The organism is Brevibacterium sp. LS14, assembly GCF_012027885.1.
Lineage (GTDB): Bacteria > Actinomycetota > Actinomycetes > Actinomycetales > Brevibacteriaceae > Brevibacterium > Brevibacterium casei.
On record NZ_SJXG01000047.1, the window covers coordinates 1 to 114,881 of the forward strand.

The 114,881-nt window shown below is 67.3% G+C and carries 101 protein-coding genes (1 of these 101 running past the window's edge); 45 read left to right on the forward strand and 56 right to left on the reverse strand.

What is annotated here, in order from left to right; genetic code table 11:
• Window positions 1–3: 3 nt before the first annotated feature.
• Entirely contained in the window at window positions 4–1,314 is a 1,311-nt protein-coding gene (locus EZE58_RS08065; protein WP_167560104.1) for an ISL3 family transposase, read from the reverse strand.
• Window positions 1,315–1,402: 88 nt separating this feature from the next.
• Between EZE58_RS08065 and EZE58_RS08070 the strand changes: the two genes are divergently transcribed.
• A complete protein-coding gene (locus EZE58_RS08070; RefSeq protein ID WP_167560338.1) occupies window positions 1,403–1,777 on the forward strand; it encodes a lipase maturation factor family protein in 375 nt (124 codons plus the stop codon).
• A 125-nt stretch (window positions 1,778–1,902) separates the two neighbouring features.
• On the opposite strand, the gene EZE58_RS08075 is transcribed toward EZE58_RS08070, so the two are convergent.
• Window positions 1,903–3,162 (reverse strand): Nramp family divalent metal transporter, encoded by a 1,260-nt coding sequence (locus tag EZE58_RS08075; protein WP_232254157.1) that lies wholly within the window; start codon window positions 3,160–3,162, stop codon window positions 1,903–1,905.
• Between the two features lie 129 nt (window positions 3,163–3,291).
• On the opposite strand from EZE58_RS08075, the gene EZE58_RS08080 reads away from it, so the two are divergent.
• The 6 genes from EZE58_RS08080 to EZE58_RS08105 all read left to right on the forward strand — a co-directional run bounded on the left by EZE58_RS08080 (window position 3,292) and on the right by EZE58_RS08105 (window position 9,503).
• The gene (locus EZE58_RS08080; RefSeq protein WP_131248164.1) at window positions 3,292–3,909 is read left to right on the forward strand and encodes a TetR/AcrR family transcriptional regulator; all 618 of its coding nucleotides are present in this window, start codon (window positions 3,292–3,294) and stop codon (window positions 3,907–3,909) included.
• Window positions 3,910–3,961: 52 nt separating this feature from the next.
• The gene (locus EZE58_RS08085) at window positions 3,962–4,321 is read left to right on the forward strand and encodes a DoxX family protein (RefSeq protein WP_167560233.1); all 360 of its coding nucleotides are present in this window, start codon (window positions 3,962–3,964) and stop codon (window positions 4,319–4,321) included.
• Between the two features lie 219 nt (window positions 4,322–4,540).
• Complete coding sequence (locus EZE58_RS08090) at window positions 4,541–5,356, forward strand: class I SAM-dependent methyltransferase (RefSeq protein WP_009377521.1); 816 nt, start codon at window positions 4,541–4,543, stop codon at window positions 5,354–5,356.
• Window positions 5,357–5,569: 213 nt separating this feature from the next.
• Window positions 5,570–6,157, forward strand: a complete 588-nt coding sequence (locus EZE58_RS08095; protein ID WP_063248979.1) for a hypothetical protein — start codon at window positions 5,570–5,572, stop codon at window positions 6,155–6,157.
• 98 nt (window positions 6,158–6,255) lie between these two features.
• Window positions 6,256–7,749, forward strand: coding sequence for a deoxyribodipyrimidine photo-lyase (locus tag EZE58_RS08100; protein WP_167560235.1), 1,494 nt, complete (start codon window positions 6,256–6,258; stop codon window positions 7,747–7,749).
• A gap of 347 nt (window positions 7,750–8,096) precedes the next feature.
• Window positions 8,097–9,503 carry a uracil-xanthine permease family protein gene (locus EZE58_RS08105; RefSeq protein ID WP_009377524.1) on the forward strand — a complete coding sequence of 469 codons (1,407 nt, stop codon included), beginning with the start codon at window positions 8,097–8,099 and terminating at the stop codon, window positions 9,501–9,503.
• Here the strand turns inward: EZE58_RS08105 and EZE58_RS08110 are convergent.
• The 3 genes from EZE58_RS08110 to EZE58_RS08120 all read right to left on the reverse strand — a co-directional run bounded on the left by EZE58_RS08110 (window position 9,491) and on the right by EZE58_RS08120 (window position 12,833).
• Complete coding sequence (locus EZE58_RS08110) at window positions 9,491–10,558, reverse strand: LacI family DNA-binding transcriptional regulator (RefSeq protein ID WP_009377525.1); 1,068 nt, start codon at window positions 10,556–10,558, stop codon at window positions 9,491–9,493. The two genes, EZE58_RS08105 and EZE58_RS08110, sit on opposite strands and share 13 nt — an antisense overlap.
• Before the next feature lie 65 nt (window positions 10,559–10,623).
• Window positions 10,624–11,334, reverse strand: a complete 711-nt coding sequence (locus EZE58_RS08115) for a sulfite exporter TauE/SafE family protein (protein ID WP_009377526.1) — start codon at window positions 11,332–11,334, stop codon at window positions 10,624–10,626.
• Window positions 11,331–12,833, reverse strand: a complete 1,503-nt coding sequence (locus EZE58_RS08120) for an amidohydrolase family protein (protein ID WP_009377527.1) — start codon at window positions 12,831–12,833, stop codon at window positions 11,331–11,333. Before EZE58_RS08120 ends, EZE58_RS08115 begins: the two co-directional genes overlap by 4 nt.
• Window positions 12,834–13,044: 211 nt before the next feature.
• On the opposite strand from EZE58_RS08120, the gene EZE58_RS08125 reads away from it, so the two are divergent.
• On the forward strand, window positions 13,045–14,319 hold the full coding sequence (locus tag EZE58_RS08125; RefSeq protein WP_205772181.1) for a methyltransferase domain-containing protein: 1,275 nt from the start codon (window positions 13,045–13,047) through the stop codon (window positions 14,317–14,319).
• 138 nt (window positions 14,320–14,457) lie between these two features.
• Window positions 14,458–14,808: a hypothetical protein gene (locus tag EZE58_RS08130; protein WP_131248167.1), complete on the forward strand. Its 351-nt coding sequence runs from the start codon at window positions 14,458–14,460 to the stop codon at window positions 14,806–14,808.
• 56 nt (window positions 14,809–14,864) lie between these two features.
• Here the strand turns inward: EZE58_RS08130 and trpS are convergent, their stop codons facing one another.
• On the reverse strand, window positions 14,865–15,911 hold the full coding sequence (gene trpS / locus EZE58_RS08135) for a tryptophan--tRNA ligase (RefSeq protein WP_167560237.1): 1,047 nt from the start codon (window positions 15,909–15,911) through the stop codon (window positions 14,865–14,867).
• 332 nt (window positions 15,912–16,243) lie between these two features.
• On the opposite strand from trpS, the gene EZE58_RS08140 reads away from it, so the two are divergent.
• Window positions 16,244–16,624: a VOC family protein gene (locus tag EZE58_RS08140; protein ID WP_167560238.1), complete on the forward strand. Its 381-nt coding sequence runs from the start codon at window positions 16,244–16,246 to the stop codon at window positions 16,622–16,624.
• A gap of 36 nt (window positions 16,625–16,660) precedes the next feature.
• Here EZE58_RS08140 and EZE58_RS08145 read toward each other — a convergent pair whose 3' ends face one another.
• A complete protein-coding gene (locus tag EZE58_RS08145) occupies window positions 16,661–18,361 on the reverse strand; it encodes an AarF/UbiB family protein (RefSeq protein WP_167560240.1) in 1,701 nt (566 codons plus the stop codon).
• A gap of 116 nt (window positions 18,362–18,477) precedes the next feature.
• Window positions 18,478–18,981 (reverse strand): DUF2306 domain-containing protein, encoded by a 504-nt coding sequence (locus EZE58_RS08150; protein ID WP_167560242.1) that lies wholly within the window; start codon window positions 18,979–18,981, stop codon window positions 18,478–18,480.
• Window positions 18,982–19,062: 81 nt separating this feature from the next.
• Here EZE58_RS08150 and EZE58_RS08155 point away from each other — a divergent pair, with 81 nt between their 5' ends.
• On the forward strand, window positions 19,063–19,752 hold the full coding sequence (locus tag EZE58_RS08155; RefSeq protein ID WP_009377534.1) for a MerR family transcriptional regulator: 690 nt from the start codon (window positions 19,063–19,065) through the stop codon (window positions 19,750–19,752).
• A 15-nt stretch (window positions 19,753–19,767) separates the two neighbouring features.
• On the opposite strand, the gene EZE58_RS08160 is transcribed toward EZE58_RS08155, so the two are convergent.
• The 10 genes from EZE58_RS08160 to EZE58_RS08205 form a co-directional block, all read right to left on the reverse strand.
• Window positions 19,768–20,628, reverse strand: a complete 861-nt coding sequence (locus EZE58_RS08160; RefSeq protein ID WP_040341574.1) for an IclR family transcriptional regulator — start codon at window positions 20,626–20,628, stop codon at window positions 19,768–19,770.
• Between the two features lie 3 nt (window positions 20,629–20,631).
• Entirely contained in the window at window positions 20,632–22,029 is a 1,398-nt protein-coding gene (locus tag EZE58_RS08165; RefSeq protein WP_009377536.1) for a formimidoylglutamate deiminase, read from the reverse strand.
• A complete protein-coding gene (locus EZE58_RS08170; RefSeq protein WP_167560244.1) occupies window positions 22,026–23,333 on the reverse strand; it encodes an allantoate amidohydrolase in 1,308 nt (435 codons plus the stop codon). Before EZE58_RS08170 ends, EZE58_RS08165 begins: the two co-directional genes overlap by 4 nt.
• Before the next feature lies 1 nt (window position 23,334).
• Window positions 23,335–25,056, reverse strand: a complete 1,722-nt coding sequence (hutH, locus tag EZE58_RS08175) for a histidine ammonia-lyase (RefSeq protein ID WP_095375170.1) — start codon at window positions 25,054–25,056, stop codon at window positions 23,335–23,337.
• A gap of 123 nt (window positions 25,057–25,179) precedes the next feature.
• Window positions 25,180–26,499, reverse strand: a complete 1,320-nt coding sequence (locus tag EZE58_RS08180) for a YjiH family protein (RefSeq protein WP_009377539.1) — start codon at window positions 26,497–26,499, stop codon at window positions 25,180–25,182.
• A gap of 20 nt (window positions 26,500–26,519) precedes the next feature.
• A complete protein-coding gene (gene hutI / locus EZE58_RS08185; protein WP_167560246.1) occupies window positions 26,520–27,761 on the reverse strand; it encodes an imidazolonepropionase in 1,242 nt (413 codons plus the stop codon).
• A 97-nt stretch (window positions 27,762–27,858) separates the two neighbouring features.
• Window positions 27,859–29,616, reverse strand: coding sequence for a urocanate hydratase (gene hutU / locus EZE58_RS08190; RefSeq protein ID WP_167560248.1), 1,758 nt, complete (start codon window positions 29,614–29,616; stop codon window positions 27,859–27,861).
• A 267-nt stretch (window positions 29,617–29,883) separates the two neighbouring features.
• Window positions 29,884–30,978 carry a Zn-dependent alcohol dehydrogenase gene (locus EZE58_RS08195; protein WP_167560250.1) on the reverse strand — a complete coding sequence of 365 codons (1,095 nt, stop codon included), beginning with the start codon at window positions 30,976–30,978 and terminating at the stop codon, window positions 29,884–29,886.
• 300 nt (window positions 30,979–31,278) lie between these two features.
• Window positions 31,279–31,998: a DUF1345 domain-containing protein gene (locus EZE58_RS08200; RefSeq protein WP_009377543.1), complete on the reverse strand. Its 720-nt coding sequence runs from the start codon at window positions 31,996–31,998 to the stop codon at window positions 31,279–31,281.
• A gap of 135 nt (window positions 31,999–32,133) precedes the next feature.
• Window positions 32,134–33,627 carry an amidase gene (locus tag EZE58_RS08205; RefSeq protein WP_009377544.1) on the reverse strand — a complete coding sequence of 498 codons (1,494 nt, stop codon included), beginning with the start codon at window positions 33,625–33,627 and terminating at the stop codon, window positions 32,134–32,136.
• Window positions 33,628–33,701: 74 nt separating this feature from the next.
• Between EZE58_RS08205 and EZE58_RS08210 the strand changes: the two genes are divergently transcribed.
• The gene (locus EZE58_RS08210; protein WP_009377545.1) at window positions 33,702–34,244 is read left to right on the forward strand and encodes an AAA family ATPase; all 543 of its coding nucleotides are present in this window, start codon (window positions 33,702–33,704) and stop codon (window positions 34,242–34,244) included.
• A gap of 31 nt (window positions 34,245–34,275) precedes the next feature.
• Here the strand turns inward: EZE58_RS08210 and EZE58_RS08215 are convergent, their stop codons facing one another.
• From EZE58_RS08215 to EZE58_RS08230, 4 genes are all read right to left on the reverse strand, one after another.
• Entirely contained in the window at window positions 34,276–35,472 is a 1,197-nt protein-coding gene (locus EZE58_RS08215) for an aminotransferase class I/II-fold pyridoxal phosphate-dependent enzyme (RefSeq protein WP_009377546.1), read from the reverse strand.
• Between the two features lie 143 nt (window positions 35,473–35,615).
• Window positions 35,616–35,975 (reverse strand): cupin domain-containing protein, encoded by a 360-nt coding sequence (locus EZE58_RS08220; RefSeq protein WP_009377547.1) that lies wholly within the window; start codon window positions 35,973–35,975, stop codon window positions 35,616–35,618.
• Window positions 35,972–37,621, reverse strand: a complete 1,650-nt coding sequence (locus tag EZE58_RS08225) for a N,N-dimethylformamidase beta subunit family domain-containing protein (RefSeq protein ID WP_009377548.1) — start codon at window positions 37,619–37,621, stop codon at window positions 35,972–35,974. The genes EZE58_RS08220 and EZE58_RS08225 overlap by 4 nt, the downstream gene beginning before the upstream one ends.
• Window positions 37,621–39,126, reverse strand: coding sequence for an APC family permease (locus tag EZE58_RS08230; RefSeq protein ID WP_009377549.1), 1,506 nt, complete (start codon window positions 39,124–39,126; stop codon window positions 37,621–37,623). The genes EZE58_RS08225 and EZE58_RS08230 overlap by 1 nt, the downstream gene beginning before the upstream one ends.
• A gap of 141 nt (window positions 39,127–39,267) precedes the next feature.
• On the opposite strand from EZE58_RS08230, the gene EZE58_RS08235 reads away from it, so the two are divergent.
• The gene (locus EZE58_RS08235; RefSeq protein ID WP_164672038.1) at window positions 39,268–39,912 is read left to right on the forward strand and encodes a TetR/AcrR family transcriptional regulator; all 645 of its coding nucleotides are present in this window, start codon (window positions 39,268–39,270) and stop codon (window positions 39,910–39,912) included.
• Between the two features lie 2 nt (window positions 39,913–39,914).
• On the opposite strand, the gene EZE58_RS08240 is transcribed toward EZE58_RS08235, so the two are convergent.
• Window positions 39,915–40,277, reverse strand: coding sequence for a cupin domain-containing protein (locus EZE58_RS08240; protein WP_009377552.1), 363 nt, complete (start codon window positions 40,275–40,277; stop codon window positions 39,915–39,917).
• 163 nt (window positions 40,278–40,440) lie between these two features.
• Here EZE58_RS08240 and EZE58_RS08245 point away from each other — a divergent pair, with 163 nt between their 5' ends.
• A complete protein-coding gene (locus tag EZE58_RS08245; RefSeq protein WP_009377553.1) occupies window positions 40,441–41,892 on the forward strand; it encodes an FAD-dependent oxidoreductase in 1,452 nt (483 codons plus the stop codon).
• 194 nt (window positions 41,893–42,086) lie between these two features.
• Entirely contained in the window at window positions 42,087–43,256 is a 1,170-nt protein-coding gene (locus EZE58_RS08250; protein WP_009377554.1) for a pyridoxal phosphate-dependent aminotransferase, read from the forward strand.
• Between the two features lie 189 nt (window positions 43,257–43,445).
• Here EZE58_RS08250 and EZE58_RS08255 read toward each other — a convergent pair whose 3' ends face one another.
• The 3 genes from EZE58_RS08255 to EZE58_RS08265 all read right to left on the reverse strand — a co-directional run bounded on the left by EZE58_RS08255 (window position 43,446) and on the right by EZE58_RS08265 (window position 44,834).
• Window positions 43,446–43,637 carry a CsbD family protein gene (locus EZE58_RS08255; protein WP_197907828.1) on the reverse strand — a complete coding sequence of 64 codons (192 nt, stop codon included), beginning with the start codon at window positions 43,635–43,637 and terminating at the stop codon, window positions 43,446–43,448.
• A gap of 66 nt (window positions 43,638–43,703) precedes the next feature.
• On the reverse strand, window positions 43,704–43,988 hold the full coding sequence (locus tag EZE58_RS08260; protein ID WP_009377556.1) for a GlsB/YeaQ/YmgE family stress response membrane protein: 285 nt from the start codon (window positions 43,986–43,988) through the stop codon (window positions 43,704–43,706).
• A 189-nt stretch (window positions 43,989–44,177) separates the two neighbouring features.
• Window positions 44,178–44,834, reverse strand: coding sequence for a multidrug transporter (locus EZE58_RS08265; protein ID WP_205772182.1), 657 nt, complete (start codon window positions 44,832–44,834; stop codon window positions 44,178–44,180).
• Window positions 44,835–45,009: 175 nt separating this feature from the next.
• Between EZE58_RS08265 and EZE58_RS08270 the strand changes: the two genes are divergently transcribed.
• The 3 genes from EZE58_RS08270 to EZE58_RS08280 are packed head-to-tail and all read left to right on the forward strand — an operon-like array spanning window position 45,010 to window position 48,730.
• Window positions 45,010–45,231 (forward strand): hypothetical protein, encoded by a 222-nt coding sequence (locus EZE58_RS08270; RefSeq protein ID WP_119297197.1) that lies wholly within the window; start codon window positions 45,010–45,012, stop codon window positions 45,229–45,231.
• Window positions 45,228–45,530, forward strand: a complete 303-nt coding sequence (locus EZE58_RS08275; protein WP_131248172.1) for a hypothetical protein — start codon at window positions 45,228–45,230, stop codon at window positions 45,528–45,530. Before EZE58_RS08270 ends, EZE58_RS08275 begins: the two co-directional genes overlap by 4 nt.
• Window positions 45,531–45,562: 32 nt before the next feature.
• Window positions 45,563–48,730 carry a DEAD/DEAH box helicase gene (locus tag EZE58_RS08280; RefSeq protein ID WP_131248173.1) on the forward strand — a complete coding sequence of 1,056 codons (3,168 nt, stop codon included), beginning with the start codon at window positions 45,563–45,565 and terminating at the stop codon, window positions 48,728–48,730.
• 29 nt (window positions 48,731–48,759) lie between these two features.
• On the opposite strand, the gene EZE58_RS08285 is transcribed toward EZE58_RS08280, so the two are convergent.
• From EZE58_RS08285 to EZE58_RS08300, 4 genes are all read right to left on the reverse strand, one after another.
• Window positions 48,760–49,737, reverse strand: coding sequence for a cation diffusion facilitator family transporter (locus tag EZE58_RS08285; protein ID WP_167560252.1), 978 nt, complete (start codon window positions 49,735–49,737; stop codon window positions 48,760–48,762).
• Between the two features lie 138 nt (window positions 49,738–49,875).
• The gene (locus EZE58_RS08290) at window positions 49,876–51,285 is read right to left on the reverse strand and encodes an aspartate ammonia-lyase (protein WP_167560254.1); all 1,410 of its coding nucleotides are present in this window, start codon (window positions 51,283–51,285) and stop codon (window positions 49,876–49,878) included.
• Complete coding sequence (locus tag EZE58_RS08295) at window positions 51,282–52,622, reverse strand: NAD(P)/FAD-dependent oxidoreductase (RefSeq protein WP_144588821.1); 1,341 nt, start codon at window positions 52,620–52,622, stop codon at window positions 51,282–51,284. Before EZE58_RS08295 ends, EZE58_RS08290 begins: the two co-directional genes overlap by 4 nt.
• 209 nt (window positions 52,623–52,831) lie before the next feature.
• Window positions 52,832–53,752 (reverse strand): LysR substrate-binding domain-containing protein, encoded by a 921-nt coding sequence (locus tag EZE58_RS08300; protein ID WP_144588819.1) that lies wholly within the window; start codon window positions 53,750–53,752, stop codon window positions 52,832–52,834.
• Between the two features lie 123 nt (window positions 53,753–53,875).
• On the opposite strand from EZE58_RS08300, the gene EZE58_RS08305 reads away from it, so the two are divergent.
• The 8 genes from EZE58_RS08305 to EZE58_RS08340 all read left to right on the forward strand — a co-directional run bounded on the left by EZE58_RS08305 (window position 53,876) and on the right by EZE58_RS08340 (window position 63,686).
• Window positions 53,876–54,358, forward strand: coding sequence for a RidA family protein (locus EZE58_RS08305; RefSeq protein WP_119297190.1), 483 nt, complete (start codon window positions 53,876–53,878; stop codon window positions 54,356–54,358).
• Window positions 54,355–55,038, forward strand: coding sequence for a DUF1028 domain-containing protein (locus tag EZE58_RS08310; protein ID WP_119297189.1), 684 nt, complete (start codon window positions 54,355–54,357; stop codon window positions 55,036–55,038). The genes EZE58_RS08305 and EZE58_RS08310 overlap by 4 nt, the downstream gene beginning before the upstream one ends.
• Window positions 55,035–56,276, forward strand: coding sequence for a M20 family metallopeptidase (locus tag EZE58_RS08315; protein ID WP_231882273.1), 1,242 nt, complete (start codon window positions 55,035–55,037; stop codon window positions 56,274–56,276). Before EZE58_RS08310 ends, EZE58_RS08315 begins: the two co-directional genes overlap by 4 nt.
• An 81-nt stretch (window positions 56,277–56,357) precedes the next feature.
• Window positions 56,358–57,866: an aldehyde dehydrogenase family protein gene (locus tag EZE58_RS08320; protein WP_063250885.1), complete on the forward strand. Its 1,509-nt coding sequence runs from the start codon at window positions 56,358–56,360 to the stop codon at window positions 57,864–57,866.
• A gap of 358 nt (window positions 57,867–58,224) precedes the next feature.
• Window positions 58,225–59,787, forward strand: a complete 1,563-nt coding sequence (locus EZE58_RS08325) for an aspartate aminotransferase family protein (protein ID WP_082835026.1) — start codon at window positions 58,225–58,227, stop codon at window positions 59,785–59,787.
• Window positions 59,788–59,916: 129 nt separating this feature from the next.
• Window positions 59,917–61,338: a cytosine permease gene (locus EZE58_RS08330; protein ID WP_063250884.1), complete on the forward strand. Its 1,422-nt coding sequence runs from the start codon at window positions 59,917–59,919 to the stop codon at window positions 61,336–61,338.
• 292 nt (window positions 61,339–61,630) lie between these two features.
• A complete protein-coding gene (locus EZE58_RS08335) occupies window positions 61,631–62,386 on the forward strand; it encodes an HNH endonuclease (protein WP_162909145.1) in 756 nt (251 codons plus the stop codon).
• Window positions 62,387–62,645: 259 nt separating this feature from the next.
• Window positions 62,646–63,686, forward strand: coding sequence for a DUF2891 family protein (locus EZE58_RS08340; RefSeq protein ID WP_063250882.1), 1,041 nt, complete (start codon window positions 62,646–62,648; stop codon window positions 63,684–63,686).
• Between the two features lie 373 nt (window positions 63,687–64,059).
• Here EZE58_RS08340 and EZE58_RS08345 read toward each other — a convergent pair whose 3' ends face one another.
• The 4 genes from EZE58_RS08345 to dcm form a co-directional block, all read right to left on the reverse strand.
• Entirely contained in the window at window positions 64,060–64,338 is a 279-nt protein-coding gene (locus tag EZE58_RS08345) for a hypothetical protein (protein WP_063248677.1), read from the reverse strand.
• Window positions 64,339–64,553: 215 nt separating this feature from the next.
• Window positions 64,554–69,908 (reverse strand): DEAD/DEAH box helicase, encoded by a 5,355-nt coding sequence (locus EZE58_RS08350; protein WP_131248181.1) that lies wholly within the window; start codon window positions 69,906–69,908, stop codon window positions 64,554–64,556.
• A 6-nt stretch (window positions 69,909–69,914) separates the two neighbouring features.
• Complete coding sequence (locus EZE58_RS08355; protein WP_167560256.1) at window positions 69,915–72,767, reverse strand: hypothetical protein; 2,853 nt, start codon at window positions 72,765–72,767, stop codon at window positions 69,915–69,917.
• A gap of 204 nt (window positions 72,768–72,971) precedes the next feature.
• A complete protein-coding gene (dcm, locus tag EZE58_RS08360) occupies window positions 72,972–74,336 on the reverse strand; it encodes a DNA (cytosine-5-)-methyltransferase (protein ID WP_063248678.1) in 1,365 nt (454 codons plus the stop codon).
• Window positions 74,337–76,118: 1,782 nt separating this feature from the next.
• Here dcm and EZE58_RS08365 point away from each other — a divergent pair.
• A complete protein-coding gene (locus EZE58_RS08365) occupies window positions 76,119–77,228 on the forward strand; it encodes a hypothetical protein (RefSeq protein ID WP_063248679.1) in 1,110 nt (369 codons plus the stop codon).
• Between the two features lie 65 nt (window positions 77,229–77,293).
• Here EZE58_RS08365 and EZE58_RS08370 read toward each other — a convergent pair whose 3' ends face one another.
• Window positions 77,294–78,604, reverse strand: a complete 1,311-nt coding sequence (locus EZE58_RS08370) for an Nramp family divalent metal transporter (protein WP_119296962.1) — start codon at window positions 78,602–78,604, stop codon at window positions 77,294–77,296.
• A gap of 59 nt (window positions 78,605–78,663) precedes the next feature.
• Between EZE58_RS08370 and arr the strand changes: the two genes are divergently transcribed.
• Window positions 78,664–79,071 carry an NAD(+)--rifampin ADP-ribosyltransferase gene (arr, locus tag EZE58_RS08375; protein ID WP_063248680.1) on the forward strand — a complete coding sequence of 136 codons (408 nt, stop codon included), beginning with the start codon at window positions 78,664–78,666 and terminating at the stop codon, window positions 79,069–79,071.
• Between the two features lie 59 nt (window positions 79,072–79,130).
• On the opposite strand, the gene EZE58_RS08380 is transcribed toward arr, so the two are convergent.
• The 3 genes from EZE58_RS08380 to EZE58_RS08390 form a co-directional block, all read right to left on the reverse strand.
• A complete protein-coding gene (locus EZE58_RS08380) occupies window positions 79,131–79,613 on the reverse strand; it encodes a carboxymuconolactone decarboxylase family protein (RefSeq protein WP_009380083.1) in 483 nt (160 codons plus the stop codon).
• A 43-nt stretch (window positions 79,614–79,656) separates the two neighbouring features.
• Window positions 79,657–80,031 (reverse strand): GNAT family N-acetyltransferase, encoded by a 375-nt coding sequence (locus EZE58_RS08385; RefSeq protein WP_009380084.1) that lies wholly within the window; start codon window positions 80,029–80,031, stop codon window positions 79,657–79,659.
• Window positions 80,032–80,100: 69 nt separating this feature from the next.
• Window positions 80,101–81,192 (reverse strand): pirin family protein, encoded by a 1,092-nt coding sequence (locus EZE58_RS08390; RefSeq protein ID WP_009380085.1) that lies wholly within the window; start codon window positions 81,190–81,192, stop codon window positions 80,101–80,103.
• A 149-nt stretch (window positions 81,193–81,341) separates the two neighbouring features.
• On the opposite strand from EZE58_RS08390, the gene EZE58_RS08395 reads away from it, so the two are divergent.
• Entirely contained in the window at window positions 81,342–82,598 is a 1,257-nt protein-coding gene (locus tag EZE58_RS08395) for a glutaminase (RefSeq protein ID WP_063248682.1), read from the forward strand.
• Between the two features lie 58 nt (window positions 82,599–82,656).
• Here the strand turns inward: EZE58_RS08395 and EZE58_RS08400 are convergent, their stop codons facing one another.
• The 3 genes from EZE58_RS08400 to EZE58_RS08410 all read right to left on the reverse strand — a co-directional run bounded on the left by EZE58_RS08400 (window position 82,657) and on the right by EZE58_RS08410 (window position 86,035).
• Window positions 82,657–83,154: a MarR family transcriptional regulator gene (locus EZE58_RS08400; RefSeq protein WP_009380087.1), complete on the reverse strand. Its 498-nt coding sequence runs from the start codon at window positions 83,152–83,154 to the stop codon at window positions 82,657–82,659.
• Between the two features lie 541 nt (window positions 83,155–83,695).
• A complete protein-coding gene (locus tag EZE58_RS08405) occupies window positions 83,696–85,252 on the reverse strand; it encodes a PepSY-associated TM helix domain-containing protein (RefSeq protein ID WP_095375207.1) in 1,557 nt (518 codons plus the stop codon).
• A gap of 132 nt (window positions 85,253–85,384) precedes the next feature.
• Window positions 85,385–86,035, reverse strand: coding sequence for a hypothetical protein (locus EZE58_RS08410; RefSeq protein ID WP_238614752.1), 651 nt, complete (start codon window positions 86,033–86,035; stop codon window positions 85,385–85,387).
• A 229-nt stretch (window positions 86,036–86,264) separates the two neighbouring features.
• On the opposite strand from EZE58_RS08410, the gene EZE58_RS08415 reads away from it, so the two are divergent.
• Genes EZE58_RS08415 through EZE58_RS08445 form a run of 7 tightly spaced genes read left to right on the forward strand, consistent with a single transcriptional unit; the run spans window position 86,265 to window position 92,817 of the window.
• On the forward strand, window positions 86,265–88,115 hold the full coding sequence (locus EZE58_RS08415; RefSeq protein ID WP_167560258.1) for a dihydroxyacetone kinase family protein: 1,851 nt from the start codon (window positions 86,265–86,267) through the stop codon (window positions 88,113–88,115).
• On the forward strand, window positions 88,112–88,567 hold the full coding sequence (locus EZE58_RS08420) for a ribose-5-phosphate isomerase (RefSeq protein ID WP_009380091.1): 456 nt from the start codon (window positions 88,112–88,114) through the stop codon (window positions 88,565–88,567). The genes EZE58_RS08415 and EZE58_RS08420 overlap by 4 nt, the downstream gene beginning before the upstream one ends.
• A gap of 3 nt (window positions 88,568–88,570) precedes the next feature.
• Entirely contained in the window at window positions 88,571–89,422 is an 852-nt protein-coding gene (locus tag EZE58_RS08425; protein ID WP_009380092.1) for a triose-phosphate isomerase family protein, read from the forward strand.
• Window positions 89,419–90,174, forward strand: coding sequence for a GntR family transcriptional regulator (locus EZE58_RS08430; RefSeq protein ID WP_167560260.1), 756 nt, complete (start codon window positions 89,419–89,421; stop codon window positions 90,172–90,174). The genes EZE58_RS08425 and EZE58_RS08430 overlap by 4 nt, the downstream gene beginning before the upstream one ends.
• A 19-nt stretch (window positions 90,175–90,193) precedes the next feature.
• Window positions 90,194–91,135, forward strand: a complete 942-nt coding sequence (locus EZE58_RS08435) for a sugar phosphate isomerase/epimerase family protein (protein WP_119296965.1) — start codon at window positions 90,194–90,196, stop codon at window positions 91,133–91,135.
• Window positions 91,132–91,920 (forward strand): SDR family NAD(P)-dependent oxidoreductase, encoded by a 789-nt coding sequence (locus EZE58_RS08440; protein WP_119296966.1) that lies wholly within the window; start codon window positions 91,132–91,134, stop codon window positions 91,918–91,920. Before EZE58_RS08435 ends, EZE58_RS08440 begins: the two co-directional genes overlap by 4 nt.
• A gap of 15 nt (window positions 91,921–91,935) precedes the next feature.
• A complete protein-coding gene (locus EZE58_RS08445; RefSeq protein WP_119296967.1) occupies window positions 91,936–92,817 on the forward strand; it encodes an NAD(P)-dependent oxidoreductase in 882 nt (293 codons plus the stop codon).
• 6 nt (window positions 92,818–92,823) lie between these two features.
• On the opposite strand, the gene EZE58_RS08450 is transcribed toward EZE58_RS08445, so the two are convergent.
• A complete protein-coding gene (locus tag EZE58_RS08450) occupies window positions 92,824–93,615 on the reverse strand; it encodes an enoyl-CoA hydratase/isomerase family protein (protein ID WP_167560262.1) in 792 nt (263 codons plus the stop codon).
• 110 nt (window positions 93,616–93,725) lie between these two features.
• Complete coding sequence (locus EZE58_RS08455; RefSeq protein ID WP_131248185.1) at window positions 93,726–94,940, reverse strand: CoA transferase; 1,215 nt, start codon at window positions 94,938–94,940, stop codon at window positions 93,726–93,728.
• A 151-nt stretch (window positions 94,941–95,091) separates the two neighbouring features.
• Here EZE58_RS08455 and EZE58_RS08460 point away from each other — a divergent pair, with 151 nt between their 5' ends.
• From EZE58_RS08460 to EZE58_RS08480, 5 genes are all read left to right on the forward strand, one after another.
• Window positions 95,092–95,820: a GntR family transcriptional regulator gene (locus EZE58_RS08460; protein WP_131248186.1), complete on the forward strand. Its 729-nt coding sequence runs from the start codon at window positions 95,092–95,094 to the stop codon at window positions 95,818–95,820.
• Between the two features lie 62 nt (window positions 95,821–95,882).
• Window positions 95,883–96,854: a tripartite tricarboxylate transporter substrate binding protein gene (locus EZE58_RS08465; protein WP_063248693.1), complete on the forward strand. Its 972-nt coding sequence runs from the start codon at window positions 95,883–95,885 to the stop codon at window positions 96,852–96,854.
• Window positions 96,851–97,882 (forward strand): 4-hydroxythreonine-4-phosphate dehydrogenase PdxA, encoded by a 1,032-nt coding sequence (locus EZE58_RS08470; protein WP_063248694.1) that lies wholly within the window; start codon window positions 96,851–96,853, stop codon window positions 97,880–97,882. Before EZE58_RS08465 ends, EZE58_RS08470 begins: the two co-directional genes overlap by 4 nt.
• Window positions 97,879–98,481 carry a tripartite tricarboxylate transporter TctB family protein gene (locus tag EZE58_RS08475; RefSeq protein ID WP_144588461.1) on the forward strand — a complete coding sequence of 201 codons (603 nt, stop codon included), beginning with the start codon at window positions 97,879–97,881 and terminating at the stop codon, window positions 98,479–98,481. The genes EZE58_RS08470 and EZE58_RS08475 overlap by 4 nt, the downstream gene beginning before the upstream one ends.
• A 9-nt stretch (window positions 98,482–98,490) precedes the next feature.
• Window positions 98,491–100,008, forward strand: coding sequence for a tripartite tricarboxylate transporter permease (locus EZE58_RS08480; RefSeq protein WP_095375216.1), 1,518 nt, complete (start codon window positions 98,491–98,493; stop codon window positions 100,006–100,008).
• Window positions 100,009–100,112: 104 nt separating this feature from the next.
• Here EZE58_RS08480 and EZE58_RS08485 read toward each other — a convergent pair whose 3' ends face one another.
• Together EZE58_RS08485 and EZE58_RS08490 are read right to left on the reverse strand one after the other, a co-directional pair.
• Window positions 100,113–100,946 (reverse strand): aldo/keto reductase, encoded by an 834-nt coding sequence (locus tag EZE58_RS08485; RefSeq protein ID WP_144588463.1) that lies wholly within the window; start codon window positions 100,944–100,946, stop codon window positions 100,113–100,115.
• Between the two features lie 57 nt (window positions 100,947–101,003).
• Window positions 101,004–101,417: an MmcQ/YjbR family DNA-binding protein gene (locus EZE58_RS08490; protein WP_227007155.1), complete on the reverse strand. Its 414-nt coding sequence runs from the start codon at window positions 101,415–101,417 to the stop codon at window positions 101,004–101,006.
• A gap of 59 nt (window positions 101,418–101,476) precedes the next feature.
• Here EZE58_RS08490 and EZE58_RS08495 point away from each other — a divergent pair, with 59 nt between their 5' ends.
• Together EZE58_RS08495 and EZE58_RS08500 are read left to right on the forward strand one after the other, a co-directional pair.
• Window positions 101,477–102,280: a hypothetical protein gene (locus EZE58_RS08495; protein WP_119296971.1), complete on the forward strand. Its 804-nt coding sequence runs from the start codon at window positions 101,477–101,479 to the stop codon at window positions 102,278–102,280.
• Between the two features lie 54 nt (window positions 102,281–102,334).
• Window positions 102,335–103,444 (forward strand): zinc-binding dehydrogenase, encoded by a 1,110-nt coding sequence (locus EZE58_RS08500; RefSeq protein ID WP_167560264.1) that lies wholly within the window; start codon window positions 102,335–102,337, stop codon window positions 103,442–103,444.
• Between the two features lies 1 nt (window position 103,445).
• Here the strand turns inward: EZE58_RS08500 and EZE58_RS08505 are convergent, their stop codons facing one another.
• Entirely contained in the window at window positions 103,446–104,204 is a 759-nt protein-coding gene (locus EZE58_RS08505; protein ID WP_167560266.1) for an aldolase/citrate lyase family protein, read from the reverse strand.
• A gap of 159 nt (window positions 104,205–104,363) precedes the next feature.
• On the opposite strand from EZE58_RS08505, the gene EZE58_RS08510 reads away from it, so the two are divergent.
• Window positions 104,364–105,017, forward strand: a complete 654-nt coding sequence (locus EZE58_RS08510; protein ID WP_167560268.1) for an SRPBCC family protein — start codon at window positions 104,364–104,366, stop codon at window positions 105,015–105,017.
• On the opposite strand, the gene EZE58_RS08515 is transcribed toward EZE58_RS08510, so the two are convergent.
• From EZE58_RS08515 to EZE58_RS08550, 8 genes are all read right to left on the reverse strand, one after another.
• Window positions 104,999–105,778, reverse strand: a complete 780-nt coding sequence (locus EZE58_RS08515) for a helix-turn-helix domain-containing protein (protein WP_167560270.1) — start codon at window positions 105,776–105,778, stop codon at window positions 104,999–105,001. The genes EZE58_RS08510 and EZE58_RS08515 overlap by 19 nt on opposite strands.
• 14 nt (window positions 105,779–105,792) lie before the next feature.
• A complete protein-coding gene (locus EZE58_RS08520; RefSeq protein WP_167560272.1) occupies window positions 105,793–107,307 on the reverse strand; it encodes a tripartite tricarboxylate transporter permease in 1,515 nt (504 codons plus the stop codon).
• A gap of 9 nt (window positions 107,308–107,316) precedes the next feature.
• On the reverse strand, window positions 107,317–107,844 hold the full coding sequence (locus tag EZE58_RS08525) for a tripartite tricarboxylate transporter TctB family protein (RefSeq protein ID WP_167560274.1): 528 nt from the start codon (window positions 107,842–107,844) through the stop codon (window positions 107,317–107,319).
• Entirely contained in the window at window positions 107,841–108,899 is a 1,059-nt protein-coding gene (locus EZE58_RS08530; RefSeq protein ID WP_205772183.1) for a tripartite tricarboxylate transporter substrate-binding protein, read from the reverse strand. The genes EZE58_RS08525 and EZE58_RS08530 overlap by 4 nt, the downstream gene beginning before the upstream one ends.
• Before the next feature lie 114 nt (window positions 108,900–109,013).
• Window positions 109,014–110,258: a CoA transferase gene (locus EZE58_RS08535; RefSeq protein ID WP_119296975.1), complete on the reverse strand. Its 1,245-nt coding sequence runs from the start codon at window positions 110,256–110,258 to the stop codon at window positions 109,014–109,016.
• A gap of 2 nt (window positions 110,259–110,260) precedes the next feature.
• Window positions 110,261–111,181 (reverse strand): hydroxymethylglutaryl-CoA lyase, encoded by a 921-nt coding sequence (locus EZE58_RS08540; protein WP_009380119.1) that lies wholly within the window; start codon window positions 111,179–111,181, stop codon window positions 110,261–110,263.
• 249 nt (window positions 111,182–111,430) lie between these two features.
• On the reverse strand, window positions 111,431–112,000 hold the full coding sequence (locus tag EZE58_RS08545) for a dihydrofolate reductase family protein (RefSeq protein ID WP_063248705.1): 570 nt from the start codon (window positions 111,998–112,000) through the stop codon (window positions 111,431–111,433).
• Between the two features lie 4 nt (window positions 112,001–112,004).
• Window positions 112,005–113,279 (reverse strand): CaiB/BaiF CoA-transferase family protein, encoded by a 1,275-nt coding sequence (locus tag EZE58_RS08550; RefSeq protein ID WP_167560276.1) that lies wholly within the window; start codon window positions 113,277–113,279, stop codon window positions 112,005–112,007.
• 240 nt (window positions 113,280–113,519) lie between these two features.
• Between EZE58_RS08550 and EZE58_RS08555 the strand changes: the two genes are divergently transcribed.
• Window positions 113,520–113,819 carry a YeaH/YhbH family protein gene (locus tag EZE58_RS08555; RefSeq protein WP_167560278.1) on the forward strand — a complete coding sequence of 100 codons (300 nt, stop codon included), beginning with the start codon at window positions 113,520–113,522 and terminating at the stop codon, window positions 113,817–113,819.
• A gap of 66 nt (window positions 113,820–113,885) precedes the next feature.
• Here EZE58_RS08555 and EZE58_RS08560 read toward each other — a convergent pair whose 3' ends face one another.
• On the reverse strand, window positions 113,886–114,815 hold the full coding sequence (locus tag EZE58_RS08560; RefSeq protein ID WP_009380124.1) for a 3-keto-5-aminohexanoate cleavage protein: 930 nt from the start codon (window positions 114,813–114,815) through the stop codon (window positions 113,886–113,888).
• A 37-nt stretch (window positions 114,816–114,852) separates the two neighbouring features.
• On the reverse strand, window positions 114,853–114,881 hold the 3' portion of the coding sequence (locus EZE58_RS08565) for an SDR family oxidoreductase (RefSeq protein ID WP_009380125.1). It continues 745 nt past the right edge of the window; the window shows 29 of its 774 coding nt (coding positions 746–774); its start codon lies off the right edge, out of view; the stop codon is at window positions 114,853–114,855.

The following is a 114,881-nucleotide window of genomic DNA, read 5'->3' on the forward strand; positions in this document are numbered from 1 at the left end:
GGCTCATCGTAATTGAGAGTGTAGAACCGGTCTGAAGCCACCGGACTCGAGCAGACACCTCGCGATGTAATGCGTGAGGTTGCGGAATCCCAGCGCGGACCCGCGTAGATGCTCGAGTCTGCCGTTGATCGCTTCAGTGGGACCGTTCGACGTTCCCGGTCGGGTGAAGAACGCGAGCACATCAGCAGCTCGACGCTTCAACGTTCGTCCTAACCGTTTGAGCTCGACAAGTTCGGATGGCAGATTCGTTGTCAGGGCGTCGATGACCGTTTGCAAGAGTCTCTTGCCCTCTTTGCGGTCCGCGGTTCGGTAGGCGCTGACAATGTCTTGGTAGACGGCCCAGGTGACTTCGACTTCGGTGAAGTTCGGGTCAGCGAAGAGGTTCGCGATTCTTTCCTGCTGCTTGGTCGTGAGTAAGCTGCTGCCCGTGTGCAGAGTTCTTCTTGCCCGGTACAACGGGTCCTTTGCTCGTCCGCGATGGCCGGTTGTCTCTTGCTGAACTCGGCGACGTACCTCGTCGAGGGCATCACCGGCGAGTTTGACGACGTGGAAGGGGTCCATGACTTCGACAGCGTCGGGCAGCTCCTCAGCTGAGGCTGTTTTGAAGCCGGAGAATCCGTCCATCGCGACGACGTCGATGCCCTCACGCCAGTCTTTCGGTCGGTCTTTCAACCATTGTTTGAACACCTGCTTCGAACGGCCAGCCACCATGTCGAGCAGACGTGCCGAGCCTGTTCCCTCGCTGATCGGGGTGAGGTCGATGATGACGGTGACGTACTTGTCGCCACGCCGGGTATGCCGCCATACATGCTCGTCGACACCAATGACGCTGACCCCGTCGAAACGAGTCGGGTCGTTGATCAACAACCGCTGACCTTCAGCGAGGACGGCGGAGTTCGCGGTGTGCCAGGACACTGCGAGTTTCGCAGCGATGACGGACACGGTGTCGTGATCGATGACGAGGGCACGCAACGCCCAGTCGAGGCCGGTTCGCGAGATCTTCGCTCGTGGTGGTGCCGCGGCTGTGGCGTCTTGACGCCAGACGCGGCCACACTCGACGCATTTGTAACGGCGGAGGCGAAGATGAAGCGTGGTTGGTCGGTAGCCGAAAGGTTCGTGGGCCAGACGGCGGACGACGGTATCGCGAACGATCCCGTGGCCACCGCACCGACGGCACCAGTCATCAGCAGTGTTGGGCCGGCATTCCAGAATCGCCTTGTGCCCGGTGATGTTTTGGCCGGTGCAGGTCAGATCGAGGGTGTCGAGTCGGCAGAATGTCGTGAGGTCAGGGGTCGAGAAAGTAGGCTTGGCCACGTCGAGGTCTTTCGGATGGATTGTGTGAGAACTTCCATCATCGGAAGACCTCGACGTCTATCCGCGCAGCGACTCGCCGTGTCCTGGAATCACCGATCTACACTCTCAATTACGAAGAGCCGGCAAACCCGGAGACGTCGACCGTCGCGGCCCCGTCGTCGCCCCCTACCACCTGCGCCTCGACTGGCTCATGTGGTTCGCCGCCCTCGGCGACTATCGGGACTCGTGGTTCCTCGCCCTCGTCGAACGCCTCGGCACCGGCGACCCCCTCATCCGCAGGCTGCTCGGCCCCGACCCCTTCGACGGCGAGGCACCGGCGCTCATCCGCGCGCGGATGTTCACCTACCGCTACGCCACCCGGGACGAACGCCGCGCGGCGAAGGTAGCAGGCGAACCGGTCCCGTGGTGGGTGCGCTCCGACCCGCGGACTATCCTCCGCCCGGTCGACCTCCGCGGGCGGTGAGCCCGTCGAAACCGACACTTCGCGTCGAGACCGACGCCCAGAATTGTCGGTCTCGGCGCGAAGTGTCCGTCTCGGTGCACCGGCTCGCGCGGCGCCGAAGCCACAATCGCCCCAGGGCGCCCGGCCTACTCGATGCCGAGGGCGAGCAGCACGAGGAGCGCGACATTGAGGGCGATGATGAGCGCCGAGGCGATGACCGCGGCCGTCGTGATCCACCGCCCGTTGGCGTACTCACCCATGATCGCCCGGTTCGCCGTCAGTCTCACGAGCGGAACCATGGCGAAGGGGATTCCGAGGCTGAGGACGACCTGGCTGAGGACGAGCGCCCACGTGGGATCGGCGCCGATGGCGAGCACGATGAGCGCGGGGATCATCGTCACCGCCCGCTGCCACACGATGGGAATGTCGACCCGCAGCAGCCCCTGCATGATCGAGGCCCCCGCATAGGAGCCGACCGCCGACGACGCGAGCCCCGAGGCGAGGAGTCCGATGCCGAAGAAGAGCCCGACCACCTCGCCGAGATTGGCCGTGACGACCGCGTGCGCGCCCTCGATCGTGTCGGTGCCGCCCTCACCGCGCAGGGCAGCGGCGGCGAGGAGGAGCATGGCGATGTTGACCGATCCGGCGATGACGAGGGAGGCGACGACGTCCCACCGGCTGGCCCGGAGCAGACGCGGGATCGCCGTGCGCGGCTGCCCTCCGTGCCGGTCGACCGAGAGCGCGGAGTGGAGGTAGATCGCGTGCGGCATGACCGTGGCCCCGAGCATCGAGGCGGCGAGGACGAGCGAGTTCGTCCCCTCGAGCCGGGGCACCAGCCCGCCGGCGGCCTGCCCCCAGTCGACATCGCCGACGACGAGCCCGGCGAGGAAGCCGATCGCGATGATGGCGAGGAAGCCGATGATGACGAACTCGAAGGGCCGTTGCCCGCGCGAGGACTGGATCGAGAGGAGGACAAGGGAGACGATGCCGACGATGACCCCGCCGAGGAGGAGCGGAAGGTCGAAGAGGATCTTGAGCGCGATGGCGCCACCGACCACCTCGGCGAGGTCGGTGGCGATCGCGACGATCTCCGCCTGCCCCCAATAGGCGAGCCGACGCCTGCGCCCGAGTCGCCGACCGAGGATCCCGGACAGCGACTGCCCGGAGACGAGGCCGAGCTTCGAGGACAGGTACTGGACGAGGACGGCGATGAGGTTCGCGGCGACGAGGACCCAGACGAGGAGGTACCCGTACTCGGCGCCGGCGGTGAGGTTGGCCGCGACATTGCCGGGGTCGACGTAGGCGACGGCCGCGACGAAGGCCGGCCCGAGCAGGAGGAGTGAGGACGTCCCCCGCTTCCTCGCCGAGGCTGTCCCCCGCTGTGTCTCCGACGCGTTCGATGGCATGAAGTTAAGGTACATTAACTTTCCTGTCGCGACAACACAGGGTGCGTGCACCTCCTGTGCGCGCGATCGTCACCTCTTCGACACCTCGGCGACCTTGTGCCGGATGACGCGCGGACCTAGAGTGGATGCATGTCCACTGAACGTGTTCAGTCGAATGCCCGTGAGGCCCAGCGACAGCGGACCGAGGAACACATCCTCACCGTCGCCGCCGAGCTCTTCCTCGACCGCGGGTACCGGGGAACGACCGTACGGGCGATCGCGGAGTCCGCCGGAGTGTCCGCGGGCCGGGTGATGGCCGTCGGGGACAAGGATGCCCTGCTCATCGCCTGCTACGACCGGTGGATCGCGCAGCTCCAGGCGGGCACGTACGCGCTTCCGCACGCTCGCGCGGAACGGCCGCCCGCCTCGGCGGTCCAGGACCATCTGCTCGGGATCTTCCTCCCGTTCCTCGAGTTCTTCGCCGCACACGAGGACCTCGCCCGCGACTACGCGGCCGCGCTCATCCGCGTCCACGGCCGGCCCGACGTCTTCGCCGGACTCTCCGAGGCGCTCCAGGCCTCGCTGCGGGACAACCTCGTCTCGATCGGGATCAGCGAACCCAATGCGCGGGCCTCGGCGGCGGCGCTCTACGACTCCTACATGGGTGTGCTCTTCCGATGGGCGGCCAGCGACATGGGCTTCGACGAGGCGGTCGCAGCACTCGCCCACATCATCGCCTTCCACACCCGGTTCCGGGGTGTGCCGTGAGCTCGCCCGCCGCGGTAGCTGCGGTGAGGATCCCCTCGCCGAGGTGGCTGCCGTGACCCTGCTCCCCGATCCGTGGTGGCCGGGGGCGGTCCTCGCCCTCATCGTCCTCGGCGACGGCGTGATGACGTTCCGCCCGCCGAAGGCGATCGCGGCCTGCCTCGACGGGGTCGGGCTGCCCCGGGACTGGTGGTGGGTGCTCGCCGTCGTCAAGTTCCTCGCTGCCTCCGGACTCGTCGCCGGCTTCTGGATCCCCGGCGTCGGTCTCGCCGCGACCGTCGGCATCGTCGTCTACTTCCTCGCCGCGGCATGGTCGCACATCCGCGCCCGGTACATCGGCCGCGACTTCTGGCTCAACTGCCTCGGGCTGCTCGCGATGAGCATCGTCGTCCTCGTCGGCTCCTTCCTGGTCTGAGTCGATCTTCTCGGCGCGTCGCCGGAGGATCCCGAGGTGCCACGCCGGTGATCCGTCGGCACGCAACCGGCGATGTCGTCGGCGCGTCGCCGGCCACATCGTCGCCCGCCTGGGCCGGAGCCGCCGAGTCCGAATCGTGCTCGAACGGTGCTTCGCATGCCGCGGGGACTCGGCTACGCTCGAAGCAACGGCCGCCGTGCCAGACGAAGGAGCGTCGAGATGCCCGAATTCGCCGACAGCAGCCGCGCTCGCGCCGAATCCACGGCCGAACGCCATTCCCGGTGGACCTGGATCCACGAGACCGCAGCGATGACCGGATGGAACTTCACCGCCCTCGAAGGCCGCCTCATCGCCGATGACCCGCCCTGGGACTTCGACACCATGTGCCTCGACGCGATCGAGGACGCCGACGAGGTGCTCGACATGGGCACCGGCGGCGGCGAGCGCCTCATCTCAATCGTCAAGCGCTTCCGCGGCCGCAATGCCGCCTCCGTCCCGGATGTCGCGATCCACGCGAGCGAGGGGTGGGCACCCAATGTTCCCGTGGCCACCTCGGCGCTCGAGGACTACGGGATCGACGTCACCGAGTATGACAGCGAATCCGGGGACCCCATGCCGTGGGAGGACGGGCAGTTCGACGTCGTCATGAACCGGCACGAGAGCTACGACATCGCCGAGGTGGCCCGCATCCTCGCCCCCGGCGGTCTCTTCCTCACCCAGCAGGTCGACAGCACCGAGGCCGAGGAGTTCCGCCGGTGGTTCGGCGGGACCCCGGAGAACCCCGAGGTCCAGCTCGAACGCTGCGTCGACGAGGTCGAAGCGCAGGGGCTCACGGTCGAGGCGGCGCGGAGGTGGATGGGCACGATGCGGTTCACCGACGTCGAGGCGGTCATCGAGTACCTCGCCTACGTCCCCTGGGATGTTCCGGGCTTCGTCGTCGGCGATCACATCGGCGCCCTCGAACGACTTGCCGCCGAGCGCCGACCGATCGAGGTCACGCAGATGCGGTTCCTCATCGCCGCGACCAAGGGCTGAGAAGGGACTCGGGCGGGAGCAGGTCACTGGTGCCTCAGGGAGTGCTGCCCGCCGAGTGGGATGCACGCCGGGTGGAAGAGGCCGCCGGGTGGGATGCACCCCGGGTGGGAGAGGCGGCCGCACGTCGCTGCGATGAGAGTGTGAGGTTTTCCCGACCCGGGGCATGGGGAAGCCGCATGGGACCCGCGCTCGGGCGTGCGTAGCGTCGTGACCATGACCTCGCCGAACTTCGCGTTCCCCCAGCCCACCGATGACGAGCTCGCGGCACAGGGACCGGCCATCGCCCCGACCGACTCGCCTGCACGCGCCACTGTCGCCCAGCCCGGCGGCACCGTCTCCCCAGGCCCAACCGTCTACGGCGGCGCCACTGGTGCAGCCTCCGTGTCTGCCGACGCCGTCCCGGCGGTCCACCGCCCGGTGCAGACCGGCCCCGTCGACGCCGCCGTCGCATCGGGCACTCCCGGGTCGTCTCGACTCGGGAGGTGGGCGCTCCTCCTCGCTCTCGCGGCTGCCGGCATCTCCCTCATCGCCTCGGCGATCCTCGGAGTCACTGCCGGGCCTGCGGAGGCGGCGACCGGCTCGTACTTCGGTGACGATGCGTGGTACACGAATCTCGGGGTGACGCTCTTCAGCGTGCAGGCACTGTGCACGGTCGCAGGCCTCACCGGTCTCGTCCTCGGCATCGTCGCAGCCGTGTCCGACCGGGGCCGCACTCTGGGCATCATCGCCACCGCGGTCTCAGTGGTCGCCCCGATCGTCTCTTTCGCGCTCTTCCTCATCCTCAGCTTCGCCTTCCTCTGAGCGCACAGCCCGCCGCGACGGCCGTTTCGCGTCGAGATGGACACTCATAACTGCCGGTCTCGACGCGAAACGGCAGTCTCGGTGTCATAATCCTCTTCATGGCCTTCACCGATCCGCGCCACCTCACCCTGCTCTGGTTCCGCGACGATCTGCGCGTATCGGACCACGAAGCGCTCAGCGCCGCGCGCGCCGACGGCGACGTCGTCGCGATCTGGGTCCGCGAGGTCCGCGACGACGAAGGCCGGGGTCCCAGGCCGCTCGGCGCAGCCGCCCGGTGGTGGGTGCATGAGTCGCTCACCGTCCTCGAGCGGGAACTCGATTCGCTCGGCATCCCCCTCCTCGTCGCGGCCGGACCCGCAGCCGAGATCATCCCCGCGGCCGCAGCAGACCTCGGAGCGGGCACGGTCCGCTGGTCGCGCCGCTACGCACCGGCCTCACGTGCTCTCGACGAGGTCGTCACCGACGCACTCGGCGAGAACGGCATCGCCGTCGAAGCCTCACCCGGCGCCCTCCTCGTCGAACCGTGGCAGGTCGAACCATCCTCGGCGAGCGCGTACTACAAGGTCTTCACCCCGTTCTGGAACGCCGCCCGCGAGGTTCCGGTCGGCTCGCCGCTGCCGGTACCGCCGGCGCAGACACTCGATTCCGACACCGCCGCCCGGATCGAGCAGGTCCGTGAGTCCGACTCGCATCTCGTCGCCACGATCGACGACCTCGCACTCCTCTCACCCGCGGGCCCCGCCGGTGGGGACAGCGGCACCGAGGGTTCGCGCACCTCACCGTTCCCGTGGTGGGAGGACACGATCGCCGGGCACTGGACGCCCGGATGCACTGCCGCCGAGGAGGAGGTCGACGACCTCGGCGCCCGGGTCGACGGCTACGCCGAGGACCGCGACATCCCCGCAGACCGGGACGGCACGTCGAGGCTCTCGCCGCGACTGCGGTTCGGCGAGGTCTCCCCGCGGCAGCTCCTCGCCGCCGTCACCGCTCTCACCGATGTCGGTGCCAGCGATCGCGAGGCGTGGGTGCGGCAGCTCTACTGGCGCGAGTTCGCGTGGCACCTCACCTTCCACGTGCCCGACCTGGACTGGCGTCCGATGAGACCCGAGTTCGCCGAATTCCCCTACGAGGACGACCCCGAGGCGCTCGCGGCCTGGCAGCAGAGCAGGACCGGCATCGCGCTCGTCGATGCGGGAATGCGGCAGCTGTGGCAGACCGGCTGGATGCACAACCGCGTGCGCATGGTCACCGCCAGCCTGCTCATGAAGAACCTGCTGCTGCCATGGCAGTCCGGGGAGCAGTGGTTCTGGGACACGCTCGTCGACGCCGATGAGGCGAACAACCCGGTGTCGTGGCAGTGGGTCGCCGGCTGCGGGGCCGATGCCTCACCGTTCTTCCGCGTCTTCAATCCCGAGCGGCAGCGCGCCCGCTTCGATCCTGAGCGCGTCTATGTCACACGGTGGCTCAAGGAGTCCGGACCCCGTCTCGACGGTCCGGTGGGTGAGGGCGATCCGATCGTCGACCTCGGCGAGTCACGGCAGGCGGCGCTGGCCGCCTACGATGCGATGAAGAGCGCCCAGACCGCGGACTGAGTCGCCCGCGCAGCCCCCTCGGGTCGACGGAACCATCCCGAGGGGACCGCTCCGAGGCGAGCGCACCAGCCTCGGCCGGTCCCCTCGCCGCGACATGGTTCCCGCGCGTCCCCACGACCCCTAAGTCCCCGCACGACCCCCAAGTCCGCGCACGACCCTCCCATCCCACGCCGGCGGCCGACCCGGCATCCCAGTATCCGAATCCGCCCTTGACAGTCGAGTGTGACTCCCGCCACGATTGAACAAATCGATTTGGCTCTAGTGAATCCCTACTCACGCGCCTGCGGCCTCGGCCGCGGTCGATGGGCCTCAGCGACGAGGTCCCTGGCGAAGGAGAGACCCCAGCGATGGCAGCTGACACGAACACCGACCATGCGGCATCCGACCCCTCGCGCATCCACCCTGTCGACCGATTGCGACCGGTGCACACGCTCATCCCGTTTGCGATCCAGCACGTGCTCGTCATGGTGGCGACGCCGATCTCAGCCGTCTTCCTCATCGCCAACGCACTGTCGCTGTCGCCGCAGACGACGTCGGCGGTCCTCTCGGCGGTGTTCGTCTTCTCCGGGCTCGGTTCGATCCTCCAATCGGTGGGCGTGTGGAGGATCGGGGTGCGACTGCCCTTCGTCATGGTTCCCGGCGGTGCGGCGACGATCCTCTTCATCTCGATCGGCCAAGGCACCGACCTCTCCACGGCGGTCGGAGCCGTGCTCATCACAGGCGTCTTCTACATCGTCGCCGTGACGCTGTTCGTCAGACTCCTCAAGTTCTTTCCTCCACTGGTCATCGGCGTCATGGTCGTCGTCATCGGAATCAACCTCATCCAGGTCACCGGCAAGCTCATCGTCGGAGAACCGGGAACCTACTCGTACGGAGACCCACAGAACCTCCTTCTCGGCTGCGTCACGATCGTCATCACCGTGCTCTCCTTCAGATTCCTGCGCGGCATGCTCGGCAAGCTCTCCATCGCCATCGGCCTCGTCGGAGGGACAGTGCTCGCGGCCGTCATGGGAAAGACCACCTTCACCGAACAGCTCGACGGTCCTCTGTTCGCGACCCCGACGCTCCTGCCGCTCGGGGCACCGACCTTCGATCTGGTCGCAGCGATCCCCATGCTCCTCTGGGCACTGGCCTCGATGGCCGAAGCCACCGGCCAGACGATCATCAACGGGGAGATCGTCGGGAAGAAGGTCGAACCCACCCGAGACGTTCCCCGCCTCATCCGGGCCGATGGCCTCATCACCGTGGCCGGAGCCCTCTTCGGCACCCCTGCGCTGGTGACGAGTGGGGAGAACGTCGGAATCGTGCGCGCATCAGGAGTCCGCAGCCGATTCGTCACCGCATTCGCGGGCATCCTGCTCATCCTCATCGGCGTCAGCCCGCTCGCCCGCATCCTCAACGGCATCCCGCCGGCCGTCGTCGGGGGCAGCGCGGTCGTCGTGTTCGCGATCATCGCCGTCCTCGGGATTCAGATGCTCGCCCGTGTCGACTTCAACCAGACCGGCAATCTCATCACGGCAACCGTCGGCCTCGCCGCTGGCCTGCTCCCCGTCCTCCTCCCCGGCATGTACGCACACCTGCCCGCGAATGCGGCATCTCTCCTCGGCAGCGGTGTGGCGATGGCGGCATTCGTCTCCGTCCTCCTCAATCTCCTCTTCCACCACACCGGACGCAGAGACAGGCACCCGAAGTCCCGCACCCCGATCGAGGATCCGAGCCGGCTCGAACAGCGGCCAGGGGACTACCGGATCTGAGGGCGCTCGCCGAGGTGGCCGCCTGGTCCCGCGGTCGACGCCCGGACGATCAGTCGTGGATCCGGCCGGTGGGGCCTCTCGACCTCCGGAGAGGCGGGCGATCCATCGAGCACGGCAAGCAGAAGCTCGACGGCGTCTCGCGCGACCTCGTCGAGTCCGAGATCGACCGCGGTGAGCGGCGGGGTGCTCGTCCGCGCCCGCAGGCCGTCATACCGTGTCGCGACGAGGAGGTCGACGCCGACCGAGCGCCCCGCGGCCTCGGCCGCCCGCACCGCACCCGAGGCGAACGTGTCGATCGGCACGAACAGGGCGTCGACATCCGGGGCATCGCTGAGGATGGCCCCAGCCGCATCGGCACCGGCCGGCTCGCCTTCCTCTTCGTCCGCTTCGGCGATGACGGGTGCGAAGCCGTACTCGGCGGCGGCCGCCAGATACGCGTTTCGCGCGGCCACCTGGGCTCCGCGCTCGCTGGTGCCGACGATGAGGGCGGGTCTGCGAGCCCCCTGCGCGATGAGGTGCTCGACGAGCAGCTCTGCCGTCTGCGCATGCCGGAGGTCGACGACCCCACTGGCTTGCGCAACCCCGCCGGGACCGTCGATCGTCACGTAGGGGATCCCCCGGGCCTCGAGGGCGGAGGCGATCGGGTCGTCGACGGCGGGTTCGAGGAGGACCGCACCGTCGATGTCGAGGCGGTCGACAGGGTCGGTGCCGCTCACCGGAGGCGTGAGCATGAAGACGTACCCGCGCAGCAGCGCGGTGCGGGCGCAGCTCATGGCCAGCTCTGTGAAGAAGCCGAGTTGCGAGGGGCCCGCTGAGACCGCCGCCGGCATCGAGGACAGGAGGGCGAGACTCTGCGATCTTCCCTTCCGCAGGCCCTGCGCCCGCACGCTCGGACGATAGTTGAGTTCGGCGGCGACAGCCATGACCCGCTCACGCGTCTGCGAGTTGACCTTGCCCAGACCGTTGAGGGCATGGGAGACCGTCGTCCGCGAGACTCCGGCCTCGCGGGCGACATCGGCGATCGTCGCGCGATGCGGACGCGGTTGAGCAGGCATGGGTTCAGGGTACTTGAGGTTGCCCGGTGGAACGGCCGGCGCGGGGGACAGCCGAGCCTGTCGCATCACGCCTGGATGATGACGAGTCCGCCCGAGACGATGGCGAATCCGAGCACCGTGTAACGGAGCACCGGACCGTCGAGGCGGTGGTGGACGTAGCGGCTGAGGAAGGACCCGACGACGAGGAAGGGCAGCAGCATCGCCGTCGTGACCAGGGTCGGGCCGGCGACCTGGCCGCTCAGCGCCAGCACGAGCAGGGAGATCACCTCACCGACGAGGAAGCACACGGCCACGGTCGACCTCAGTTCGGGGCCGGGACTGTGCTGGTAGGCGAGCGCGTACGGCGGGCCGCCGACTCCTGTCGATGTCTCAGTCACCCCCGTGATGAGGCCGACGGCTGCGAGGGCGGTGCGATTCGGTGAGAACTTCGGTGCGAGCAGTGCTGCGACGGCGGCGATGAGCGTCGACCAGCCGATGAGGAGGGAGAGCTGGTGCAGGTTGACGATGAGGAGGATCCAGAGTCCTGCGAATGTCCCCGCGAAGCGTCCGACACTGATCCACTTCACCCCGTGCCAGTCGATGGCGCTCCTCTCCCGAGCTGCGACGTAGGCGTTGAGCGGGATCATGAGCACGAGGAGCATGACCGGGATGAGGGTCGGGTCGATGAAGCTGACGACCGGGGCGACGATCATCGCGAACCCCATACCCGTCGACCCCTGGACGAACGCGGAGATGAGGACCGTCGCTGCGACGATCGAGAATGCGAGGACCGTCATCCGCGGACCCCTGAGGCACCGCGGGCGCTCAGAGGCCCCGGAGTCTCGTAGGGATCGACTGCGCGGACAGCGGATTCCGCCTGAGCCACCTCGGCGCCGTGCTCCTTCATCCAGGACGCCCGATGCTCGGTGGACAGCGGGTCCACGCGGATGATCGGCGAACCGCCGACGACGCGATCGGCCGCCTGCCGGGCACGCTCAAGCAGACCGTGCCCGTCCCAGTCGACGGGCCACCCTCGGTGCAGGCGCAGACGCCCGGCGACGATGACCGACTCGATCTGGTCGCGGTTGCCGAGGCGCACGAGTTCCCACGGAAGGTCCCACGAGGGCACGAACTCGGGCACGTCGAGGTCGACGACGAGGAGGTCGGCATGGGCGCCGGGAGCGATCTCGCCGACTCTGCCGGCGAGTCCGACGGCGTCGGCGCCTCCGCGCAGGCCCTTCTCCAACCAGGTCCACCCACCGCCGCTCGAGGAGTCACCGGATGCCACGCCGGTCGTCAGCCGCTGGGCGGTCTCAGCGGCATCGAGGAGGCGGAACGCGTCGGACCGGGTGCCGTCCGTGCCTAGGCCCATGCGCACCCCGAGTTCGTGGAGGAGCAGGGCCGGGGCGACGGCGTTGCCCTTCCACGAACTCGCGACGGGGTTGTAGCTGATCGCCGCTCCGGACTCCGCGAGCAGGCGGATCTCCCGGGGAGTGACAAGGGTCGCGTGGGCGGCGAGGAGTTCGGGACCGAGCACGCCGAGGCGGTCGAGTCGTTCGAGCGGTCGTTCGCCGCCCGTGATGAGCGAGCGCTCGACCGCCGCCAGGTGCTCGTTGAGGTGCGTCTGGAAGACCGAACCCGCCTCGCGGGTGAGTTCGGCGAGGACGACCAGCGCCTCGTCCGAGGCGGCCTCGGGAATGGAGACGGCCAAGGACGGATGGACGAGGTCGGCATCGTCCCACCTGCTCAGATGGTGTTCGGCAGCGGCCCTCACCTCGGCGACGGAGGCCGTGCGCACCCCGCCGCCGAGGTCGTTGCCGATGATCCCGAGGACGCACCGGAGCCCGACCTCGGTCGTGGCTTCGGCCATCCTGGCGACGTCGACCCCGGCCCTCGTCCCGGCGTCGGCGACCGTGGTGAAGCCTCCGCGCAGCGACTCCCATGCCGCCAGCCTGGTGGCGACCTCGATGGCCTCCGCATCCATGTGTCCTTCCATGGGGACCCAGACTCGGGCGAAGATCTCGGACGGCTCTCCGAAGACGAGTGACTTGCCGAACGCCTGCGAGAGGTGATGGTGGGCGTCGATGAATCCCGGCATGAGGAGTCGGCGCGGAAGGTCGATGCGGTTCGCGCCCAGGCAGGCCGGGCGGGAGGCGAGGGCATCGAGGGAGTCGACCTCCGCGATCCTTCCGTCGACGACGAGGACCGCGCAGTCGCGCTGCGGGCCGTGGGGCATGAGGACCTGCTCGGGGACGAGGAGCGTCGGAGCTTCATGGAGGGTGCGCAGAGGATTCATGATGTCCTTCGGGATTCTCCGGTGCCGTGGCACACCGTGAGCCAAATCGATTTGGTTACTCCGAGTCTATGGCCCCTCCGTGAGATGGTCAATGCATTCGGCCCTCCCCGGGTCGACGGAACCATTCCGAGGAGACCGCTCCGAGGCGAGCGCACCAGCCCCAGGTGGTCCCCTCGCCGCCACATGGTTCCCGCGACGTAAAATGGCGGTCATGACCACGCTGCCCCTCACCCCCGCCTCGGCGACCTCCGGGGGCCTGGTCTGCCCGTACTTCGAGGCGCACCGCTGCCGGTCGTGCACGCTCATCGAGACTCCGCACGCGCAGCAGATCACCGATAAGGAATCCTGGTGCCGCGACGTCCTCGCCGATCACCCGCCGCGCACGTGGCTGCCGGCCGCCGCGGGTCCCGACCACGACTTCCGCAACCGGGCGAAGCTCGCCGTGGGCGGCAGCGCCGGTGCGGTGACGCTGGGCATCCTCGATGCCGAGTTCGACGGCGTCGACCTCCGCGACTGCGGCATCCAGGCACCGGCGATCCGCGCGGTCATCCCGACCCTCGCCGACTTCCTCGACGACACCGGACTCGACCCCTACGATGTCCCCACCCGCCGAGGCGAACTCAAGTTCGTCCACGTCACCGCGGCCCCCTCGGGGGACCTCATGATCCGGTTCGTCGTCCGCTCACAGTTCGGACTCGAGGTCATCACCGCACGTCAGGACCGGCTGCTCGCCGCCCTCCCGCAGGCGACGGTCGTCTCCGTCAATCTGCTGCCCGAGCACAAGGCCGCACTCGAGGGCAGTCGGGAGGTCATGCTCCGCGGAGAGACGCTGCGGATGGACCTCGAGCGCGTCGACCTGCACCTGCGCCCGCAGAGCTTCTTCCAGACGAACACCGAGGCGGCCACGCTCCTCTACGATCAGGTCGCGACCTGGGTCGACGAGATCGCACCCCGAACCCTGTGGGACCTCTACTGCGGCGTTGGCGGGTTCGCCCTGTGGTGCGCGGTGCCCGGCACGGGTGCAGACGCCGACCTTGGTCCGGGCGCCGACCCGAGACCCGGCATGGACACGGCCGCGGGAGACGACCACGGACTGCCGCCTCGGCGGGTGACCGGCATCGAGGTGAGCGAACAGGCGATCGAGTCGGCTCGAGCGAGCGCGGACGAACTCGGCGTCGACGTCGAGTTCACGGCCGCCGATGCCACGGAGTTCGCGCAGTCTCGGCTGGCGGACTCCCAGCAGGCGGACGGGGACCGGCCGGACTGCGTCATCGTCAATCCGCCTCGGCGAGGGATCGGGGCGACGCTGTCGACGACCCTCGAGGACTCACGCGTCGAGCACATCGTCTATTCGAGCTGCAACCCCCTCACCTTGGCCAAGGACCTCGACCGGATGCCGAGCTACGTCGTCGAGCAGGCGCGCGTCTTCGACATGTTCCCGCACACGAAGCATCTCGAGGTCGCCGTCCTCCTCCGTCGACAGTGAGGACGCTTCGCCGGTACGGAAGGACGGGCGGTGAGGTCGCGGCGACGGCGAGGCAAGGACACCCCCACCGAGGCGGCCGGAGAAACTGTCAGCGGAAAACCCGTGCGCTTTCCCCATTCGGCAGGCTACATTGACTCCATGACGATCTCACTCAACACCGATGCCGTCGAGCACGCTCGTGAGCTCATCCGCGCCGGCAAGGTGGACAGCAACGACCTCGGCGACTGGTCGGCGGAGAAGCCGACGGCCGAAGGCGAAGACGTCTTCATCGCCAACAACGGCTGGGACGCGTACGCGAAATGGCACCTCGGCACCGACAAGGATGCGGATCCGCGGACGAAGAAGGCGTATTCGTTCCCCTACGGCGACTTCGTCGAGGTCCACCGCGCCGCCGTCATCGCCGCGGAATCTCGGGCCGGCGAGTACAAGCACACGGAGATCGAGAAGGCGGCGAAGGAGCTGCTCGACCTCATCGACAAGGACAAGTAGCGGGCGCACGTGTGGCGGAGTGCCGGCTGACCGGCCCCCGTCACGCTCCCTCCCGATCAGCGCCCGTAGTCCATGCCCATCGCCGTGCGCACCTCGGCGAGCGTCTCCTCGGCGATGACGTTCGCCCGGGCGTTGCCCGCTGAGAGGATCTCACGAACCGCGGACGGATTGCGTTCGAGCTCGCGCCGTCGGGTCCGGTGGTCGGCGAGGAACTCGTTGACCGCCTCGGTGGCGGCCTTCTTCAGGGCTCCCGCCCCGGCGTCCCCGATCTCCTCGGCGATCGCCTCGGGGGTCCGCCCGGTGCACACCGCCGCGGTGGTGAGCAGGGCGGAGACCCCGGGGCGGCTGTCCGGGTCGATGGTGATCCGCCGGTCGGAGTCCGTCGCCGCCCTGCGGATGACCTGCGCCGTCTCGTCCGCGCTCATCCCCAGGGCGATGGTGTTGCCGTAGCTCTTCGACATCTTCCGGCCGTCGAGTCCGGGCAGTTCCGGGGTCGTCGTGAGCATCGCCTCGGGTTCGGCGAAGACACGGTCGTAGCGTTCGTTGAACCGCCGGGCGATCGTCCGGGTGATCTCGACATGAGGCAGATTGTCCTTGCCGACCGGGACGAGATTGCCCCGGCAGAAGAGGATGTCCGCCGCCTGGTGCACGGGGTAGGTGAGCAGGAGTCCGCTGAGCGGTCGATCGGAGGCGGCGAGCTCCGCCTTGACCGTCGGGTTGCGCCGCAGTTCGCTGTCGCTGACGAGGCTGAGGAACGGCAGCATGAGCTGATTGAGCGCGGAGACCGCCGAATGCGTGAAGATCGTCGTCCGCTCAGGGTCGATCCCGGCGGCGACGTAGTCGAGGATCGCCGCGTGGACGTTGTCGGCGACGTTCGCCGAGGTGGCCCGATCGGTGATGACCTGATAGTCAGCGAGGACGATGAAGGTCTCGATCCCCTGGTTCTGCAGGGCGACGCGTTCGAGGATGGAGCCGAAGAGATGGCCGAGGTGAAGCCGGCCGGTGGGGCGTTCGCCGGTGAGCATCCGGTAGCGCTCGGGATGGGCATCGATGTCGGTGCGCAGCTGCGGCATGCGATCGAGGGTGGCGGAAAGGGAATCCATGTCTGTTCTCCGTGGGGTGCGAGTGCGGTCAGGGCTGCACGGGTCGCACGGAGAGATCCCACCTCGTCAGCGGGCTGCCATGCAGCCCGCGGGTATGCGTCAGTCGGCTGCGTCGTCGAGCAGCCACCACCAGTTGAGTCGGGTTGTGCGCATGGGACGAGTCTACGTCGTCGCCGAATCCGTGCGTAGACTGGTCGGCGATGACCGGACTGGCCCAGAGTCGCTCACGGATCGGTGACCCGGTCCGCACGTGAGCCGCCAGGGGCGCGAACGCGCCCCTCCTTTCGACACCACGACCTCAGATCGTCATGCCCATCTCGAAAGGACCGTCCATGTCAGCAACCTTCAACTACACCATCGTCGCCGCCGCGGACCCGCAGGAATCGGCGCAGTTCTACGTCGACATCCTCGACGCCGAGCACACCCGGTCATGGGGAGTCTTCGCCAACGTCATGCTCACCGGCGGGGTCATGCTCCAGTTCGCCTCTCCCCCGCCGCCCTACGAGGTCTCCCCGGTGCACATGGCCTTCCTCTGCACCGATGAGCAGTTCGATCGGGCACTCGGCCTCCTGCGGGACCGCGGCCTCGACCACTGGGCCGACCCGCAGCGCACCCGGCCGGGTGAGACGAACACCGAGCACGGGGGACGCGGCGTCTACTTCCTCGACCCTGCCGGTCACTACCTCGAGCTCATCACCGCGCCATACCTGTGAGCCCAGCACCCGACAACGCCAACGGCCGCCGCCCGCTCACCGCGCGCGTTTGGCGAGCTTGAGCACCTCCTCGGTGACAGTGACGTGACTGGTGCGGCGCACGGAGAGGTTCCGCCAGGTCACGGCGGCCAGACCTGCCGCGGCGAGACCGGCGATCGAGACTCCCTTGATCGTCGGACCCGTCCGGTTCGCGAGCAGCTGGGAGGCCGCGAGCAGCGACGATGAGGCCATGAGCCCATCGACGAGCTTGTCGGTGAGTTCGTCGGGGTCGCGGAGGTTGATCTCGAATCGGGTGTCGCCGTTGCGCAGCTGCTGGACGAGGATCTCGAGGTCACGGGGCAGGTTGTTCGCCATCCGCGTCCAGTTCGACGTCGACCGGACGAAACGCTCGAAGAGCTTCTGCGGAGAGTTCTCCTTCTGCGCATGCTCACGCAGATACGGCCCGAGGTACTCCTCCATCGTCACGGTGCTGCCGATCTGGATGCCGAAGCCTTCGAGCCTCGACATGACGCGCACGAGCATCGCGAGGTCGCTGGGGAAGCTGAGCTCCTTCTCGTGGAGGAGCTGCATGCACGCGTTCATCGCCGCACTGAGATCGATGTCGGCAGACGCCGTGTCCTCGGGCAGGTACTGCGCCATCCACTTGTCGATGGCCATCTCGAGGTCTTTGACGTCCGTCGAGGCCGGCGCTTTGCACACGACGATGATGACGTCGGTGAGCCCGGAGACGTCGCGTCCGACGACCGCGGTGAGCAGCCGGATGACGTCGTTGCGGCGGGGTCCGGCGAGGTAGCCGACGTCCCCGTAGTCGAGGAGGACGACGTGCTCGGAGTCGGAGACGAGGAAGTTCCCCGGGTGCGGATCGGCGTGGTAGAGACCATGGTCGAAGATCATCGTCATCCACGCATTGGTCACATGCTGGGTGAGGTCGTTGACGGTCCACCCGCTCGCGGTGACGTCGGCTGCCGTGCGCAACGACGACCCTGCCATCTGCTCCATCGTGAGCACTCCCGCGGCGCTGAGCTCCGGGAACGGCTTGGGCACGAGCAGCCAGTCGAATTCGCTGAGTTCCTGGGTGAAGCGCTGCATCGCACCGAGTTCGTTGCGCAGGTCGACGGCCTGGGTCATCATCTCGGCGAACTGTTCGACGGCCTTCACAGGGTGGAAGCGGGCGAGGTCGGGATCGGCGGATTCGGCGAAGCGGGCGACCTTGCGCATGAGGTCGAGATCCCCGCGCACCTTCTCCTCGGCGCCGAAGTGGAGGACCTTGACCACGGCCGGCGTTCCGTCCTTGAGCACGGCGTGGTGGGCCTGAGCCACCGATCCGGAGGCGAAGGGTTCGTCGTCGAAGGAGGCGAAGAGTTCGGTCACGGGCGCCCCGAGGTCGGCTTCGACGCGTTCCCGAGCCTTTCCCGGTGGATCGGCGGGCACTTCGGCCTGCAGCCCGGCGAGCGCCTCGGCGATGTCCGTGCCCACGAGGTCGGCGCGCATGCTCAGGGACTGGCCGAGTTTGACCCACGTCGTCCCGAGTTCGGTGAACGCCGCGGTCAGACGCGCTCCTGCGTCGAGTTCGACGAGGTCGGGGTCGGCGAGCTTCGTCGCCAGGCTGGTGTCCCCGTCGGCGGCGGCGAGCTTGCGGGCGGACTGTTCGGCGATGCCGTACCGGGCGAGGACTTCGAGGATCTCCCGCGCGCGGGCGGCGTCTCCGCCGAACATGGTCGGGTGTGGGGATGCCATGGCTGCTCCTGTGTCTGGCACGAAGATCCGGTCGACCTCCGCTTGAGGTGGGCACAGTGTAACCACCGGACATCGGCACGGGGTGCGAATCGACCCCGCCGAGGCGGGTGCCGGGTTCACGTCACCGCGTCCTCGGGGACCGGCTCGGGGGCCTTGGCCCTCACCGTCACCACCCGGACGAACACCGTGACCGTCGCGGCGACCGCGACCGTCGCGGCGACCGCGAGCACCGTGACGATGACGACGAGGGGCTCGCTGCGCAGCATCTGCGGGATGAGGCGAGCGGGAATGATCGAGGCGAAGACGAAGGCGATCAGGGTGCCGATGTAGGCGCCGATCATGAAGTGGCGGTGGACGCGGACCGAGCCCAGGCGAATCGCGGTGATCGCTGTGGCGACGCAGACGAGCGTCCAGATCGAGAGTCCGTGGAGCCAGGTGAACCCGTCGGGCATGATCCAGAAGCTCGAGACGCACACGGTGACGATGGCGGTCACCCAGCCGGCGCCGAGGATCCGGTGGGCCGTGTCGCGCCGGCGGCGGAAGATCTGCACAGGACCGAGCAGAAGGACGTAGAGGGCGGCGATGGCATGGAGGGCGATGACCGGGGTGAGCGTGTCCATGCCTGTAGGATAGTTTCACTATCTACACTGGCGCCATCAGGATAGTCGCCGGTCGGACCACTATCCAGCGGGGAGGGGACCATGCTGCTCAATGAGCTTGCGGCCGCAAGCGGATGCTCGGCGGCGACGATCAAGTACTACCGCCGTGAGGGACTGTTGCCGCCCGGCGAGCGGATCACCGCGACTCGTCAGGACTACGGCACCCGACATCTCGAGAGGCTCGCTCTCATCCAGGTGCTGCGCGAGGTCGCCGATGCTCCGATCCCCGCGATCCGCAGGCTCACCGCGCTCCTTGATGACCCGTCGGTGCCCCTCATCCGGGCGCTCGAGGAGGCGCAGGCGATCGCCCTGGGCGACCTGGCGACCGGAGACCCGGCCGCCGGCGACCGTCCTGAGCACCCCACAGTCGCCGCACTGCTCGAGCGGATGGACTGGCCGGACATCGGGTCGATCCCGCGCCGGGCTCTCGACGAGGTGCTGCACACTCTGGCGGCGTGGGAGATGCCCGATGGGATCGACACCGTCATGCGCTACGCGGTGCCGATGGCGGAGATCTCCCGCGGGGACGTCGCGTCTCTGCACAGAGGCTCCCTGCAGAAGGGCTCCCTGCAGAGAACCGAGGACGGGGACGAGCCCTCGGAGGACGTCAAGGTCATGCGCGCCGTGGCCGGGACCATCGCCTTCGACCAGCTCATCCGGGCGCTGCGGGCGCTCGGTCACGTCTCGCTCAGCGTCACCGCCGACCCCAGCCAAGGATCCGAACAGCCCTGAGACCCGACCGAGCGCTCACCGCAGCTTCGCGGTCACCTCGGCGGCTGCGGCGAGCACACGCTCGACGAGGTCCTCGGACACCTCACCGGCGCCCGAGGTCACCGAAGCGTCATCGGACCCAGCGTCGGCCCGGTCTGCACTGTCAGCCCTCGCACCGGCTCCCGCCTCGGTGCCGGCACCCGCCTCGGTGCCGGCCTGAGCACCGACCGCAGGGTCGGCGACGGAGAGTCCGATCGCGGCGATCGGGCGGGAGAGGACGTCATAGACCGGGGCGGCGAGCGTCGAGATCCCCGGCGTCACCTCACCGTGTTCGATCGCCCACCCGGCACGCCTGGTCTGGGCGAGCAGGGCGTTCAGCTGTCTCAACGAGCCCGGGCCGACCCCGGTGCGGGTGACGAACGACGACTCGGACTGGAACATCGCGAGCACCTCGGACTTCGGCAGCTGCGCGAGGATCGCGCGCCCCGTCGCCGTGAGGTAGCTCGGCATCCGCACGCCGGTCGCGGTGACGACGGCGACGGACCGCAGCGACTGCTCCTTGAGCACGTAGACGGTCTCCCACCCGCGGATGATCGCCAGCTGCGCGGTCGCCGAGGTGTCCTCGGCCAACTGTCGCACGACCGGCTGCGCGAGGCGCTGCAGCGGGTTTGTCCGCAGGTACGAGCTGCCGAGCTCGTGGACTCCGGGACCGAGCACATACCCCGGTTCGGTGCGCACGACGAGCCCGAGCTCCTCGAGCACGGAGAGGAGCTCGTAGACGCTCGAGCGCGGGATCTCGAGGGCCCGGACGAGGGCACCCGCGGAGATCGCGCGGTTCGATGACGCCAAGTGCCTGAGGATCGCCACCGACCGTCGCAACGCAGGGACCTCCGCCATGCCTCAGCTCGCCGCCGAGGCGTCAGGTGCGGACAGGGAGGACGCCGGCCGTCCCGGGTCCATGTCCAGGGCGGCGAACGCCTCGGCGTAGAGTTCGGCGATCGACCCGAGCGCGGTGTGGACGCCGTCGCGGACGCGGACGACTCCCCCGCTCACGGTCGAGTGGATGTCCGCTGCGGTCGCACTGAGCACGGCCTGCTCGTCGAGCGAGCCGACGGTGCGCATGCTGTCGGTGCGCACGGCGATGAAGTCGCACGCCTTCCCGACGGCGAGTTCACCGACAGGGAGGTCGAGGCTGCGTGCCCCGCCGCGAGTGAGCGCGTCGATGAGTTCGGCCGGGGAGAACCGTCCGCGCTCTCCGCTGCGCAGCCGCTCACCGGCCTCGAGTCCCTGGGTCTCGCGCAGCGCATCGAGGACGACGTGCTGGTCGGAGCCGAGCGCGATCGTCGCTCCCGCCTCGGCGAGTTCGCGGGCGGGACCGATGCCGTCGGCGAGGTCGGCCTCCGTGCACGGGCACATGACGATCGTCGTCGCCCCCTCACCGAGGGTCGCGATGTCCGCATCGCTGAGGTGCGTGGCATGGACCGGGGAGAGCCGCTCCGTGACGACTCCGGCACGGGCGAGCACCAGGGTCGGGGTCGTCCCGTAGGCGGCGATCGACGCCTCGTTCTCCGCCGGCTGTTCCGAGAGGTGGACGTGGAGGGGGCCGGTGATCTCGGCAAACCGCGGCAGGTCGGCGGCCGGAACCGCACGCACCGAGTGGATCGCCGCCCCGACGGTGACGAAGCTGTTGCCCGCAGTGTCGACGGGGAATTCGGTCGCGAAGTCCGCTTCGAGTCGCGTGTGCCGGTCGAGGTAGCCCTCGATCGTGCCGTCGCCGAAGCGGGCCTGCTCGTCGGAGAGCTCGGTTCCGATGCCGCCGGTGAGGTAGCACGTGTCGAGGAGTCGGATCCGGATCCCCGCCGAGGCGGCCGCCCGAGCCAGCGCCCGTTCCATCGCGTGGGCCTCGGGGTAGGGGGTCCCGCCCGGAGCGTGGTGAACATAGTGGAATTCGCCGACCGAGGTGTAGCCGCCGGCGAGCATCTCCGCGAAGACGGCCCGGGCGACGGTCTCGTAGCTCTCCGGGCTCAGACGCCCGGCCACGGAATACATGACCTCACGCCACGTCCAGAAGGTGCCGCCGTCGCCGTGGGTGCGGCCGCGCAGGATGCGATGGAAGGCATGCGAATGGGCGTTGACGCCTCCAGGCAGGGTGAGGCCGCGAATGACCTCGGCGTCGGCGGGCGCCTCCGCGATCCCTGTGTCGACCGCGGTGAGCGTGCCGGTCTCATCGGCGGTGAGGAGGACGCCGGTGGCGACGGCCCCGTCGACCCACGCGGATTCGCACCAGAAGCGGGTCATCGCGCGCCTCCTGTCGCCGGCACACCGAGGTCGTCGGCGGTCGCGACGCCGAGTTCGCTCTCGAGCACGGCGACGAGCGCGGAGACGCCGGCGCGCGCATCGTCGTCCTCGCAGGCCTCCTCCGGCGCGTGGGAGACGCCGGTGGGGTTGCGGACGTAGAGCATCGCCGAGGGCACGTGGGCGGCGAGGATCCCCGCGTCATGGCCGGCCCCCGAGGGCAGCATCGGCGATTCCGGCAGCACCGAGCGCAGACGGTCGTTGAGGTCGGCGGTGAAGCGTGTTGTCGGCGAGTACGACTCCTGGGAGACGGTGACGCTCACCCCGGTGTCGGCGGCGTGCTCGCGGGCCCGGGCGGTGATCGCCGCGAGGACCTGGTCGACGACGGCATCGGACTCGTGCCGGATGTCGAGCCAGAAGCTCATGGCCGAGGCGATGACGTTCGTCCCGCCCGGGTGGATGAGGGTGCGCCCGACGGTGGCGACGGCTCTCGCGTCAGTGGCGGCCGCTAGGGTCGGGATGTCGCCGATCACTCGCGATGCGGCCACCACCGGATCGGCGCGGTGGCTCATCGGAGTCGTTCCCGCGTGATTGCCCTGACCGGCGAACGCGAGATGCCAGCGTCCGTGACCGATGATGGAGGATCCGATGGCCACAGCCTGATCAGTGCCGGCCAGTCCGATGCCCTGCTCGACGTGGAGTTCGATGAACGAGCCGATGCTCCGCAGGCGTTCGGGGTCGGTGCCGACGCGTGCGGGGTCGAGCCCGTAGCCGCGGGCGACGTCGGCGAACGTGTCCCCGTTCGCGTCGGTGAGCCCGAGCGCACGGTCGGCATCGATCGCTCCGGTGATGAGCCGCGACCCGAGGCAGGCGACACCGAAGCGCGAACCCTCCTCCTCGGGGAAGACGGCGAGGGCGAGCGGCCGGGTGGCGCGCTCGAGGGCGCCGGAGTCCCGGAGCTCGTCGAAGGCGGCGAGCGCCGAGGCGACCCCGAGGGGTCCGTCGAAGGCGCCACCGCCGGGCACCGAGTCGAGGTGGGATCCGGTGACGACGGCATTCGCCCGCCCCGCCGACGCGTCGCCTCCTGCCGAGTCGTCGCCGGTCGTCGCGTTGGGCGTGTGCGCCCACGCCCACGTGATGCCGTTGGCGTCGATCTCGGTGTCGAGACCGCGCCGGTTCACCTCGGCGAGGAACCATTCGCGCAGATCGCGTTCCGTCGTCGAGAAGCCCGTCCGCTGGTAGCCCGGCCCTCGCGGGTCACGTCCGGTGTCCTCGATCTGCCCGAGCAGGGAGACGACGTCGCTCATCTCAGCGGCCCTCGCCCGCGGTGTCGCCGGCGGCACCCGCCTCGTCGGGGTGGTACTCGGTCGTCGCGGCGGCCGTGCCCGAGGCCTCGGCGGCGGCGTCGAGGTTGCCGAGCGCCGTGAAGTCGGGGTCGTCGACGGCCGGACCGCCGCCGACCGGCTGCCACGTGCCGGCGGCCGCGGTGACGGTGTGGGTGAGCGGGGTGACCGCCTCGGCGGCGGCGACGAGGGAACCGTCCTTGACCTTGGCGATCGTCTCGGCGAGCTCCGGGGAGAGGAAGCGGTCGGGTCCGGGACCGGGCACGGTCTCACGGATCGCGGCGATCACTGCTCCGGTCACCGGTGCCGGCTCTGCCTCGCGCATGTCGCACGCGCGGGAGGCGGCGTAGAGCTCGATGCCGATGACGCTGGCGAGGTTGTCGACGACCTTGCGCAGCTTGCGGGCGGCCGACCAGCCCATCGACACGTGGTCCTCCTGCATCGCCGAGGACGGGATCGAATCGACCGAGGCGGGGGTCGCGTTGCGCTTGGCCTCGGAAACCATGGCCGCCTGCGTGTAGTGGGCGATCATCAGACCCGAGTCGACGCCGGCGTCGTCGGCGAGGAAAGGGGTGAGGTCCTGGTTGCGGGCGACGTCCATCATCCGGTCGGTGCGGCGCTCGGCCATCGATGCGACGTCGGCGGCGACGATCGCGAGGAAGTCGAGGGCGTGGGCGAGCGGGGCACCGTGGAAGTTGCCGTTCGAGGACACCATTCCGTTGGTGAGCACGACGGGGTTGTCGATCGCTGCCCGCAGTTCGCGTTCGGCGACCTGCGTGGCGAAGGCGAGCGCGTCACGGGCGGCGCCGTTGACCTGCGGGGCGCAGCGCATCGAGTAGGCGTCCTGGATGAGGTGCGTCGAGTCGCGGTGACTGGCGGTGATGCCCGAATCCTTGAGGGCTGCGAGCATGTTCGCCGCCGAGGCGGCCTGACCGTCGTGCGGGCGCAGCGCGTAGTGGAGCTCGGGCGCGAAGACCGCGTCGGTGCCGAAGAGTCCTTCGATGCTCATCGCCGCAGAGATGTCGACGGCGGTGAGCAGGCTCTCGAGGTCGGTCAGGGCCATGATGAGCATGCCGAGCATCCCGTCGGTGCCGTTGACGAGGGCGAGGCCCTCCTTCTCGGCGAGCGTGACCGGGGTGATGCCCGCAGCGGCGAGGATCTCATCGGCGGGACCGGCGACACCGTCGGGGCCCTCCGCGACGCCTTCGCCCATGACGACGAGCGCGCACGCGGACAGGGGCGCGAGGTCGCCCGAGCAGCCGAGCGAGCCGTACTCGTGGACGACGGGGGTGATGCCGGCGTTGAGCATGTCGACGTAGGTCTGGAGCACCTCGGCGCGGACACCGGCGCGCCCGGTGGCGAGCGTCCGGGCGCGCAGAAGCATGAGGGCGCGCACGACCTCGCGTTCGACGGGTTCGCCGACGCCCGCGGCATGCGAGCGGATGAGGGACTTCTGCAGCTGCGTGCGCAGTTCGGCGGGGATGTGGCGCTGGGCGAGGGCTCCGAACCCGGTCGAGACACCGTAGACGGGCTTCGGGGCGGCGGCGAGCGCGTCGACGGCCTCGCGGTACTTCGCGACCCGGGCCAGGGTCCTCTCGCTCAGCGACACCTTCGCGTCGCCACGGGCCACGTCGACCACCTCGGCGAAGGTGAGGGTGTCGGGATCGAGATCGATGACAGCGGGCATCGGGAGCCTTTCTTCTGTGTCGGTCGGACCGGTCGGTCCTGCCGGGGTGGTCGAGTTGGTCGGGGTGGTCGAACTGGTCGGGGTCGGGCCCGCAGAGCAGTGTAGGCGCTGCGAGCCGGGACGTTACAGGAGCAGGTGGGCGAGCGGGGCGGAGATGAGGATCGTGAGGACGACGCGTTCGAACCAGATGATGACGAGCGCGCCGACGGAGATCGGGATCTCGGTGGCGAGGATCGAGGGCACCATGGCGGAGAAGAAGATGATGCCGGCCACGGAGACGACGGCGATGACGAAGCGCAGCACGAGGTCGTCGGAGCCGGCGACCTGGGTGGCGGGCAGGAACATCTCGACGAGCCCGAGTGCGGAGGCCTTGCCGGCGAGGACCGGGTCGGAGAGCTGAGTCACCCACGTGAAGGGGACGAAGATCCATCCGAGCCAGTCGAAGATCGGGGTGTACTTCGCCAGCAGCAGTCCGATGAGGCCGACGGAGAGGATCGAGGGCAGGATCGACGATGCCATGAGCAGACCGTCACGGAAGTTGATCCAGAGGTTCCGGCCCAGGCTCGGGGTCTCTGCCAGTGTCGCCTTCGCCTCCCGCCACGCGATGCGGAAACGGTGCTTGGTCACCTTCTCCTCGGGCTGCGGGGTCGCCCCCGGGTAGTAGGTGTCCGGGATCCGCCGCAGCGGCGGGAGGTGGACGGTAATCGCGGTGACGACGAACGTGACGACGAGGGTGAAGAAGAAGTAGAGCAGCCAGTGGTCCATGAGGTCGAGCGTCTTCGCGACGACGATCATGAACGTCGCCGAGACCGTGGAGAACCCGGTGGCGATGATCGCGGCCTCCCGTGCGGTGTACTTGCCCTCCTTGTACACGCGGTTGGTGATGAGCAGACCGAGCGAGTAGCTGCCGACGAACGAGGCGACCGCGTCGATGGCCGAACGGCCCGGGGTCTTGAACACCGGGCGCATGATCGGCTGGACGAGGACGCCGATGAACTCCATGAGCCCGTACCCGACGAGGAGGGCCAGGAAGATCGCACCGACGGGGACGATGAGGCCGACGGGGATGACGAGCTTGTCCCAGAGGAAGGGCCCGATGTCCTCAGCGGCGAGCCAGGCCGGCGGGGCGGTGAGGATGAGGATCGCGACGACGAGTCCGACGACGCCGAGGACGGCGAAGATCCCCTTCGTCACCGAGGACTTCCATGTTCCCGTGACGAAGGGGCGGACGGCGCCGAGGAGGATGAGCGCGAGCACGATGAACGGTACGACGGGTCCGGCGAAGGTGCGGATCGCGGTGACGATGTGGTCGAGCGGGATCGTCGAGGTGCCGGCGATCGTCACGGGCACGAAGAACATGACGATCCCGATCGCACTGTAGGCGAAGAACCGCCAGGTGCCGGGCCGTTTCGTCGAAGTCTGTGCCTCTGTCGGGGTGTCCATGATTCTCCTTCGAATCGGGCTCAGTGCTGGGCTCGGTTGTCGGCGACGAGTTCGCCGCCTGCGAAGACGCGGTCGACGAGGTGGACGCCGGGCCGGTAGGCGAGGTGCCGGTAGCTCGGGGCGTCGAGGACGACGAGATCGGCCTGCGCTCCGGCGCCGAGGTGGCCGACGTCGCTGCGATCGAGGGCGTGGGCACCCCCGGCGGTCGCCGCCCACACGGCCTGGTCGACGGTGAAGTGCATGTCCCGCACGGCCACGGCTATGCAGAACGGCAGGCTGTTGGTGAAGCACGACCCCGGGTTGCAGTCCGAGGCGATGGCCAGGCGCACCCCGGCGGCGAGGTAGCGGCGAGCGTCCGGGTAGGGCTGACGGGTGGAGAACTCGACGCCGGGCAGCAGGGTGACGACGGTGCCCGCCTCGGCGAGGACGGCGAGGTCCTCATCGGAGGCGAAGGTCGCGTGGTCGACGGAGGTGCAGCCGAGCGCGGCGCCGAGGCGCAGTGCCCCGCCCTGGGTGAGCTGGTTGGCGTGGAGGCGGGCCTTCATGCCCACGGACTTGCCCGCTTCGATGACGCGCCGGGTCTGGTCCTCGTCGAAGGCGCCCTCTTCGCAGAAGACGTCGATCCACTTCGCTTTGCCGACGGCGGCGGGGATGATCTCGTCGATGACGAGGGCGACGTAGGCCTCCGGGTCGGCTTTGTACTCCGGGGGAACGACGTGGGCGGCGATGAGCGTCGACTCCGGTGTGTGCCGCCCGATGATCTCGAGCGCGCGGATCTCGTCGTCGAGCGTGAGTCCGTAGCCGGACTTGATCTCGAACGTCGTCGTTCCCTGCCGGGTGGCCTGGTCCACGAGGTGGACGAGGTTGGCTTCAAGCTCCTCGTCGGTGGCGGCGCGGGTCGCGGCGACCGTCGTCGCGATCCCCCCGGCCGAGTACTTCTCACCGGCCATGCGCGCGGCGAACTCGGCGGAGCGGTCACCGGCGAAGACGAGGTGGTTGTGGCTGTCGACGAAGCCGGGGATGACGGCCTTCCCACCGAGGTCGATCGTCTCGACGGGGGCGTCGGGGGCAGCGAGCGTGAGCGAGTTCAGGGCGGCGTCCGCCTCGGCGGCGGGACCCGACCAGGCCACCTTCCCGTCGTCGATGATGAGCGCCGCGTCGGTGAGGGTGTGGAGATCGCCCGCGCCGAGGCTGGGGCGGGCCATGAGCTCGGTCGGATCCGAGTTGGTGACGAGTTCGCTGATGCCGGTGATGAGCTTCATCGCAGGGCCTTTCGGGTCGGGAACGCCGGAGTCCCACCGCCCCGCAGGCCGGTCGTCCGAGGGACGGCATGGCCGGCGGGGCGATGGGATCGACGGGTCACTGGGCGGCGGATTCCTCGTCGCGGACGTCGAGTTCGGGGATCATCGGGATGCGCATGCCGCGCTCCTCGGCGACCTCGACGGCCCGTTCGTAGCCGGCGTCGACGTGGCGGATGACGCCCATGCCCGAGTCGTTGGTGAGCAGGCGGGCGAGCTTCTTCGCCGCGAGCTCGGTGCCGTCGGCCACGGACACCTGACCGGCGTGGATGGAGCGGCCGATGCCGACGCCGCCGCCGTGGTGGATCGAGACCCAGGTCGCACCCGAGGAGGTGTTGACCAGGGCGTTGAGCAGCGGCCAGTCGGCCACGGCGTCGGTGCCGTCGAGCATCGACTCGGTCTCACGGTAGGGGCTGGCCACCGAGCCGGAGTCGAGGTGGTCGCGGCCGATGACGATCGGGGCGGAGACCTTGCCCTCGGCGACGAGCTGGTTGAACAGCAGGCCCGCCTTGTGGCGCTCCTTGTAGCCGAGCCAGCAGATGCGGGCAGGCAGGCCCTCGAACTCGACGTACTCGTGGGCGGCGTCGAGCCAGCGGTGGAGGGACTCGTTCTCGGGGAAGAGCTCCTTGAGCGCGGCGTCGGTGACCTCGATGTCCTTCGGGTCGCCGGAGAGCGCGACCCAGCGGAACGGTCCGAGTCCCTCGCAGAAGAGGGGGCGGATGTAGGCGGGGACGAAGCCGGGGAACTCGAAGGCCCGGTCGTAGCCGGCCTTGCGGGCCTCATCGCGGATCGAGTTGCCGTAGTCGAAGACCTCGGCACCGCGGTCCTGGAACTCGACCATGGCACGCACGTGCTTGGCCATGGCCTCCTCGGCGCGGAGCGTGAACTTCTCGGCGTCCTGCTCGGCCTCGGACTGCCAGTCCTCGAGGCTGACGCCGAGCGGGAGGTAGGAGAGCGGGTCGTGGGCGGAGGTCTGGTCGGTGACGATGTCGACCTCGGCGGCCTCATCGCGGTCGAGGATGAGCGGGAGGATCTCGGCGGCGTTGCCGACGAGTCCGACCGAGAGCGCCTGCTTGTTCCTCTTCGCCTCGATGACCTTGGCCAGTGCGGTGTCGAGGTCGGTCTCGACCTCGTCAAGGTAGCGCTTGGCCTGTCGGCGGTCGAGGCGGGTCTTGTCGACGTCGATGATGAGGCAGGCGCCGCCGTTGAGGGTGACGGCGAGCGGCTGGGCCCCGCCCATGCCGCCGCAGCCGGCGGTGATCGTCAGGGTTCCCGCGAGCGTCCCGTCGAAGCGCTTGCGGGCGATCGCGGCGAAGGTCTCGTACGTGCCCTGGAGGATGCCCTGGGTGGCGATGTAGATCCACGAGCCTGCGGTCATCTGGCCGTACATCATCAGGCCCTCGGCTTCGAGTGCGCGGAAGTGCTCCCAGTTCGCCCAGTCGCCGACGAGGTTGGAGTTGGCGATGAGGACGCGCGGCGCCCATTCGTTGGTGCGCAGCACTCCGACGGGCTTGCCCGACTGGATGAGAAGGGTCTCGTCGTCCTCGAGGTCGTCGAGGGTGCGCACGATCGCGTCGTAGGCCTCCCACGAGCGGGCGGCGCGGCCGGTGCCGCCGTAGACGACGAGGTCCTCGGGACGTTCGGCGACCTCTGGGTCGAGGTTGTTCATGAGCATCCGCTTCGCGGCCTCGGTCTGCCAGTTCTTCGCGGTGATCTCGGTGCCGCGATCGGCGCGGATGACCCGGCTGGGGTCGTGCTGGGTGAAGGTCGGCTTCGTCGCCGAGGTGGTCGCCCCGCTGTTCTCGGTCGTGGCGGTCATGTGGCTCCCTTTCGTTCCGTCCCCTCCTGCTGCGTGATGCCGCAGGTGGGGCCGCTGCTGTGTGCGATCTGAGCGGTTCGGCCTGTCCGACTGAGTGGAAGGCGGCCTGCTGCCCGTCCGTGGCCGGTCGATGTGTCGCCTGCCGTGGAATCGTCTCTGTCTACACACACCATTGTGTCCGTTGGGAGCCGGAGCGGAAGTGGCCCGGATCAAGTTCTGTCCGAAATTTCGGACAGCACGTGATCCGGGCCCAGCGGAGCGGGTCGCTCAGAACCGGGTGATGATCGAGCGGATGACCTCGCCGCTCTTGAGCTTCGCGTAGGCCTCGTCGACCTCGTCGAGGGAGATCTCCTGGCTGATGAGATCGTCGAGGTTGAGTCGGCCCTGCATGTAGAGGTCGGCGTACATGGGGATGTCGCGTTTGAGGTTGGTCGAGCCCATCGAGACTCCCTGGACGCTGGCGTGGGAGACGAGCGCCGCGAGTGAGGTGTCGAGGGTGACGGTGGCATCGGGCTTCGCGATCCCGATGAGATAGGCGTGCCCGCCGACCTTGCGCAGGGCGATCGCCTGCTCCTGGGTCGCCGGCAGGCCGATGACCTCGAAGGCGTGGTCGACGCCGCCCCCGGTGATCTCCCGAACGGCTGCGACGGCGTCGACGCTCGCGGAATTGATGACATCGGTGGCGCCGAAGCGTTTCGCCACCTCGAGTTTGTCGTCGATGATGTCGATGGCGATGACCGTGCTCGCTCCGGCGAGCAGGGCTCCGGAGATGACGTTGAGTCCGACTCCGCCGGTGCCGATGACGGCGACGGAGTCACCGACCCTCACCCCGGCGGTGTTGATCGCCGATCCGGCCCCGGTGACGACCGCGCAGCCGAGGATAGCCGCCTGCGGGAAGGGGATGTCGGCACGGACGACCGCGAGCTGGTTCTCGTGGACGAGGGCCTGCTCGGCGAATCCGCCGAGTGCCCATCCCTGCGCCAGCGGCGTTCCGTCCTCGGCGCTCAGCCGGGGAGGAGAGTCAGGGCCGCGCAGCGTCGCCTGCGGGTTCGGGCATTCGTAGGTGCGACCGGACAGGCAGGTGGTGCAGGCACCGCAGAACTGGATGAGACAGCCGACGACATGGTCGCCGACGGCGATGGTGCTCACCTCCGGGCCGACGGCTGTGACGACGCCGGCGATCTCATGGCCGAAGACTCCCGGAAAGCCGAAACCGTAGCCGCTTTCGACGATGTGGAGGTCGGAGTGGCAGAGCCCTGAGGCTCGGACGTCGATGAGGACTTCGCGGTCGAGGGGGTCGGCGATCGAGATCTCCTTCGTCGTGAAGGGCGATCCGACCTGTTCGGACACTGATGCGCGCATAGCTGCTCCTTTGCAATCCCATGAAGTGGTGTCGACCAGCGGCACAGTCCCGACTGGCCCCGGACACCGGAGAGCGATCACTGCGAAGGAACGACGATCACAGAGAGATCAGTGATCGAACCATCGGCACCCACGTTGAGCGTACGCCCGTTAAGAAACGGTGTCGAGGGGTCGACAGCCACCCGCCACCAGCCTCTTTGCGCTGGTCAGCAGGCTGACCTGCCGATTCTCGAGAGCGGCGGGAAGGCCACCGGAAACCGTCCCGAGCCCGTCCGACCGACGCCCACTGCCCGGTCCCGCTCACATCGTCACGGAGGAGAGGATCATCGAGACGAGGGTGGCGACGACGACGGAGTTGAAGGCGAAGGCGACGATGACGTTCGTGCGCACGAGCGTCCAGCCGGCCCGGGTGATCGCCTTGCCGGGCAGGGCCGCGGTCATCGTCGACGAGAGCACGGAGAACGTCAGGTAATCGCCGAACGTTCGGTCCCCGCCCATGTCGAACTCGAGCTGGCGGGCCCCAGCGCTGCCGCCTTCGCGGAGGTCGAGGCGCATGTACTCAAGCGCGAACGAGTAGACCATGACTGCCCAGGACGCGACGACGTTGGCCAACCCGAGCACCGCGGCCATGCCGCTGCGGGCTTCGTCGCCGACGGTGATGAGGTAGAGGTTGAGGAGGATCGCGACCGAGGCGGCGATGATCGTCCACGACACCGCTCCCCCGCTGCTCAAGAGGATCGAGATCCACCGGCGTCGGCGCGCGATCGCCCACCGCGAGTGGACGACGAGTTCGGTCTCGGTGAGGTCCTTGAGCCCGGCATGGGTCCACAGCAGGTAGACGAGTGCGTAGACGGGCCAGCCGATGAGGAAGATCTCGATGAGCCGCTGGGTTGCATCCGTGAGCTGGGAGTCGTGGGACCCGAGCGGGGTGAGGCCGAACCCGAGGACGACGACTCCCCCGACGACGACGGCGGGCAGGATGCTCACGTTCGAGCGTGCGTCGTCGGAGATCGTGATCATCTGACTGTGGCGGGGTCTCATCGTCGGCATCTCTCCGGCTCGCGCGTCGCTGGTCTCCTTCCCGCTCACCCTAGCCGAGGCCGGCGGACCCTCCCGGGTGCACGGTCGACCCGTGTGCCGGATCGGGCGAGCGATTCACCCCGGTGCGAGTCCCGCCCACGGGCGGAGCAGTTCGACAGCGGCGGCGACGTCGAAGACGCTGCGGTCGGCGAAGGGATGTCCGACGATCTGGACTCCGGTGGGGATGCCGCAGTCGGCCATCCCCGAGGGCACGTTGACGATGGGCACCCGGTTGCAGATGTTGAATGACATCGTCATGTGCGCCTGCCAGTAGTGCTCGAGCCGGGCCCCCGCACCGGTGCCCTCCCGCCCGATGCCGTCGGCGCCGATCCGGATCCCGTCGAGGTAGCTCGCCCCCGCAAGCAGTCCTGCCACCGCCGAGGTGGGGGCGAGCAGAACGTCGAACCCGGCCATCGCGGTGGCGAGTTCGGCCTGGATCTCGGCCTCCATGACGAGCCCGTCGTAGAGGGACCGGCGGGCGGCGACCGCCTCGGCGTCGGCCATGAACCGCCTCGTGTAGTCGGCGAGGGAATCCTCGTGGCCCCGGGTGGCCGCCCTCATCGCGGGGGCGAGGATGGTGCCGAAGTGAGTGAAGGCGGTCTCGAAGATCCGCTCGGCCGTCCACGGCAGTTCGATCTCGGCGACCTCGGCCTCGGCGAAGGCGAGGGCCGACGCGACGGCTCCGGTGTTGCGGATGATGTCGTCGCCGACGGGGAAGTCCCCGAGCCGCAGGCACACGGCTACGCGTTTGCCCTTGAGGCTTTCGACCACCTCGGCGGGGGTGCGGTCGAATCCGGCGAGGAAATGGGGTGAGTCGATCGACGACGGATCGGTCGAATCGACACCGGCCATGACCCGGGCGAGGAGCGCGGTGTCGGCGACGGTCCGGGCCATCGGCCCGTCCCCGCGGTACCAGTCGGCCGAGAGCGGGGGCTCGCCGGGAATCCGGCCGTACGGGGCTTTGAACCCGACGGTGCCGGTGAACGCGGCGGGCAGCCTCGTCGATCCGGCAATGTCCGAGGCCGTGGCCAGGGGCCCGAAGCCCGCGGCGAGCGCGGCACCCGACCCGCCGGAGGACCCGCCGGGGGACAGCTCCGGGTTCCACGGGTTGCGGGTCACACCCCACATCGGCGAGTGCGTGATCGTCGCGCAGCTGAACTCCGGGGTCGCCGATCGAGCGTGGATGTAGCCGCCGGCGTCGCGGATGCGGCGGATGACGGCGGCGTCGCGGTGGGCGACGGCGAAGCGGTTGGGCAGCAGCCCCTGGGTGAGGGTGTGCCCGGCGAGCGCGTGCTTCTCCTTGGCAATGACGGGCAGGCCCGCGAGCGGGCGCATCGCGAGGATGTCATCGAGTTCGTCCGCTCGGGTCTTGCGATAGAACCGTTCCGCGTCCCTCGCCGAGGCGGTCGCCTCCGGGAGGACCTCCGTGAGGGCGCCGAGGTCGTCGTCCCTGTCCTCGATGCGCGCGGTCAGGGCTTCGAGGTACTCGACCGGGGAAAGGTCTCTGGTCCGGAAGCGCGCGAGCACCTCGGTCGCCGGCAGCGCCCAGAGCTCGCTGGCCGCGCTCATGCGCTCAGACCTGACATCGCACCCTCCTCGGCGTCGCGCAGCCGGATGACGATGATGCCGCTACACTGCCGACTATGCACGGTGATGTCATCATTCTCGCCGGTCCGCCCGGCGCTGGGAAGTCGACGACGGCGCGGGCGCTGGCCGCCGAGTTCGCTCTCTCCGTCCACCTGCACACCGACGACTTCTGGCACTTCATCGCTGCGGGATCGATCCCGCCCTATCTGCCGGAATCGGACCGACAGAATCAGACGGTGATGACCGTCATCGCCTCGGCGGCGGGCATCTACGCCCGGGGAGGGTACACCGTCATCGTCGATGGGATCGTCGGTCCGTGGATGCTCGATCACTTCCGGGGGCTGGCCCGCGAACCGGAGGCGCCGACCATCCACTACTGCCTGCTCCGACCTCGGCGGGAGGTCGCTCTTGCTCGGGCGACGGCCCGCACCGGTCCGAACGACCTCACTGACAACGGGCCGATCACGGCGATGTGGGACCAGTTCGCCCACCTCGGCGAGCTCGAGCCCCACGCGATCGACAGCAGCGATCAGACGAGGGAGGAGACGCTGTCCGCCGTCCTCGACGGCATCGCCGCACAGCGGTTCCGCCTTCCCTGAGCCGACGTCCGGTGCCACCGTCTGCCGGCCCTCACCCCGCCTCGACCCACTCCCTCAGCTTCGTCAGGCCCTCGACGATGTCGTCCTCCCCGATGCCCGAGTAGGCGAGGCGGATGTACTTCCGGTCCTCGCCGGGCAGCGGGCGCCCGAAGTGCTCGCGGGTGCAGAAGGAGACGCCGGTGGCGTGGAGGGCCTCGGTGGAAAAGTCGGACAGGGTCGCGATCCCCTTCGCCGCCATCGCCTCGGTGGCGTCGGGGAAGATGTAGAACGTCGACTCGGGGACGGCGACCTCCATGCCGGGGATCGCGTTGATGAGCGTGCATGCGGCATCCCGGCGGGCCCGGAGGACGTCGAGCATCTCCGCGACCCCGCCCTGCGGACCCTGGAGTGCCGAGATCCCCGCCCACTGGACGTAGTGGGTCGTGCACGATTCGTCGTTGGTGTTCATCGTCGAGATCGCCTCGGCGATCTCCTTCGGGGCGACCGCACACCCGAGCCGCGACCCGGTCATCGCGAACTTCTTCGAAAACGTGTAGAGGATGACGGTGCGCTCGCGCATGCCCGGCAGGGTCGCGATCGACGTCGACTCCCCGCCGTAGCGCATCTCGAAGTACGCCTCGTCGGAGAGCACCCAGAGGTTGTGCTCCTGGGCGATCTGCGCGATCGCCTCCCGCTCCTCGGCCGTCGATTCCGCGGAGATCGGGTTCTGCAGATCGTTGTAGATGATCGCCACGGTCGTCTCGTCGATCGAGTCCCGCAGCCGGTCGAGATCGATGGCGAATCCGTCCTCGGTCGGCACGTACCCGTAGGGCAGGCCCCTGCCGCCGAGGTATTCGATCTGGGATTCGTAGATCGGGAACCCGGGGTTGGGGTAGAGCACGGACTGACCGGGGTCCATGACGGCCTGGAGGAACTTCGTGATCACGGGCTTGCCGCCGGTCGTGACGACCACCTCGGCGGGGTCGATGTCGATGCCGCGGCGCGACCCGATGTCCTCGGCGAGCGCTGCCCGCAGTTCGGGGATCCCCGGACCCGGGCAGTACCCGGTCTTCCCGTCCGCGATCGCCCGGTTCATCGCCTCGACGATGTGCGGGGCCATCGGAAAGTCGAGGTCGCCGAGGTGGAACGGATAGACCCGGTTCCCCTGCGCCCTCCAGTCCGCGGCCGCCTGCGCGACACGGAACGCGGTCTCCGTGCCCAGGTCGGACAGTCGCTTGGCAGTCTTCATCGGCGGCTCCTTCGTGTGCCCCCGGCACCGGCGCCGAGGTGGTGGTGCAGCTGGCAGGAGGAGGCGCTCCGCACGGGCGGAGCGCCAACCTACCCCACACGATAATCGACGGCGTCAAGGGCGGCTGTCGAGTCCCGGCCGGCTCACTCGGTGACGCCGATGAAGACCTTCCGGGTCGGTTCGAGCGTGACCCACCGGCCGGAGAAGCCCTGCGGGATGGTGAACGCGTCTCCGGGGCCGTACTCGAAGCGCTGCGTGCCGTCGCTGCTCTCGACGGCGACCCTGCCGGAGACGATGACGCAGAACTCCCGGTAGGGCCACGAGTCGAATTCGACCCAGCCGGGTTCGCCCACCCATCGGCCTGCCACCGTCGACGGGCCGGTCTCGACCTGGAACTCCGTCTCCGACCAGCCCTCCGAGTGCGCGTCGTAGTCGCTCAGCGCCGGGGTGACGGCCCGGTTCGGGTGCTCGGTAAGCATCTGGACGGTGTCCGCTGCGCTCATCGCTGCTCCTTCGTGTTCGTCGCCGGCGCCTGGGCGCCGTCTCGTCCGGCCGCGATGAAGCGGTCGAGGACGTTGCGGGTGATGATCGTGACGAACGGGTCGTTCGCTTCGAGTCCGTAGGGCCAGTCGGTCGTCCCGGCGCAGAACACCTCACCGTCGCCGCGGGTGAAGGTCACGACCATGGACGATCCGTAGCCGGGCCCCTGGTGGTGGGGTGGGATGCCGTCGGGGTAGATTCCGGCGTAGAGGTCGGCGAGTTCGGCGGCGGGTGCCCCGATCGGCACGCGACCGGACCAGCGGTCCTCTCCCCCGGAGACCGCAGGCGCCATGGCGATGATCTCGAGGTCCTCGGGGGCGCCGTCGGCGCCGGTGGCATAGGGCAGTCCGTGACGGAACGTGTAGTCGCAGCCGTCGACTTCGAACGCGGCGATGCACAGCGGCGCCTGGCCGAACACGTCGCCGTAGTAGAGGTCCGTGCCGGTGAGCGCCCAGTGGTTCTCGCGGTAGACGGTGTATCCGCCGCTGCCGCGCGGCACCGCCGAGGCGTAGCGGATGTAGGCACCGCCGAGGCCGGTCAGGCCCATCGTCTCAGCGCCGGGCCGACCGATCTCCGGGGCATCCCAGGCCGTGGTCAGGCGGGTCGGGTCGGTGGCGCGGATCGGGTCGGCGCTCGGGTCCTTGAAGCAGGTCTGCACACCGGCGTCGAGGTCGAGGCGGACCTGCCACACGTAGTTGCCGCCGAAGCGGGCGAGGTGCCCGCCGGCGTCGACGTAGGCGTCGAGGGTGTCGCGCATCTCCCACGACCAGTACTCGTCGTGGCCGACGATGACGACGACCGGCGCCCCGTCGAGGCAGTCGGGTTCGGCGTGGAGTTCGTTCTGGGTGAGGTGGCCGACGCGGTAGCCCTGCTCCTCGGCCCAGATCGTGAACGGGCGTTCGTAGTTCGCCCACCCGGCATCGTTGTGGTGGCGGGAGTATCCACGCTGCCACGCCCATTCGTACGTCGGGTGCCGCGGCTCCCAGCCGATCGGGACGCTGAGATCGGTGTGCGCGTTGCGCGGGGCCCCGACCGGTTTGCGCAGCATGCCGCGGGCGATGGGCCGGTGCATCGACGAGTACGGCGAGGGGATGTCGTTGCGGTCGCCGTCGGGCAGGCCCCGGTAGTGGTTGCCGCCGCCCCAGTCGTTGTAGGCGAGCATGGTCGAGGTGGCGTGGACGAGGACGATGTCGACATCGGCGGGGTTGTCGGGGCGGACGATGAAGAACGACTCCTGCTCGATCTCCCGCCCGTGGTCGTCCTGGGTGCGGAAGACGACGAGGTGGTAGCCCGGAGTGAAGTCCTCACCGAGGTCGATCGTCAGGCAGCTCGACCACCCGCAGCCGGTCGCGTACGCATCGGCGGGGGTCTCCTGCCGCGTGCCCGGCACCCCGGTCGCCGTGAAGACGGTCTCGGGTCGGGCGCCCTCGCGGATGATCTCGACGTCGAAGGTCTCAGCGGTCGTGTGCACCCGGAGGTCGACCTGCTCTCCCTGCCGGTAGGCGAAGCGGTCGGTGTAGCCCCACAGCTCGGTGGTCTCAGGGTACTCTCCGGGGCGTTCGACGAGGCCTCTCGGGGTCGACCAGGCGTAGTCGGTGCGAGTGTTCATCATCCTTCTCTCTCTGTGCTGCGGTGATGGTCGGGGGTCGGGGTCTCGAGTCGGGGGTCCGGGCGATCGGCGGGGTCGATAGTCTCGGCACCGAGGGTGGCCAGGGTCGCCCGTCCGGGGTGGACCCTCCGTGCCCGGAGGAGGCCGTAGGCTCCGGCGAGGACGAGCGGGGCGATGACGCACGCGTTGCCCGCGGGACCGAGGCCGGTGAGCGCCCCCATCTGCGCGATGAGGAGGACGAGGGCGACGGTGACGAGGACGGCGGAGAGCGCGGGTGCGATCGCCGTCGTCCACCGAGTCTCTCTGCGGCGGTTGCGACGGAAGTAGCTGACGACCGAAATCGAGGTGAGGATCTGGAGAACGAGGACGGCGATGATCGTCGGGGTGTTCGTCCACGTGACGATCTGCGTATACGGATCGGCGCCGACGGCTGCGAAGATGACGAGCGCGATGAGGACGAGGCCGGCTTGGACGAAGTTCGCCGTCAGCGGGCTGCCCGAGGTCGCCAGCCGGGAGAGCCCTCCCGGCAGCAGTCCGCCGCGGGCGAGGTTGACGAGGTAGCGGGCGGACGTGTTCTGCAGGGCGATGACGCCGGCGATGAAGCTCGTGACGACGAGGATGAGCATGACGGCTGTCGCCGCGGGGCCGACGAATTCGTCGTTGAGGGTGAAGACGAGTTCGGACGGGTCGCCTGCGAGGAGGGCGGTGACGCGCGACTGCCCGGCGGCCTGGAGGATCACCCACGCGCCGAAGGTGTAGCCGACGAGCAGGATCGCGACGGCGAGGTAGGTCGCTCGCGGGATCGTGCGGTTCGGGGCCCGCGTCTCGGTGCGGTAGACCGTGGTCTGCTCGAAGCCGACGAAGGCGGTGAAGGTGAGGACGAAGACTCCCGGCAGCGCAGCGCTCACCCACTTCTCGGGAGCGAAGGCCGCGAGCGTGAGCCCTTCGTACCCGCCCTGGATGAGGACGGCGACGGCGAAGACGGCGAGGATCGCGCATTCGGCGACGAGGAGCACGGCCACGGTGGCCGCCCCCACCCCTACCCGTCGGAGTCCGAGGGTGAGGACGAGGACGGTGATGACGACGGCGATCGGCAGCCAGTGGAGACGGATTCCGGTGAGGGTCTCGATCGTGAAGGAGGCGAAGACCGACGCCGAGGCGGTGAAGCCGATCTGTCCGCCGAGGTAGCCGACGTAGGCGATCATGCCCGCCACCGATCCGGTGCGGGCGCCGAGACCGGCGGCGATGTAGGTGAGGAACGCGCCGCCGCCGGGGACGTGGCGGGCGATCGTCGTGTAGCCGACGGCGAAGAGGAGGTAGACGAGCCCGGGGTAGAGGAATCCGAGGACGATCGCATCCCCGCCGGCGAGCATGCCGAGGGGAACGAAGCCGGCGAGGATCGTCAGCGGTGCGGCTGCCGCGAGGACGAAGAAGACGAGCCCCGGGGTGCCGATGCCCCGTCGGCTCGAGGGACTGGTTGTCTCGGTGGGCGCAGAGGGTGCCACATTGCATCCCTTCGTAGGAGGTGACGCCGAGGCGGTCGCAACCGGAGCGACCGCCGCTCGGATTAATCTATCGGTCGATAGATTAATGTGTAACCTATCATCCGATAGGCTGTTTGTGAATCATTTTTTCGGGAGGCGATGATGGCGAGGCCGCGCAGTGTCGACGTCAATGGCGACACGAGGGAGCGGATCCTCTCCGAGGCCGCCCGACTGTTCTCCGAGCTGGGATACCAGGGCGCGAGCACGCGGGCGATCACCGAGGCGGTGGGGATCAAGCAGCCGTCCCTGTTCCACTACTTCGCCGGCAAAGAGGCGATCGGCCAGGAGCTCATCGACCGGCGGGTGACGATGTCACCCCTGCTCAGCGACCGCTTCGACCACACCCCGGACGACCCCGCGCTCGACCTCTTCCGCCTCATCCGCGACGAGACGGCGCTCGAGCTGACGATGTCGCTCGACACGAGGTGGCTCTTCCGGCTCCCTCCTGCGACCGCGGAGCTCTTCCCCCGATGGGAGACCGCCGTCGAGGTGGCGCGCGCGACGACTGCGGCCGTCATCCGCCGCGGCATCGAGTCCGGAGAATTCACCGCCGAGCATCCCCGTGCCGTCCTCGAGATCTTCGATGCCGTGGCGAACGAGTCGATGTTCTGGTCCCACGACGATCACGGTGTCCCGCCGGATACGATCGCCGAGGTGCTGCTGCGTCTCGTCATCACCGACGCGAGCACGATCGCCGCCGTCGTCGAGCGGGCCAACGAGGCCGGGTCGACCCGCGAGGCCGAGTGACCTCAGTCCTCGCTCGGGGCGATGAAAAGCTTCCGCAGCGGGGCGTCGTCGATGTACCAGCGGGTCTTCATCCCGTCTTCGAGGCGGACGAGACTGCCGGGTGAGAGCTCGACGGGCCCGCGCGCGGGGTCGTCGAACTCGATGCGTCCGGTGCCGGAGATAACGAGGAAGGCTTCGTCGCCTTCGATGTCGCGCATCGCGCCGGTGCTCATCTCCCACAGTCCGTAGTCGACGCCGCCGATGGTGCCGAGCTCGGCGAAGGCCGTCGTCGCGGTCCCGGCAGGCTCGTCGAGGCGCTGCCAGTCCTCGATGGGCTCGTGCTCGAGAGGCAGGGTGCGGGTGTCGATCGGCTCCGTTGCGCTCATGGCCACAGTGTAGCCACACGATCACGGATTCCGGGGACAACCTCGGCGATTTCATATGCCAATACACGTACGGACAACCATTTACATCGTCAATGGGCATGGGATAGAACTGGATTCGTACGGTCGCAGACAGCGCCGTACCCCTGCGACTAGGAGATGTCCTGTGAGCTACCTCAACGGTGAGGCCTCGTTCTGGCTGGCCCAGTCCCCGGCCGAGCCCATCGATTCCCCTCTGCCGACGACCAAGCAGGACCTCGTCATCGTCGGCGGGGGCATGACCGGGCTGTGGTCGGCGTACTGCGCCCGGCAGGCGCACCCGGACTGGTCGATCACGGTCATCGAGGCGCGCACCGTCGGCTATGGGGCTTCGGGACGCAACGGCGGGTGGCTCTCGACGCTCATGCCCGGCAATCGCGCCCGCTTCGCCGAGGCGGTCGACCGCGCTGTCGCCACCGACCCGCACGGCCCGGTCGGGTCGGCGGGGGTCTCTGGCCTCGAGTCCGTCCGGGCGTTCCAGTCAGCGCTCTTCGACTCGATCGACGAGGTCCTCGAGACGCTCGAAACTGAGGGCATCGACGCGCAGCAGGTCCGCGGCGGGCACATCGACATCGCACAGTCTGAAGCCGGGATGGCCCGGGTGCGCGAGCTCGTCGACGCCAACCGCGAGTACGGCTACGGGCCGGATGACATGGAGGTCCTCGATGCCGAGCAGACGCGGGCGCGGATCAACGTCGACAACGCCCACGGCAGCGTCTTCGTCCCGGCCACCGCGCGCATCGATCCGGCGCTCCTCGTCGAGGGGCTCGCGCGCGTGCTGCGGGATCAGGGCGTGACGATCTGCGAAGGCACGAAGGCCGGGCACGTCGGCACGGGCACCGTCGTCACCGATCGCGGACCGGTGCACGGGGAGACGATCTTCGTGTGCCTCGAGGGGTATTCGGACACGGTGTCGGGGAGGCTGCCGGGGCTCGAGGGGCGGCAGGTCATCCCCGTGTTCTCGTCGATGATCGCGACCGCTCCCCTGCCGGCTGAGGCGTGGGAGGAGATCGGCTGGGAGGGCCGGGAGTGCCTCGGCGATGCCGCGCACACGTTCATCTACGCCCAGCGCACGGCCGATGATCGGATCGCGCTCGGCGGCCGGGGTGCGCCGTATGCGTTCAACTCGGGTCTGCCCGGTGATGGTCGCGTCCCCGCCGAGGTGGTCGACCTCCTCCGCACGCGCCTGTCCTCGCTCTTCCCGACCCTCGACTTCGAGGTCGCCCACGCGTGGCGGGGCGCGCTCGGGGTGACGAGGGACTGGTGCGCCGGCATCTTCTTCGATCCCGAGCAGCGCATCGGCGTGGCGCGCGGGTATGCCGGGCACGGGGTGACGGCGACGCATCTGGCGGCGAAGACCCTGCTCGATCGGGCAGGCGGGACTCCGACTCCCCTGACCGCCCTGCCGTGGAACGACCACGTCTCCGGTCAGTGGGAGCCGGAGCCGATCCGCTGGCTCGGCATCCGGTCGATGTACCGGATCTTCAACCTCGCCGATGAGTGGGAGCGCGTCACGGGAGCGACGAAGACGAGCCTGCTCGCCCGCTTCGGGGCAAAGTTGGCGGGGTTGGCGGAGTAGGTCGCGCCGGGCACGCGCGCCTCCCGTCGCCGACTCATGACTCGAGGACGCTCAGTGTCGATTCCGGTCGCAGAAATCGACACTGAGCGTCCTGGAATCGCACAGCGCCGGACGTCCGCGCCCGCTAGCGCCCCATCTGACACACTCGAGATGTCCTCACGACTCTCGAGACACCCCGACGAAGGAGCGCATCCGTGACCGACCCGTACCGGCGCATCTCCCCGATGGCGCAGACCTACCCTGCCTCGGACATCCGGAAGATGTTCAACCTCGCGCTCGACTTTCCCGACGCCGTCACGCTCACGGTCGGCGAACCGGACTTCCCCACGCCTGAGCACATCAAGGCCGCAGGCATCCGTGCGATCGAGAACGACGCGACGAAGTACGTCGCCAACGCGGGCCTGGCCGCACTGCGGGAGGCGATCGCCGGAAAGTACTCCACGCGGTGGAATCGCGAGATCGGCGTCGACAATGTCATGGTCACCTTCGGGGCGATGGAAGCGCTCACCCTTTCCCTCGACACGACGGTCTCCCCGGGGCAGGAGGTCATCATCGCCGACCCCTGCTTTCCGAACTATCTCGGACAGATCCACCGCCTCGGCGCCGTTGCCGTTCCGGTGCCCGTGCGGGAGGAGTCGGGGTTCAAGGTCCGTGCCGACGACGTCCGGGCCGCAGTCACCGAGAAGACGGCGGCGATCATCCTCAACAGCCCGTCCAATCCGCTCGGGTCGATCATCGACCGGGAGGACCTTGAGCAGATCGCCGATCTCGCCGATGAGTTCGGGTTCACGGTCATCTCCGACGAGGTCTATGACGAGATCGTCTTCGACGACTCGACGTTCACCTCCATCGCCGAGGTGCGACCCGGGTTCGATCGGTTCCTCGTCGTCGGCAGCTTCTCGAAGACCTATGCGATGACGGGCTGGCGGTGCGGCTTCGTCATTGCCCCGGCCGAGTTCATCCCGCCGATGCCTCTGCTCCAGGAGGGTCTGACGTCGAGCCTGCCCGGGTTCGTCCAGGAGGCGGCGATCGCCGCGATTACGGGCCCTCAGTCGGTCGTCGGGGAGATGGTGCAGTCGTACGCCGAACGCCGCGACCTCATCGTCGACCGGCTCAACGCCATCGACGGCATCAGCGTGCTCCGCCCCGAGGCGACGTTCTATGCGTTCGCCAACGTCAAGGACTGGGGGCTGACGTCGTGGGAGGTCGCAACCCAGCTGCTCGAGAAGCACGATCTCGCGACGATCCCCGGTTCCGCGTTCGGCCCTGAGGGTGAGGGGTATCTGCGCCTGACCTTCGCCGTCTCCCCGGAGACGATCGTCGAGGCGTGCCGCCGGCTGGAGGCATTCGCCGCGACCCGCTGAGCGCGTCCCGCTGAGCCTGACCCGCTGAACGCTGTCCGCTGAGTCCGACCGCCGGACATCGTCCGGACACAGCAGAGGCGGGTACCGCACGATCGTGCACCCGCCTCTGTGTCATCCGGTCAACCGCGGAGAGCACGATTGCCGGGGTCTATCGCCGACGCTCAGGCGCGCCGGAGTTCCTGCGACCGATCAGTGACGACGGTCGGTGACATCCTTTGCGGTGTCCTTGAGCTTCTCTCCGGCCTGCTTGGTGCCGGCGGCAGCCTGATCGGCCTTGCCTTCGGCCTGCATCTGCTCGTTGCCGATGGCCTTGCCGGTGGCGTCCTTGGCCTTGCCCTTGAGTTCCTGGGCCTTGTTGTCGAACTTGTCCTTCATGCTCACGGCATGCTCCTTTTCTCTGGGTGTACGCGTGCTGATCTGGTCAGTTGAGGGCTGACCAGCGTTCCGTCAGGCGGTCTTGGCTCCGCGGTTCTTCGTGATGAGGCCCCAGACGAACGCGAAGACGATCGCACCGATCACAGCGATGAAGAACGAGCCCCACGACCAGGGATCCGAGAACACAGCGCCGATGCCCTTGCCGCCGAACAGTCCGAAGAGGAGTCCGCCGACGAAAGCGCCGATGACTCCGAGGATGATCGTGCTGATCCATCCTCCAGCCTGCTTACCCGGGAGGATGAGCTTCGCGAGGGCGCCCGCGAGCAGCCCGACGATGATCCAACCGATGACAACCATGATTTCAGTCCCTTCGATTCAGTCACCGAGCGCGTGCGCCATCTGCGCACGTCAGTCGGTTCCATCTATACAGACGTTCAGAGACTACAAACCTCACGCACGATTCGCAAGGATTTTTGCCGGATCGTGTCCCAAGTGATGTTGTCGTTTCGAATCGTGGAACTCAGGCGACGAAAAGTGGATGAAGCCTCACTTCGCCGAGGTGAGAGCCGTGTTCCAGCTTCCGTAGAACTTTCGCACGGCGGCAGCAGAGGGCACCGTTCCTTTGTGTTCGGCGGCGTAGTTCCCGTACTCCTTGTAGGTCGCCGCGACTCCGCGGGATTCGCAGTCGGCGAGGAAGGCGGTGATCGCCGAATCGTAAGCGGCGGCATCGAATCGCAGTTGACCCTTCGCTCGCCCCACACTGCTCGTCGCCAACCCGGCGGCCGTGAGAGCGGCGTTCCATGATCCGAACCGCTGCACTGCCGTCTGGCTGGTCGGCGGCCACGTGCTCGCCCCCTTGGTCGAACCCACCCCGAGGTGGTCGAGCACAGCCGTACGCGCCAGGTCGTACTTCGCGGCGGTGAGGCTCGGCTTCTCTCCACGGTTGCGGATGAACCGGATGGCGGAGGCCACCTCGTCGACGGTGTCGGTGATCAACGTGGGGGAATCGGAGAACTGGGCCTGCAGGACTGCCTCGACTCCGGCGATGATGTCCTTGTCGCCTCGGCCGAGCGGCCTCGTCGGATTCCGCGGAGGAGCGGCGTTGAGCAGATCGACCGTGCGCGCGGTCGCGAGCAGCAGTGCACCGAGAATCGCGGGAGACGAGATGTGGGACCGATCGGAGGCTTCTTTCACGCCTCTCATCCTACGGTGGCACTATCGTTGTCGTCATGAGGATGGCGCACGAACTCACCGTCGAGGATCTCGTTGCACGCGTCTTCAACGACCTGCAGGACTTCGTCGCCGAGTCGTCATTCGGGTGGGGCGAGCTGCGCGGCGAATAGGCACGCGTGAGCGATTTCGTGGCTATGCTCCGATCATGGACGCCACCGAACGCACATCCGCCGACAAGGCGATCGAGTGGGCGAAGACGTCCCAGACCCCTCCAGCACGACTCGCCGAGGTCTTCGCCATCATCAACGGACAGGGCAAACGCAAGGAATCCATCCTCATTGCTCGCTACGACCGCAGGCCACCGTTACCGCCGGGAGTCGAGCGCGAACCCTGGTACTCCGAGTCTTCGCTGACGTTGTCGTCATGACCCGATCACCGCGCCTGAGAGACGACCAGGTCATGGAGCGCATCGTCCGACCCGCCGTCGATCGCATCCTCCGCGACGGCGAGCTCGACCGTCTCGACATCATCGAGGGCCGCAGCCGCAACCTCATCGACGTGCGCATCACGGTCGGTGACGAAGTCCTCACCCTTCCGGTGACGGTCCCCCGCGCCGATGACGACGAGGCGATCACCGAGATGGCCGAGCACTTCTTCGACATGCTCCAGGACGAGGTCGCGGAGTCCTCCTTCGCATGGGGTGAACTCCGCGGGCAGTCACCATGAACCGTGTCACCGGGCAGTGAGAGGATGGGGTCGTGACCGCGAACCGACCGAGCACTCCCCCGAATCCGCGGGGTCGTGCATCCGGATCGGCAACCCCCGCCGACTGGAGGACGGCCTTCGCCTCCTTCGCCGAGGCGGCCCCCACCACGCACACGCCCGCGGCCCTGGGATTCGAGCTCGTCGAGGTCGTCCCCCGATCATGGTTCGAACCCCAGCACACCACTCTGCTCACGAGAGCCGAGGTGAGCCCGGGTGCGAATCCGTCGCTCGCGATCCGGCCGCTCGTCCTCAGCAACTCCGGCAACTGGGTGAAGAAGTCGCTGAGCTGGCGCACGATCGACCGCATGACCGCCCAGTTCGGCGTCGACCCCCGCCACCAGGAGTGGTTCTCCCAGCTCGCGGGCCTGCGCACCCGGGACAAGACGGACTTCACGCCCGACGGGGCGGCGTACAACCTCGGCGATTTCCATACCTCCCTGCTCTGGGACGTCTTCAGTCACGGTGCCGAACTCGGGATCGCCTTCGTCGGGGTCAACCAGGGCATGGATGTGCGCATCGGTCGGGCGGCGAAGGCTGTCATCGACGTGCGGTCGGTGCGGGGCGGCCTGCGCGTGCAGCCGCAGGTGACGATCGACGAACGCCCTATCGCTGCGGGGCTCGCGAAGCCGATCTGGACGCACGGGTTCTTCGGCGTCGACACCCGCACCGGGTTCACGGTCACGCTGGCGCCCGCGGAGAAGGCCACGACCGCCTCGGCGCTGCCGGCCCTGTCCGCACCGGGACCGATCACGATCCCGCGCGACGACGCCGAGGAGTTCTTCGAGGAGTACTACCCGCTGCTGCGCACGAGCACCGAGGTCGTGAGCATCGACGAATCCGTCCGCTTCCCGCATTACCGGGATCCGCGGCTCACCCTCGATCTCACCTTCGGCGCGCAGGACCGGCTGAGCCTGCGCTGGTACTGGGAGTACTCGGGTCCGCGCCGGACCCTGCCGGTGCGGCAGCCCTCCGGCTCCCGGCGCGCCGACGGAACGGTCCAGCCGAACCCGGGCCCCGCCTCGGCGGGGAGGGACACCGAACTGCGCGACATCGACCACGAGGATTCCGTGCTTGCCGAGGTCACCTCCCTGCTGCAGGCGTTCACCCTCTCCGACCCGGGCACGGACTTCCCGACCGCACCGACAGACCTCGAGCTCACCGACGTCGACACCGCCGACTTCGTCACCACCGTCCTGCCCAGGCTCGAGGAGATCGAGCACGTCCACGTCGTCACGCGCGGGAAGCGGCAGCCCTACCGTGAGCTCGGCGGGGAGCCGAGCGTGAAGATCACCTCGGTCGAGGCGGAGAAGAACGACTGGTTCGAGCTCGGCTTCCAGATCAGCATCGGCGGGCGGCCCGTGCCCTTCGTCAAGCTCTTCACCGCGCTTGCGAAGGGCCAGCGCAAGCTCAAGCTCGCCGACGACTCCTACCTCTCGCTCGACCGTCCCGTCTTCGACCGGCTCAAGTCCCTCCTCGCCGAGGCGGACCTCATCCCCGAATGGGAACCCGAGTCCCCGAAGATCAGCCGCCTCCACGTCGGCCTGTGGTCCGAGTTCGAGGACCTCGCCGACGAGGCCGCACCCGCCGTGACCTGGCGCGAGTCCGCACAGGCCCTGCGTGATCTCGAGCATCTGCCTGCCACCGAGGTGCCCGAACTCGACGGCGTCGCCCTCCGCCCGTACCAGGTGCAGGGATTCCGTTGGCTGTCCCTCCTCCACCGGTGCCGTCTCGGCGGGATCCTCGCCGACGACATGGGGCTCGGCAAGACCGTGCAGACCTTGGCGCTCATCGCCCACGCCCGCCGCACGGACCGCGGGACCGGGGCCGACGGCGACGGCGGCACCGGTACCCGCAGGACCGGGGCCGACGGCCGGACGGCACCGCCGTTCCTCGTCGTCGCCCCCACCTCGGTGGTCCCGTTGTGGGCACAGGAGGCGGCGAAGGTCACCCCTGACCTCGACGTTCGCGTCATCGGTGAGTCCCGGCGGAAGCGGAAGATCCCCCTCGCCGAGGTGGTCGCCGGGGCCGATGTCATCGTCGTCTCGTACGCGATCCTCCGGCTTGATGAGGACGAGATCGCCGCACACGAGTGGGCGGGGCTCATCCTCGACGAAGCGCAGTTCGTCAAGAACGGCTCCTCCCAGGTCCATCAGGCGGCGAAGGCGGTGAGCGCCCCGTTCCGGCTCGCGCTCACGGGCACACCGCTCGAGAACTCGCTGCGGGATGTGTGGTCGCTGTTCTCGATCACCGCGCCCGGGCTCTTCCCCTCCCCGCACCGGTTCGAGGAGGAGTACGTCCGGCCGATCGAATCGGGGGAGAACCCGGGGCGGATGCAACGCCTGCAGCGGCGGATCCGCCCGTTCCTCCTGCGCCGGACGAAGGACCTCGTCGCCGCCGACCTGCCGGAGAAGCAGGAGCAGGTCATCACCGTCGAGCTCAGTCCCGCACACCGACAGCTCTACGACCGGATACTGCAGAAGGAGCGGAAGAAGCTGCTCGGGTTCATCGACAGCGACTACGACCGGCAGCGCTTCATCGTCTTCCGCTCGCTCACGCTCCTGCGCATGCTCGCCCTCGACCCGCGCATCGTCGACGCCGAGCATGCCGACGTGCCCTCGAGCAAGCTCACCGCGCTCCTCGAGCGTCTCGACGAGGTCGTCGCCGAAGGCCACCGGTCGATCGTGTTCAGCCAGTTCACCTCGTTCCTCGACCATGTCGGCGAGGAGTTGGAGTCCCGCGGGATCCCCTACGTCGTCCTCGACGGGTCGACCCGCAACCGCGCCGAGGTGGTCGAGGCCTTCCGCACCGGCACAGCACCCGTGTTCCTCATCAGCCTCAAGGCCGGCGGGTTCGGTCTCACGCTCACCGAGGCGGACTACGTCTTCCTCATGGATCCGTGGTGGAATCCCGCCGCGGAGAATCAGGCGATCGACCGCGCCCACCGGATAGGGCAGACCGATCACGTCATCGTCTACCGCTACGTCGCCGAAGGCACGATCGAGGAGAAGGTGCTCGGCCTGCAGCGGAAGAAGGCCGAGCTCTTCGACGACCTCATGACAGACGAGCTCGCCGACCGTGACGCTCCCCTGCGCAACGCCTCAGGTCAGGCGTTCAGTCAGACGATCAGCGCCGAGGACATCCGTCAGCTCTTCGAGGGGTGAGGGCCCTGGAGGCGGGTAACGACATCTCGTCACTGCCCGTTCGGCACCAACGCCTTCTCCCCCGGCGCGGCCGGGGTGAGGATGATCTCCTCGACCATCGGGTGCTCCTCGAGGTGGCGTTCGACGGTGCGCAGGCGCACGGCGAGCTCGCTCTCCCTCGCATCGCCGACGAGGTCGACGGCCGCGACGACGAAGACCTTGCCCGAGCCGACGAACTCGACGTGGAGGTAGGTGACCTCGACGATGTCCTTGTCCGCGAGCAGGTCGGTGAGGATCATGTCGCGGATGTGCGGGGTGACGTTCTCGCCCACGAGGTACCGGCGATTGCGGTCGATGAGCACGATCGCGACGATGCCGAGGAGCACCCCGACGAGGATCGACCCGATCGCGTCGAACGCGGCGATGCCCGTGATCTGGTGGAGGAACATCGCAAGGAACGCGATGACGAGGCCGATGAGCGCCGCGGCGTCCTCGGCGAAGACCGCCCGCAGGGTCGGGTTCGATCCCTTGAGGACGTAGCGCAGGGTCGGCTGCCGCAGCTGACCGGCTCGCCTCCGCGACTGCCGGACCGACTGGAGGAAAGAGAAGCCCTCGAGGACCGCGGAGATCGCGAGGACGATGTAGCCGACCGTGTAGTCGGAGTCGGCCTCGTCGACGAAGAGGGACTGGAAGCCGTGCCAGATCGAGACCGCCGAGCCGACGGTGAAGATCCCGAACGCCGCGAACATCGACCACACGTAGGCTTCCCGCCCGTACCCGAGCGGATGCGACGCATCGGCGGGCCGGGCGGCCTTGCGTTCAGCGATGAGGAGGAAGACCTCGTTGCCGGCATCCGCCCACGAGTGGGCCGCCTCGGCGACCAGGGCCGCCGATCCGGTCATCCCCGCCGCGATCGTCTTGGCGATGGCGACGGCGACGTTCGCGGCGAACGCGATGATGACGGTGATCCAGCTGCTGCCCGCGGCCTTGTGCGCCTCGGTGTCGACTCGGCCCGAACGCTCGGCCATGGCAGTGTCCTCCCCGTCGCAGGTCGTTGAGCCGTCGGTCGGCTCGCAGGTGACCAGCATACGGTGAACCGCCTCGGCGAACGAGACCCTCGCCCCTCGGACCAGGTCGCAACCCGCCCTGCCGGGCGAGGGTCCGGTTCACACCCCCGCCAGCCGTGACGGGGTGAGCAGCGCATCGAGCTCACCGAACTCGAGCAGTCCGCGGCTCTCGACGAGATCGGCGACCCGGACATCGCCGGCGAGCGCCTCCTTCACGAGCGCCGCCGCCGAGGCATAGCCGATGACCGGGGCGAGCGCGGTGATGACGGTGACCGACCGCGCGACGGTGTCGGCGAGCCTGGCCTCGTTCGCGGTGATCCCCTCGACGCAGTTGACCCGGAACGTCCGGCACGCGCGTTCGAGCCACGTGATCGACTGGAACAGCGAGTGCGCGATGATCGGCTCGAACGCGTTGAGCTGCAGCTGCCCCGCCTCGACGGCCATCGACACCGTGACATCGGCCCCGGCCACAGCGAACGCGACCTGTGTGACCGCCTCGGGGATGACCGGATTGACCTTTCCCGGCATGATCGACGACCCCGCCTGCCGCGGCGGCAGCCCGATCTCGCCGAGGCCGGCCTGCGGGCCCGAGGAGAGCAGCCGCAGATCACCGGCGATCTTCGAGAGCTTGAGGGCACTGCGTTTGAGTGCGGCCGAGAACGTCACGAACGCCCCCGTGTCACTCGTCGATTCGACGAGGTCACCGGCCGTGACGAGGTCGAGTCCCGTGACCGTGCGCAGGTGCCGGATGACCGCGTCCCGGTAGCCGACCGGGGCGTTGATCCCCGTCCCGATCGCCGTCGCCCCCATGTTGACCTCGCCGAGGAGGCCGACCGCCTCGTCGAGCCGGTCGATGTCCTCCCGCAGGGTCACGGCGAAGGCCGTGAACTCCTGCCCGAGCGTCATCGGCACGGCGTCCTGGAGCTGGGTGCGCCCGACCTTGACGATGTGCGCGAACTCGGCACCCTTGGCCGCGAACGCCTCGGCGAGGAGGCTGAGTTCGCTGGTCAGCGACGTGAGCGAGAAGGCGAGCGCGATCTTCACCGCCGTCGGGTAGGTGTCGTTCGTCGACTGGCTGCGGTTCGTGTGATCGTTGGGGTTGAGGTGCGCGTAGTCGCCCTTCTCCCACCCGCCGAGTTCGAGGGCGCGGTTCGTGACCACCTCGTTGACGTTCATGTTCGTCGAGGTCCCGGCCCCGCCCTGGACGACCCCGACCGTGAACTCATCGAGGAGCCGACCGGCCTTGATCTCTTCGCACGCGGTGTCGATGAGGCCTGAGCGCTCGGCGTCGAGGGCGCCGATCTCGAGGTTCGCCCGGGCGGCCGCCTGCTTGACGCACGCGTAGGCGCGGACGAACTCCGGGTAGACAGAGATCGGGCGGGCGGCGATGGGGAAGTTCTCCCTCGCCCGGGCCGTGTGGACGCCCCAGTAGGCGTCAGCGGGGATCTCGAGGCTGCCGAGCGCATCGGTCTCGGTGCGGGTAATGCCTTCGCCGAGGCGGGCGGTCATCCCGCCGCCTCGAGCAGTTCCGCAGTCGCGGACTCACCGGTGCGGGCGGTGCCGGGTTGGGCACCGGAGCGAGTCCCCGTCGGCGTGTAGTCGCGGTACATCCGCTGGATCCCGATCTGGTCGGAGAGGTACTTCGCGTCGTGCCACACGCCCCAGATGAAGCTCGAGCCCCTCCTCGACAGCCACGGCAGGCCGAGGAAGTAGACCCCGGGCACCCGGGTGACGCCGCGCTGCTGGACGGGGTAACCGCGCTCGTCGAGAACCCCAGGCACGTCGAGCCACGTGTAGTCGACGCCGAACCCGGTCGCCCAGATCACCGTGCGCACACCCGCCTCGGCGAGGTCGAGTTCGCGGATCGGATTCCGCACACCCTCGGGGTCGGGCCCGAGTTCGTGTGCTTCGGGCTCCTCCGGCAGGTCGAGGCCGTTGCGCTCGATAAAGTCGTCGGCCGCTCGGAGCAGGGAGAGGTAGTTCTCGTCCCCGCGGGCGATGTTCTCCCCGAGGTCGTCGCCGACGAAGAGAGTTCCACCCGAGAAGCCGTTCGCCCGTCCGAGCAGGGTGATGCCTGAGGCCTCGAGGTCGCGGAAGTCGACGGTGTGGCCGCCGCGGGCACCGCTGACGGCGATCGTCACATGGTCGGCTCCGACCGGCGGCGCCGCGAGGTCCCAGAGGCCGAGCGTTCCGAGCCACCAGCAGAAGTCCCGGCCGCGGTAGGAGCGCGGCGGCCGGTCGTGGGGTCCGACGGCGAGGTGGACCTTCCGGCCCGAGGCCTGGATCTCGGCGGCGATCTGGACCCCGGAGGAGCCGGCACCAACGACGAGGACCCCACCGTCGTCGAGCTGCTCGGGGTTCTTGTACGCGTTCGAGTGCAGCTGGGTGAGACCCGCCTCGGCGGGGATGATCGCGGGGACGTTGGGCACCTGGAACGGTCCGGTGGCGGCGACGACGTAGTCCGCGTCGATTCTCCCGGCGTCGGTCTCGACGCGGTAGCCGGGAGCCCCGTCCAGCGCCTTCACCGAGGTGACGGTGACCCCGGTGCGCACCGGCAGGCGCTTGCGGTCGACGAGGGTCTGGAAGTAGTCGGCGACCTCGGTCTTCGTCGCGAACGCCTCGGGGTCGGTGTCTTCGAACTCCTGGGTGGGGAACCGGTCGTGCCAGGCGGGGCCGTTGGCGACGAGGGAGTCCCAGCGGCGGGTCCGCCACGCCTCGGCGACGCGGTCGCGTTCGAGGACGATGTGGGGGACGCCTTGGGACTCGAGGTGCTCGCTCATCGCGATTCCGGCTTGTCCGCCGCCGACGATGACGACCTCGGTGGTTTCTGCGGCTCTCTGCGGCATGGGGTGCCCTTTCTCCGGCCCGCATCCGGTGATCGGTGCGGGGTGTGCGTCGTTGCTGTCAGGGCCGAACGTCGTCGTCGCCCTTCGCCTTTCCAGCAAACCGCAGGGCAGAGAGCCGATGCCAATAGTCGTTGGCGGACCACTGCATCTACTGGGCAGATGCAGTCGTCGAATCCCCATCGCTTCAGGGGATGGGAAGGTGCGGTCGCTTACTCGGGGGCCGCCTCGGCGAGGATCGACCGGGCCGCAGCGGTGACGGCCTGCGCCTTCGCCGTCGTCCTCGAGCGGGAGAGCGTCGAGGTGACGACGTGGAGGCTCGGGGCGGGGTCGGCGATCTCGAGGATCGCCGTGCGCTCACCGGTGTAGGTCTCGGCGATCCGCGGACGCTGATTGAGGATCGAGTAGCCGAGCCCCATCGCGACCATCGAGCGCACGGTCTCGTAGCTCGAGCTGCGGTGCTTGACCCGGGGCGTGATCCCGCCCGAGCGGAGGATGCTGAGGAAGTACTCACGGCTGTCGGGGAGGTCGAGGAGGACGAGCGGATCGTCGTCGAGCTCGGCCAGGCGCACCTCGGAACGGCCGGCGAGGCGGTGGTCGGTGCCGACGATGAGGTGCGGACGGACCGTGCCGACGCGCTGGGCGTCGATGCCGTCGTTCTCGGTGAGGTCGTAGTTGAGGGCGATCTCGGCGCGGCCGCTGCGCAGGGCGGCGAGGCACTCCTCGTGGTCGCCTTCGACGACCTCGACGGTGAGCTCGGGATGCTCGGCCTCGAGCGCGCCGAGGAGCTGCGGGAGGAGGAACGGGGCGATCGTCTTGAAGCACGCGAGGACGATCGTGCCGCGGACCTCCTTCTGCCCGGCCTGGATCGTCTCGACGGCGTCGGTGATGAGCCCGAAGATCTGCCGCGTCTCCTGGAGCAGGCTCTCCCCCGCCGAGGTGAGGACGAGCCCCTTCGAGTGCTGCCGGACGAAGAGCGGGGCGCCGAGCGCCTTCTCGAGCTGGTTGATCGCCGTCGACACCGCCGACTGGGCGATGTGGAGCTCCTGGCTCGCCGTCGTCATGTTGAGCGTCTTCGCGCATTCGACGAAGTACGTCAGCTGCGTGAGCGTGATCGGGAATCTGTGGACCATACCGGCCTCCTCGCCGTCGTCATCTGTTTTCCAGATGAACTGTCTAGATAATAACTATTTCACAGATGAAGCGTGGGTTCCCAGAATGGAGGTCAGCACAGCCGCACTCGACGAGGAGAGACGATGACCGCACCGACGCACACCCGACTGCGCATGTTCAACACGAAGGACACGTACCCCGAGCAGAACCTCGACAACGACCTCTGCCAGGCCGTCGTCGCCGGCGGAGTCGTCTACCTCCGCGGGCAGATCGGCCAGGACCTCGAGACCCGCGAATCGGTGGGCATCGGCGACGTCGTCGCACAGACGGAGAAGGCGATGGCGAACATCGCGATGCTCCTCGCCGAGGCGGGCAGCCGTCTCGAGGACATCGTCAAGGTCACCGTCTACATCGTCGATCCCCGCTACCGCGAGGACGTCTACCGGACGATGGGCACATGGCTGCGCGGCGTCTTCCCCGTCTCGACGGGCATCGTCGTCCAGGCCCTCGCCCGCCCCGAATGGCTCGTCGAGATCGACGCGACCGCCGTCATCAGCGACCCCGACACCGGGCAGGCACCGCGTGCCATCCGTGCCGAGCCCTCCCCCGCCGAGGTGGCCCGATGACCTTCTCCCTCCTCCTCCACGACCCGGACACCGGGGAGTTCGGCGCCGCGATCTCCTCGTCGTCGCCGGCCGTCGCCGCCCGCTGCCTCACGCTGAGCGACGGCGTCGGCGGCGTGAACTCGCAGAACATCACCGACCCGCGCCTGGGACCGGCGATCGTCGCAGAGATGGCCGCCGGGGCCTCTGCGCAGACGGCCCTCGACGCCGTCGTCGCGGCGAGTGATCCGGAGACGATCGCCTACCGACAGCTGCTCGTCATCGATGCGAACGGGGAGACCGCCGCGCATTCGGGCACGGAGGCGCTCGGGATCTTCGGCGCCCGCACCGAGCGCAATGCGGTCGCCGGGGGCAACATGCTCGCCTCGCTCGAGGTCCTCGACGCCTTCGTCGAGACCGCGCTGGCAGCGACCGGTCGGATCGAGGAGCGACTCTTCGCCGGCTTCGAGGCGGCGATGGCCGCCGGCGGAGAGGCCGGACCGGTCCACTCCGCGGGACTTGCCGTCGTCGGCGACGCCGGGTGGCGAGTGACCGACCTGCGCGTCGACTGGGCCGAGGACGACCCGATCGGCGAGCTCGGCCGCCTCCTCGACATCTGGATGCCCCAGCGCGAGGACTACATCACCCGCGGACGCGCCCCTGCCGCGTCCCCGTCCTACGGCGTGCCCGGAGACGACCGATGACCCCGTCGACCGGCGGCGCGGACTCCGCGCTCAGAGAGCGGATCGCCGAGCGCATCGCCGAGGTGACCGAGCCCCTCATCGCGCTCTCGACCTCCCTCCACGACGATCCCGAGCTCGGGTGGCAGGAACACCGGTCGTCCGCCTCGGTGGCCGACGTCCTCACCGCTCACGGCTTCGCCGTCGAACGCCCCTATCTCGGGTTCGAGACCGCCCTGCGGGCGACGTTCGGCACCGGGGCGTTCACGGTCGGATTCCTCGCCGAGTACGACGCACTGCCCGGGCTCGGGCACGCGTGCGGGCACAACCTCATCGCCGCGATGAGCGTCGGCGGGGCGATCGGACTCGCTGCCGTCGCCGACGAGCTCGGCCTCACGGTCGAGGTCATCGGCACTCCCGCCGAGGAGGGCGGCGGCGGGAAGATCGAGCTGCTCGACCGCGGCGCGTTCACCGAACTCGACTTCGCCCTCATGGCCCACCCAGCCCCCGTCGACGTCGCCGAGGCGAGGCCGTTCGCGGTCGCCCACTGGCACGTCGAGTACACCGGTCGGGCCGCGCACGCGGCCGCCTACCCCGAGCGCGGCGTCAACGCCAACGATGCCTTCCTCATCGCACAGACGGCGATCGGCCTGCTCCGTCAGCAGCTGCCGCCGAGCGTGCGCGTCCACGGCGTGATGACGAACGGCGGAGAGGCGCCCAACGCGATCCCCGAGAGGACCGAGGGCCGCTGGTACGTGCGGGCGGAGACGACCGAGGAGCTCCTCGCCGTCGAGCAGCGGGTCGCCGACTGCTTCGAAGCCGGAGCCCTGGCCAGCGGCGCGAGTCTGACGATCACGCCCGAGAGCCGCCGGTACGCGGAGATGCGCACCGACGAGGCGGCCCTCGAGCGCTACCGGGCGAACGCCTCGGCGCTCGGTCGGACCTTCGACGTCGACCCCGCCGAGGCGACGATGAACCGGGCCTCGACCGATATGGGCAACGTCTCCCAGGTCGTCGACGCCATCCACCCCTACATCGGCGTCGGCGGCACGGCGAGCAACCATCAGCCCGCCTTCGCCGACTCATGCGTCGGGCCGCTCGCGGACAAGGCGCTCGTCGACGGCGCCACCGCCCTCGCCTGGACGGCCGCCGACGTCGCCGCCGCCCGCACGCCAGGCCTCACCGACACACGCACGCCCGACCTCGCCACACGCACGCCCGACCTCGCCGCCGCGGCAGGTCCGACCCCACCGACGCGGTGAACCGACACAAACGCGGTCTGCACACCGCGTAACTGTCGGCTCACCGCGTCGAAGCCACAGAACACACGAAGGAGCACCACCATGACCGACACACTCACCCGCACCCCCGCCGCCGAGGAGTGGCGGACGAAAGCGGCCGCGATCACCCTCGACGGACGGCCCGTCATCGACGGTGTCCGCGTCGACGCCCAGTCCGGGCAGACCCATGCGAAGACGAACCCGGCGACCGGCGAGGTCATCTCGACCCTCCACCTCGGCGATGGCGCCGACGTCGACCGTGCGGTGGCGAGCGCCCGCCGAGCCTACGACGACGGAAGTTGGTCGCGAGCCTCGGCGACGGACCGGCGAGAGGTGCTGCTGCGCCTCGCCGATCTCATCGAGGCCCGGGCCGACGAGTTCGCGCTCCTCGACACCCTCGACATGGGCAAGCCGATCGGCGAGTCCTCGACGATCGACGCCCCCGGCGCAGCCGCCCTCTTCCGGTTCTACGGCGAGGCGATCGAGAAGGTCAGCGACGAGATCCCGGCGACCCCGAGCGGATCGACGGCCCTCGTCACCCGCGAACCGCTCGGCGTCATCGGCGTCATCGTGCCGTGGAACTACCCGCTCGAGATCGCGACGTGGAAGATCGCGCCGGCGCTGGCGGCCGGCAACTCCCTCGTCGTCAAACCGCCAGTCGAGGCCTCGCACTCGACGCTGCTCCTCGCCGAGCTCGCCGCCGAGGCGGGCCTGCCGGCCGGGGTGCTCAACGTCGTTCCCGGCCGCGGTTCGGTCGTCGGCACGGCGCTGGGCCGACACATGGACGTCGACATGCTCGCCTTCACCGGCTCGACCGCGGTGGCCAAGCAGCTCCAGGTCTACGCCGGGGAGTCGAACATGAAGCGCCTCGCCCTCGAAGCCGGCGGCAAGAGCGCGAACGTCATCTTCGCCGACACCGACGACCTCGAGGCCGCCGCGCAGAAGGCGGCGTTCGGAGCATTCTACAACCAGGGCGAGGTGTGCTCGGCGACCTCGCGGATCTTCGTCGAACGTCCCGTCTTCGACGAGTTCGTCCACCTCCTCACCCGCGCCGCGGAGTCGTTCCAGCCCGGCGACCCGCTCGACCCGGACACGGCCATCGGCTCGCTCGTGTCCGAGAAGCACGCCGACGAGGTGTGGGAGTGCGTCGAGCAGGCGCGCGCCGATGGGACGATCGTCGCCGGCGGCGAGCGACCGGCGATCAACGGGATGACGACGTTCGTCACCCCGACCGTCGTCACCGGCCTGCCTGCCGACCACCGGCTCCACGAGCACGAGATCTTCGGCCCCGTCGCCCTCGTCACCCCGTTCGACACCGAGGACGAGGCGATCGCAAAGGCCAACGAGACGCCGTACGGTCTCGCCGCGGCACTGTGGACGGGAAGCATGTCCCGGGCGCACCGGGTCTCCTCCCGCCTCGTCGCGGGCACGGTCTCGGTCAACACCGTCGACGCGCTCGGCTTCACGACGCCCTTCGGCGGGTTCAAGCAGTCCGGCTTCGGCCGCGACCTCTCGATCCACGCGCTCGAGAACTACACCGACCTCAAGACCACCTGGCTGCAGTGGGGGTGACGGTTCCCGGTCCACCGCGCTGACGCGGCGGCAGCCGCGGATGCCGCCGCGCCCACGACGCTGGCTATCTGATTTTCAGATGCGCTTGAGAACGAGAAACTATTTCACTTATGGCTCGGCGGGTGAAAGCATGAATGGACAGCGTGATCCACACCACCTCGATCACGACTTCCCCGGCTCGGCAGTCGCGGCCACCGCTCGCAGACACGGAGTCGCAGAGGCCGCACCGCAGACCACGCACCGCCGCAGACTCGGAACCCGGACCACGCACCGCCGCTGACTTCGAACCACTGGCCCTGAACCACCAGAGAATGTGCACCACCCAGCAGTTGAGCACCTTCGCTCGAAAGGACACACCATGACACTCGACAGCACGCTGACCACGTCGGACGACACGGCTACCACCGGGGCTCCGACTCCCGCGACACCGGCCGGCAGCGACGCCGCCGACAGGGCGACCGCCGCCGACACGACGACCGCCCCCGCAGCGCGGCCGGCGACCACCCCGGCATCCGCCGCGAACTCCGCCGACACCCCAACCGAGAACCTCGCCGAGATCGCCAAGCGCCACCTCGTCATGAACTTCACCCCCGCGGCGAAGTACCGCGACGCCGAGCTGCCGATCTTCGTCCGCGGCGAGCACTGCTCGGTCTTCGACGAGAACGGCACCCGCTTCTTCGACGGCCTCGCCGGCCTCTTCTGCGTCCAGCTCGGCTACACCCACGGCGCCGAGGTCGGCGACGCGGTCCGCGAGCAGATGGCGGCCCTGCCCTACCAGACGACGTGGTCGGTCGCCCATCCCCCGGCGGCCAAGCTCGCGCAGACGATCGCGTCGCTGGCCCCCGGTGACCTCAACCGCGTCTTCTTCGCCTCCGGCGGCGGCGAGTCGAACGAGGCGGCGATCAAGCTCGCCCGCCAGTACCACATCACCCGCGGCGAGTCCTCGCGCTACAAGTTCCTCGCCCGCCGCGTCGCCTACCACGGCACGAGCTTCGGAGCGATGTCGCTCAACGGCATGACCGACGTCCGCAAGATGTTCGAACCGCTGATGAACGGGGTCCGCCACACGCACAACACGAAGCGCTACCGCCGCCCCGACGCCGAGACGGAGAAGGAGTTCACGGCGTTCCTCCTCGGCGAGCTCGAGTCCCTCATCGTCCAGGAGGGCGCGGACACGATCGCGGCGATCATCATGGAACCGCTGCAGAACGCCGGCGGCAGCCTCACCCCGCCCACCGGCTACTTCCAGGGCGTGCGCGAACTCTGCGACAAGTACGGCATCCTCCTCATCGCCGACGAGGTCATCACCGGCTACGGCCGCCTCGGCTCGTGGTTCGGCTCCGACCACTACGGCTTTCAGCCGGACATGATCACCTTCGCCAAGGGCATCGCGTCGGCGTACATGCCCCTCGGCGGGCTCATCGCCAGCGACCGCGTCATCGAGACCGTCCTCGACGGCCCGCTCGGCATGTACAACCACGCCCTCACCTACGGCGGGCACCCGGTCGCGTGCGCGGCGGCGCTGAAGAACATCGAGATCATGGAGCGCGAGGGCGTCGTCGAGAACGTCGCCCAGCTCAGCCCGCACCTCGGTAAGAAGCTCGCCGAGGTGGCCGCCCGGCACTCCGCGATCGTCGGGGATCTGCGCGGCGACGGGTTCCACCGCACCTTCGAACTCGTCACCGACCAGACCGCGAAGCGGTGGACCGATGAGGTCATCAGTGCCGGTGACTTCGTCAACGGCCACCTCAACCCGGCCCTCGCCGAGGTGGGGCTCATCGCCCGGGTCGCCATCGATGCCGAGGGCAATCCGCTGGTCCAGGTCTCACCTCCCCTGGTCATGACCGCAGCCGACATCGACGAGCTCGCCGGTCTTCTCGACCAGGCGTTCACCCTGGCCACTGAGCGCGCCAGTCTCTGACGCGGCCCGCATCGATCCCGACCTTGGGTTCGAACCACGAACCCCCGGTCACGGTCAGCGGGAGGCCGGGCCACCTCGGCGCGGGACTCCTGCCGATCACCGTGAGAGTCACTCAAAGGAGAGGAACTCATGTCCCACCATTCCCATTCCGAGTTGAAGACGTTCGTGCGCTTCGAACAGCAGCACATCATGCCGATCCCCAAGGCGGAGCGGACCGGGACGAACTGGTCGATCTTCGCGATCTGGGTCAGCCTCAACATGATGCCGCTGACCGTCGTCACCGGGGCCGTCGCCTCGGGCGCGTACAACCTGCCGATCGGGTGGAGCATCACCGCGATCCTCATCGGCAACGTCATCGGCGCGTTCGGGTCGGCACTCCACGCCTCGCAGGGCCCGCACCTCGGGATCCCGCAGATGCTCCAGGCCCGGGCGCAGTTCGGGTACATTGGTGCGAGCCTCTTCGCGCTCATCGCCTTCGTCATGTTCATCGGCTTCTTCGCATCCATCCTCATCGTCGCCAAGGACTCGCTGCTCGCGGTCTTCCCCGACTTCGACGGGACGACGGCGATCATCGCCTTCGCGGTCATCGGCGTCGGCCTGTGCGCGGTCGGCTACGACCTGCTGCAGAAGACGATGGTGTGGCTGTCGATCCTCATCGGCGGCACGGTCGCGGTGTCGATGGTCCTCTTCTGGATGCAGCCCGACGTCACCTCGCGCAACGCCGAGGCGGCGTTCAACGCCGAAGGGTTCTTCGCGATGCTCGCGATCGGCATCGTCTGGCAGCTCGCGTACGCCCCGTACGTCTCCGACTACTCGCGGTACCTGCCGAAGAAGACGGGGCCGAAGACGGCGTTCTGGAGCACGTACCTCGGTCTCGTCGTCAGCTCGGTGTTCGTCATGTCCCTCGGCGTCCTGCTCGGGGCGGCGAACCCGGAGAACCCGCTCTCGGCACTCGGCGAGCACCTCGGCGCGGTCGGCATGGTCGTCCTCATCATCTTCGCGATCAGCTCGGCGCTCATCAACGGGGTCGAGCTCTACTCGGCGGTGATGAACGCGCTCACGGTCATGCAGTCGAACTTCAAGGCGCGGATCACCGCGGGGACGCGGGTGTGGGCGACGATCGTGTGCGGGGCGGGGGCGACGCTCATCGCGATCCTCGGCCAGGGCGACTTCATGGCGACGTTCGAAAGCTTCCTCACGCTGCTGCTCTACGTGCTCATCCCGTGGTCGGCCATCAACCTCGCCGATTACTTCATCGTTCAAAAGGGCGACTACCACGTCGACGACCTCTTCGCCCCCGACGGCGGCCGGTACGGGAAGTGGAACGCGGTCGGCCTCTCGAGCTATGCGATCGGGTTGGCAGCGCAGGTGCCGTTCATGATCACCCCGCTCTTCACCGGGCCGCTCGCGGCACCGCTGCAGAACATCGACATCGCGTGGCTCGTCGGCTTCGTCGTCACGGCGATCGTCTACCTCGCACTGTCACGGTCGCGGGCCAGGCGCGGGCGGTCGGCTTCTCAGGAGGCTGCGCCGGTGCTTGACGGGGCATAGGGAGGAGCATAGGAAACAGTCGTCGGAAGTGAACGCCAGCACTTCCTAGGTCGGGCGGGTCGTCTACACAGACGACCCGCCCGACCTCGCCGTGCTTGGCCATGAGGCCGCATAGTATGGCCGTGAACACAGAGCGCCGTCCACACCGACGGGTCCCGGCCAGCGGGCTGTCAATCGTCGGCCACCTCCGTTCGGCCTGCCGCCCATACAGGGCGACCGACGATGTCCGCTGACGTGTCCACCACGAGCAGTCAGCGTAGGATCATCGAAACGAGCCTGATGGGAGATGGTGATGGTACGCCTCAACTGGACACAAGAAGAGATGATTCTCGCTGCTGACTTCGCGGATGATCTCGATTGGGGTCCAGTGAACATGAGGACTCCGGGGGTCGCAGAGTTGTCGGATCTCTTACGGAGAGCTGACTATCATCCTGTCCGATTGAGGGACGCCGACTTCAGATCGACAGGGAGCGTCGGAAGGAAGGTCAACAACCTTCGAGCTTGGATCCCGAAAGTCGACCAGACTGGCCTCCGGAGGTCGCCGTCCGAATGGCCGGTCGTCGAGAGCTTTCTGGTAGATAGAGACGCCATGAAAAAAGTCGCAGCCGAGATCCGGAGCAGAATCAACCGGGGAACGTCGCGCTCCGGTGATCATGCGGAGGTAACGCCGGAGACGCTGAAGCGGACCGATCCTGGCGCAGCGCTCGCCGCACAGGAAGGTGGTCTCCGCGCAGTGGTCTCCTACCACCGCGAGAGAGACCCGGAAATCCGTGCCGCCAAGCTCGATCTCATCGCCTCCCAAGAACTGCCGGTCGAATGCGAGGTCTGCACGTTCAACTTCGGGAGATTCTACGGTGAACTGGGAGAAGACTACATCGAAGTACATCACTCCACGCCACGGCACGAGTCCGGAATGACCGCGACGGAACTCCAGGATCTCGTGCTCCTATGCGCGAACTGTCACCAGATGATCCACCGCTCCGGCTGGATCGAAGTCGGAGAGCTGAAGACACGGCTCAATCGCGCCGCGGGTTCATCACCTGAGTAGCGCGGTGGGTACGACGACCAGGCAAACAATCGTCCCGGTGTCGTCGTGACCTTCGCCTGCCCTTGTGCACTCCTACCTGCGGACCTTCTATGGCCCGGCGCCTCGTAGCCGCCTTGTCCGTGTCCTCCAGTTCCTATTCCATGGGCGGAATCGCTCGTGCACCTGCTACCGGCAGCGACGTCAAAGACCTTCAAACTTCGCGTGTTCTACTCGCAACTCGCAACCAAGACCGCCGCCCGCAAGACCTTAGGATTACTTCATGTCGCACTCCTCTGACTACGTCCACCCCTTCGCGCAGGTCGCGCTGACGAACATCACACAGGACTACCCGTACGCCTCGCACCATGTCGCGAACAGCCTCGCCGACATCGTGCCGGCGAGTGAGAAGAACCCGGCGTTCGCGAATTCCTTCGACTGGCATTCCAGCGTGCACATGCACTACCTGCTCATCTCGCTGCTCGACACCGAGGCCGCGCAGGACGCCCCGTGGCGTGATGAGGCGATCGAGTTGCTCCAGTCGCATCTCAGCGAGGCGAAGCTCAACGCCGAGGCGTCGTTCCTTCGTGAGAATCCGAGTTGGGAACGACCCTATGGGTGGGCGTGGGCGGTCGAACTCGCCGAGGCGCTGCGGAACAGCCGAGATCCGCAGCTGTGCGATCTCGCGGCGAATGCGCAGATCCTCGCGGACACGGTCTTCGACCTCACTGCGGAATGGCTGCCGAAGCTGCCCGAGCCCGTGCGGCACGGGATCCACACGAACACGGCCTTCGGTCTGCGGAAGATCCTCCTCGGTGCCCGCGCGCGGGGGCGCCGGGACGTCGTCGACGTCATCGCCGGTGCGGCAAGGCGCTTCTACGCCGAGGATCGGGCGTGGAACTTCGCGCAGGAGCGCAGCGGCCACGACTTCCTCTCGGCAGGTCTGTGCGAGGCCGATCTCATGACCGAACTCCTCACCGAGGACGAAATCGCCGTCTGGCTGCCCGGCTTCCTTTGCGAGCTCTCACCCGAGTCGCCTGCCCTCACCCCGGTCGAGGTGCTCGATCCCACCGATGGACATCAGAGCCACCTCTACGGGCTCGGACTGTCGGTGGCGGCATCGATCATGCGGTTGGCCCCGCACCTCGAGGCGATCGCGGACAAGACCGGCAACGAGGACCTCAGCTCCGTGGCGAAGGGCATGCTCACACGAGTCGACGCCCTCATGGCGCCGGGGCTCGAGGCCGCAGTGTCCGATGAGTACATGTCCTCGCACTGGGTGGCGACGTTCGCGTGGGAGGCTCTTGAGCTGCAGGAGAGGTAATCGCTGCCCGATTCAGAGGCACTGATTCACCACGTCACCGGCGAAGACCGTCATCTGGACAGTGATGTCGCCGACGTCGTCTGCAACGACCGCAAAGGGATCATGGTCGAGCACGACGAAACCGACAGACTCGCCCGCTGCGCGTTTCCCGGGGCAGCGTCATACCCATTGGTGAAGGCCGCATCGAGTGAATAGGCTCGCAGTGCCTCCGCCGGGGGGCAAATACTTCGGCCTTGGAGCGCGGAGCATCAAGTATCACTACAAGTTGGCAGTTCGGATCATGGCCTGGGGCAGTGCGGTCGACAGCGCCCCAGATGGGTTCGAGGCTTGAAACTGGCCGGTCGCTACCGAAAGAGAGCTTCCCACTGGGGATTCACGTCGATTCTAGGATGAAGTGGCTCACCTCCGGATCATTAGAGAGCAGCCGAAGTTTGACATCGACGAGAATCGAGTCGTCGTACGCCCATTGAGGTTGCGCGCCCGCAACGAGACCGTTGTTCACAATTCGGTAGAGGTCAACGCGATCGGCAAAGTCGTGGCTACAGTTCAGCTCGCAGTGACCTGTGAATCTCGCATTGTCAATCTCGCCGGCAGCTGCGAGGTCCTCGGAATGGTGTCCAGAGTCCAGCTCGTCGAGCGTCCAGTCACCCATGATTACCCTTCCAACGGCCTTTTTCGACGTCACTCGATCTGCGGTGCGGGCGGCGCGGGTGGACGCCTCCTATGAACTTCTCCGTGATAGGACGAATCCCAATTCTGCACCGGGGCGGCTCGCCATAGATGGAGTTCTTCGGCTCACGCTCTCGTCAACAAGGAGTTGCGGTTCGCAGTGAACTGGGAGTGAAACCGCCACGCGTCTTATTATCACTACCGGTCCGCGGCAGAAGTTTCGAGCAACGCGTTGAACAATCTAATCGGTGTGCGATCAAGGACATATGTGTCGCTAACAGAAACGTGTGCGATTCCGCGGTCCTGCAAATCAGACACAGCCCGTCGAACTGCAGGGCCCCAAAATGAATCTTCGTGCCTCCATAAAGGGTGGCCAATAACGACAGCCGCACCAGATCCATCCAGCGAAACTAATGTCGGAAGATTGTTGACCACGTTTTGCTCGATTCGAAGATGCGGGCCGTAGCCATCGACAAAGCTCTGCATCAAGGCGTTCGTATGTGCAGTCCAATGAGACAAATCCACCTCGTTTCCAAGCACGAGATCTACCACATCGAGTCCGAGCCGCCAATCTAATGCCCAATGATCAAAACGGTTCTCGTAATTACGCAAACACCCTGGGCAAGAGGAGGTGCAGGCTGTACCGTGCGGGTAGCTGCGAAGCCGTGACCCGGTCTCATCACGTATAGATTTCAACAAGCTTTCGAAAGTCTTGGGATCACCTAGTTCCAACGCGTATCCAGCACCGTTGTCAAGAGCATCGGCCAGGAACACGCGCGCTGAGACAGTTGTGCCGTAACGCGTCGGCTGTAATCCAACCTCAAGTTCTGATTGCTCGATATCTAGGTATTCTTTCGCCGCGTTACGAAGCAGTTCCGCAAACGACAATAGCGCACTCTTGCCTGCCGGACACGCCCACGGCAATGTCGCAATTGCGCCCTCCGGCAATTCCAATTTATCTAAGTCAAGCAGGAGAACGTCAGTCCGGCGAACTTCGCCGATAGCTGCTGCACCGATTGGTTCCCCGTCTTTCCGCATCCAGTCCGGGAGCATTCTTCGGTAGAGATCCCGATTTTGAGCAATGACCGACCCATCCGACTGTCGACTCAGATCAAACAATTTTCGATTGTTGTCGTTTACCGCAACAACCTCCGCTTGTTCGAGCAGACGGAGTGAGCCTGCCCGCAACCTCGTCTCTTGACCTAGCTCAGTGTTCGCCGAGAGCTCGGAGTAGCCCCCGTACATTGGAGTAACATGCGAGTCGTCGTAGTCTGGCTGACTATAGATGGTGCGGTAGCCTTCTGGCTGATACAGTGAGAAGGCTTGCATCATATCTCCACAAACGGAGCAATTCAGCGATTCGTCAATCGGTCGCGTATCGAGGCTGCCGCATTCTGCGCAGCGACGAATCGGCAGTGGCGTTCCAAGGGGATCTTTTGAACGTAATGTTTTACCGATGGTGTTGTAAGCAGCGAATCCCACCGCCAGGTGCTCGGCTCCGTCCTTGACAACAACAGCACCCGGCGCGAAAGCTGTAATAGACATACCAAGATCACGATCGGCCACGGTGTTGCGCTCGACGTCTCCTGCCTTCTGAAGGCGACGCGAGTAGAGCGAGCGCACTCGGGTAGGAAATCCAAACATTGGAAGCACACCGGCGTTGGCAAGCAACTCGCTTAGTTCGGAGTGCTGAAAGTAGGGATTATCGACCGCTTCGTCGATGTCCACTAAAAGGCCTTCACGAGCCCAAGTTTTCAAATCGTCGACGTCAAGTGCTGTGAACGCGCTAAATCGCTCGCAGACCCTGGGCACATCGTGCGCTTCCCGGAGCCATTGCTCTACTTCGCCCCGCCGCTGTGGCCAGTCGGTGGTTTGCCCGAAAGTGCCGTGGATACTGTCTCGAGTGCGCCGGGGCGGGTTCTGTACATTCAGGAACGCTCTTCTGAGTAATTCCGCTGCGATCACGCGTCGGACAATCCGCGGTCGCGACAAATCGATGAACGGTGGCGGGGGCTCGGCCGCGGTCATCTTCTCCGGAGTCTGAAAGTAGTAGTCATCGTGCGCCCGATCCCGCGACACCGTGACCGCAAAGGAAAATGGCTGACCTGAACGCCCGGCACGGCCAACCCGCTGCTGATAGTTGAATCGCTGGGGAGGCATATTCGCCATCGCGACTGCACGGAGCGAACCAATATCGACCCCAACCTCCATGGTGGTAGTCACAGAGAGGAGATCAAGAGGGTCGGCAAGGGGACTCTCTGCAGGAGGTGGGAGCATGGCACCCTTGAACAGACGTTGACGATCCCGTTGATCCGCTAACCTCGTCTGACCGGTAAGTTCAGCTACTCGCATCCTACGTAACGGCTGCGAAGCAAGCCAACCGTAATAGTCGAGCTCCTCGAACCATTGCTCCTCTCGAAGCACACCATGGAGACATTCCTCGTTCGTGCAGACGCCGGCCGACGCGTGAAGGTGAGTAGTGCCGCAGTTCTCGCAAACCCAAACACCTTTACCAGGTGTTTTAAGTTCAAGAGCATTTTGACCAGTCTGCGTGCGAAGCGTCCAGGTTTCATCGATAAGGCCGTTGCGTAGGAAAAACTCGTTTACGTTCGCTACTAATGATTGGTGGTTAACATTGTGTTTCGCTGCAACCCTTTTGAGATAAGTGTCGACCACTTTAGGCACAGAATTGGATCGGGCTGCGTAGCCGCCCTCATATCTCTTCGCAATGCCGAGTAGACGAATCACACTAGCTAGAACGTCCCCTGCAACTTCGACGGGGAACCCCCATCCGTCAGGCGCGGGTGGTGTTGCCCTTACCACACCTAGGCGGGTCGACTCGAGGTCACGCGATGCGCGATCAAATACAGCTTCTGCGACTGCGACCGCGGTCAAGCGGTATCGATCTTGACGAATCGGACGCGAAATTGGATCTGCCAAGGGTTCCCATGCTGTATTTGTGGGTGGTTCATATGCGCGATACCAGGGGGCGTCCCCCGCGCTCTCTGCGACGGAAGGGCCAGGGCCCGCAGGGTTAACTCCCTCCTTGAGCATTGCCCGCTCGGCTTCATGAATAAGCCTCACCCAAGGCAAAGATTCGGCCTCTAGCTCTGCAGAGGCGATTGTAGCTAGATCCGCCGAGTCCGCCGCACCAAGTTTTTCAAGGCGAAGCTTGTCCACCAATTCGCCACGACTGGATCGCAATTGCTCAGCTCGCAGTTGCTCCTCTGTGGAGAGTTGTCCGCGGATTAGTGCACGCAACAGCGGGACCGGATTCTCGCGTTCGTGGAGTAGTTGGCGGACAACCTGCCGCACTTGGTCGCGGAAGTTGTTTAGGGCTATCCCAGCAGCAATTCGTGCGGAGTCGTCGCGACTGTCCGTGAACACAATCGTCCTCGACTCCGCTGCTTCGGATCCAAGGCTCCTGAACAATTGGGACACAGCCATCTGGTTGAGCTGTGCCCGTCCTGAGGTGTGCGCACGAATGGGCGACCGAACGTTCCCAGCAAAGTAGACCGCCGCATCTCTGTTGTCCTGACTACCACCGCAACGGGGGCAGGTTTCCGGCAACGCCGGCATTGAAAGCCCACTCTCGTCACCTGCATTATGGCAAAACACAACGGCGGGTACACCGTCAGGCGTGTTGCCGAGAGTCAGCGCGCCTAGCTTCGGATCCCATGTCGCGGCAGTAAAATTTGTCACCACCGTCGGCTGATTCTCGTCCATGTCAACAGGAACTTTGTGTTGACTAGGCGCATCCGGAACGGGCGAGCCCAGCCAGAGCCATCGATACTCATTGTCGCTTCGACGAAATACGAAGTCCCCCGAATTCTCGCCGGGACCGACCGGCGTAGTTGAGAGCAGGGCAGCTCCAGGATCTGGACGACTTACGATGTATCCGCCGAGGCTAACGTCTCCGCACTCAAAGCAGTACAGAAGTTCAAGGACTCGCGAACCACAGTCCATGCATGTCGACCGCGGAGTGTCGTACATACGTCCGATACGACGCGGCGATGAAGTGGTACCACCGGGGCAATTTGGATTTGAACAAGCCCAAAGGCCGCGCATTCCCCTCATCATCACGTGAGCCCGAAACTGAATTTTCGGGTCGTCTACATCCGCGAGACCATCGAGCATCGCTACTAGCGCCTGTTGCCCTTTCTCCGAGTCACCAAACAAGCGGGCGGACACTTCGTCAAAGCGGGTTGCTTTTGGCCGTTTATTTATCGGATCAATACAGGCCGTCGTTAAAATATCGGCCCAGTTGTCACGTTCGGCGGTCGTTGCAAGTTCTTTCGGTTTAGCGCTAAGCAGGTCCTTGGCAGACGGCGCAGCACCTGCCAATAGCGGTCTCGGCTTCCCCGGTACAATCAAGAACAAATCTCGATCGACACCAAAAAAGCGTTCCAGATACTCCAAACCTGAGTCATCGCCTGGAAGTGAAGCGCTTGTGGCAATGATCCTGAACTGTTCAGAAGACGGTGCAAGCCCTAAACGAGATGCAAGGTTGCGAATGACCATTCCGACTTCTGCACCCGTACTACCACGGTAGAGGTGTAGCTCGTCGACGACAAGGGTAAACACGTGATCTGGCGATTCCTGAAGCCAGCGGCGCGTGGACTCGAAGATCGGCTCTTCAACGTCGCGCATTAGCATCACGTTGAGCATCGAGTAGTTGGTAACCAACACGTCCGGAGGGGTAGCGATCATATCCCAGCGGGAAATAAGCTCCCCTCCAAAAGGGTCTTGGAACTGGTCCAGCAAAATAGAATCGTTGAGCTCGCCAAGCTGAGCACTCAGGCGCGATAACTCCCGCATATCACGGGCTACGTCGACAATCGTCGGGGAAGAAGCTCGCCCAGTCGGCACGCTTCCGTACCCTGGCGTCGCTCCGGTATACCGACCAAACCAGAGATCAATAGGTGATTCTTTACCTCGCAAATCACGGACGGCTCGGCGAAGTCGCACGACCTGGTCCTCGACCAGTGCGTTGGTCGGGTACAGAATCATGGAACGGACCGCTGCAGAACTCGATCCCACTGTTCGAGTGGGCCGCCAGACATCGTTCTGACGCTTCAGATCCCACCATTCATAGGTTGGGGGCAAAGCTGTGGACCGCTTCTCTGCCGTGATTCGCGTTAGCAACGGGACCAAAAAGGATTCGGTCTTACCAGACCCTGTCCCCGAGGTTATAACCGGATTACGTCTGACGCTTGAACCGAAGTGTGCTGCAAGCGCGGCCGACTGGTGCTCGCGCAGTTTCACACTCGCAAGCGCCTCATCGGTTGTGCCGAGAACGGCGCTGACGACGTCACTCAGGTCACTTACGTCAACACCTGCTCGAATCGCCGAGTCTTCGACTGAATCGACCCCATCATAGGGGAGAACTGGCTCGAGCATGAGCGGTGCGAACAAGTTCCCTTGCCCTTCTAGCAGGAGACGTCGGCGCTCCCTGATAAGGGCCGGATCCCGCAAGGCGTATGCGGTATCGATGTAGCGTAGGAACACTTCACGAAGATCGTTAGCAATCTTCACAGGGGTCGGGTATGTCATAAGTCCTCACCTGCTCACTCGATCGAAAATGACATCCGCGACCTCTCGCGGAACGCCTGGGTACTGCAGCATTCTAAAGTTCGTTATTTGACGCGGAACCCGCCCCGAGCAAAGAGCGAGTGGACGCCCATACAGCGCCGGAAGATCCGAGCCAAGAAGAGTAACTACCGAACCACTGCGCGAGTGATATCCAATTAGAGGATCACCCGCCCACAAGTTAGCAATATGCTTGACTATTTGCGCATTACCGAGGCCGATGACTCCATTCGCGATATCTTCAGCCGAACGAATAGCGTAAGTCGATTCAAAATTCTTAAGCCGATAAGCCCCTACTTGAGAAAGTGCCTCAACGGGGAGCCAAGAGGCTGAGCTAGTGTCCCAAAACTCCAAGTATCGGTAAAATGGCACTGCCACGCGTTTGAGCGATCTCGCTACTTCACTGAGTGGGGGGAGCGCCTCGGCGATAGATCTAGATGGAGACGCCCCAAGCAGGGCAACTCCAATTTCCTTCAAAGCGGTGGCAGATGGGTCACCAATGATCTCTACGCGAACCAGCTCCGCGTCGACAGTCCTATTTAAGACTGCGCGTCCCCTAACCAGGTTCTCAAGTTTTTCCAGAAGCTCGCCAGATCGGGCCCCGATAAGCACCCACCGTCGGTCACCGACAGGTACCAATGTTGAACTGTTTACGGCCCATTCTGCTGCTCGCAGTGACCCGTCCCTTCGAACGTCCACGTGGCCAACGACCTCAAGTTGTCGAAGAAACGTGTCTGCGAATAAGCCCGAACCTTCGATCTGCGAAGCGATCCGGTCGAACGCCCTTATTGACCCAGCACCAATATGATTGAGCGCATCAAACGCCACCTCGAAATTGGCTTCGTCCGACTCTACAACCGGCGGAATATCAGGAATAATGATAGTTTCGGCACCATTCCGCTTCCTCTTCGCGGCCCAGACAGTGCCTGCGAAACGACGGACAAGACCACAGGTTGCGCATTCGCCCTCAATGCTTCGCTTCGGCACTTGACCCTGACGAACAGTCGGAAGAATGAATCGATGTTTTCCGGTATTGAGGCACGAATCACTTCCAACTGGAGTACCAACGTGTATTTTTTCCGTAGTCTGTACTGATTTTCGTTTTGCCCGAGGAGCGAATTCCGGTATTTTTGAGTCGGGTTCTTCAGCAGGTGAAACTGGACCGACGAAACGCGGGCCATTAACATATAGGTGCGATTTGACGAAGTCGGCAGTGAGCGGCCACCGCGATGACGACTCGGGTGAGTAAACCAGACGCTTATCGCCGTCTTCGAGTTCAAGCTGGGGAGTCCGCGCAGAGCGTAAACGAAGCACTGCCGTGGACGATGGTCTGCTCGCCCCATCTACGAACATTGCAACGATATATTCGCCGTCAGGTAGCTCGCGATTGGCGATCGAAAGTACCGCCAATTCGCCGTACTGTGTGGACTCGGCGACAATCTCATCAGGATTTATGCGCGCTCCGCGATATATCCGTATAATTATTGATTCCGCACCTGCAGCAACCGCGACTGCTTCGGGCGGCTGTATCACTGACCATTTGCGGAGAAGGCCGGGAAGCACGAAACCTCCTCGCAGCGTCAAACTAGTTCGGGTACGCGGTGCGAGTGGCTGCAGTTCAAAGTGCAATCGTTCCGTTGGAACCGACACGATCTGAACGTGCTTGAATACATGCCAGTTCTCGGGCGCCCCCGGGAGATCAACGAGCTCCCTCCAACCAGGTCGGGCATGTTTCATAAGATGGGCCTGCACTCGTTGGCGTGCGTCCGATCGGGCCACAACTATGCTGTCCTCGCCTAAAGCAATGCGCTCAACCTCAACATACGCACCTTGAAGATCATCCCATCGGAGTGCAACGACGCGCTTCGGTCGACGACCGAAAACACGGGATTTATCGTTCCCAAACTCCCCTGCAGTTTCTTCTTCGACGAGCGATACTGCGCTGACGCCCTCGACCCCTGACAACCTCGACGAGCCCCCCGGGCCAGCTACAGTTGGAACAGTTGATTCCCCATCCGCCAACCGGAATCGCGCGAAACTGGGGCCCTCCGAGCGGTATGGGAGCATTAAGTTAAACTCGATGGACTGACGCGGGAATGTTCGTAGAAACGCAAGGAGACGAGTGGCGACAACGAATTTCTCGGATGCAACTGCCTCAATCCCAGATCCGTCCCACGCTTCGAGTTCAAGGCACGCAGCGTCAACGATTCTCTCTTTGGCTGCAGGTTCGCGCCAAAGCCGGGCAAGGTGCGAACTCAAAGGAAGACTCGGAACGGCTGTAGCATAAGGATCAATTGCAAGCTTCATCTCGTCAGGCGAAATATGCAGGCCAGGCGTCATTCCTTCTATCGCGAACAGTTCATGGAAACTGGCACGATCGTGCTGCCTTACTAGTGCTTGCGACATTGGCAACCCCACAAACGCGTGACCACCGACTGCATACGCGGTCGGCATTCCGCGCTTGCCCTCCCACGCTTCGAGCCAGATATTGAGCGATCCCCATAAAAGGTCTGCATTACGTCGGTAATCGTTCTCTACTCGCTGTTGATCGTTTGCGGATACTTTTAATAATTTGTGGAAGCGAGAGTAGTAGTTGTGCGCCGCAACGTCACCCTCTTTGTGCATTTGCTCAGCAGCAATCGAGAGTAGAACGAGAAGTGGGAGCGCGGGGGGAGTCTCAAGAGGTTGCGCCCTGTGCCGAAGTGCCGCTTGAGCCTGCCAACGGAATGGCGCGATACCATTCTTGCTGATCTGTAACGTCGATCTCACAAGGTTCGAAAATCCATCCAAAGTGGCATCTTCGATCCCAGCCGACTCAAGCACTTGCCGAAGAGTATCGGGGTCGGCAAGTGTGTAAACTGGGCGTCCAGCTTGCTCCGGCCCGAACACGACCTCGGCGAACGCGTCACACACGCGCCGATAATCGTAATCCAAGATCACCGCAACCCCCTCTACCTCGCCGTACGCCCCAGACTACAGGAGAATGGCTGGGATGCTCGCGCAGACCTGTTACATACCGCAACAGCACTAAGCTACAGCGAAGCCTTCCGTCCCCGGAGACAATCTCAGACCGGTTAATAGTGGTTGCGCAATCGCTCGCACGACATCAGCATTCACCGCGTTACCAAGGGCCTTGTATGCTTGCAAATCGCGATTCGGAAGGGCAATCGAACCAAGGCTCTGGAGGTCCGCGCACTCTGCCGGAGTCATGTACCGGCGAGTCCCCGCAACATCCTTGCCCAAAATCGGTACCTGGGTAGGGCTCATTGCGATCAGGCTCGGAGCAGTTGAGGTACGTTTGACTCGCACGCCGGAGGCTCTCACTTGCAGAATGTAGTCATCAATGCGGCGCACACCACCCTGAACATTCCACTCGAATTTCTGCAGGCTGGAGTTAAACTGCCACGGTTGCCATCGATCAAGCCAAGGGTCGATCCAGTCACGATTCGTTCTATAGAACATCCTATTTTCCCGGATGAACGCCTGTTTCCATCTAGGGAACTTGAGGTCGCCTGGCCGGCGAGCATGGCTTGGCAACCTATCGTACTGCTCAGCCTGAGTTAGCCCTTCCAAACTGAATCCGAAACTTCCCATACAAGCGTCGAGATCCCGCGGACCAAGCTCGTTCCAGACCGCGGGTGGAGTAGCTTCCTCATAGGGGTAGGTTGCTCGAAATTCCATCGACCAAATTGGAAAAGACGGCAATTTCAATGATTCTGGCGCCCGACTAAGGAAATCGTCCCACATATCAATAGCACGTTGAACCTGCGCTGGAATGCTCCTAGTCGACTGCGCTTGATCGTTGACGACGCTCCGGATGTCTGTCGCAGGTCGCCCGGGTACAGGCCATTGAAAGCTATGGAGTCCATCGATTGACCCAACGAAATATGCCCGCTCTCGAATCTGCGGCACGCCAAACTGGTGCGGTGAAAATTTTCGAACAGAGACGGCGTAACCAAGGGATCTTAGCGAATCTTGAATAATACCTAGCGTTTCACCATTCTGATGCCGTAGGATATTAGGCACATTCTCAAGAATGAATCGTTGCGGCCTCTTTTCCTCAAGGACTGCAAGTACTTTAAAGAACAGCCTGCCTTGTAGTGTGTGACCGAACCCGAGTTGCTCACCCGCCTTCGAGAATGGTTGGCAAGGAAAACCGGCTGTTAAGAGGTCGTGTTCCGGCACTACTCGGGAGATAATTTCTTCGCCCGCCAGATCATTCACATCGCCCCATGGTTTGATCCCGAAATTCTTACTGTACAGTTCATTGAGTTCGGGATCCCATTCGGCCGCGAATACGCCCTCACCCCCAAGTTGCCTTAGCGCGACATGGAAGCCGCCAAGTCCCGCAAAGAGGTCAACGAATCTGAAGGCGGCCTTCTCATCCTGCATACGTAACCCTTCCTGTCAATCGATCCTACGATACCAGTACGCGTACGTACTAGAATGGCGACCCGCCGAGTATGAAGATTCTGCAAGTTGCGAATGTCCCTCGAGGTGAAGATTTTATCTCCTCAGTTGCTGCAACTACCACGGGAAGAATTAACCTGGGCTCACCTTGGTATTTTTTAAATTAGACCTGCTAATAGACTACCTCAATCTTGAAAATTCGTCGCCCGGTTCTACTTTCAATGCTTTCTCAGATCAAGGTCGCATCGGATCGAGGACCCAGCCCCTGTCCGTTACTCGTATTCCGGCATCAATTCGCGGCGAATTTCAGTACATCGTCGCGATTATTCCGTTCTCGAATTTGGGTTAGCCGGCGTCGAATGGATCCAGTCGGTATCAAATCGGAGCGCAATGTGACCAGCTAGTCCGCGTGGGAAGCGTGCTCACGCATCGACGAATGCCGCCCCTAAGCTAGGATGTATTTCTTGTATTCCCCGGTTGCCGAGCGTTCTGAACAGACGTGCGATTTTCTATTTCTTGTTGGCGTTACATAGAAATACTTGTCTCGAGATCCTCCAGCTCATCCCGCGGACTCACTTCGCGCAACCCATTGGAGATCACGACTGATTCCGATCTTTCCGTCTGACTGCTGCGCCGACGGACGCGATGACTGGCGTATGATCGCGTACGAGCTTCCACGCGACCGTGTCAATCACCGGCATGATTTCTTACTGAACAAAGGCCGCTGCCACCTCTCCTGCGAACTGGAGCTATTGAGGTTGAAGCGTTCACAAGAAAACGCGAACTCCTGCCAAATGGGCAGCGCACTTCAACGACTTACGTTCCTGTCATTCGCGTCGAACAGCTCGTTGATTGCGTCCCGAAGTTTCAGTGCGGTGGCCCGATTCAATTGCACTGTTTGACTGACCTTTTGATGTGTAGCTCGACGATCTGAACCGAAGGTGCTAATCTGCAGAAGAGTTTCTCCGTCCGGCAATCTGACGGAGCGCAGTTCGGCGTCTACTTCGGTTGGATGAGCGCCGGACACCGGGTGCCCCCAATACAATTTACGAACTCGCGCCAATGTTCCACCTCGTCGGTCTCGGGCCCTAGGACAGCTGTCCTACGACTATCTTATCTTGGCTAGCCAGAATGTCCTCAAAACAGCTCTGGTCCATATTTTCTGTCCTTGGCATTATCGAACACATCTGATCGCTTTGTCTACGCTTAGAATCGTGCGCCAGTACCGCATTCGCGATTGCTGTTGACTTACTTCGGATTATTATATTAGTCAGCTGTTCGGCCACACGACCGCCGCCATGGAGCCTTTCTGCCATCTGAAGCACGACCCCAGTCGAAACAACGGAATGAAGTGCTCGCGAAGATCTCGTTCCGCCAGGTCTGGACATATACCTAGCTCATGACCGCGGAACTGCAATCAGCTGGCCTCTCCACGTGAAGACTACTGCACCTGTACGGGCAGTCATCCGTCAATCCGCGCACAGCCCATTTACTCTAGTGACTGCGACTATTTTCGTCTCCCGCTTCATCGACGATGCCCCTGGTCGAAGACATACCTCCCAGATCTCGCATTTCGGTTACCAACCGTCCGCCTGCTCGTCGATGGCGGTGCAGACGTCACCATCCCTGACGGCGAGGGCACGTCGCCCCGCGCCCTGGCTGCTCAGCGCGGCTACACCGAGATCGTCGACCTCATCGACGCGGCGTCCTGACGAATCCAGGCCATACTTGGGTCATCGACCGTGACGACCCAAGGAGCCACCGATGACCCGCCACACCCTGTCTCCTGAAGCCACCGGCACGGTCGGCCCGGGTGCCCAATGGACTGAAGACTCCAACGGGGCGAGCACCCAGACCGATCCTCTGCGGTGCGAGTTCGCCGGCTGGCTCGGTGACGACCTCGTCAGCGTCAACCCGGACTTCGTCGTCTCGGGTACGCTCGCCGACGCTCTGCGCGCCTCCGAGCTCACCGGGTTCGAGTTGCGCGCCGACCCTGTCATCACGAAGTCATCCGAGTTCGTCTCCGAGAGCACCGCCGATTTCCCCGATCGCTGGGAACGCCTCGTCCCCGGCCCCGACTCGAGCACAGCCTCAGACGACCGTGAGCCCACCGAAGAGACAGACGTCGCCCGCCAAGGCTCCGACCTCCTCGTCAGCGAACGGGCACTGGCCCTCCTCAACGACCATCCCATCGCCCACGCGCGCCTCACCTCGGCCGGCAACACCCCTGAGACCGCCCGGTTCACCCGCAACCAGGACCACGCCGACGAGGCTGCGCGAGCAAAGGCCGTCGCGGAGTTCTCCGCTGTCAAGGAGTCAGGTGCGAAAGAGGCGGCACGCATCACCGCCGTGCTCGAGGCTGTCCCCGCCCCCACCTCGGCGCCGCCGACGATGAACACCCAGAACAAACGCAAGATCACCGGCGACCTCACGCGGGCTGTGGCCGCAGTGGGAAAGCCGATCGATGACGAGAAGGTTCTCGCCGTCCTCCGATTCGTCGACGGAACGATCGAAGTCCATGAGAGCGATGACGGCTGGCGCGACTACGACAGGAACAGGATCGACGGCACACAGCTGAGCGCCGTCAACGTCGTCCTCCCGCCCAACGCCAAGGTGAAGTTCATCCAGTTCAACTTCCGCAACCCCACCGGCGACGCCACAGCCGTCTACCCGCGGATCGGGGAGCTCATCACAGGCGTCAGCCCCTTCACCCGAGAATCCGTGATCGACCACCTCGGCGAACCCGAGGGAACGACGACGACCAGACAGAACACGATCTTCGACACCTACAAGATCGGCCGCCAACGCGTGCTCTTCTACTGGGACGCGGACGACCACTCGCCGCTGACCATCGTCGTCGGTCGCAAAGCCTGACCACGGCACCGTCGCGCCAACGAACCGTCGCATCGACGCACCGAGCCCCCAGAGCCCCGCACCCCCTACCCCACGAGCCCCGACACGGACTCGATGACCTGGAGCACCGCGAGGAACCCGAAGAGACCCAGGCACACGGCCAGGAGCACATTCGACCACCAGGAGTTGCGCAGCGACTCGGGCACCGATGAGCGGTTGAGGATGACGAGGAGGGCTAGCGCGAGCACGGGGAGGATGAACGCGCTGATCGCGGCGTAGACGAGGACGAGGGTGACCGGTCGGCCCAACCCCATGATCACCAGGGTCGCGACGCTGAGGTAGACGAGCACCACGCGGAACTCGACGGACTTCGCCGACATCTCGAACCGCTCCTCGTCCTGGTGCGGGTAGCGGCGCAGCACCCGGATCGCGTCGGCGGTGACATAGGCGATCCCGGAGAACCCGCCGAGCACGCTCGTATAGACGACGGCGAGGAACGAGAGGAGGAAGATCAGCCGCCCGACCTCGCCGATCGAGGCCACGAGGCTGTCGGCGATCGCGAAGAGAGCATCGTTGTCGGCGATCGTGAAGCCCTGCCCGTAGAGGATGAACGCCCCGACCGCGCTCATCGCCACCGCGAAGACGAAGACGAGCCCGTAGCTGATGAGCAGGTCGAGGCGGACGACGGGCTTCCAGTCGGCACTGCGCCACGACTTCTCACGGATCCAGAACGAGTACGCGAGGATCCCCGTCGCTCCCCCGACCCCGCCGATGAGCGACATCACCGTGATCATCGACCCCTGCGGGAACACCGGGGCGATCGTCGCCGCGGCGACGTCCTGCGCTTCCTGACCCTGGAACACGGAGATCGCGAGCGCGATGATCCCGACGAACATGATGATGCCGAAGCCGATCATCGCCTTCTCGACGATCCCGTAGCGTCCGATCCCGACGAGGATCGCCGCCGAGAGGAGCACGACGACCGCCGTCGGCCAGAACGGGAGGACGGGGAAGATCGCCTGGAGGATGTTCGCCGTCACCTCGACGACCCCGGCGCCGAAGAACAGCCCGACGAGGAGTTCGGCGACGAGGAGGAGTGCCGGGAAGAGCCGTCCGCCGAACCGCGTGAGGTGGGAGAGCAGCGACCGGTCCCCGCTCATCTGCAGCCGCGAGACCGCATCGGAGAGGACGAACTTGAGGAGGATCCCGACCGTGAACACCCAGATGAGTGCGAGACCGTACTCGGCCCCGGAGTTCATCGTCGTGATCATGTCCGAGGCCCCGACGCTGGCGAGCGCGAGAACGATGCCCGGACCGATGAGCCGCAGCCGTCCGGAGAAGGTCCCCGGCGCCGAGGTGGGTGGTCCTGACCGCTGGTGTGTCGTCTCCGAGGTCATGAGGGGGTCCAGGCTCCTTCGCGTGAACGGGCGGATCGTCAGGTCAGTATATTGGTGGCATGGCCACGCCACTCGACGAGGGACCGTTCTTCCACGGCACGAAGGCCGAGCTCGCACCGGGAGACCTGCTGCGTCCCGGGTTCGCGTCGAACTACCGGCCCGAGATCATCATGAACCACATCTACTTCACCGCCCTGCCTGACGGTGCGGGCCTGGCCGCCGAGATCGCTGCGATCGAGGGCGTGCCCCACGTCTACGAGGTCGAGCCCACCGGTCCGTTCGAGAACGACCCGAACGTCACCGACAAGAAGTTCCCCGGCAACCCGACCCGCTCCTACCGGAGCACCTCACCGCTGCGCATCGTCCGCGAGGTCACCGACTGGAAGCGGCTCAGTCCCGCCGATCTGCAGATGTGGCGGGACCGGATCGCAGCGATCCGCGCCGACGGCGCAGAGATCATCAACTGAGCGCGCCGGCCATAGCCTAGGCGCCGGCGCCCGCCCCGCCGCACGCGACGACACGACCCTCAGTCCGCGAGCTGCGCGGCCTTCTTCGCTCCCACCGTCGGGTGGTTGCTCGCGATCGAGATGCGGTTGAACGCGTTGATCATCGTCGCGATCCATTCGACGGCCGCGATCTGCTCCGTCGAGAGGTGCCGGGCCGCCTCGGCGGCGATCTCATCACGATCGACAGGCACGTCGAGGTTCGTCAGCGATTCCGCGATGAGCAGCGCCGCACGCTCCCGGTCATCGAAGATGTGCGACTCCCGCCACGCCGCGAGCACGTCGAGCTTGAGCTGCTCGACCCCCGCCTTCCGTGCCGCAGGCACATGGATGCTCAGGCACGTATGGCAGCCGTTGATCTGCGAGACCCGGGTGTTGATGAGCTCGATGAGGCCGACGTCGATGCCGGCGGCCACGGCCGCCTTGCGGGTCGCGCTCGCGGCACCGACGGCGGCCTTGTAGACCTCGGGATGCGACTTGTCGATGAAGGGCCTGTTCGCGTTCATGCTCTGCTCTCCCGGGTCCGACTCCCTCGGGTCCGACCCGGACTCACGCGTTCTGTTCGACGTAGACGAAGTCCTCCGAGGTGGGGTTGCGGAACTTCCCGCCCTCGGCGATGTAGTCGTCGCCGGACTCCCGCAGCCTCTTGACGAAGAGCGGGCAGATCGCCACGACGGTCTCGCCCTTCTCCCGCGCATCGGCGAGCGCTTCGGAGACGAGGACCTTCGACAGCCCCCGGCCGCCGAACTTCTCGTCAACGACGGTGTGGTAGAAGATCCGTTCGTTGTCGTCGTTCTCACCGACGAGGTAGTGGGCGCGACCGGCGACCTCACCGTCGGCGACCTTGATGACGTAGGCGAGGCCCGGCTCGTCGAGTTCGACGGTGACGGCTTCGCCCTTGGAGTCCGTGAGGTTCTCGTTCATCGCTGGTGCTCCTTCTTCTCTGCTCTGGTGGGGATCTCTCGGTGCAGCCATGCTGCAGGTGGGGTCATACTACGCGGTGGTCGACGCTTCGGTGTCGGTAGTGGAGCCCTCCTCGGGTCCGCCTTGGACGTGCGGTGGCGGATTCCTCCGCGCCCGGATCTCCACATCGGGCAGGGTCGGCGCGGGCAGCCGCCCGAGCCCCTCGGCGTTCCGGCCGGGGCCGCCCTGTCCGACGTAGCCCTCGACGACGCCGAACCTGTCACTGCCGGACTCCCATTCGCGCCGGTACTCGACGATCTCCTCATGGGAGCGTCCGACGAAGTTCCACCACATGACGATCTCCTCGGTGAAGGGCTCCCCGCCGAGGAGGACGATCCGTGCCGGATCCTCGCCGAGGTTGGCGATCCGCATCTCCGTCAGCCCGGTCCCCGTGTAGCCGATCCCGGCCCGCGGCACCGGCACGTTCTCGACGGCGACCTCGCCGGCGTCGACGAGCACACCATGTTCGAAGTCGGGGTTGACGGGCAGGTCGATGCTCGCACCCGGGTCGAGTCGGAACTCGGCTCCGAGCAGCGGAGTGTGCGTCGTCACGGGTGAGGACTGTCCCCACAGGTCGCCGAGGAAGACGAGGAACTCGCCTCCGTCGAAGCTCTGCGCCTGCGGCGCATAGTGCTCGAATTCGCGTTCAGGCTGGTGTCGGGAGGTCTCGGGCAGGGCCAGCCACAGCTGGACTCCGTGCAGGGTCGTGGTGTCGTCGGTCGAGACCTCGGAGTGGCAGATCCCGCGACCTGCGGTCATGAGGTTGACCTCGCCGGGGAGGACGAGGCCGGCGTTGCCGCCGGAGTCGATGTGCTGGATGGCACCATCGAAGAGCCAGCTCACCGTCTGCAGACCCGTGTGCGGGTGCGGGGCCACATCCATGCCGCCGGAGCCGGAGACGTCATCGGGGCCGTAGTGGTCGACGAAGCACCACGGTCCGATGAGGGAGCGCTGGCGCTGCGGCAGAGTCCTGTGGACGGTCATCGCCCGCGGTCCGCCCAGCGGCACGTCGCGGGCGGTGATGATCTCGACCGGGGCCCGACCGCGCTGGTCGCATTCGGGGCCCGGCAGACCGCCGGATCGGCACACCACCTGGTCGGGAAGGGTCTCAGCGTTGCTCATGGCGGCCTGCCTCTCTCACCGAACCGCAGCGACAGGTGGGGTTGTCTGCGCCGAATGCGATCCGAGTCGTTGCTCGTTCAACCATTCCATAGTTGTATGGTTGCGTCCAGGGGGCGGCCCTGCGCCCCCGCTCGCAGAGAGGGAGACCGATGCGAACGCCCATTCCCGACTACCTCGAAGAGATCCTCGAAGCACTTCGCTCTGAGGACAACGGCGCAGTGGCCGACTACATTCCCGCCCTCGCCGCCGCCGACCCTGACCGCTTCGCCGTGGCCGTGACCACCGTCGAAGGCCGCACGTACACCGCCGGCGACAGCGATGTCGAGTTCTCCATCCAGTCGATGTCGAAGCCCTTCGCCTACGCCGCGGCGATCGCCGATCGCGGTGTCGACGTCGTCGACGCCCACGTCGGAGTCGAGCCCTCGGGCGCGGCCTTCAACATGCTCTCCCTCGAAGAGGGCACGTATCGTCCGAAGAACCCGATGATCAACGCCGGCGCCCTGACCGCGCACAGTCTCCTCGTCGGGGCCGGTGCCTCCCGGGACGAGCGGGTCGAGCGCGCCCTCGAGTTCTTCTCCGCCCTGGCCGGGCGGCAGCTGAGCATCGACGAGGAGGTCTACCGCTCCGAGCTCGAGACCGCTGATCGCAACCTCGCGATCGCGCACATGCTCCGCAGCTACGGCATCCTCGACGACGACCCGCATGAGATCGTCGACGGCTACACCGCGCAGTGTTCGATCCTCGTCACCGTGGGCGACATCGCGACGATGTCGGCGACGCTCGCCGGCGGAGGCACCCACCCGATCACGGGTGAGCGGGTCATCGCCCCCGGCGCGGCCCGACAGACCCTGTCGGCGATGGCCGCGGCCGGGATGTACGATTCGGCGGGCACGTGGTTCACCGAGGTCGGCATCCCCGCCAAGAGCGGTGTCGCCGGCGGCCTCCTCGGCGCCCTGCCGGGCCAGATCGGCATCGGCTCCCTTTCCCCGCGCCTCGACGAGCACGGCAACAGCGTGCGCGGGATCAAGCTCTTCCGCCGGATGTCGAAGGACATGGGATTCCACCTCATGGAGACCGAACCGACGGGCACACGGGCGGTCCGCGACGTCCGCACCGACGGCGAGGCGACGATCGTCGACCTCCAGGGGGCGATCAATTTCAGCAGCGCCGAATCGATCCTCCACTCACTCGAGCAGGATGCGCCGAGCACCGGCACCGTCGTCATCGACGTCTCCCGCGTCGACGGCTTCACCGACGTCGGCCGTCGGATGGTCCTCGAGGGGATGCGCAGGCTCAGCCTCGACGGACTCACGGTGGGTCTGGCCGACCCCGAGGGGAAGCTGCCGGATCCGGACCTCGGGGACGGCACCTACCCGTTCGACGCGACCGGGTCCGCCCCGGTCTGACGACTCCCCCGCCGAGGCGGGCCTGAGCACTGCCCGACCCTGCACGGACGATGGGGGCTCAGTTCCCTTCGGCCGCCTCGGCGATGTGATCGGACGGCTGGATCGGCCTGATCTTGCTCACGAGGGAGAACAGCTCGTCGGCCTCGGAGGCGGTGAGACCGGAGAAGCCGGCGAAGATGATCTCCGCGTTCGTCTGCGCCGATTCCTCGCGCAGCTTCCGGCCCGCCTCGGTGAGTTCGACGAGGACCCCGCGCTGATCCTCGGGGTCGGGGCTCTGGATGACGAGCCTGCGGGCCTCGAGCCGGCGCAGCAGACGGCTGAGCGCACTGCGGCTGAGGACCATCGAACGCAGGAGGTCGCGGTGGCGGATCTGCTCGTCCGGCGGGGTGTTGATCAGGGTGTCGAACTCATTGAGGGTGAGGTTGTGGCGGTCGCGGAACCCGATCTCGAACTGCTGCATGAAGTCCTGGTGCTTCTCCATCATCAGTCGCCAGGCCGCGAGCTGGATGGGCGCGATCCGCTTGAGGATGCTGCTCACCGGTGTGGTCTCGTTCATCGGTCGCCTCCCCGTCCTACGGCGACGAGGCCGCACGAAAGTCGGGATCGGCGGGGTGCGGGGACCATGGCGACTCCTCCTGAGATGACGGTGAAGGCTGATGCGACGAGGAGTACGCCCCAGAGTCTGCGATGACCTGGCAAGTGAACTCTTCCCGACTTTTGTTGCCCTGACAACAATTTCATTGTTCAATGGAACTGTCCAGAGTTCCCACGGACCCGTTTCGCGGCAACACTGGCATCTCCCCTCGGAGTGCGCCCGGATGCATCCCCGCAGCTTCCCCATCCCGGGCTGTTCGTGCGGTGCCCATGGGCACCGCACGACTGAGGTTCTCATCCTATCCCGCGCCGAGGCGCTGCTTTCCCGTCCGTTTCCGTGCGGTTGCCGTTCGGCGGCAGTGCGATCGCCGAAGTCCCATTCACCGGGAATCCGCGACCGGAAGCGCCTGATACATTCGGCCCGCACACGCACGGCCGCCTCGGCGGGGAACTCGATCCCTCGCCGAGGCGGCCGCCCGTTTCAGTGCGATCTGACCGCGGTGCTATGCCCTGACGCGCTCAGATTCGGAGTCCGCCGCGGCTGCGCGCGCCTTCCGTCGGGCCCGCAGGCCAAGGAGGACGTCGACGGCGAGGAAGACGACGAGACTGAGCCCGACGAGCGGGAGGAACCAGGCCACTGCTGCACCGACGACGACGACCGACGCGATGCCCCACCACGGGGCGCGGGCGATCGCTCCTCTGGCGGGGGCGACACCGAAGCGGCGCGAGGGATCGTGCTTGGGTCGGCGCTGCCACCACATGACGTAACCCCAGACGACCATCGCGGCGATGCCGACAGCGAGGACGAAGAGGCCGATCTGGTTGGCGAGGCCGAAGAGCATGCCCATGTGGAAGAAGATCCCCCAGTGGGTGAGCTTCGCCGGGATGCTGTAGTCCTCGAAGTCGAGGCGGTCGACGATCTCCATCGTGTTGGGGTCGATCGCCACGGAGTCGACCTCCGAGGGGACGCTGCGCTGAAGCTCGCGGACCCTCCACGCGGTGTTCGCATCGGTGGGCGGGTTGATCTCGACGATGCTCGTGTTGACGTTGACCTTCTGCGCCATTCCGAGGATCATGTCGAAGTCCTCCGGTGCAGGCTTCGCGGCAGGTGCTGCCGCAGAGTCCCCGGAGGCACCGTGGCCTTCGTGACCGCCACCGGAACCGCCGCTCTCTGCGGCAGAGGAGTCGAGTTCCCGCGACAGCGACGGTGACCCCCACCCGAGGGCTTCGCGGACCTTGTCGACGTTCGCACCGGCCAGCTGCGACCAGGTGATGCCGGTCGCGGAGAGGAAGAGCATGCCGATCGCGGCCCACACGCCCACCGAGGCGTGCCAGGAGAAGGTGCGGCGCAGGCCCTTGCGCTTGTTGCTCGGGCGCAGCATCGTCGAGAGCTTCTTCGTCGTCTTCGCCCGCATGAACCAGAGGATCAGGCCCACCACGACGACGACGCCGAGCCATGAGGCGGCGAGTTCGCTGTAGAACTCCCCGGGTGCGCCGAGGTTGAGGTTGATGTGGAGCTGGTCGATCCACTTCCGCAGCGGAAGCGCACCTTCGGAGCTGAACGACGTGAGGTCACCCTGCACCTCGGCGGTGGCGGGGTCGATGAAGATCGCACGGGACTCGTTCTCCCCGAGGGTGGGATCGTCGTAGAGCACCCGGGTCGTCGCGCCCGGCTCAGGAGCCGGGAGCACGGCCTTGAGCGTCTCGGTTCCCCCGGTGAAGGCCTCGGCCGCTGCGACCTGGTCGGCCAGAGGCAGGGCGGGCCCCGTCGAGTTCGCGTAGAGCTCGTCAGCGTAGATGAGCTTCTCGAGCTGCGGGCTGAGCGCATAGAGCGCACCGGTCACCGCCGCGGTGAAGATGAAGGGACCGATGAAGATGCCGGCGTAGAAGTGGAGTCGGCGCAGCAGCGCCGAGAACCACCCGGATCGCTTCGCCGCCGCTTGTGCGGGCTGGTCGCGGACAAGGATCCGGCGCGCCGGGACGGAGTTGGAAGACGACTGTGCCGACGCGTCGGCGTCGGCGCCCGAACGTTCGGGCAGGGATGATGACGGTGAGGTCATGATCAGGCTTTCTGTGTCGTGGTGTCGGCCGCAGGCGCGTTCGGGCGCACTGACGGCGCGCTCGGCGGACGAGGGCGCGGTCAAGCCGCAGCATCGGTGGAGTCTCAGCCGAGCTGGTGAAGATGAAGTGGGTCAGAAAGCCGGGTGCGGGGGCCCGCGCCGGAGCACAGGAGAGCGGAGGGTCGTGAGCGCGTGCGGCGCGAGGACGGTGATCGCGACGGTGAGGCGCGGACGCTCCGGAAGCGGCCGGATCGTCACGAGGACGGGGACGATGGCGTCGATGACGCGGCGGGCGAATTCGCTCAGCCGCGCCGGCAGCGCCTCAGCCCAGTAGATGACCGCGATCGTGACGATCCCGGCGATGACGTGCATGAGCATCATCTGCGGCGACGCATGCGAGTGCATCATCGCCCCGGACCCGCCCATCGACGACATCGACGCCATCGCCGAGCCCGGGTCGTGGCCCATCCCGGCATGCTGCATCGCCTGGCGGTCGAGCGCCGTCATCGGGCCGGTCATCGTGTGCGTGGGCGTGAAGACGGAGAAGAGGGAGTGGAAGAGGGTCTGGCTGATCCCCACCGAGACGGACAGCCGCGGCAGGGAGAGCTTGCGTCCGGCCAACAAGACGCAGACGAGGGCGGACAGGGCGAGTGGAACGGCGATGCCCATGAGGGTGGGCATCGACCCGCCGCCGAGTATGTGGGAGGTGAGCGCAAGAAAGGTCGCGAAGACGGCGGCAGCAGCTCCGCGTCGGGCCCGTCGGCCCCGCATCTCCGGTTTCACGCCCACTATTGTCACATGATCGGAAGGCTGCTTTTGCCCGGTCGCACGGTCCTCGGCAACCTCACTTGAACCCCGAATCGAGGGCCCCTGACCGCGTGTCCAGCGGCGATGAGTCCGGATTCCAACCTGCCGTCGCGACCGATCCCCTCACCGGGATCGCCGAGGGGTTGCGCTCGATTTGTGATCCTATAGGATATTGGAAATAGGAACTGGTTCGAGGGGGAACTGCGTGACCCGATTGTTCAATGACCCGAATGACTTCGTCGCGGAGATGACGCGCGGATTCGCACTGGCATCCTCACGGTGGATCCGCTCGGCACCCGGCGGCGTCGTGCGTGCGACGCGATCGGCGGAACCGACCGTGTCCGTCGTCATCGGCGGCGGCAGCGGCCACTACCCGGCCTTCTCCGGCCTCGTCGGCCCGGGCCTCGCCCACGGAGCGGCGATGGGCAACGTCTTCGCCTCACCGTCGACGAAGCAGATCGTCTCGATCGCCAAGGCCTGCGACCAGGGTCGCGGCGTCCTCTTCAGCTACGGCAACTACGCCGGAGACGTCCTCAACTTCGATCAGGCGGCACGCCGGCTGCGCGACGAGGGCATCGACGTGCGCACTGTCGTCGTCACCGACGACATCTTCAGCGCTCCCGACTCCGAGATCGAGAAGCGCCGCGGCATCGCCGGGGACCTCACGGTGTTCAAGATCGCCGGCGCGGCCGCCGAAGCCGGCGCGGACCTGCCCGAGGTCGAACGCCTCGCCGCTGCCGCGAACGACCGCACAAGGTCGATCGGCGTCGCCTTCTCCGGCTGCACGCTGCCCGGCGCCGACGCTCCCCTCTTCACCGTCCCCGAGGGCCGCATGGCCATCGGGTTGGGCATCCACGGTGAACCCGGCATCGACGAGGTCGCCCTTCCGACCGCCGCCGAGCTCGCCGACCTCCTCGTCTCCCGCCTCCTCGCCGAAGCACCCGAGGCGCCGGGTCGCGTGGTCCCGATCCTCAACGGCCTCGGGGCGGTGAAGTACGAAGAGCTCTACCTCCTCTACGGACTCATCGACCCGCTGCTGCGCGAGGCCGGCCTCGAGGTCGTCACTCCTGAGGTCGGCGAGTTCTGCACGAGCTTCGACATGGCCGGCCTCTCCCTCACCCTGCTCTGGCTCGACGACGAACTCGAAACCCTCTGGACCGCCCCCTGTTCGACGCCTGCCTTCTCCCGCGGCACGGTCGTCGGCGACCAGGTGCCCGCCCCACTTCCGGAGACCGTCTCCCCCGAGGCGCATCCCCAGGAGGCGGCGCACGGCGGGACCAGTCCCGACGCGGCTGGTCCCGCCGTCGCCCGTCCCGCCTCGGAGACGTCGCGACGACTCGGACGCGAGGTCGCCTCCGTCCTCGCGGCCATCGCCGCCCTCCTCGACGAATCCGCTGCGGAGCTCGGCCGTCTCGACAGCATCGCCGGCGACGGCGACCACGGGATCGGGATGCAGCGGGGTTCGCAGGCGGCGGCCCTCGAAGCCGCCTCGGCGAGCTCCCACGACCAGGGACCGGCGGTGATCCTCCGCACCGCCGGGGAGGCCTGGGCCGACGTCGGCGGCGGCACGTCCGGCGCGATCTGGGGGCGCATCCTCGCAAGCCTCGCCACCGGCTTCGACGGCCCCGATGCCCCGACTCCATCCGACATCGCACGGGCGCTCGAGGCCACCGTCGCCGAGGTGCGGGCCTTCGGAGGCGTCGACGTCGGCGACAAGACCCTCCTCGACGCCCTCGCCCCGCTGGCCGCGGAGTTCTCCCGCGCCGTCGGCGATGCCGCCGCTCCCGACGAGGGAGCGCTCACGGTCTGCGCCGCCGCGGCAGAGCGCGCCGCCGAAGCGGCGACACGCGGGGCCGAGGGAACCGCCGACCTCGCCGCCCGCCGCGGTCGCGCCCGGGCACATGGCGAGAAGAGCGTGGGCACCCCCGACCCCGGTGCGATCTCGCTCGCCCGCATCGCCTCGGCGGTGGCAGACGAACTCACCGCCCGCACCGGTCTCGAACCGGCGGCTCCCACCCCACCCTCACACCGCGAACGGAAGGCAGCCCGATCATGACACTGCGACTCGTCATCGGATCCGACGACGCCGGCTTCGACTACAAGGAGGCCATCAAGGCCGACCTCGCCGCCGACGAGCGGATCTCCTCGGTCACCGACGTCGGCGTCGACGCCGACTCCCACACCTTCTACCCGTCGATCGCGACGACCGCCGCCGAGATCGTCGCCCGCGGCGACGCGGACCGGGCGATCCTCATCTGCGGCACCGGCCTCGGGGTGGCGATCTCAGCGAACAAGGTCAAGGGCATCCGGGCGGCCACGGCGCACGACTCCTTCAGCGTCGAACGCTCCGTCCTCTCCAACGACGCCCAGGTCCTCTGCATGGGCCAACGCGTCATCGGCCTCGAACTCGCCCGCCGGCTCGCCCGCGAATGGCTCGGCTACACCTTCGACCCGACGAGCGCCTCGAACGACAAGGTCGCCCAGATCAGCGAATACGAGTCCCGCTGAGCGATGGCCGCCGCGACCACCGCTGCCACCCGCGCCGCAGGAGCGCTCACCGGCCCCGCAGGCGACTCCACCGCTGCGACGCTGCCCGACCGGATCATCGGGACGAGCCTGAAGATGTACTTCTCGCACGCCCGGACCCTGGAGTGGGCCGCCGAGGTGAGCGAGCTCGGCCGCTCGCATCCGGCCGTGACCTCGGGCGCCGCCGGACTCTTCCTCCTCCCCCAGTTCCCCTCGATCCCCGAATGCGTCGCACTCGACGGCCCCCTGCTCATCGGCGCCCAGGACGTCGCCGCGGCCGACTCCGGGGCGTGGACGGGTGAGGTCTCGGCCTCGGTGCTCGCCGAACTCGGCTGCCGTTTCGCCGAGGTCGGGCACGCTGAGCGCCGTCGGCACTTCCACGAGACCGACGACGTCGTCAGCGCCAAGACCGCCACGGCGCTGCGCCACGGACTCGTCCCCGTCCTCTGCGTCGGCGAAGAATCCTCGGTCTCCCCCGAGCAGGCCGCCGCCGAGGTGATGGTCCAGATCCGCTCCGCCCTGCCCCCGGCGAGCGCTGAGCTTCCCCGCCCGATGTCCGTCGTCCTCGCCTACGAACCGGTGTGGGCGATCGGGGCGCCTGCTCCCGCCGACCCCGAGCACATCACCGAGGTGTGCAGGCTCGTGCGCTCACGCACCCGCACCCACTTCCCCGCCCTCGACTTCCGCCTCATCTACGGCGGCAGCGCCCGCCCGGGACTCCTCACCCGGCTCGGCCCCGCCGTCGACGGACTCTTCCTCGGCCGCTTCGCCCACGAGACCGATTCCGTGCGGGAGATCCTCGATGAGGTCGCCGACGTCATTAAGCTGTCACCATGAATTCGCTCCCCGCCGTCCCCCGCCCCGACATCGAACGGCGAGGTCTGCGCGACCTCGTCTACGACCACATCCTCGAGATCCTCCTCACCGGGGAGATCTCTCCCGGCGAACGCGTGTCCATCGACGGTCTCGCGCGTCGCCTCGACGTCTCCCCGACCCCGGTCCGCGAAGCCCTCGTCGACCTCGAACGCACGGGCCTGGTCGTCAGGGAGGCACTGCGCGGCTACCGGGTCGCTCCCCCACTCGACCGCGGGAAGCTCGAAGAGCTCTTCGTCGCCCGGGAGACCCTCGAGACCACCGCCACGCGACTCGCCACCCCCGCCGACGACGCCTTCCTCGAGGACCTGCGAGCCGCCCACGCCGAACACGAGCGGGCCGGTGCCCGCGTCCGGGAGGCGACGGCGGCCGCGGAGAGCACAGCGGCCGACGACGAGGAGGCCCAGCACCGGCTCGTCGCCGCCGCCCAGGACTACTACGCGCGCGACCGTGCCTTCCACGGCGTCATCTTCGACCACTGCGACAACCGCTACCTCGTGCGGATGTCCGACGACCTCGGCGCGCAGGTCCACCGCCTCCGGCAGGCCCTGCCCCACGGCATCACCGACGTCGACGAAGCGGTGAGCGAGCACCGGGCCATCCTCGAGGCCTTCGCCTCCCCGGATCCGACCGCCCCCGAGGCGGCGATGCGCCACCACGTCCGCATGGTCGCCCACCGCGCCCTCGTCGGAGACCCCCAGCCACCCACCACCTGATCGTGAACTGCGAGGACCCATGATCCCCACCGAGCCGATGATCGCCTGCTGCATGCACGGCTTCCCTACTGTCGACCGTGACGGCACCGCCCTCCACGAGGCAGGCCCCGAGGAGTGGTCGGACATGCTCGCAACCGTGGCGGGCCTCGGCTTCACCGCCCTCGAGATCGCCGACAGCCACATCCGTCCGGCCGACCTCAGTCCCGAGGGTCGGTCCGAGCTCGCCCGGGCGGCCGCCTCGGCGGGGATCGACTTCTCCGCCGTCCACGTCCAACGGCGCTCGGTCATCGACCCCGACCACGGCGAGGACAACCTCGACTACGCCCACCGCACCATCGACGCCGCCGCCGAACTCGGCTGCCGGGTCTTCTCCACCGGGCTCCACCAGCCCTTCACCGAGGCGCAGCGCCGGGCCCTGTGGTTCTGGACCGCCCCCGGCTGGCAGGATCCACCGGACCCCGAGGTCCGGGCGCTCGCGGTCCGCCGCCTCCGGGAGCTCGGCCGCCATGCCGCCGAGGTGGGTCTGCCGATGTCGTTGGAGATGTACGAGGACACCTACCTCGGCACCGCCGACTCCGCCGTGCGCCTCATCGAGGAGATCGGGCTCGACACGGTCGGGCTCAACCCCGACATCGGCAACCTCATCCGCCTCCACCGCCCGATCAAGGACTGGCGCGAGATGCACGAGGCCACCCTGCCCTTCGCGAACTACTGGCATATGAAGAACTACCAGCGCGACGAAGCCGGCGACGGCTCGTGGGTGACGACCCACCCGACGACCCTGCGCGACGGCCTCATCGACTACCGCGCGATGATCGCCCGCGCCCTCGACCTCGGGTTCTCCGGCCCGTTCCTCATGGAGCAGTACGGCGGCGACAGCCTCGGCGTGTGCGCGGAGAACCGCACGTATCTCCTCGGGCTGCTCCAGGGCCCCTCGCCCCGGAAGGACTCCGCAGCATGAGCGCACCGACGACACCCGGCCCCGCGTTCCCCGACTCGCGCACCGCTGTGCTCACCGGGGTCGGCAGCGCCAACGGCATCGGCCGCCACACCGCCCACCGGCTCGCCGAGCACGGCTGGAACCTCGGACTCATCGCCCGCCACGCAGATGAGGCCCGCACCCTCGCCGAGGAGCTCACCGCCACCCACGGGATCCAGGCCCTCGGTGCGGGCGTCGACGTCACCGACGCCACCGCCATCGCCGAGGCGGCAGCCGCCTTCGAAGCGGGACTTCCGCAGATCGTCGCGCTCGCGAACTTCGCCGGCGTCTCCTCCTCGGTGACTTACTTCGAGATCTCCGAGGCGGAGTGGACCCGGGTCATCGCGAACAATCTCACCGCCACTCACCTCGTCACGCAGGCGTTCGGGCGGATCATGGCCGCCAACGGAGTGGGGCGCATCGTCGGTCTCTCCTCGGTCACGGCGCAGAAGGGCGGCGGAACGTACTCGAAGACCGCGTACGCGGCCGCCAAGGCCGGCATCGTCGGCCTCATGCGCGGTGTCGCCCTCGAACTCGGCCCCTTCGGGGTGACCGCGAACTCGATCTCACCGGGCCCCGTCGACACCGACATCATGGGCGGGCCCCTCGACGACGAGCGCCGCGAGGCGATGGGATCGGCGACGCCGCTGGGACGGATATCCGTGCCCGAGGACGTCTCCGCCACCGTCGAATTCCTCATCAGCGAAGGCGCAGGCCACATCACCGGTCAGACGCTGAGCATCAACGGCGGACTCTACTTCCACTGATCCCCAGGAGGATCGATGACCGACCAGATCACCTTCCTCGGGCTCGGCGCGATCGGGCTGCCGATGGCGCTGCGCCTCCACGCCTCCGGCGCCGCGGTCACGGGCGTCGACCCGTTCCCCGAACCGCGCGAGCGCGCGGCTGCGGCCGGCCTGCCCGCCGAGGCGGAACCCCGGTCCGCGGCGTCCGCGGGCACGGTCATCGTCATGGTCGCCACCGGCGAGCAGCTCGACGCCGCCCTCGACGGCGACCCGGAGACCGGCGTTTCCGGGCTCCTCGACCTCATGGCGCCCGGAGCGGTGCTCATCGTCATGAGCACGGTCGGCCCCGAAGCGGTGAAAGCGGCCGGAGCACGTGCGGCGGAGCGCGGGATCAGCACCCTCGACGTCCCCGTCACCGGCGGCATCGCCGGCGTGCAGGCAGGGACTCTGCGCATGCTCGCTTCCGGTCCGCCCGACGTCCTCGACTCCCGCCGGCCCGTGCTTCAGGCCCTCGGGACGATCATCGACTGCGGTGAGCGCCTCGGCGACGGCCAGGCGTACAAGGCAGTCAATCAGCTGCTCTGCTCGGTCCATATCGTCGCCGCCGCCGAGGCCCTGTCCCTGGCCGGACGGCTCGGCCTCGACGAGGAGTCCGTGCTCGCGGCGATGACCGCAGGCGCCGGACAGTCGTGGATGCTCGCCGACCGGGGGCCGCGCATGCTCGCCGGACTCGACGCCCCTGTGGCGAGCGCTGTGGGAATCTTCGTCAAGGACACCACCCTCGTCGCCGATCTGGCCGCCGACCTCGACATCGACCTCGCCCTGCTCCCCGTCGCCGCGCAGCGGTTCGCCGCCGCAGCCGAACTCGGGCTGGCCCGCCGTGACGACTCCCAGGTCATCCGCACCTACGATGCGTGAGCGGGATCAGCGTCCCGTCCACTCATAGTCCTCCTTGGCGATGAATGCCCGCACCGCCTCGTGGAAGTCCTCCGACCCGTAGATCCGCTCGACGACATCGGCATCGTCGATGCCCCCGCCGAGGTCGGAGAGACGTCGCACGATCTCCTTGACCGACCATATCGTCAGCGGGGCATGGCCCTTGAGCGTCGCCGCCCACTCCGCCGCCGTCGCGTCGACGTCGTCGGTGACGGTGCCGAGGAAGCCCGCGGTGAGGGCTTCGTCGGCGTCGATGAAGCGGGCGCGCAGGAGCATGTCGACGACCCGGCCGCGCCCGAGGAGGGCGATGAGGAGACCGAGGGTGTCCCCCGACAGGCAGTTGCCGAGCGTCCGCGCGATCGGCACGCCGAAGCGCGATCCCGGGGAGGCCAGGCGCAGGTCGGCGCACGCGGCGATCCCCAGCCCCCCGCCCACGCAGTACCCGTCGATGGCCGCGATGACGGGTACGTCGACCGCCCGGAGACAGGCGAGCACCTCGGAGATCCGGCGTTCGTAGGCGACGCCGGCGGGGCCGTCGAACTCGGTGAACTGGGCGATGTCGGTGCCCGCGACGAAGGCTCGCCCACCCGCCCCGCGGAGGACCATGACGCGCACCGCGGGGTCGGCGTCGACGGCGTCGCACGCCTCGGCGAGGCCCTGGTACATCTCCCAGGTCATCGCATTCCTCGCCTCGGGTCGATTGAAGGTCACGGTGAGGACGCCGTCGTCCCGCTCGACGAGGAGGTCCTCCGTCCTGACTGCTGCGTGCTCGTCGCTCATGGTCGTGCTCCTTCGCTCATCGTCGCTCTCCCCATCATCGTGCAGGTGTCCGTGATCGTGCCGCCGCCGTGCGTGATCATTCCACTGCCGTCCTTCCGCCGAGGTGCATCTCAGCGCCCTTTGAGTGCGGCGAGTTCCTCCGCGGTGAACCCGAGGTCGTCGAGCACTGCGTTGTCGGCGCCGAGCGAGGGCCCGGCCGGGCCGCGTCGCGCCGGCGTGCGCGACATCCGCATCGGTGAGCCGATCTGCCGGACCGTGCCGGCGACCGGGTGCGCGGAGTCCCAGTAGAAGTCGCGCGCGAGGAGATGGTCGTCGGTGAAGACCTCCCCGTAGTCGCTGATCGGTGCGCACGGGACTCCGGCCTCGTTGAGCAGTCCGACGACCTCGTCGGTCGTCAGCTGCCCGGTCTTGTCCTCGGTGAGGGCGATGAGCGCCTCCCTGTGCGTGAGCCGGTCATAGGACCGGGTGAACCGCGGGTCCTCGAGGAGGTCGTCGAGTCCGAGCGCCCGACAGAACCGCTCCCAGTTGCGCGGCGTGTTCGCCCCGACCGTGACGAACCCGTCGGCGGAGTGCACGGCCTGGTAGGGGGCCTGGTTCTGATGCGCGGATCCGTTCGGACGCCCGATCCTGCCTTCGGTGAAGTAGGCGGCCGCCTCCCACACGGCGTAGGAGACGCCGCTCTCGAAGAGGGAGACGTCGATGTGCTGCCCCTGCCCCGAACGGTCCCGTTCGACGAGGGCGGCGGTGACGGCGAGAGCGACGTAGAGCGCCGAGGTGAGGTCGCAGATCGGGACCCCGACCTTGGCCGGGGGCGAATCGGGGAAGCCGGTGATGCTCATCAGCCCGCTGCGCGCCTGCGCCATGATGTCGAGTCCCGCGAGATCCGCGAGAGGACCGTCCTGGCCCCACCCGGAGGCGGAGGCGTAGATGATGCCGGGATTGCGCTCGCGCACGCTCTCGTACGAGGTTCCCAGACGGGCCATGACGCCGGGCCTCATGTTCTCGACGACGACGTCGGCGGTCTCAGCCAGGCGCATGAACGCCTCCCTGCCGATCGGGTCCTTGAGGTCGAGGGTGACGGACTCCTTGTTCCGATTGAGGAGCATATTGGGCACGCTCTCGCCGTCGACGTACGGCCCGGTGCTGCGCGTCTGGTCGCCGCCATCGGGATTCTCGATCTTGATCACCCGGGCGCCGAGGTCGGCGAGCTGCATCGTCGCGAACGGTCCGGCCATGAACACGCCGAGTTCGAGCACCGTGACGCCGCTGAGAGCGCCCGGTGCCCGCGGTCCCGCGGACTCGTCGGGAGGTGTGTCTGCGCTCATGAGAACTCCTCTGATCTTCATCAATCCTCTAGGAACAGCTCACCCGACGCCGTTGATCTTCGACGACAGACCGAGCCGACCCATTGAAATTGCAGTGTGATGCGGGTTACAGTCTTCACACTACTGTATACAAAAGAGGATCTATCGAAAAGTGTCCACTCTCCTCCCGGCTCAGCCGAGTCTCGCGATGCAGGCGAGACAGGCTCTCGAGCGCACGATCCTCGCCGGCGACTATCTCCCCGGCGAACGGCTCGTCGAGGAGCGCCTGTGCGCAGAGCTCGGGATCTCCCGTCCCCCTCTGCGCGAGGCGCTCAAGGAGCTCGCGCACACCGGCCTCGTCGAACACATCCCGCGCAAGGGGGTGAGGATCATGTCGATCACCCAGCACGACGTCTTCGAGATCGCCACTCTGCGTCGCGATCTCGAGCGGATGGCGCTGCGTCTGGCCCTGCCCGACCTCGCCCCCGAGCGGGTCGAACGATGCCGGGCCGCCCTGCGGGAGATGGAGAGGATCGCCGAGTCCGGGACCGAAGGGGACATGGTCTCCGCTGGGTTCGAATTCCACTTCGCCGTGGTCGGGCTGGCCGGTCACGGCCGCATCGAATCGACGTACCGGGCGATGGCGATGCAGCTGCAGATGTGCATGGCACTCAACAACCAGGCCCGGCGGGAGATCGAGGACCTCGACGGCAACGTCGCGCGCCACGCCCGGATGCTCGACGTCATCCTCACCGGCGACCCCGAGGCCATCGAAGCGGAGTTCGACGACCACGGGAACCTTTCGTTCCTCATCGACGTCGTCGACCGCCTCGACGGGGCCACGCCCGAATCGGACCGCTGGCTCGAGGAGGTGCGCTCCGCCTTGCCCCCGGCGACGTGACCGCCGCGGACCCCACCGTCCCAGACCGACACCACCTCACACTTCTGTCAAAGGAGATGGAAATGCACCTGAAGAGACTGCTCACCGCCACGGCCGCAGCCGGCGTGCTCGCCCTCGGGCTGAGCGCCTGCGGGCAGGGGTCGACCGCCTCGTCCGACGGCGGCTTCGAACCCAAGGGCAACGTCACCATGATCGTCCCCTTCGCCGCCGGCGGCGGCAGCGACATCGCGGGCCGTGCGACGGCCTCCGGACTCGAGGAGACGACCGGCAAGACGATCACCGTGCAGAACATCGAAGGCGGTTCCGGGGCCGTCGGCTACTCCGAGTTCCTCGGCCGCAGCGGCGATCCGAACTACCTGCTCGCCACCGAGACGGCGATGCTCGCCCTGCCGGCGACCCAGGACGTCGAATTCACGTATGAGAGCTTCACCCCGATCATGAAGCTCGGCGACGACTACACGCTCATCGTCGCCAAGGCCGACTCGCCGCTCAATACCTGCTCCGACCTCGTCGAGAAGGCGAAGAAGGAGCGCACCGTCGTCGCGATCTCCGGAGCGACGGGACTCGACAACATCACCTTCACGCTCATGGAGAAGGCCACGGGGGCGAAGTTCGACCGCGTGCCCTTCGAATCGGGGTCCGAGGTCATCACCGCAGCCCTCGGCGGACAGGTCGAGGCGATCTCGGTCAACCCGGGTGAGGTCCTCGGCCAGCTCGAATCGGGCGATCTCAAGCCCCTGTGCGCCGCCTCGGAGGAACGCTACGAGTACCCCGAGCTCAAGGACATCCCGACCGCGAAGGAACAGGGCATCGACGTCGCCTTCGCCCAGTTCCGCGGCGTCATCGCTCCCGGGAACATCCCCGACGAGGCCAAGCAGTACTGGATCGACCAGGCGAAGGCGTTCGCCGAGACCGATGCCTACACGAAGTACATCGAGGACAACATGATGCAGCCGAACACGGCCTACGGCGACGACTTCTCGAAGTACCTCGCCGAAAACGACAAGGAGCTGCGGGAGGCGATCGGAAAGTGACCGCCTCGACGCCCAAGCCGCGCATCGTCCTCGTCCCCGGCGACCTCTCCGGGGTCGGCCCCGAACTCCTCGCCCGCATCCTCGTCGACGAGGGCAATCGGGCCCGCGCCGACCTCACCGTCACCGCGACGCCGGACGAGCTGCGCTCGTTCGCCGACACCGCCGGCGTCGACCTGCCCGACCTCGAGGAGATCGAGTTCGTCGGCACCGCCTACGACGGTCCCGCCATCCCCGTCGGCGAGGTGAGTGCCGACGCGGGCAGGCGGGCGCTGATCGACCTCGGCACCGCGCTCGACCTGTGCGCGGCCGAGGACGCCGACGGAGTCCTCTTCTTCCCCCTCAACAAGGGGGCGATGTCGCAGGCGGGCATGACTCAGGAGGACGAGCTGCGGTGGTTCGCCGAGCGGCTCGGCTACCGGGGCTTCACCTCCGAGCTCAATTTCATCGATGCGCTCGTCACCGCCCGGGTGACCTCGCACATTCCGATCTCCGAGGTCGCTGCGGGCATCCGCGCCGGCAGGGTGCTCGAGACGATCGAGCTCCTCGACCGCGTCGTCCGGGAGACGAGGACGCCGACCCCGCGACTGGCGGTGTGCGCGCTCAACCCGCACGCGGGTGAGGGCGGGAAGTTCGGGCGCGAGGAGATCGACGACATCGCCCCGGCGATCGCCCTCGCCCGCTCCCGCGGGATCGACGTCGCAGGCCCCTTCCCCTGTGACACTCTCTTCTCCCGGGCCGCCGGCGGCGACTTCGACGGCGTCGTGACGATGTACCACGATCAGGGGCAGATCGCGATGAAGCTGCTCGGCTTCGACCAGGGCGTCACGGTCCACGGCGGCATCCCGATCCCCATCGCCACCCCCGCCCACGGCACCGCGCACGGGATCGTCGGCACGCGCACGGCGGAGCTGAGCCCGAGCAGCCATGCCTTCGATCTCGCGGTGCGCATGTCCGCCCACCGCGCGGCCGAGCGGGCGAGGACCGCCGCACCGGAGAGTGCGGCCCCCGCGGAGGTGGGCGTCCGATGAGCACGGTGGCGGAGCGGACCCCTCCGCGGAACCGACCCGAGGTCTCCGACGTCATCGGCACCGCGATCCTCGGCATCGTCGGCGCGGTGGCCGCGATCATGGGGCTCGGCTACGGGCTCACCGTCGAGGGCGGCCAGGTCGGTCCGGGCATGCTTCCCTTCCTCACCGGTGCGTTCATCTTCCTCGCCTCGGTGGCGGAGATCTTCCGTCTCTTCTTCGCCCGTGTCGGCACCTCGGGCGGACGGATCATGTCAGCGGTCGAGGACATCGAGGCCACCGCCGCGGAGTCGATCGACGCCGCCGCCGATGCCGTCTCCGCCGACGGGGAGGCCGTCGACACCTTCGGCCGCACGGAGAGGCAGCGCAACCGCGCGCCCTTCGTCATCTTCCTCACCTTCGGCATCGCGCTCGCGCTCGTGCCCGTCCTCGGGCTCATCATCGCGCTCTCGGCGGCCATCCTCTTCCTCCTCCTCGTCGTGGAGAAGCAGAAGTGGTGGGTCTCCGCCCTGGCGACGATCGGTGCGGCAGTCTTCGTCTACATCGTCTTCGGCCTCGTCCTCTCGGTCCCCCTGCCGACCGGGATGCTCGGCCTCGTCTGAGGAGTTCCCATGTTCGACAACCTCATGATCGGGCTGGAGACCGCAGTCACCCCCGAGAACCTGCTCTGGTGCTTCGTCGGCGTCCTGCTCGGCACCGTCATCGGGCTGCTGCCGGGGCTGGGATCGACGACGGGTGTCGCGATCCTCCTGCCGGTCACCCTCGCCTTCGATCCCGTCACCGCGCTCATCATGCTTGCCGGCATCTACTACGGATCCCAGTACGGGTCCTCGATCAGCTCGATCCTCATCTCCACCCCCGGGGACTCCTCGAGCGTGGTGCTCACCATCGACGGCTATCAGATGGCGCGGAAGGGCAGAGCCGGCGCGGCGCTCGCGATCTCCGCCCTCGCATCGTTCTTCGCCGCCATCGTCTCACTCATCGCCCTCATCGCCTTGGCCCAGCCGATCGCGCGGTTCGCGCTCAACTTCGGCCCGGCCGAGAACCTCGCGATCATCCTCCTCGGGATGGCGACGATCGTCTCGTTCGCCGGGGAGAACATCCTCCGCGGCATCACCATGGCCGCCGCCGGGCTCCTCGTGTCGATGGTCGGGGTCGCCTCCGGCTTCTCCACGGCCCGCTTCACCTTCGGCAGCGTCAACCTCCTCTCGGGGCTCGACTTCGTCGCGGTGATGATCGGCATCTTCGCCGTCGGTGAGGTCCTCCACCAGATCCGCCGAGGCGGGGAGAAGCCCATCCGCGCCCGTTTCCGGGATCTGCTCGTGACGAAGGAGGAGCTGCGACGTGCGGCACCGTCGACGGTGCGCGGGACCGGTCTCGGCTTCACCGTCGGGGTCCTGCCCGGTGCCGGCGCGACCCTCGCGACGTTCCTCGCCTACGGTGTCGAGAAGCAGGTGAGCCGGTTCAAGCACCTCATCGGCAAGGGCGCGCCGGAGGCGGTCGCCGCACCTGAGGCGGCGAACAACGCGGCCGCGAACGCGAGCTTCATCCCCACCCTGGCACTCGGCATCCCCGGCAGCGGGACGACGGCCGTCCTCCTCGGCGCCTTCGTCATCTTCGGACTGCAGCCGGGACCGCTGCTCTTCCAGCAGGAGCCCGACATCGTCTGGGGTCTGCTCGTGAGCTTCTTCTTCGGCAACCTCATCCTGCTCGTGCTCAACCTGCCGCTGGCACCGGTGTTCGCGCAGATCCTGCGGATCCCCTACGTCTTCCTCTACCCGATCGTGCTCATGATGAGCTTCGTCGGCGCCTTCGCCCTGGGCAACAACATGTTCACCCTCTGGGTGGTGTTCTTCTCCGGGCTCCTCGGCTTCTTCATGAAGCGCTTCGACTTCCCGGCCGCACCGTTCGTGCTCGGACTCGTCCTCGGTCCGCTGCTCGAGAAGTACCTCGTGCAGACCTCGGCGCTGGGCAACGGGAACCTCTTCATCATGTTCCAGCAGCCGCTCTCGCTCATCCTCACCCTGGCCGCGCTCTTCGCGCTCGCCTACCCGCTCATCGGAGCGGTGGTCCGGAACCTCCGGACACGGCGGGCGGACGCCCGCCGCCGGGAGACCGTGTCGCACTGAGGCCGCTGCATCAGCTGCCCGCGCGCTCGGTCAAGGCGCAGCGCGGATGGCAGGCGATGCACCACCGGCTATCCGCGCTGCGCCTTGAGTGAGGCCCCGGGCGCTCACATCTCCTCGTGGGAGAGCGGATCCCGGTCCTTCATCCGGCCGCGCTCGAGACCGGAGATCGCGGCCACCTCGGCGGGGGTGAGGTCGAAGCCGAAGATGTCGGCGTTCTGCCGCTGCCGGTCGGGATTCGCCGACTTCGGGATCGGGATGCTGCCGATCTGGGTGTGCCAGCGGAGGACGACCTGGGCCGGTTCGACGCCGTGGGCCCGGGCTGCCTCGGTGATGGGGTCTTCGGCGAAGAGGCCGCCGTCGCGGTAGAGCGGGGACCACGATTCGGTCTGGACGCCGATCGATTTGTGGAAGTCGACGAGCGCGGTCTGCGGGAAGTAGGGGTGGAGTTCGACCTGGTTGACCGCGGGGGTGACTCCGGTCTTCTCGATGAGTTCGGTGAGCATCTCGGCGGTGAAGTTCGAGACGCCGATGGACCTGACGAGTCCGCGGTCGCGCAGTTCGATGAGTCCGCGCCACGTGTCGACGTACTTCCCGACGCTCGGGTTGGGCCAGTGGATGAGGTGGAGGTCGAGGTAGTCGAGGCCGAGGCGGGCGAGCGATTCCTCGGTGCTCGCGATCGCCTCATCGAATCCGTGGTGGCGGCCGGGGATCTTGCTCGTGACGAAAAGGTCGGCGCGGTCGACGGGGCTCTCCGCGATCGCCTGGCCGACTTCCCTTTCGTTCTCGTAGTTGACGGCCGTGTCAAGGAGGCGGTAGCCGCTCTCGATGCCGGCGGCGACCGATTCGACGCCCTCAGGGCCAGTCATCGCATACGTGCCGAGTCCGATCTCGGGGATCGGACGTCCGTCGTTGAGTTCGAGAGTGGGAATCGCAGTCATGACTCCACCCTAAGACCGCCGAGGCGGTGAGGACCAGGGGTGTTGTCAGTCCTCGGGTTACGACTCGGCCTCGTCCGCGGCGACATCGTCGATCAGCCGGGCGAGCCTGGCCGGGGCTGTGCTGCGATAAGAGTCGCCGAGGAGGTCACGCAGCTCGTCCTCGGCGACGTCGTCGAGGTCGAGACCGATCCAGCCGGTGGGACCGAGGTACATGGGGACGAACGTGTCCTCGCGCTCGAGCATCACCTCGGCGTCGAGCGAATCGAGCAGGAGGAGGACGGCATGGGGATGCTGTTCGATCTCCCCGGTGACGTGCTTCTCCGCGGCACCGAAGTAAGCGAAGACCTTCGTCGTGAAGAACGCCGGGCGACCGTGCGAGACCTTCTCCTGCGCTTCGGGGAAGCTCAGCGCGACGGTCCGGAACCACGCGAGCACGGGATCATCGGCATCGAACATCTGCGGGTGGGCCATGGGGCCACGATACGCCGTCGGCAGACCAGGACGCCCGGAGCTGGGATAGGGTCGGGGGCATGACGACCACGCGCTTCTCGAGGTTCGCTCACCGGTTCGGATGGGGCGCGTTCCGCCGACTCTCGCCCTTGCAGCGCATCACTGTGCTCGCCCTTCTCGCGCTCGTCGCCGCCCTCCTCCTCGCCGGCGTCCGGACGGTCTGGTTGTCCATCGGCCTGATGATCGCGCGCGACCGGGGACCGGCTGAATCGTGTCCGACGCTCAGCGGCATGACGGACCCCGAGGAGATCTCGATCGTCAGCGACGGACTCACGGGATACTCCTGCGAAGCGTCGGCCGCCGGGGGATTCGCGACCGAGAGCGGGACGGTCGATACGATGCTTCTCCTCTTCGGCACTGTCCTCCTCGCCGTCGCCGGGATCATCACGCTCCTCGGGGTGCTCGTCGCCGTCACGGTCCGCGGACTGCTCCGCCTCGTCATCGGCAGGCCACGGCGTTCACTCGGCGCTTGGGGCATCGGTCTCATCACCGCCGCCTGTCTGCTGCTGCCCTGGACCTATCTGTTCCTCTACTTCGGGTGGTACAGCGCGTCGAACTCAAGCGGCGGATCACTCTGCCCGAGCACCGTCAGCGGAGAGTACGTCTCCAGTCTGAGTGTCGGCTGGTCCTTCCTCCCGCCCCACCTCACGTGCAGCGGAGAGACGGTCGACGGGACCGAATTCGAGACATCGCAGTTCGGATTCCCCTTCGGCCTGTTCCTCACCGCCGTCGTCCTCGCCGTCATCGGCCTCGGACTGCTCATCGCGGCCCGGGTCGTCCCCCGTTCGCCAACGGCTCATGAAATCACCATGACCACTGCATGAAAACTCCGGACTTGTGTAGACAAGTCCCCGCCGAGGCTGGTCAACTGGACCCCTATGAGTGACCTCTCCAGCCCCGAACTCCACCCTGCCGGTTCCGGTGCGACCGGCACGGCGACCCGCACCGCCGACAGCGACCCTGCAGTCTCGTCGACCGCCGAGGCGCTCGTCTGGCTCGGCGAGGACCGGTTCGAACCGCGATCGCTCCCGATTCCGCCCCTGGCTCCCGGAGAGACTCTCGTCCGTCTGACCACGGCGACAGTCTGCGGCTCCGACCGACACACGGTCGCCGGTCACCGGCCCGCGCCGAGCCCCTCGGTGCTCGGGCACGAAGGCGTCGGGGTCATCGCGGCGACGACCGCCGATCACGCGGTCGGGCAGCGCGTCGTCTTCGCCGTCACCGCGGTGTGTGGTGACTGTCTCCACTGCCGTCGCGGTCTGAGCGCGAAGTGCGTCTCGGTCGCCAAGGTCGGCCACGAATCGACCGAGACCGGATGGGCGCTCTCGGGCACGTACGCCTCCCACATCGTCCTGCCCGCAGGCGTCGCGATCACCACGGTCCCCGACACGGTGCCCGACGCCGTCGCCGCGACCGCCGGCTGCGCCGTCGCCACCGTCATGGCGATGTGCGAGGCCGCCGGCGACCTCGGCTCCCGCCGAGTGTTCGTCAACGGCATCGGGATGCTCGGCCTCATCGCGATCGCCGCCGCGAAGTCCCGCGGTGCCGCCGAGGTCATCGCCTTCGACCCCGCATCCGAGCGCCGCCGCCTCGCCGAGGCGAGCGGTGCCGACACGCTCGTCGCCGCGGCCGCCGACCTGCCCGCCGACGTCGATGTCGCCCTCGAACTCTCCGGTGCCGAGGCCGGTGTGCGCGCCTGCCTCGATGCGATCGGCATCGGCGGCACGGCCGTCCTCGCCGGCAGCGTCTCCCCCGGCCCGCATGTGACCTTCGACCCCGAGCACATCGTCCGCGGCTGGCGCACGATCACCGGGGTCCACAACTACGAACCGCGGCACCTGAGGCAGGCGGTCGACTTCCTCGCCGGGGACGGCGCGGCCATGCCCTGGGACGACATCCTCGGCGGCCCGATCCGCCCGGCCAACCTCCCGGACGAATTCGCGCACCCCACCCCGGGACTGCGCACCGTCGTCGACCTCGACGGCTGAGTCAGGCGCGGGCGGTGTCGAGGTCCGCCCGCAGCGCGCGGGCCGCCGCCCCGATGTCGAGCGCCGAGGTGATGAACCGATACCCCTCATCCCGGCGCAGGTTCGCCTCCGCCCCGTCACCGCAGTGGATGCCCGGGACGATGCCCGCTGAATCGGCGGCGGACCGGATGCGCAGAAGCGCCTCGGCGTGGGCGTCATTGGGCTGACCGGGGACGGCGCCGACGGCGAACGCGAGATCGGCGGGACCGACGTAGACACCATCGACACCGGGGACCCGGCAGATCTCCTCGACGGCGTCGAGGCCCTCAGCGGTCTCGATCATGACGAAGAGCAGGGGACGCTCGGCGCGGGTGTCCCTGATGTCCCGGGAGAGGAACTCCGCTGTGGGACCCCACGACCGGTCGCCGCCGCGGCTCGGGTAGTCCAGCGCCCGAACCGCCGCCTCGGCGTCGGCGACCGTGGAGACAAGGGGCACGATGATCGCCTCGATGCCCACGTCGGCGAGCATCCCGATCTCCGTGAACCGGTTGACCGCGACCCGGGCGGTGACGAGCGCCGAACCGTGCGCGCGGATCGCGTCGCTGAGCCGGACGACGTCGGAGGGGCGGGTGAGCCCGTGCTGGAGGTCGAGGCAGACGAAGTCGTACCCCGTCGCCGCTCCGATCGTTGCGAGCTCCGGGCTCGCCGTCATCATCCACAGCCCGTTGTAGACCGCACCCTCGGCGAGCCGGGCGCGGTGCGTCTCGAATGCAGCAGTCATGGGGGCATCGAACCACACCGGCCCGGGCGCGGTCGCCGACGTTCAGGATCCGGGCGAGCCCGGCAGGGCCCTGCCCGCCGCACTGAGGAGTCAGTGCCCTTGACGTGGGCGACCGAGCGCCCATACTCGAACTATGCCCACCCACACCGAGGAGGACCAGTGAGCGAGCGACCCACCGACGACGCCGTCATCGCCGCCCAAGCCGACGACGTCACCCGCGGCCTCAGCGTCGACATCGACGGCGGCACCCAGCATGCCGTCCAATCACTCAGCCAGACCTACCCGACCTCCGTCGACGACCTCTGGGAGGCGTGCACGGACCCCGAGCGCCTCGCCCGCTGGTTCGCCCCGGTCAGCGGCGACCTGCGGCCAGGCGGCCGGTACGCGATCGAGGGCAACGCCTCGGGCACGATCGAGGTCTGCGAAGCACCGCGGACCTTCGCGATCACGTGGGAGTTCGGCGGCGGCACGAGCGACGTCACCGTCCGGGTCGACCCCGACGGCGACGGTGCCCGACTCACCCTCGAGCACGCGGCCATCGCCGAGGCGGGGTCGGAGTTCTGGACCCGGTACGGGCCCGGGGCGACCGGTGTCGGGTGGGACCTCTCGCTCCTCGGACTCGCCCTCCACCTCAAGGCCGGAACGGGTCGCCCCGAGGACGAGGAGGCCTTCGCTCAGACGCCGGCCGTCCAGCGGTTCATCCGCGCGTCCAGTGCGGCGTGGGGTGAGGCCTCGGCGGCGGCAGGCACCCCCGAACCCGAGGCCCGGGCCGCGGCGGAGCGGACGACGGCGTTCTACCTCGGCGAGGACTGACCGCCCGCCCCGAGCGCGAGGCGGGCGATGTCCCTGAGCACCGCGAGCTCCTCACTGTCCTCGAGCAGCGACTTGAGTTCGATCGCCGCCGTCGTCACCGGCCCGCGGTAGGCACCGGCGACATTGTCCGGCTCCCTGGTCAGGGGGTAGGACACGCAGAGCGCGAACACCGTGGCCCCGACCGTGAAGGCCACACTCGCCGAGGCGGTCCCCTTCACCCGCGCCTGCTTCGTCGCGTAGAACTCCCCCGGATTCCCCGGCCCGCACAGGGCGAGCGCCGCCGACCCGCCGTCGACGAGCGGGAGGATCGTGCCGACGCCGCGGGTGACCCGCAGCTCGTGGTCGGCTTCGACGTTGCGCACGCACACCCGGTCCTCGCCGACGCGGACCCACAGCTGCACGGATTCGCTGGTGAGCGTGCGCAGGTGCTCGAGGACGGAATTCGTCGTCGCGATGCTCCGCCGTCCCGGGAACGGCCCGAGGCGGAGCAGGCCCCCGGAGTCGCGGACGATGAAGCGGTGGGTCCGCAGGTCGGCGAGGAGGCGGTACGTCGTCGACTTCGAGTAGCCGAGGCGGCGGCACACCTCGGCGGCGGTCATCGGGGTGTCCTGGAGCGCGGTGAGGATGGCCGCACTCCGGTCGATGACCCCGACCTCCTGGGGTCGGTCGAACTCGGATGGGGCGACCGCCTCGGCGGGGGCGGGATCGCCCCGCCCCTCAGTCCCGGTCGACCTCCCTGCGGTGGACGTTCTGTCGGTCATCGGTGTCCTCTCCCTCATCCGACGCTCACATCTGCCAACAGCTTCCGCCGGCGCACCCACCAGCGGAAGACGAACGGACCGACGATGCCGGCGATCATGAGGATGATGATCGCCAGGGACACCGGCCGGGTGACCAGGGGCGCGAGCGATCCCCCGGAGATCTGGAGCATGCGGCGGAAGTTGTCCTCGAGGAGCGGAACGAGGACGAGCGCGAGGATCGACGGGGCGAGCGGGATGCCGCCTCGGTCCATGAGGTAGCCGACGACCCCGAAGATGCCGAGCATGATGAGGCCGAAGAGGCTGAACTCGATCGCGTAGGCGCCGATGGCGACGAGGACGAGGATCGCGGAGAAGAGGATCTCCTTGGGCATCTTGAGGAGTTTGACGAAGACGCCGACGAGCGGGAGGTTGAGGATGATGAGGGCGACGTTGCCGACGTACATGCTCGCGATGATCGTCCAGATCAGTCCCGATTCGTCGCGGAAGATCAGCGGACCGGGCTGGAGTCCGTACATCGTGAAGACGAAGAGGAGCAGCGCCGTCGTCGCCGACCCGGGGATGCCGAGGCTGAAGAGGGGGACCATCGCACCGCCGACGCCGGCGTTGTTCGCCGCCTCGGGACCGGCCACACCTTCGATCGCTCCTTTGCCGAACTCGTCCTTCCGCTTCGAGATCCGCTTCTCCATGATGTAGGACATGAAGGAGGCCAGCGACGGTCCGACACCGGGGAGGACGCCGATGATGAACCCGAGGACCGAGCCCCGCGCCCACGGGCCGGCCGAGCGCTGCCAGTCCTGCTTCGTCATCCACCGCTCGGAGCCGAAGCTCTGGATCTCCTCCTTCGCCCCCTGACCGAGCGCGAGGTTGCGGATCGCCTCGGGGATCGCGAAGAGGGCCATGGCGAAGATCGTGAAGTCGATGCCGTCGGAGAGCAGCGTGATGCCGAACGTCTGCCGGGGCAGGCCCGTCTGGAAGTCGAGGCCGATGAGGCCGACGGCGAGGCCGATGAAGATCGAGATGAGGGCCTTCGCCCGGGACCCCGTCGACATCGTCGAGGCGAGCAGGAGGGCTGCGGCCATGAGGAGGAAGTACTCGGTGGCCCCGAAGACGTTGGCGAGGCGGACGAGGACCGGGGAGAGGAACGTCAGCCCGATGATCGCGAGCGTGCCGGCGAGGAACGACCCGATCGCCGCGGTCGCCAGCGCCGCCTTCGCCCGACCGCGCCGGGCCATCTCGTAGCCCTCGATCGCCGTCACCGCACTCGAGACCTCGCCGGGGGTCTTGATCAGGGTCGCGGTAATCGATCCGCCGTACATCGACCCGTAGTAGATCCCGCAGAGGAGGATGAGGCCGTGCACGGGCTCCATCCCGAAGGAGACGGGGATGAGGATCGCGATCGCCGAGATCGGACCGATCCCCGGCAGGACGCCGACGACGGTGCCGAGCAGGACGCCGAGGAGAGCGAAGGCGAGACTGGCCGGCTGCAGCGCCGAGGCGAAGCCGCCTCCCAGATCGACGAGTGTGTCCATGCCCTCCCCCTATCCCAGGATTCCCACGGGCAGGTAGACCGCGAGCCCGAAGACGAAGGCGACGTAGACCGCAACGGAGAAGAGGACGGAGAAGACGAGGTTGCGGATCCACTTCTTCGGGGCGTAGAGGCTCGTCACCGCCATGAGGAACGCCGCGGTCGAGAGGACGAAGCCGACCGGGATGACGATCGCGAGGTAGGCGAAGAAGAGCGCGAACTGGACCACGACCCTGCGCCCCGCCGGCTCCGGCGGGGCGTCGATGAGAACACCGCCGGCGGGCTCGGCGCCGCTCTCACCCTGGGACGCGGCCTCCGCCTCGGCGGGGTGGGGCCGAGCCTGCCCGGTCCGAGCACTCCACACGGACTGTCCGGCGAGGAAGAGGCCGAGGACGATGAGCCCGGCGCCGACGATCTGGGGGAAGGTCCGCGGGGTGACGATGTCGGCCGTCTCCCGGATCGAGAAGGTCGCCGAGAGGTAGACGACCCCGATGACCGTGATGACGATCCCGGTGACGAGATCGCGCCGGGTCGCGGTCATTTGTCCGTGCCCAGTTCGGTCTCCTTGACACCCTCCTCGACCGTCTTCGCCGCTTCGTCGACGTAGCTCTGCGCGTCCTCACCGGTCCGGAACTCCGGCGCCCACTGGTTCTTCTTCACCGTGTCCTCCCACGTGGTCGACGTGCTCATCTTCTCCAGCGTCGTCGCCCAGTAGTCGACGGCCTCCTGGGGCATGTCCGCGGGACCGTAGACCCCGCGCCAGTTGCCGAGCGTGACGTCGTAGCCGGAGTCCATCGCGGTGGGCACCGACTCGAACGGGGCGATCAGCGGCTTCTGCGCGAACGTGATGAGGGGGACGATGTCCCCGGATTCGAGGACGGACCGGAATTCGCTCAGTCCGGCGATCGCGACCTTCGCATCCCCGTTGAGCATCGCCGTCGTCTGCTCGCCGCCGCCGTCGTAGTTGACGAAGTTGACGTCGGCGGGTTCGACCCCTGCGGCCTTCGCGAAGAGCGCGAACGGCAGCGTGTCGTCGCCGGCGGCGGCCACGGTCACCGCCTGCGGGTCGTCCTTGAGCGCGGAGACGAGGCCGTCGAGGTCGGCGATGTCACTGTCCTTGGGAGCGACGACGATGAAGTCCTCGACGTAGAGCGTGGCGATGAGGGTGGCATCCTGCGGCCCGTACTCGCACAGACCCCGCGCCTTCATCGTCTGGCTCGCCAGCGAGGTGATGGCGATCTGGTCGTCCTTGCCCTTGTCCTGCTGCATCATCGTCGTCAGCCACGTGCAGCCCGTGCCGCCCGGCCGGTTCTGCACCGGCAGGGGCGTGGTGACGAGCTCGTCGCGCTGCAGGGCCTCGGTGACGGCGCGCGCCGTCGTGTCCCAGCCCGAGCCGGGTTCGGCAGGGGCCGTCACCGTCACCGGTCCCGACGGGTAGTCCCCGCCCTCCCCCGGCGGCTGGGCTCGGCCCTGGCATCCGGAGAGGACGAGCACCGTCGCGGCGAGCGCGGCCCCCACGCCTGCCCACCGTCTCCTCCGCGCACCTTCCCTCGCCGAGGTGGTCCGACCTGTGCGTGTGATCGTCGTTGATCGCATTGCCACTCCTTGATCAGCTGCAGCTGCCTGCAGATCCCTGTCATCGTGTGTTGTCGTGTGTCTGCGGTGCTCGCGCCTGCGGTGCTCGCGCCTGCGGTGCTCGCGGTGTCCCCGTCATTGCGACTGCGTCCTCTCCTCGCCGAGGTCGACGTCCGGAAGGTCGGGAGGGGTGCCCGAGTTCCCGTCCCGGTAGACCGCATTGTGCTCACCGGGGGCGGGGACGTTGCGGCGCAGGCCCAGTCGCTGTCCGTCGAAGGTGAGCGGCAGCAGCGGGATGTCGACGCTCTCCCCGTCGGGCAGGCCCGTGGCCGCCAATGCTCCCGAGGCCACGAGGTGGGGGTCGCTCGTGAGGTCGGCGGGGGTGTTGACGGGAGCGACGGGCAGGCCCCTGCGTGTGCACTTCTCCTCGATCTCGGCGAGGCTGAGCCGGGAGAGGGCGGCCTGGAGTTCGGCGTGGATGCGCTCGCGTTGGTCGACGCGGCCCTGGTTGTGCTCGAGCGCGGGATCTTCGGCGAGGCCGGTGAGCCCGAACTCGTCGCAGAGGTCGCGCCACTGCCCGTCGCTGACGGCGGCGACGAAGACCTGGCTGCCGTCCCGGTCGAGGAAGATGTCGTAGACGGCCCACGTCGCCCGCCGGGTGGGCATCGGCCGCAGCGGCTCCTCACTCAGCTGGGCCTGCGCCATGTGGGTGCCGACGAGGAACGCGTTGTTCTCGAACAGGGCGGAGTTGACGAGCTGTCCGCGGCCGGTCTGCTCGCGCACCCGCAGGGCGGAGAGGATGCCGATGACCCCGAACATCCCGCCCATGATGTCGTTGACGCTCGCGCCCGCCCGCAGCGGCTGCCCGGGAGGACCGGTCATGAAGGCGAGCCCGCCGAGCATCTGGACGACCTCGTCGAGGGCGGTGCGCTGCCCGTAGGGGCCGGGAAGGAATCCCTTGAGGGAGGCGTAGATGAGGCGCGGGTTGCGGGCGGCGAGCTCGCCGTACCCGTAGCCCATCGACTCCATCTTCCCGACCCGGAAGTTCTCGAGGAGGACGTCGGCGGAGTCGATGAGGGTGAGGGCGACCTCCCGGTCGGCCGCCTCGGCGATGTCGAGCTGGACGCTGAGTTTGTTGCGGTTGAAGGCGGGGAAGAGTCCGGAACCCGAGCCGGGCAGGTAGCGGGTCTTGTCGCCGGCCCCGCGGGGCTCGACCTTGATCACCTCGGCGCCGAGGTCGGCGAGGATCATCCCGCAACTCGGGCCCATGACCATATGGGAGAACTCGACGACGCGGACGCCGGCCAGGGGCAGCGGCTGGCTCGGTCCGGCGTCGGCGGCCGCCGCCTCGGTGCTGGTGTGCGGGTCCTCGTCGATCATGATCAGCCGCGGTAGGGTGCGGGGACGGCGGGGATCTGGGAGAGGCTCGAGCTCAGCTCGTGGCCGACGGCGGCGGTGAGCGGTGCCCGCACCTCGGCGAGCGCATCGACGTCGACGCCGGTCGCGACCCCTTCGCGGTGGAGGAGGTGGACGAGGTCGTCGGTGCCGATGTTCCCGGCCGCGCCCGGAGCGAACGGGCAGCCGCCGAGGCCGCCCATCGCGGCGTCGAAGTGTTCGATGCCGAGGTCGAGGGCGGCGATGACGTTGGCCATCCCGAAGTTGTACGTGTCATGGAGGTGGAGGCCGACCGACTTCCCCGGGAAGGCCTCCATGACCGCCGAGGTGTTCCGGCGCACCAGTGAGGGGTTGGCGTTGCCGATGGTGTCGGCGACGCCGATGCCGTGGGCGCCTGCCTCGACGAAGGGGCGGATGACCTCGACGAGGCGGTCGGGATCGGTGATCCCGTCGAAGGGGCAGATGAAGCTCACGGCCGTCGTGATGTCGAAGCGCACGCCGTGGTCGTGGGCGTAGTCGGCGGCGGCGAGCAGGCGCTCGGTGGCCTGGGCGATCGGTGCGTCCGAGTTCGCCTGCGAGTGGCCCTCGGAGGCGGAGACGACGAGTTTGATGTTCTTCGCTCCCGCATCGACGGCGCGTTCGGCCCCCTTGAGGTTGAAGACGAGCGTGAAGAAGTCGACCCCCTGGTCCTCGTGTGGCCGAAGGCGTTCGAGAACCTCCCCGGTGTCGGCCATCTGCGGGACCTTCTTCGGGTTGACGAAGGATCCGACTTCGATCTCGGTGAGCCCGGCGGCGATGAGGCGCTCTGCGAGTTCGACCTTGACGTCCGTGGGCACGATGGCCGCCTCGATCTGCAGCCCGTCGCGCAGGGTCGTGTCGAGGATGTGCACCGTGTTCGGCCGGACCATGGGTCTCCCTCTGCGTCATCTCCGCATGAACGGAACGATGATGGCGATATCGTCTCCCGCTCAGCGGGAGGATGCTTCCGACATGCACCGTCGCATGCTCTCTTCAGAGATAGCATAAGCACGCCGTTGCAGGGAATGGCTGCGGGTCGCTATGTGAGAGCGGAGTGGGAAGTCGGCGTCCGTTGTCCCGGCAAACGGGACACTCGCGGTCGCGGCGGGATCCGGTCGTGTGCGGCTCAGCCTGCTTCTTCAGTGGCGCGGACGATAGTGGAGCACGGCAGCGCCCGACTCGAGTTCGCGACGGTCCGTGGGGACGAGGTCGACGACCTCGGCGAGACCGTTGAACACGTACGGTCCATAGCCGGCGATGCGCGGGTGGACGACGAACTCGTACTCGTCGATGAGTCCGAGTTCGGCGAGTGCCCGGGGCAGCGTCACTCCCCCGACGAGGAGGCCGCGGACGGAGTCGTCCTTGATCCGTTCGATCTCCGATCTGAGGTCGCTGCCGAGGAGTTCGGCGTTCCAGTCGACCTCGGTGAGCGTGCTCGAGACGACGTACTTCTTCGCCTTGTCGATGACCTCGGCGAAGACGTCGATGTCGGTCTGCGTCTCCGCGTCGGCGTCGTCGGTCTCGGGAGTCACTGCGGGCTGGCGCCACGCGGATTCCATGAGCTGGTAGGTCCTCCGGCCGAAGAGGAGGCCGTCGGCCTGTCGGAGGTTCTCGGCGTGGTGGGCGTGGAGTTCCTCGTCGGGGTCGATCGCGAGGTGGTCGCAGCACCCGTCGACGGTGATGTTGATCGAATACCGCAGCTCTGCCATGGGCTCAGGGTACTGCCGGGCCTTCCGTTTCGGAAGGGTCCGCGGGTTCGCCCATTCCCAGCCAGGCGAGCACCTCGGCGGTGTGTTCGCCGAGGTCGGGGCCGAGGTGATCGATGGGGATCGAGGCACCGCCGATGACCGGGGTGATGCCGGGGAAGGCGACGTCGTCGAGGATCTCCTCACCGGTGGAGACATCGATCGCCTGGATCATGTTCCGGGCTCGCAGCTGTTCATCGGCGACGAGGTCCTCGGCCGTGTAGATCGGCCCCGCAGGCACTCCCGCCTCGTCAAGGACCGCGACGACCTCGTCGACATCGCGCTCGGCGCACCATGCTCCGATCGCCTCGTCGAGTTCGTCCCGGCGGTCCCATCGACCGGCGTTCGTCTGCAGGTCGGGATCCGCCCCGAGGTCGGGTCGGTCGATCGCCGTCATGAGGCGGGCGAAGATGCCGTCGCCGTTGCCGGCGATGACGACGGACTTCCCACCGGCGCAGAGGTAGCCGTTCGAGGGCGCGATGCCCTCCATCCGGCCGCCGGTGCGCGTGCGGACCTCGCCGAAGGCCGAGTAGTCGGGGACGAGGGACTCCATGACGGAGAACATCGCCTCGTTGAGGGCGACGTCGACGGTGCGGTCGGCGAGGGGTCCCTCGCCCTCGAAGCCGACCTCCTTGCCTGTGACCGCCTCGGCGGCTCCGTGGATGCGCTGACGCTGCCGGTCGAAGAGCATCATCACGGCCCCGAAGGCCGCCTGCATGCCGGCGATCGAGTCGCCGATCGAGATGCCCACGCGTACGGGTGGGCGGTCGGGGTCACCGACGAGTTCGCGGAATCCCGAATACCCCTCGGCGACGGCGGCGAAACCGGGTCGGGCCGACATCGGTCCGGTCTGACCGAACGCGGAGATCCGGACGAGGATGATCTCGGGGTTGACCTCCTCGAGGACGTCGGGGCCGATCCCCCACTTCTCCAGGGTGCCCGGCCGGAAGTTCTCGAGGACGATGTCGGAGCGGCGGACGAGCTCGAGGACTGCTTCGCGTCCGTCCTCGGAGCGCAGGTCGAGGGTCACGGACTTCTTGTTGCGGTTGATCGTGCGGTAGAGCATCGACGTCGTGCCGGCCTTGAGCCGCCAGTTGCGCAGCTCGTCGCCGGTGCCGGGACGTTCGACCTTGATGACCTCGGCTCCGAAGTCGGCGAGCATCCGGCCGGCGGTGGGAGCCGCGATGTAATTGCCGAGTTCGAGGACCCGCACACCGGTCAGTGGGAGGCGGCGCGTTGTCATGGGAGGCTCCTGTTCTCCTGTCGGGCGTCCGCGTCGGCGGCCCGGACACGGTCCTTCCATGGTGCCAGGTCGAACCCGCCGAGGCGGACTCGTCCCTGACCATGCACGTGCCGTCGCCGGAGAGTTCGATGAATGTCGAGCAACCCCCCTTGCCTTATCGCGCGGAGTGTCGAAGACTGGCAGACACGCCGCGATGCGCGGCGCAGCGTCAGTGTGAGATCGATTCCCAAGGAGCAGATCATGACATCGGAGAACTTCGGAAGCAACGATCCGAGCGCCGAGGCGGGCCTCGGCCAGGAGAGCCAGCAGGGTCATCCCGGTCCCGGAAGCCAGGACGGTTCGGAGGGCCAGCAGGGTCACCCGGGCACGGACAGCCAGCAGACCGGCGGTCAGCCGCAGGGTGACCGCGGCGGTGTCGGCGGCCTCGACGATCAGCAGGCCGGTCGCCCCGGCGGCGACGGGCGCGATCGCCAGCGGATCGAGGAGAGCGAGGACGAGGGCTTCGGCGGCACCCAGCCGGAGCGCGACGCGCCCGCCTGAGGCGACCCCACCCCGAGTTCTGAGGGACCGCATGCCGAGCGTGCGGTCCCTCGGAGCGCGACCGGGTCAGAACTCGACCCGGTCGGCTCCCTTGAGGCCGAGCATGGCCCGCGCCTCGTCAGGGGTCGCGACCTCCATCCCGAGCTCTTCGACGATGCGGCGCATCTTCTCCACCTGCTCGGCATTCGACTCGGCGAGCCGGCCGGGTCCGATCCACAGCGAGTCCTCGAGGCCGACGCGGATGTGGGAGCCCATCGTCACCCCCATCGTCGCCAGCGGCTGCTGGTTGCGTCCCGCGCCGAGGATCGACCACTGGTAGTCCTCGAGGAGTCGGTCAGCGGTCCGCCGCATGTGCATGAGGTCCTCAGGATGCCCGCCGATGCCGCCGAGGAGACCGAACACCGACTGGACGAACAGCGGCCCGGTGGCGAGCCCTCGCGACTGGAAATGGGCGAGACTGTAGAGGTGTGAGATGTCGTAGCACTCGAACTCGAAACGGGTGCCGTTGGCGTTGCCGATCTCGAGGATGCGCTCGATGTCGGCGAACGTGTTCTTGAAGACGAGGTCACGGGAGTTCTCGAGGTGCTCGCGCTCCCACTCGTGCTGAAAGTCCTCGTACTTCTCGAGCATGGGGAAGAGACCGAAGTTCATCGACCCCATATTCAGGCTCGCAAGCTCCGGTTTGAACTCGGCGACCGGACGCATCCGCTCCTCGACGCTCATGTGCGGTGACCCGCCCGTGGTGATGTTGACGACCGCGTCGGAGTTCGCGGCGACCTTCTCGAGCACCGGTGCGAAATGCTCGGGGTCCTGCGAGGGTCTGCCGTCCTCGGGATCACGGGTGTGGAGATGGAGGATCGCCGCCCCCGCCTCGGCGGCCCCGATCGCGGCATCGGCGATCTCATCCTGGGTGACGGGAAGGTGGGGCGACATCGTCGGCGTGTGGATGGCGCCGGTCACCGCCGAGGTGATGATGACTTTGCGTGGCTGTGCCATGGGTTCGTGGTCCTCTGGGATCGGTGGGCAAGTGGGGTCAGTAGAGCTTCTCGGTGTTGCCGTCGA

Bases quoted from the DNA above. Each gene is read 5' to 3' on its own strand.
- EZE58_RS08075 (WP_232254157.1), bottom strand. From the start codon at position 3,162: ATGCCATCGAACGCGTCGGAGACACAGCGGGGGACAGCCTCGGCGAGG.
- EZE58_RS08080 (WP_131248164.1), top strand. From the start codon at position 3,292: ATGTCCACTGAACGTGTTCAGTCGAATGCCCGTGAGGCCCAGCGACAG.
- EZE58_RS08090 (WP_009377521.1), top strand. From the start codon at position 4,541: ATGCCCGAATTCGCCGACAGCAGCCGCGCTCGCGCCGAATCCACGGCC.
- EZE58_RS08095 (WP_063248979.1), top strand. From the start codon at position 5,570: ATGACCTCGCCGAACTTCGCGTTCCCCCAGCCCACCGATGACGAGCTC.
- EZE58_RS08100 (WP_167560235.1), top strand. From the start codon at position 6,256: ATGGCCTTCACCGATCCGCGCCACCTCACCCTGCTCTGGTTCCGCGAC.
- EZE58_RS08105 (WP_009377524.1), top strand. From the start codon at position 8,097: ATGGCAGCTGACACGAACACCGACCATGCGGCATCCGACCCCTCGCGC.
- EZE58_RS08110 (WP_009377525.1), bottom strand. From the start codon at position 10,558: ATGCCTGCTCAACCGCGTCCGCATCGCGCGACGATCGCCGATGTCGCC.
- EZE58_RS08115 (WP_009377526.1), bottom strand. From the start codon at position 11,334: ATGACGGTCCTCGCATTCTCGATCGTCGCAGCGACGGTCCTCATCTCC.
- EZE58_RS08120 (WP_009377527.1), bottom strand. From the start codon at position 12,833: ATGAATCCTCTGCGCACCCTCCATGAAGCTCCGACGCTCCTCGTCCCC.
- EZE58_RS08125 (WP_205772181.1), top strand. From the start codon at position 13,045: ATGACCACGCTGCCCCTCACCCCCGCCTCGGCGACCTCCGGGGGCCTG.
- EZE58_RS08130 (WP_131248167.1), top strand. From the start codon at position 14,458: ATGACGATCTCACTCAACACCGATGCCGTCGAGCACGCTCGTGAGCTC.
- trpS (WP_167560237.1), bottom strand. From the start codon at position 15,911: ATGGATTCCCTTTCCGCCACCCTCGATCGCATGCCGCAGCTGCGCACC.
- EZE58_RS08140 (WP_167560238.1), top strand. From the start codon at position 16,244: ATGTCAGCAACCTTCAACTACACCATCGTCGCCGCCGCGGACCCGCAG.
- EZE58_RS08145 (WP_167560240.1), bottom strand. From the start codon at position 18,361: ATGGCATCCCCACACCCGACCATGTTCGGCGGAGACGCCGCCCGCGCG.
- EZE58_RS08150 (WP_167560242.1), bottom strand. From the start codon at position 18,981: ATGGACACGCTCACCCCGGTCATCGCCCTCCATGCCATCGCCGCCCTC.
- EZE58_RS08155 (WP_009377534.1), top strand. From the start codon at position 19,063: ATGCTGCTCAATGAGCTTGCGGCCGCAAGCGGATGCTCGGCGGCGACG.
- EZE58_RS08160 (WP_040341574.1), bottom strand. From the start codon at position 20,628: ATGGCGGAGGTCCCTGCGTTGCGACGGTCGGTGGCGATCCTCAGGCAC.
- EZE58_RS08165 (WP_009377536.1), bottom strand. From the start codon at position 22,029: ATGACCCGCTTCTGGTGCGAATCCGCGTGGGTCGACGGGGCCGTCGCC.
- EZE58_RS08170 (WP_167560244.1), bottom strand. From the start codon at position 23,333: ATGAGCGACGTCGTCTCCCTGCTCGGGCAGATCGAGGACACCGGACGT.
- hutH (WP_095375170.1), bottom strand. From the start codon at position 25,056: ATGCCCGCTGTCATCGATCTCGATCCCGACACCCTCACCTTCGCCGAG.
- EZE58_RS08180 (WP_009377539.1), bottom strand. From the start codon at position 26,499: ATGGACACCCCGACAGAGGCACAGACTTCGACGAAACGGCCCGGCACC.
- hutI (WP_167560246.1), bottom strand. From the start codon at position 27,761: ATGAAGCTCATCACCGGCATCAGCGAACTCGTCACCAACTCGGATCCG.
- hutU (WP_167560248.1), bottom strand. From the start codon at position 29,616: ATGACCGCCACGACCGAGAACAGCGGGGCGACCACCTCGGCGACGAAG.
- EZE58_RS08195 (WP_167560250.1), bottom strand. From the start codon at position 30,978: ATGCGCGCATCAGTGTCCGAACAGGTCGGATCGCCCTTCACGACGAAG.
- EZE58_RS08200 (WP_009377543.1), bottom strand. From the start codon at position 31,998: ATGATCACGATCTCCGACGACGCACGCTCGAACGTGAGCATCCTGCCC.
- EZE58_RS08205 (WP_009377544.1), bottom strand. From the start codon at position 33,627: ATGAGCGCGGCCAGCGAGCTCTGGGCGCTGCCGGCGACCGAGGTGCTC.
- EZE58_RS08210 (WP_009377545.1), top strand. From the start codon at position 33,702: ATGCACGGTGATGTCATCATTCTCGCCGGTCCGCCCGGCGCTGGGAAG.
- EZE58_RS08215 (WP_009377546.1), bottom strand. From the start codon at position 35,472: ATGAAGACTGCCAAGCGACTGTCCGACCTGGGCACGGAGACCGCGTTC.
- EZE58_RS08220 (WP_009377547.1), bottom strand. From the start codon at position 35,975: ATGAGCGCAGCGGACACCGTCCAGATGCTTACCGAGCACCCGAACCGG.
- EZE58_RS08225 (WP_009377548.1), bottom strand. From the start codon at position 37,621: ATGAACACTCGCACCGACTACGCCTGGTCGACCCCGAGAGGCCTCGTC.
- EZE58_RS08235 (WP_164672038.1), top strand. From the start codon at position 39,268: ATGGCGAGGCCGCGCAGTGTCGACGTCAATGGCGACACGAGGGAGCGG.
- EZE58_RS08240 (WP_009377552.1), bottom strand. From the start codon at position 40,277: ATGAGCGCAACGGAGCCGATCGACACCCGCACCCTGCCTCTCGAGCAC.
- EZE58_RS08260 (WP_009377556.1), bottom strand. From the start codon at position 43,988: ATGGTTGTCATCGGTTGGATCATCGTCGGGCTGCTCGCGGGCGCCCTC.
- EZE58_RS08265 (WP_205772182.1), bottom strand. From the start codon at position 44,834: ATGAGAGGCGTGAAAGAAGCCTCCGATCGGTCCCACATCTCGTCTCCC.
- EZE58_RS08270 (WP_119297197.1), top strand. From the start codon at position 45,010: ATGGACGCCACCGAACGCACATCCGCCGACAAGGCGATCGAGTGGGCG.
- EZE58_RS08275 (WP_131248172.1), top strand. From the start codon at position 45,228: ATGACCCGATCACCGCGCCTGAGAGACGACCAGGTCATGGAGCGCATC.
- EZE58_RS08285 (WP_167560252.1), bottom strand. From the start codon at position 49,737: ATGGCCGAGCGTTCGGGCCGAGTCGACACCGAGGCGCACAAGGCCGCG.
- EZE58_RS08290 (WP_167560254.1), bottom strand. From the start codon at position 51,285: ATGACCGCCCGCCTCGGCGAAGGCATTACCCGCACCGAGACCGATGCG.
- EZE58_RS08295 (WP_144588821.1), bottom strand. From the start codon at position 52,622: ATGCCGCAGAGAGCCGCAGAAACCACCGAGGTCGTCATCGTCGGCGGC.
- EZE58_RS08300 (WP_144588819.1), bottom strand. From the start codon at position 53,752: ATGGTCCACAGATTCCCGATCACGCTCACGCAGCTGACGTACTTCGTC.
- EZE58_RS08305 (WP_119297190.1), top strand. From the start codon at position 53,876: ATGACCGCACCGACGCACACCCGACTGCGCATGTTCAACACGAAGGAC.
- EZE58_RS08310 (WP_119297189.1), top strand. From the start codon at position 54,355: ATGACCTTCTCCCTCCTCCTCCACGACCCGGACACCGGGGAGTTCGGC.
- EZE58_RS08315 (WP_231882273.1), top strand. From the start codon at position 55,035: ATGACCCCGTCGACCGGCGGCGCGGACTCCGCGCTCAGAGAGCGGATC.
- EZE58_RS08320 (WP_063250885.1), top strand. From the start codon at position 56,358: ATGACCGACACACTCACCCGCACCCCCGCCGCCGAGGAGTGGCGGACG.
- EZE58_RS08325 (WP_082835026.1), top strand. From the start codon at position 58,225: ATGACACTCGACAGCACGCTGACCACGTCGGACGACACGGCTACCACC.
- EZE58_RS08330 (WP_063250884.1), top strand. From the start codon at position 59,917: ATGTCCCACCATTCCCATTCCGAGTTGAAGACGTTCGTGCGCTTCGAA.
- EZE58_RS08335 (WP_162909145.1), top strand. From the start codon at position 61,631: ATGGTACGCCTCAACTGGACACAAGAAGAGATGATTCTCGCTGCTGAC.
- EZE58_RS08340 (WP_063250882.1), top strand. From the start codon at position 62,646: ATGTCGCACTCCTCTGACTACGTCCACCCCTTCGCGCAGGTCGCGCTG.
- EZE58_RS08345 (WP_063248677.1), bottom strand. From the start codon at position 64,338: ATGGGTGACTGGACGCTCGACGAGCTGGACTCTGGACACCATTCCGAG.
- EZE58_RS08350 (WP_131248181.1), bottom strand. From the start codon at position 69,908: ATGACATACCCGACCCCTGTGAAGATTGCTAACGATCTTCGTGAAGTG.
- dcm (WP_063248678.1), bottom strand. From the start codon at position 74,336: ATGCAGGATGAGAAGGCCGCCTTCAGATTCGTTGACCTCTTTGCGGGA.
- EZE58_RS08365 (WP_063248679.1), top strand. From the start codon at position 76,119: ATGACCCGCCACACCCTGTCTCCTGAAGCCACCGGCACGGTCGGCCCG.
- EZE58_RS08370 (WP_119296962.1), bottom strand. From the start codon at position 78,604: ATGACCTCGGAGACGACACACCAGCGGTCAGGACCACCCACCTCGGCG.
- arr (WP_063248680.1), top strand. From the start codon at position 78,664: ATGGCCACGCCACTCGACGAGGGACCGTTCTTCCACGGCACGAAGGCC.
- EZE58_RS08380 (WP_009380083.1), bottom strand. From the start codon at position 79,613: ATGAACGCGAACAGGCCCTTCATCGACAAGTCGCATCCCGAGGTCTAC.
- EZE58_RS08385 (WP_009380084.1), bottom strand. From the start codon at position 80,031: ATGAACGAGAACCTCACGGACTCCAAGGGCGAAGCCGTCACCGTCGAA.
- EZE58_RS08390 (WP_009380085.1), bottom strand. From the start codon at position 81,192: ATGAGCAACGCTGAGACCCTTCCCGACCAGGTGGTGTGCCGATCCGGC.
- EZE58_RS08395 (WP_063248682.1), top strand. From the start codon at position 81,342: ATGCGAACGCCCATTCCCGACTACCTCGAAGAGATCCTCGAAGCACTT.
- EZE58_RS08400 (WP_009380087.1), bottom strand. From the start codon at position 83,154: ATGAACGAGACCACACCGGTGAGCAGCATCCTCAAGCGGATCGCGCCC.
- EZE58_RS08405 (WP_095375207.1), bottom strand. From the start codon at position 85,252: ATGACCTCACCGTCATCATCCCTGCCCGAACGTTCGGGCGCCGACGCC.
- EZE58_RS08420 (WP_009380091.1), top strand. From the start codon at position 88,112: ATGACACTGCGACTCGTCATCGGATCCGACGACGCCGGCTTCGACTAC.
- EZE58_RS08425 (WP_009380092.1), top strand. From the start codon at position 88,571: ATGGCCGCCGCGACCACCGCTGCCACCCGCGCCGCAGGAGCGCTCACC.
- EZE58_RS08430 (WP_167560260.1), top strand. From the start codon at position 89,419: ATGAATTCGCTCCCCGCCGTCCCCCGCCCCGACATCGAACGGCGAGGT.
- EZE58_RS08435 (WP_119296965.1), top strand. From the start codon at position 90,194: ATGATCCCCACCGAGCCGATGATCGCCTGCTGCATGCACGGCTTCCCT.
- EZE58_RS08440 (WP_119296966.1), top strand. From the start codon at position 91,132: ATGAGCGCACCGACGACACCCGGCCCCGCGTTCCCCGACTCGCGCACC.
- EZE58_RS08445 (WP_119296967.1), top strand. From the start codon at position 91,936: ATGACCGACCAGATCACCTTCCTCGGGCTCGGCGCGATCGGGCTGCCG.
- EZE58_RS08450 (WP_167560262.1), bottom strand. From the start codon at position 93,615: ATGAGCGACGAGCACGCAGCAGTCAGGACGGAGGACCTCCTCGTCGAG.
- EZE58_RS08455 (WP_131248185.1), bottom strand. From the start codon at position 94,940: ATGAGCGCAGACACACCTCCCGACGAGTCCGCGGGACCGCGGGCACCG.
- EZE58_RS08465 (WP_063248693.1), top strand. From the start codon at position 95,883: ATGCACCTGAAGAGACTGCTCACCGCCACGGCCGCAGCCGGCGTGCTC.
- EZE58_RS08475 (WP_144588461.1), top strand. From the start codon at position 97,879: ATGAGCACGGTGGCGGAGCGGACCCCTCCGCGGAACCGACCCGAGGTC.
- EZE58_RS08480 (WP_095375216.1), top strand. From the start codon at position 98,491: ATGTTCGACAACCTCATGATCGGGCTGGAGACCGCAGTCACCCCCGAG.
- EZE58_RS08485 (WP_144588463.1), bottom strand. From the start codon at position 100,946: ATGACTGCGATTCCCACTCTCGAACTCAACGACGGACGTCCGATCCCC.
- EZE58_RS08490 (WP_227007155.1), bottom strand. From the start codon at position 101,417: ATGGCCCACCCGCAGATGTTCGATGCCGATGATCCCGTGCTCGCGTGG.
- EZE58_RS08495 (WP_119296971.1), top strand. From the start codon at position 101,477: ATGACGACCACGCGCTTCTCGAGGTTCGCTCACCGGTTCGGATGGGGC.
- EZE58_RS08500 (WP_167560264.1), top strand. From the start codon at position 102,335: ATGAGTGACCTCTCCAGCCCCGAACTCCACCCTGCCGGTTCCGGTGCG.
- EZE58_RS08505 (WP_167560266.1), bottom strand. From the start codon at position 104,204: ATGACTGCTGCATTCGAGACGCACCGCGCCCGGCTCGCCGAGGGTGCG.
- EZE58_RS08515 (WP_167560270.1), bottom strand. From the start codon at position 105,778: ATGACCGACAGAACGTCCACCGCAGGGAGGTCGACCGGGACTGAGGGG.
- EZE58_RS08520 (WP_167560272.1), bottom strand. From the start codon at position 107,307: ATGGACACACTCGTCGATCTGGGAGGCGGCTTCGCCTCGGCGCTGCAG.
- EZE58_RS08525 (WP_167560274.1), bottom strand. From the start codon at position 107,844: ATGACCGCGACCCGGCGCGATCTCGTCACCGGGATCGTCATCACGGTC.
- EZE58_RS08530 (WP_205772183.1), bottom strand. From the start codon at position 108,899: ATGCGATCAACGACGATCACACGCACAGGTCGGACCACCTCGGCGAGG.
- EZE58_RS08535 (WP_119296975.1), bottom strand. From the start codon at position 110,258: ATGATCGACGAGGACCCGCACACCAGCACCGAGGCGGCGGCCGCCGAC.
- EZE58_RS08540 (WP_009380119.1), bottom strand. From the start codon at position 111,181: ATGGTCCGGCCGAACACGGTGCACATCCTCGACACGACCCTGCGCGAC.
- EZE58_RS08545 (WP_063248705.1), bottom strand. From the start codon at position 112,000: ATGGCAGAGCTGCGGTATTCGATCAACATCACCGTCGACGGGTGCTGC.
- EZE58_RS08550 (WP_167560276.1), bottom strand. From the start codon at position 113,279: ATGACAACGCGCCGCCTCCCACTGACCGGTGTGCGGGTCCTCGAACTC.
- EZE58_RS08555 (WP_167560278.1), top strand. From the start codon at position 113,520: ATGACATCGGAGAACTTCGGAAGCAACGATCCGAGCGCCGAGGCGGGC.
- EZE58_RS08560 (WP_009380124.1), bottom strand. From the start codon at position 114,815: ATGGCACAGCCACGCAAAGTCATCATCACCTCGGCGGTGACCGGCGCC.